Raw genomic sequence first — 115,343 nt, 5'->3', positions numbered from 1 at the left:
CTCGTGGCACTGCGCACCTCCAAGATCATGAACGGCATGCTGATGCGCGGCTTCACCACCGTGCGCGACCTTGCCGGCGCCGATCTCGGCCTGAAGCTCGCCGTCGAGGAAGGTTTGATCGACGGCCCGCGCCTCGTCATCTGCGGCAAGGCGCTCGGCCAGACCGGCGGCCATACCGATTACCGCACCCGTTTCGACAACCGCCCGCTGCACGAAGCAAGCCTCGGCGCCCTCGGCCGCATCTGCAACGGCATCAGTGAGGTGCGCACCGCTGCCCGCGAGGAAATCCGCAACGGCGCCGATTTCATCAAGATCATGGCGAACGGCGGCGTCGCCTCCCCGACCGATCCGATCCATGTCCTGCAATATTCCCGTGAGGAAATCATCGCGGTCGTCGAGGAAGCCAACAATGTCGGCACCTATGTGTCGGCCCATGTCTATACCGACCAGGCGATCCGTCGTGCGGTCGAATGCGGTGTCCATTCGCTGGAACACTGCAACCTGATCGAGAAGGAAACCGCCGAGCTTGCCGCCAAGTCCGGCGCCATCGCCTGCCCGACGCTTGCCGCCTATGAAGGCCTTGCGATGGAAGGCGAAGCCTTCGGCCTCAAGCCCGATTCCGTCGCCAAGATCGAGACCGTGCGCACCGGCGGCCTCCGCTCGCTGCAGATCCTGCACGATGCCGGCGTGCCGATGGCCTACGGTTCCGACCTTCTCGGCCAGCTCCACAAGTACCAGTCGATCGAGTTCACCACCCGCAACAAGGTGCTGCCGGCCGCCGACATCATCCAGTCCGCCACGCTCATCTCGGCCAAGCTCTGCCGCATGGAAGGCAAGATCGGCGAATTGACGCCCGGCGCCTTCGCCGACCTCATCGTCGTCGACGGCAACCCGCTGGAAGAGATCGGCGTGCTCGAACAGCACGACAAGCTGAAGGCGATCATGAAGGGCGGACAGTTCTACAAGAACGAGCTGGCGGCCTGATCGCGGGAGACGCGAAGATGGTACAGGGCAAGACCTTTTCGGAACGCCTGGGACGGCTGTCGGTCGGCCTGATCAACACGATCGGGCTGGGCATCTGCGTCCTGCCGCTGATCCTAATCTTCTGGCTGTCGGTCATCTCCAACAGCGTGCTGTCGCTGCCGGCGGAAGGTTATACGCTGAACTGGTTTGCCGAGGTGTGGCGCCAGCCGCAGTTCATCGACGGCTTCTATCTCAGCGCCATGGTCGCGATCGGCGCGACCATCATCGGCATGCTCGTCACCATTCCGGCGGCGATCGTTCTGGTGCGCAAGCGCTTCATCGGCCGCAACGCCATCATGCAGATGCTGATGTCGCCGCTCATCGTGCCCGCCATCGTCATCGGCGCCTCGCTCTACATGACGATGGTCGAGCTTGAGGTGAGAACCGGCATCCCGGCCACCGGTTCGATGACCGGCTTCATCGCCGGCCATGTGCTCCTGACCATCCCGTGGTGCGTCAGGCTTCTGACAGCCAACCTCGCCGGCCTCAACGAGGTCGTCGAGGAAGCGGCCGCCAGCCTTGGCGCCTCGCCCTTCACCGTCATCTGGAAGGTGACGCTGCCGCTGATCCGCCCCGGCATCGTCGCCGCGGCGATCTTCAGCTTCGTCGTCTCCTTCGGCAATCTCGAAGTGTCGATGTTCCTGTCGACGCCCGGCCAGCTCACCCTGCCGGTCGCGATCCTCCAGTATCTGCAGTGGAAGATCGACCCGACGATCGCTGCGGCCTCCGTCATGCAGGTGGCGATCATCGGGCTTGCGCTCGTCATCACCAATCGTTTCGTCAATCTCTCCAGGATGGTTTGAACATGGCAACAGTCACGATCGAAAACCTGCGCAAGGTCTACGGTGATTTCGTTGCCGTCGACGACATGAATTTGCAGGTGAAGGACGGCGAGTTCCTGATCCTGCTCGGCCCATCGGGCTGCGGCAAGACGACGACGCTGCGCATGCTCGCCGGCTTCGTCGAGCAGAACACCGGCCGCCTTGCGATCGGCAACCGCGACATCACCGCCGAGCCGCCCTATCGCCGCAATATCGGTCTCGTCTTCCAGAACTATGCGCTCTTCCCGCATCTGACGATCTTCGAAAACGTCGCCTTCGGCCTTCGCCGCCGCAAGCTTGCGGAAGACGAGATCAAGGTGCGCGTCCGCGAGGCGCTGGAATTGGTCCGGCTCGGCCATCTGGAGGATCGTTATCCGAAACAGATGTCCGGCGGTCAGCAGCAGCGTGTCGCGATCGCCCGCGCCATCGCCATCCGCCCCGATATCCTGCTGCTCGACGAGCCGCTGTCCAATCTCGATGCGAAACTGCGCCTGCAGGTGCGCGACGAGCTGCGCGCGCTTCAACAGAAACTGGGCATCACCACGATCATGGTCACCCATGACCAAGACGAGGCCATGTATGTCGGCGACCGGCTTGTCGTCATGCAGGAGGGCAAGATCCAGCAGATCGGCACGCCGACCGAACTTTACAATCATCCCGCCAACCGCTTCGTCGCCTCCTTCATCGGCCGCACCAATTTCGTCGAGGGCGAGATCGGCGCCGGCCAGACGGCCTTCAAGGCGAAGAGCGGACTGACCGTCGCCACCGCCATTGCCGAACGCCCCTCCACCGAACTGGTGGTGCGGCCGGAAATGATCGAGCTTTCGGCGGGCAAGACCACCGAGGCGAACTGCTTCGAGGCCGAGATCACCCACAGCGTCTTCCTCGGCGGCAATCTGGAGATGGTCGCCACTTTGCCGACGGGCGACGCCTTCACCGTCATCACCACCGTCAAGCATCTGAAGGACAAGGGCCTCACCGCCGATATCGGCAGCCGGCTCCACCTCTCCTTCTCGCCTGAATCCGCAGTCCTGATGTGAATGATGAGACAATAGAGAAAGGGAACAGCATGACGAATGGCATCAACAGAAGACAATTCGGCCTGATGGCCGGCGCACTGGCGGCCAGCACCGCACTTTCCGGAACCGTCGCACGCGCAGCCCCGAGCGGCCGCGTCGTAGTCGGCACCTGGGGTGGCGACTACCAGAACCTGCAGCAGCAGTTCATCGTCGATACGCTGATGAAGGATAGCGGCATCAACGTCGTGTTCGACACGGCCAACGATACCGTCCGCAAGACCAAGATGCTCGCCGAGCGCCGCCTGCCGCGCGGCTCGATGGACATCGCCTGCCTCACCGGCCAGGGCGCCTATGAGATGAACCAGAACGGCCTCCTCGAGGAACTCGACGAGACCAAGGTGCCGAACATGAAGAATGTGCCGGCAGTCTTCCGCAACAATTACAGCGTCCCGCACATCTATACGGGCCGCGTCATTCTCTACAATCCGAAGTTCGTCAAGACGCCGCCGACCTCCTATGCCGATCTGTGGGATCCGCAATATGCCGGCAAGATCGGCGTCATCGACATCCAGTACCAGACGACGATCGAATCCGCCGCGATGATCTCCGGCGGCGCGCTCGACAATTACGAGCCCGGCAAGGAGAAGCTGCTGGAACTGAAGAAGCAGGGCGTCAAGATCTACCCGACCAACGAGGCGATGGCGCAGGCGCTGAAGACCGAAGAATGCGTCATGTGCATCATGTGGAACGCCCGCGGCTACATGTGGAAGAAGGCCGGCATTCCGGTCGAGATCGCCGTGCCGAAGGAAGGCCTCGTCCTCTACATTTCCGAAATGTGCGTTCCGAAGAATGCCCAGAACAAGGAAGCTGCCTACGCCTATCTCAACGCCATGATGGAACAGGGCCCGCAGACGGCCTTTGCCGAGAGCATGGGCTATGCGCCGACCAATTCCACCGTCAAGCTCGACCCGGAACTGGCCAAGCTGGTCGATTACACCGAGGAGCAGCGCAAGAGCCTGATGGTCCAGAAGATGGACTATCTCGCCAAGAACGACGCGGCGCTGCAGGACTGGTGGAACAAGTCCTTCAAGGGCTGATCCTCATCTTTGACGACGCCGGCCGGGCTCGCCCCGGCCGGCATTCAAATTCGCGCATCAAGGGACGGCAGAGACATGATCAAGAAGGGAACGACGGCAGCTGCGATGCTGACCCCTGCGACGCTGATGGTCGTGGTGTTTCTCGCCCTGCCGATGCTGCTTTTGCTGCGCTACAGCTTCAACCAGTATGTGCCCGGCGAATTCATGGTCGAGGGCATGACGGTCGCCAACTACGTCAACCTGCTCTCCGACAGCTACTATCTCGCCGGCCTCCGCACCACCGTCTTCATGGCATTCGGCGTCACCGTCGCCTGCATCATTCTCGGCCTGCCGCTCGCCAGCTTCATCGCCCGGCAGAAAGGTGGCATCAAGACGCTTCTGCTGTTGATGATCATCCTGCCGCTCTTCGTCAGCAATGCCGTGCGCGCCGCCGGATGGATGGTCGCTTTCGGCCAGAACGGCGTGGTCAACTACCTGCTCGGCGCGATCGGCCTGATCGGCGATCCGTTGACGCTGATGTACACGCCGACCGCCGTCTTCGTCGGCATCGTCTCCGTCAACCTGCCCTATGTGGTGCTCACCCTTCAGAGCGTGCTCGAAGGCCTCGACCCGAATACCAAGGATGCTTCCTTGAGCCTCGGCGCAGGCCCGTTCGAAACCTTCCGCCTCGTCACCGTGCCGCTGGTCATGCCCGGCATCCTCGCCGCCTTCGTGCTCTCCTTCATCCTCACCATGAACGCCTATGCAACGCCGGTCCTGCTCGGCGGCCCGAATTTCCGCATGATGGCGCCGATGGTGGTCGATGAAGTGCTCGGCAAGGCCAACTGGCCCTTCGGCGCGACGCTCTCCTTCATCCTCATGGGCGTGACGCTGGTTCTGACCGTCGCCAGCAGCATGTTCATTGCCAAGCGCTATAATTATTCGGAATAGAGACCCGATCGAATCCAACGATGCGCCGCCTGATGACGGGCGCACGCCCCCAAGAGGAAACCCCGTTATGACTGCCCCCGCCTACAAGTCCTTCGAACAGTCCTTGTCTGAATTCGACAACATCGCCGCCTCCATCCCGCCGATCTCGGCCGAGGAGCTGAATGGCCGTATCGCCAAGCTGCAGGGCCTGATGCAGGACCAGGGCGTCAAGGCTGTCTATCTCGATACCTCGACCAGCCTCACCTATTTCACCGCCATCACGCTCGGCGCCAGCGAGCGCCTGCATGGCGCGATCATCCCTTCCTCGGGCGCGCCGATCTATATCAGCCCCGCCTTCGAGGAACCGAAGACCGAGACGCTGATCACCATCCCCGGCGAGATCGCCGTCTGGGAAGAGCACGAGGATCCGGCGGTCCTCGTCGCCGACCTGATCTGCGGCTTGGTCGCTAAAGGCGATACTTTGGCCTTCGATCCGGCGACGCCCTTCGTCTTTTCGAGCCCCATCACCGCCCATGTCGGTGCGTGCCTTAAAGTCGTCGGCGCCAAGGATCTGATCGCCCAATGCCGGCAGATCAAGTCGAAGACCGAGATCGCCATCATCCAGGCGGCGATGACCGCAAGCCTCGGCGTCCACAAGGCCGTCTGGCAGGGCCTTTACGAAGGCGTCTCGACCACGGAAGTGACCGACTTCATTGCCGCCGCCCATCAGAAGCTCGGCATGCGCCACATCTTCGCCGCCGCCCAGTTCGGCGAGGCGACCGCCTACCCCCATGGCGTGCCTTACCCTCAGACGCTGAAGACCGGCGACATGGTGCTGATCGACCTCGGCGCCCATATCCACCGCTACTGCTCGGATATCACCCGGACCTATGTCTTCGGCGAGCCGACCGACCGCCAGCGGGATGTCTGGACGCTGGAACAGAAGGCCCACCGCGCGGCCTTCGATGCGGCCAAGCTCGGCACGCCTTGCGAGGAGGTCGATTTCGCCGCCCGCAAGGTGCTGACCGATGCCGGTTACGGCCCGGATTACAAGGTGCCGGGTCTCCCCCACCGCACAGGCCACGGCCTCGGCATGGACATGCACGAAGACCCCTATATCGTGCGCGGCAACAAGACGCCCCTCGAACCCGGCATGGTGTTCTCCGACGAGCCGATGCTTGCCATCTACGGCGAATGCGGCGTGCGCCTGGAAGATATCATCTACATGAGCGAGACCGGCCCGGTCTTCTTCACCGAACCGGCCCATTCGATCGACAAGCCCTTCGGCTGAGGCGCGTCATCACCGGCCATCATGGCTCTTGCCTTTTCCATTCATGCGCATATCATCTGCGCATGAATGGAGGCTTGGATATGCCCTCAACCGCCCGCAAAGCTGCCAATCTCTCGCTCGACAGTGAGCTTCTCTCGCAGGCCCGTGACCTGGATATCAACCTGTCCCGCGCGGCCGAAGACGGTATCGCGAAGGCCGTAAAAGCAGAACGCGAACGTCGCTGGAAGGAAGAAAACGCCGAGGCTATCAAAGCCTATAACGAATACATCGAGAAGAATGGTCTACCGCTCGAAGAATACCGCACCTTCTGATGGCGCGCTTCCACGTCCACAAGCTTAAAGGCCGGGACGGCCTTGTGCTAGATCTGCAGGCAGATCTTTTGGATTCGCTCGAGACCAGAGTGGTTGCGCCCGTTATGCCCGTCAGCGAGATTGGGCCCGCTTTCGTCAGGCTCACCCCCCGCGTCGATATAGACGGTCATTCCTACCTCATCCTTATACCGTCCATGGCTTCGCTCCCGAAACGGCTTCTCGGCGAAACGGTTCTGAATCTCACTCACCGCCAGGATGAGATCACCGCAGCGACGGATTTTCTCTTCCAGGGGTTCTGACATCCTCCATGAGCTCATATCCATAACCCGCCGGCATTAACCCGCCGGCATTCGGCGATACCGTCTCCCGGTGAGTTGGCGCTAAATGGACAGCACGCCTGAGATGCGTATTGATGATCCTGTCCGAGCCGGTTGTGATCAGTTGCAGTAGGGTCGAATAAAGCTCTACCTTTAAGACAAAGACGCATCATCACATTGGTGGATGTGCAAAACATGCCTTCATCCCAACTGCCAACGCCCCCTTGCAGGCGTTCTCGGGCAAGATGTTTACATCTGGGCTGTAAGTCTTTGTCTCAAATCCCGAACAGCGAATTGGTAGGCAGGTGAAACACCGGTTGGGCCGGCGTCTTCAGCTGCCGCTGCGTGGCGCAAAGTCGGAATCCGGGCAGCGTGACTGAAGCCTTCCTAACGAGCTTCAACAAACAAGAGGTCAACGCTGTGACCATTTCATCGTCTGTTCAAGTGAATGAGGCAGCAGCAGAGCCACTCAACAAGATCGCGCTTGAAAACCTCAAGCAGGGGAATCCCAAAAGCGAATGGGGTATCGAGGGCGACGGAGACGGCAATATCCAGGGCTTTGCGACCGAAATCAGCACCAATATAGGTGGGACTGTCGATTTCAAGATCGCCACCGACTCCACCCAGTACCGGCTGGATATCTACCGGATGGGTTATTATGGCGGCGATGGTGCCCGCAAGGTGGCGACTATCGAGAAAACGCTCGAAACGGCACAAATCCAGGACCATCCGATTGTCGACATGTCCCTGGGCCTCATCGACTGCGGCAACTGGGATGTATCGGCAAGCTGGCAGATACCGGAGGATGCGGTTTCCGGCGTCTATTTTGCCAAGCTGGTTCGAGAAGATGGGACGAGCGGTGAGAGCATAGTCCCGTTCATCGTGCGCGACGACGGATCCACCAGCGATATCGTGTTCCAGACGTCTGACACGACCTGGCAGGCCTATAATGCCTGGGGTGGGGCCAGTCTCTATTATGGCGAAGTTCCCGTCGATCCGGCGGACATGGTCGGCTACATGCCGCCGAACTGTAGTTGCGGCCTGACCGCAATCGGCAGGGCGTCCGCGGTCAGCTACAACCGGCCGATCATCACCAATACGAGCCCGGTTGGCGGTACCCACGATTTCATCTTCGGCGCGGAAAGCGCGGCAATCTCGTGGCTTGAGCAGAACGGGTATGACGTCTCCTACATCTCGGGTGTCGATGCCACACGCGACGGTGCCCAGCTGCTCAATCACCAGGCCTTTCTCTCGGTCGGCCACGACGAATACTGGTCCGCGGAACAGCGCGAGAATGTCGAAGCGGCACGCGACTCAGGCGTCAATCTCGCCTTCTGGAGCGGCAACGAATGCTACTGGAAGATCCGCTGGGAAAACAGCATCGACGGCAACGGCACGCCTTACAGGACCATGGTCTGTTACAAGGAGACCTGGGGCACCAGCACCGATCCGAGCGACATCGGGACAGGCACCTGGCGCGATCCCCGCTATGCCGATCCCGGTCAGGAGCCTGAGAATTCCCTCACCGGCACCATGTTTACGGTAGACAGCTATCGCCAGGACGCGATTTCGATCCCTTACGATTTTTCCAATCTGCGCTTCTGGCGCAATACGGATGTTGCGGATCTGCAGCCGGGCGAGACATTCCAGCTGACGGAAAACCTGCTGGGATATGAATGGGATTCCGATGTCGAGAACGGTTTCCGACCCGCTGGCCTGGTCAATCTGTCGCTCTCCAGCATAGCCGTCGACACCTATCTGCGCGATTACGGGACAAGCGTCGGAAGCGCCGTGGCCACCCACAGCCTGACCATGTACCGGGCGGAAAGCGGGGCACTCGTCTTCGGCGCCGGCACCGTCTTCTGGTCCTGGGGCCTGAGTTCCAACCACGAAGGAGCGGAAACGCCCACCGATCCCAATGTTCAGCAGGCGATGATCAACATGTTCGCCGACATGGGTATCCAGCCAACGACGATAGATGCGAGCCTCGTGCTTGCAACCCAGTCGATGGACAACCTAAAGCCGACGTCGACGATCACGTCTCCTACACTCGGCGCGAATTTCGCCGAAGGTCAGCATGTCACGATCACCGGAACGGCACAGGATCTTGGTGGCGGGATCGTTGCCGGCGTGGAAGTGTCCACCGATGGCGGCCTGCACTGGTTCAAGGCCACCGGCCGTGAGAACTGGAGCTTCAACTGGGTCGTGCAGGCCAGCGGCACCTACACGATCATGTCTCGCGCGGTAGATGACAGCGTCAATCTGGAGACCCCTTCCGTGGGCAAGCAGGTTAATGTATCCCTGCCCACGACCTCCAGTCTCTGGACGCAGGCGGTGACGCCGCTTGTGCAGACCACGCTCGACCGCGACAGCGTCGAACTCGGAATGCGCTTCCAAACAACCTCGGCCGGCGCCGTCACGGGGATCCGCTTCTATAAGGGCTTTTATAACGTCGGCGACCATCAGGTCAGTCTGTGGACGGCGGATGGCACACGCCTCGCCACCGGAATGTCGACTGGGGAATCGCTCAGCGGCTGGCAGACTGTGACCTTCTCCAGTCCTGTCCAGATCGCCGCGGGCGTAACCTATGTCGCCTCCTACCATTCCGACGGCTATTATTCGTCGACCGACGGCTATTTCAGCACCAGCCATAGCAGTGGTCCGATCCGGGTTTCCCAGGGGGCCGGTGTTTACGCCTATGGAACCGGAAACAATATCTTTCCCAATACCAGCTTCAACGATACCAATTACTGGGTCGACGTGGTCTTTCAGTCCTCGAGGACCAATGCGGCGCCCGTGGCCAGTAACGACAGCGGCATCTCAATAGACCAGAACACGTCAGTCGGCATTGCGGTTTCTTATGTCCTCGCCAATGACAACGATCCGGATGGAGACCCGCTATCAGTCGTGTCGGCCGGGGGCGCCTCCAATGGTACCGTCTCCTTCAACGCGCAGACCCAGACGTTCAATTTCAAGCCGACCAACGGCTTCCAGGGTGTAGCGAGCTTTTCCTACACGATCACGGATGGCAATGGCGGCACGTCATCCGCAACCGTGCAGCTGAATGTTCGGCCACCGCCGACTACAACGGGTCTGTTCACGGTCGCTGATGTGCCGCCTGCCTCCAATGAGGACGATTCACGTTCTGTCGAGCTCGGGATGAAGTTTGTCGCGTCCACCCGAGGGGAAGTGACGGGGGTACGCTTCTACAAGGGCATCCAGGACACCGGTGTCCATACCGGATCGCTCTGGACCAGCACGGGGACGCTTCTCGCTACCGTCACCTTCTCGGGAGAGACCGTGAGCGGCTGGCAGCAGGCGACCTTCTCTCAGCCGGTCACGATCTCGGCCGGCACGACTTACGTCGTCAGCTATCACTCGAACGGCAACTATGTGGCAACCGCGAACTACTTCGACACGACGCGGACCAACGGCAACATTTCTGCGCCTTCGACATCAAGTGCCGGCGGCAACGGTCTCTTCGCCTATGGAACGTCCAGCCTGTTCCCGACCCAGAGCTACAACTCGACGAATTACTGGGTCGACGTTCTTTACCAGCCGTCCACCGCGAATGGCGTGCCTGTCGCGGTTGCCGACAGCGGTTTTTCCGCCACTACCGGCACTCCGCTCACGATTGCGGGAACGGCACTGCTCGCGAACGACAACGATCCGGACAGCGATCCTCTGGTCATCACCGGCGTCAGCAACGCGGTCAACGGATCGGTGTCCTATGACAGCACGCTGCAAACAGTGACATTCACCGCCGATGCCGGATATTCCGGTCCCGCCAGCTTCTCCTATTCGATCTCGGATGGCCAAGGCGGCACGTCGTCTGCCCAGGTATCTCTGACCGTTTCTCCACCGAGCGAGACCCAAAGCCTGTTCACCGCTGCGAATTTACCCTCGATCATTTCTGTCGATGACATCAATCTGGTCAATCTCGGTATGAAGTTCCAGGCAGATACGGCGGGCTGGATCGAGAGTATCCGCTTCTACAAGGGCAGCAGCAATACGGGTCCGCATACCGGATATCTCTGGACTGCCGACGGGGTGCTGCTCTCCAGCGCGACCTTCACCAATGAGACCGCCAGTGGCTGGCAATCCGTCGATCTTGCGTCGGACGTGGCGATTTCCGCGAACACGACATACGTCGTCTCCTACAGCACCAGTGGCAACTATTCGGCGACCGAAAACTTCTTCAGTAATTCGCTGGATAGCGGCAACCTGCATGCCTTGTCATCGGCTCTCAGCGGCGGCAACGGCGTCTATGCCTATGGTTCGAGCGGTCTGTTCCCTCAGGCCAGTTACAACGACACGAACTACTACGTCGACGTCGCATTCCGGCCGCAACTGGCTGCCTAGCGGGAAGGGCCACGATGACACACAAAAAGCTGCCCGTGACGGTACTGACCGGCTTTCTCGGTGCCGGCAAGACGACGATCCTCAACCATGTCCTGTGCAACCGGGAAGGTCTGCGCGTCGCGGTCATCGTCAACGACATGAGCTCCGTCAACATCGATGCCGATCTTGTTCGGGATGGGGGCGGCAGCCTGTCGATGACCGAGGAAACGCTGGTGGAACTGTCGAATGGCTGTATCTGCTGCACGCTGCGTGACGACCTGCTCGGCGAAGTGCGCCGGCTCGCGGACGAGAACCGCTTCGACTATCTTCTGATCGAGGCGACAGGGATTGCGGAGCCACTGCCGATCGCGGCGACCTTTTCCTTCCGGGATGTTTCCGGTGCCGCGCTTTGCGATATCGCCAGCCTCGACACGATGGTCACCGTCGTCGACGCGGAAAATCTTCTCAATCACTATTCGAGCGAGGAACTGTTGAGCGACAGGGGCGAGACGCGTGATGGCAGCGACGAACGCTCACTGATCGATCTTCTCGTTGAACAGATCGAGTTCTGCGACGTGGTGGTGATCAACAAGATCTCCGAGGTCGATGCGGAAACACGGCGGGCCGTGCGCCTCGTCATTGCCGCGCTTAATCCGGATGCACGCATCGTGGAGGCGGATTTCGGCCGACTGCCCCTCGGCACGATCCTGAACACCGGACTTTTCAGCGAGGCCAAGGCGTCGCGGCATCCTCTTTGGCACAAGGAATTGTTCGGTTGGGAGGATCACGTTCCGGAAACCGAGGAATATGGCATCAGCAGTTTCGTCTACAGGGCGCGTCGGCCGTTCGATCCTTCGATGCTCGAAAAATTCCTGCAGGCGGAATGGCCGGGGCTTCTGCGCGCCAAGGGCCATTTCTGGTTGGCCACCCGACCCGATTGGATCGGGTTGCTGTCTATCGCCGGCATACAGCGACGGACCGAAACGAAAGGTTTCTGGTGGGCGACGGTGCCGAAGGCGCAATGGCCGGCATATCCGCATTTTCGCCGCCTGCTCGACAGCCACTGGAGCAATGTCTGGGGTGACCGCAGGCAGGAGCTGGTCTTCATCGGCGTAAACCTCGCCGAGGCTGAGATCCGTTCCATGCTCGACACCTGCCTGATCGGCGATGAGGATCGCTTCGAGCCCGATCGATGGGGCGACCTGCGCGATCCGTTCCCGCCTTGGCAGCATGGCCACGGCCATGCCCACGCCACATTATGAATCACGCTTCTCACACCACGGAGACTGGCATGACAGACGAACTTTATTGCGATGGCATAGGCGAAATCACGGTGACGGGCACAATCGTCCGTCTCGACATGATGTCCCTCTCGCCGACCAAACGTGACGCCAATGGAAATCCGCAGCCGGCTTTTCGCCAAAGGATCATCATGCCGGTAGATGCGTTCGCCAATGCCGTCGATCTGATGCAGAAGGCATTGGGTGGGCTGGTGGAGGCGGGCGCCGTGCGACGCGGCGCGCCCGTGGCGAAAATCCCTACGGCCAACGGCGAGATTCTGGAGCCGGCGCCTTCCAACACATCACCGAATTTCAACTGACCGGAGATGGCACGAGCTGCGGCTGATGCCATGAGCGACGTCATACACACCAATCTTCACTGTCTCGCCCTGGTCGGTCGCCACCACGGGGTAGACCTCTCGCCGGAGCGATTGCTGCATGACTATGATGTCGGGGAAGCCCGTGTTTCAACGCGACAATTGCTACGCATGGCCAAGGAAGCGGGGCTGCACGCGCGCTGTCTCAGTCTGAATTGGCAGGCTCTGGTAAATCTCCGCCAGGCCTATCCGGTACTGGCCGAGCTGGAGAACGGCAACTGGATCGTGATCGCCGGAGCATCTGTCGCGGAAGGTCACGAGAGTATCAGTATTCTCGATCCGCTCGCGCAGAGGCCGGAATTCATCATCCTGAGCGAGGAGCAGTTCTCAAAGAGCTGGGCCGGGCGCGTGATCCTGATCAAGCGCGGCTACCGCCTGATGGACGAAAACCAGCCGTTTGGGCTTCGATGGTTCGTGCCGGACATCATCCGCCAGCGCAGTCTTTTCCGCGACGTCGGCATCGCCGCCATTATCCTCTACGGGCTGGGTCTCTCAACGCCGATCTTCTTCCAGCTCGTTATCGACAAGGTGCTGGTACACCAGAGCTATGCAACGCTTGCGGTGTTGACGATCGGGATCTCGATCGCACTTGTCTTCGAGGCAATCTTCACCTTCCTGCGCCGGTACATCCTGCTTTATGCGACGAACAAGATAGACATCCGGGTTGCTACGAGGACCTTTGGTCATCTTCTGTTTCTGCCGATCGCGTTGTTTGAGCAGGCCTCGGCCGGGGTGCTGGTGAAGCACATGCAGCAGACCGGCCGGATACGAGAGTTCCTGACCGGCCGTCTGTTCCTGACCCTACTCGACAGCCTTTCCCTGCTGGTCTTCGTGCCGATCCTCGTCCTCTACAGCGTCAAGCTGACGCTCGTCGTCCTGGGCTTCACGGTCCTTGTCGGACTTGTCGTGGCGCTGCTGGTCGGACCGTTTCAGAGGCGCCTTCAGGCCCTCTATCAGGCGGAGGGCGAACGTCAGGCCCTGCTCGTCGAAACCGTTCACGGCATGCGGACGGTGAAGTCTCTTGCGCTGGAGCCGCGGCAAAGGAAGGTCTGGGACGATCAATCAGCGCTTTCCATCTCGCTCCGCTTCCGCGTCGACAAGATTTCGACCGCCGCGCAAGCGCTGACCGGCCTTCTGGAAAAGCTGATGAATGTCGCAATCATCGGCCTTGGCGCGCTTGCGGTGTTCGACAACACCATGACCATTGGAACGCTCGTGGCATTCAACATGCTGGCTGGCAGGGTCTCCGGGCCTCTCTTGCAGATCGTCACCATGGTGCATGAATATCAGGAGGTCGCCCTTTCCGTGCGCATGCTCGGCGAGATCATGAATCAGCGATCGGAACAATCCGGTCGCGGCAGGGGCATAAGCCCGGCGCTGACCGGCCGGATCGAATTCGACAAGGTGTCGTTCCGCTACGGTTCGGATGAAGCGCCTGCGCTCGATGACATCTCCTTCACCATCACCGCCGGCACGGTCGTCGGCATCGTCGGGAAAAGCGGTTCGGGCAAAACGACCGTAACGCGGCTTATCCAGGGGCTTTACCAGAACCAGCAGGGGATCATTCGCGTCGATGGTTATGACAGCCGCGAAATCGATCTCGTCCATCTGCGCACCAATATCGGCGTCGTCCTGCAGGACAACTTCATGTTCCGCGGAACGGTGCGCGACAATATTGCGGCAACCAAGCCTGGCGCGACGATCGAAGAAGTCATCGCCGCAGCCCAGATGGCGGGTGCTGAGGAATTCATAGAGCGGCTGCCGCGAGGCTTCGACACCTTGCTCGAAGAAAATGCCGGCAATCTTTCAGGCGGACAAAAGCAGCGCCTCGCCATCGCTCGCGCTTTGATAACCGATCCCAAGCTGCTGATCTTCGACGAGGCGACAAGCGCGCTCGATCCGGACAGCGAGGCCATCGTCAGACAGAATCTCAACAGGATCGCCGCCGGGCGCACCGTCATCATCGTCTCGCATCGTCTGTCGACCCTCGTCGATGCCGACGCGATCCTCGTCATGGAAAGAGGCAAGATTGCCGACGTCGGCCCGCATGATCAGCTTGTTTCACGGTGCATGACTTATCGGCATCTCTGGTCTCAGCAAATGAGGCAGGTGGCATGACGCAGGTGCCCGTGCCGAGACCCGGAAATCCGCCTGCCCGTGTTCCGGAAAAGGGATCGGCAGTGGTCCTGAAACGGCCGCTTCCTTCGGTCATCATCGACTTTCAATCGGACGCGGTGGAGCTGGAGGAACGTCCCCCGCCTCGAGTGGCGAAAGTGACGCTTTACGCGCTATCGGCACTGATCTGCAGCGTGATCCTGTGGGCGTGCGTCTCGGAGGTCGACGAGGTTGTCATTGCTACCGGAAAGCTGATTACGAGCCAGCCGACGATGGTCGTCCAACCGCTGGAAACGTCGATCATCCGTTCGCTTGATGTCACCGTCGGAGAGATTGTCCACGCGGGACAGAAGCTCGCCACGCTCGACCCGACATTCAGCCAGGCGGATGTCGATCAGCAACTGGCCAAGTTCAGGGCGTTCGATGCCCAGGTAAAACGGATCGAGGCTGAGATTGCGGGACAAGACTACCCGGCGATGGCCGGCTCGTCGCGGGACGAACAGCTTCAGGTTGCTCTCCTTCGGCAACGCAAAGCGTACTACGATGCGCAACTTCAGAATTTCGACGAGCAGATTGCCGGACAGTCTGCGATGATAACTGCCGGCGCCGACCAGGCGGGCGTCCTAGCTGATCGCCTCGACGCCCTCGCCAGGATCGAGTCTGCGCGGCAAGGCCTCTATCAGAAGGAGGCCGGCTCGCTGGTCATGTATCTCGGCGCAAAAGACGCGCGTCTCGATGTCGACGCGGATCTCTCCGCCATTCGCGGCAAGAGCGTCGAGGCTGAACACACGGTCAAAAAGCTGAAGGCGGAAAAGCAGGCCTTCATCGAGGATTTCCATCGTAGCGTGATGGAGCAACTCGTCCAGTTGCGCGATCAGCGCGATACCGCGGCCGAAGAACTTAAGAAGATGGCGTTACGTAGGACGCTGGTGACGCTTACGGCACCAGCCGACGCGGTCGTCCTTGACCTCGCCCAACGCTCCGTCGGGTCGGTGGTGCGCGATGCCGAACCGGTCGTGACATTGGTCCCGCTCAATATTCCGCTCGAGGCTGAGGTCTCGGTAAGCGCTCTGGATATTGCCCGCGTCGTCATCGACATGGGGGCCCGCATCAAGCTCGATGCCTATCCCTTCCAGAAATTCGGAACCGCCATGGGCAAGGTCCGCGTCGTCAGCAGAGACACGTTCAGCCCTACACAGGCAGAGATAACAGCCGGACAGTCGCCTGTTCCGTTTTTCAGGGCTCGAGTGGCCTTGACCGACACACGCCTCAACGCGGCGCCGGATATAGTTCGGCTCCTGCCTGGAATGACCGTCACATCCGAGATCAAAGTCGGTCGTCGCAGCATTATTTCTTATATTCTGTATCCCGTGATGAAGGGTCTCGACAGTGCGCTCCGGGAGCCATAGACCATGTTGGAGCCGAGCGGGAACCGGCTGCCAGACATAGTGGGAAAGGTACCTCGTCCGGAGAAGGAGGCTCCTCCCCTAAGCAATAATGATGAGGCGGGACAAACGCTCTCCACCTTTCCGAAGGGTCCTATCAGGCGGCACACTGGTAACGCGGCTTCCGATCGAAATCCGGCAGCCGGCACCTCATCAGGGCCATTGAAACAGCATCCGCCCGGGATGCTCCGCAGGGTGGACATGCATATGAAGCTTTTGCGTCCCGTGCCGCTTGCCTCTTTTCGCGCGGCCTGCCGCGCAGCGTTTGTTTTTAACGCTCTCGCTCTTCTTGCCGGGCTCGCGACGCCTGCTCTGGCTGATGGCTCCCCTATCGCGCCGCAGACGAAAATCCGTCTGACCATTGTCCAGTGGATTCCTGCCAAAGGTGAATACGAGCGGTGGGAGGCACTCGGCGGCGAACACACGATCTCCGATGATGGCGTGATTATTCTACCCTTTCTCGGCTCCCTCTCCGTGGGCGATCTCGATAGCGCCGGTCTCACCAACGAGATTGCCAAGCGTCTTCAGGAGAAAATCGGCCTGGTTCGCACACCTGCGGTCACCATCGAGATCTTGGAATACCCACCCATCTACGTCGTGGGAGATGTAACAAGGCCGGGCGAATACAAGTTCCGTCCCGGACTGACGGTTCTGCAGTCCCTCGCATTGGGCGGAGGCCCGCCCCGCCCCGCCAGTCAGCAGCAGTCACAGACGATCAAGCTCGCGGCGGACATGAAGGAAATAGATAACTCGCTTCTGCGCAGTGCGGCAAAGCTTTCACGGCTTCAGGCCGAGATGGCAGGTACGACGGAGATTGCCTTCGAGCCGCCCGTCGGCGTCGATCGGCAATACGCGGTCGGAATCTATGATGAGGAAAAAGCCATTGCGCAGGCGCGGGCAAATGCGCTGGAGAGGCAGTCCAAGGCGCTCACCGAGTTGCGTGATCTCCTGACGTCGGAGATCGGCGCCCTGGAGGAGAAACTGAAGGGGTCTGACGGCAATATCAAGTCGGCCGAAGAGCAGCTGGCGATTGTCAGGACGTTGGTGGAAAAGGGGGCCACCGTCGCGTCACGGCAACTGGACCTGGAGCGGTTGCTTACGACCTACCGTTCAGATCGGCTCGATCTCGTTACCGCTATCATGCGGGGGCGCCAGGCGATCAGCGAAACGACGCGCAACCTGGAAGGCCTTCAGGACACGCAACGAAGCGAAATCGCCACCGAAATACAGGCTGAGAGGGTAACCGTCGATCAGCTCAAGCTGAAACGGGAAATGACGCAGAAATTGCTCATAGAGGAGCTGTCGAGCGACAGTGGCCGGACAGGCGACGGTGATCCTCCACCTTTGACCTTTACCGTCAGCCGGCGGGACAAGGGAGAGATCAGCGAGTTCCAGGCGTCCGAAACAACGACACTGGTACCGGGCGATGTCGTCAGAGTGGTCCAGCCTCGCCTATCTGACAATGGGCCAGAGACCCTCGCCGACACGTCGTCCGATGTCAAAGTGACCCAGGCAAGCCAGTAACCCCCGAGGCTTTGTATGACATTGCGCATGAGGCCCGCCGCCGGCCAGACCTATACCCAGATCCTCAAATCGACAGCGCTGATGGGCGGCTCCTCGCTGGTGAACGTTGCCCTCGGCATCATTCGCAACAAGGCCATGGCCGTTCTTCTGGGACCGGAAGGCGTGGGCCTGATGGGGCTTTACACGTCGATTGTCGACATGGCCCAGGCCGTTGCGGGGCTCGGTGCGAGCGGCAGCGGCGTGCGCCAGATTGCCGAAGCCGCAGGCAGCGGTGACGACGAGAGGATTGCGCATTCGGCAACGGCGCTCAGGCGCCTCTCGACGATACTGGGTCTGCTGGGGGCGCTCTCGCTGGCAGTGCTCGCACTGCCGATCTCCAGCCTGACCTTCGGTGACCATCAGCATGCCGGCGCAATTGCGCTGCTTTCACTGGCCGTCTTCTTCCGAGTGGTGGCGGCGGGTCAGACGGCGCTGATCCAGGGCTTGCGAGGAGTCGGAAATCTCGCCCGCATCAATGTCCTGACGGCGCTGCTTGGCACCGTTGTGAGTATCCCCTTGGTTTACGTGTTCGGTGCGGAGGCTATCGTGCCGTCCGTGGTGGCGATCGCGGCCGTTGCGACACTTGCCACCTGGCATTACAGCAGACAGCTATACGCCAATCCTCCGCCGATGCCGCTAACGCGGCTTGGCGAGGAGACTGCGACCCTGCTCAGGCTGGGCGTCGTCTTCATGGCAAGTGGTCTACTGACTTTCGGTGCGGCCTATGCCATTCGCCTCATCGTGCTGCGGCAGGAAGGCGTTTTGGCTGCCGGATTGTATCAGGCGGCCTGGGCAATCGGCGGCCTTTATGCTGGCTTTATTCTTCAAGCGATGGGTACGGACTTCTATCCGCGTCTCACGGCAACGGCGGACGACAATGTCGAGTGCAACCGCCTTGTCAACGAGCAGGCGGAAATCAGCATGCTGCTGGCCGGTCCCGGCCTCCTTGCCACGCTGACCCTGGCGCCACTTATGATGAGCCTGTTCTATTCCTCGGAATTCGGCGGGGCAGTCGATCTCCTTCGCTGGATCTGCCTCGGTATGATGCTGAGGATCGTTGCCTGGCCGATGGGCTTCATCGTGCTGGCGAAGAATGCTCGAGCCATCTTCTTCTGGACGGAGGTCGCGGCGACATTGGTTCATGTGGGCCTCGCCTGGCTGTTCGTATCGACATACGGAACCCAGGGAGCGGGCATGGCCTTCTTCGGGCTCTATGTCTGGCATGGCGTTCTGATCTATCTCATAGTTCGACGTCTTACCGGCTTCCGGTTCTCGGCGGCAAACCGCAGGCATGTCCTGCTCTTTCTGCCTGCATCCGGCGCGGTTTTCGTGTCGTTTTTGGTTCTGCCCTTGTGGCCTGCCATCGCAATCGGCTGCCTTGCCACGGCACTGTGCGGCATTTACTCGCTGCGTATGCTGCTCGGCATCCTTCCGCCGGCGTCGATGGCGGTCATCAGAGGCTGGATCACCAGGTTTGCATGATCGAACCGGCGATGCTGCGCAAAAAGAAAGCCCGCAGCATTGTTATGCCGCAGGCCCTCTGAAATCCCTGATTGCTGCTCACACCGCGTGTGCGATGGCTCCGGCGCCGGCGACCTCTGCTTCGGCGACGGCATCGCGGAGCGCCTCGACGACCCTTGTGACGTCATGCTCCGTCATCTGTGCGAAGAGCGGCAGAATGATCGTCTGCTGTTGCGCAGAGATGCTTCTAGGCAGATCCGTTGCGCTGCGATGGGAATTGCGGCCGACATAGGCTGCTTCCAGGTGAATGTTCATCACACCGCGCCGTGTGGAGATGCCCTGATCGAGCAGCGCCTGCATCACTGTCCGCTGATCAAGCCAGTCGGGCAATCTGACGCAAAAGCTCTGCCAGTTGCAGCGAGCCCAGACGGGCTCGGTCGGCGCCGCGAGATCCGGGAGCGCTGCAAGCTCCCTGCGATATTGATCGGCGAGCCTTCTCCGTTGAGCGATCAGTTCTGGCAGGCGTCGGAGCTGTACCCTGCCGACGGCGGCCTGCAGATCGGTCATGCGATAGTTGTATCCCAGCTCATCATAGTCTTCGAAGATCACCTGCTTCGAACCGTGCCGAACGGCGTCGGTGACGCTCATGCCGTGCTGGCGCCACAGGCGGAATTTCCGGTCGTATTCGGCATTGGCCGTGGTCAGCATGCCGCCGTCGCCGGTGGTCGCAACCTTGCGCGGATGAAACGAGAAGCAGGCAATGTCGCCGTGGGGCCTGCCGATCTTTTCCCAATTGCCGTCCCAGAGGATCTCGCTTCCCGTCGCGCAGGCTGCGTCCTCGATGACCGGGACGGCGTGACGCTTGCCTATCTCCACGATAGCCCGAAGATCACAAGGCATTCCGAGTTGATGCACGCATAAGATCGCCTTGGTACGAGGCGTTATCGCGACTTCGATCAAGGCCGGGTCGATATTGTAGCCATCCGCCTCGATGTCGACGAAGACCGGCACGGCATCGCAGTATCGCACGGCGTTGGCGGTTGCGATGAACGAATGGCTGACCGTGATGACCTCGTCGCCGGCGCCGACGCCAACCGCCTTCAGCGCGAGATGCAGCGCGGTGGTGCAGTTTGAGACCGCACAGGCGTGTTCGGCTCCGACATAGGCTGCGAATTCGCTCTCGAAGGATGCAACTTCCGGCCCCTGAGTCACCCATCCCGACAGGATGACCCGGCGCGTGGCATCGGCCTCCTCTTCTCCGAGAACCGGTTTGGCGACGGGAATCGAGTTTGACGGAGCGCTCATGCGGCCTGTCCTCCGGCGGCGGTCTTTTGCCGCCACCAATCCACGAGACCGCGAAGCCCTTCCTCAATCGAAATCTCGGCCTTGAAGCCAAGGAGGCGTTCGGCCTTGGATGTATCTGCGAGACGACGGGTCACGCCGTTGACTGTACGAGCCGCCTGATGCTGCGGCGGGACCGGGGAGCCCATGATGCCGCTCAGCGCCCGGGCAAGCTCCAGCAGGCTCGTTTCCGCGCCGCTGGCGACATTGAAGACCTCGTCCGTCACGTCGGATTTCGCGGCCAGCAGGTTCGCCCTCGCAATGTCGTGGACATGAACGAAGTCCATGGTCTGACTGCCGTCGCCGTAGATGACCGGTGGCATTCCCGCTGCCAGACGCTCCATCCAGCGGATCAGAACTTCCGTATAGGCGCCGTAGACGTCCATGCGCGGACCGTAGACATTGAAATAGCGGAGTGCGACATAGTGCAGGCCGTACATCTCGGCGAAGCTGCGCAGCAGTCCTTCGTTGAAGGTCTTTGCCGCGCCATAGATCGTCCGATTGTTATAGGGGTGATGATCTTCGGTCGTCGGGAAGCTTTCGGCGAGCCCCAGCACTGATGCGGACGAGGCCGCAACGACTTTTGATACGCCCGCCTTGGCCGCGGCCTCGAGAACGTTGAACGTGCCTTCGGCCAGGACATCGAAGGCGAGCCGTGGTTCCTCGGCGCATTGGGTAATCCGGATGGCTGCCTGGTGAAAGACAATATCGACGCTTTCGAAAGCATCGGCCAGCATCGGCCTGTCGCGTATGTCGCCATTGATGATGGTGACAGGGCCAGTGCTCAGGACGGTGTTGAGGTTGTCCCGCGTACCACGCACGAAGTTGTCGAGAATGATGATCTCGCGCGGCCTTTCCATTGCGACGAGATCGGCGATGTGCGACCCGATCAGCCCCGCTCCGCCGGTAATAAGAACGCGCTTGTCTTTCATGGTCTCCCCCCATTCGCTATGTCGAGCATCGGATCGGCGTCCATGCGCCAGCGTATGAATTTCGCAGGCACGCCGGCCACCACCGAAAATGGCTCGACGTCGGAGACCACGACGGCACCGGCGCCGACGATCGCTCCTTTCCCGATGCGCACGCCGGGAAGAATCGTGGCATTGGTGCCGATGTCTGCCCATGCGCCGATATGCACCGGCTTGATCTCGAGATCGGTGCGGATGATTGGTTCATCCACCGGGATGGCGGTATGGGTGGAGCCGAGGATCTTCGCGCCAGGTCCCCAGCCGACGAATTCCTCGATGACAAGATCGCGGGCGTCCATATAGGCCATGGGTCCGATCCAGACATTGTCGCCGATCACGCATCTGCCGTCGTAGCGCCCCTGGATGTAGGCCTGGGCGCCGATGAAGACGCGATCACCGATCTCGAATGTCTCGGGATGCTTGAAGCCGGCGCCGCTTGCGACTTGCAATTCGGTCCCGCAGCGCTGACTGATGGCCTGCCAGATTGCCTTGCGCATCATCGCGTCTACGAAGCCGTCGCCCGTGGCAAAGCGGCCATAGAGATCGAGTAGCCCGGAACGCCCGTAGGTTTCCCTGAGCTGTTCAGCCAACCCTGATTGGTACGCTGGATCCGAGGGCTTTTCACTACGCCCGTGAACGGCCCGGACAACACGGGCTTCCCCCGCCATGCTAATCGACATAGGCATGCTCCAGAGTCTCGACGACTATCTCCACCTGCCGCATCGTCATTTCCGGATAGATCGGCAACGACATAACGTCCTGTGCTGCCTCTTCCGAGACAGGAAAATCTCCGGCCTGATGGCCGAGATCGGCATGAGCCTTCTGCAGATGGACCGGGATGGGATAATGCAGCCCGGACTGGATGCCTTCCGCATTGAGCACCCGCCGAAGCCCATCGCGGTCGCGGCTTCTGACGGCATAAACGTGATAGACGTGGCGCCGGCCGACCAGCTCCATGGGTGTCTTCACGACAGTCGATCCGCCGAGCAGCGTCGAGTAACGGTGGCCGATCGCCCGCCGGGCCTCGGTCCAGTCTTCAAGATGTCGGAGCTTTACCCGCAGGATAGCGCCCTGGATGCCATCCATCCGGTAATTGAAGCCCTTCAGAATATGGTGATAGCGCTGCTCTTGCCCCCAGTCACGCAGCATTCGCATGGTGCGGGCCTGATCGTCGCTGTTCGTGACGGCCATTCCCCCCTCGCCGCATGCGCCGAGATTTTTACCCGGATAGAAGCTGAAGCAGCCGGAGAGGCCGATGCTGCCGGCTCGTGCGCCTTTGTACTCGGCTCCATGGGCCTGGCAGGCATCCTCGATCACCGGAATGCCATAGCTGTCAGCAATCGCCTTGATCTCGTCCATGTCGGCCATCTGGCCATAGAGATGTACGGGAACGATGGCCTTTGTGGCAGGTGTTATCTTCGCCTCAAGTTGGCGCGCATCCATCGTGAGCGTCGACGGTTCGACATCCACGAATACCGGCCGTGCCCCGGTGTAGCAGATTGCAGAAACGGTAGCGACGAAGGTGAAGGGCACGGTGATGACCTCATCGCCCGGTCCGACGCCTGCGGCGAGAAGGGCGAGATGCAGGGCGCTCGTCCCGGTATTGACGGCGACCGCATGTCTGACACCACAATAGTCCGCAAATTCCTGCTCGAAACGGGCAACTTCGTCGCCGAGCACATATTGCGCGGATGCCAGGACGCCGAGCACCGCAGCGTCGATTTCGCCCTTGATGGAGGCATATTGTGCCTTGAGATCGAGCAACGGGATCATGCGATGCGCCTCGCCTCTTCGAGTTCGATGACGCGACCCTGCTGTGCGAGCGACCGCGTGGCGGCTTCGAGGGTCCGAACGACACGAAGGCCGGCATATCCGTCGCAGACTGGCCGGGTGTTCTGCTCGATGCAATCGATGAACTGGCGGAGCTCCCGGCTCAATGCCTCGGTCATATCCAGCTTCGGCGCATGCATGTCGCCGCTGCGATAACCGACCAGCATCTGATGAACCTTCTCCCCATATGTATGGGAACTCGGGTTCATCGTGATGCCCTTGTCATAGACCTTGATCTTCTCGCTGGGTTCCAGGTCGTCATAGACGATCATCTTGTTGCTGCCGCCGATCAGCGTTCGGCGCACCTTCACCGGCGCCAGCCAGTTGACGTGGATATGCGCGATCATCTTGCTTTCGAAGAAGAGCGTCAGATAGGCGATGTTCTCCGGCTCGCCGAGCACATGGCTCATTCCGGTCGCAGAGACGGCCACCGGTTTTTCCGGCAGCACATAGTCCAGAATGGCGAGGTCGTGGACCGCCAGATCCCAGATGACGCTGACATCATGCTGGAAGAGCCCGAGATTGACCCGGACTGAATCGTAGTAATACATGTCGCCAAGGCCGCTCTCGACGAGCTCATGCATCTTGCGAACGGCGCCGGTGTGGACGAAGGTGTGGTCGACGGCCAGCACGAGACGACGGCGCGCCGCCTCCTCCACCATCCGCATGGCTTCCTCGGTCGTCGCGGCCATAGGCTTCTCGACGAGCACATGCTTGCCGGCCATCAGGGCCTGCATCGCGAGCCTGAAATGACTCGATACCGGCGTGGCGATGGCGATTGCATCGACCTGCGGATCGCGCAGGACGTCCTCGAAATTTTCGGTGACCTTCACCGCGGGATACCGGCCCTGAACTGCGACCAGGCGGTCCTTATTGAGGTCGCAGACGCAGACGAGCTGCGCCTGCCTCGTTTCCGAAATGTTGCGAACAAGGTTTGGACCCCAATATCCATATCCGACGACAGCTATGCCGATCATCACGTCCCCTCCAATGATCTGATTTCCACCGGCACGTCATTGACGCGGCCGACGATTACGGCCGGAACACCCGCGACGATTGCGCGATCAGGCACATCTTTGGTCACGACAGCGCCGGCGCCCACCTGCGCGGCCACGCCGATAGTCACGCCAGGCAATATTGTGGCATTGCTTCCGATCGCCGCCTGACGCTTGACGAGTGTGGGAATGACAATCCAGTCGGCTTCCGTCTGCACACTTCCATCGGGATTGACGGCACGCGGGTATCGATCGTTGGTGAACATGACTCCGTGGCCGATGAACACGCCGTCCTCAAGCGTCACCCCCTCACACAGAAACGAGTGGCTGGAGACCTTGCAGTTTCTTCCAACCTGAACATTCTTCTGGATTTCTACGAAGGTGCCGATGCGCGTTCCCGCCCCTATCGTGCAGCCATATAGATTCACCAGATCCGGATGATGGACAACGGCACTTTCATCCATCCTGACATTCGACGCAATCATCCCGTCCAAGCCCCCTGCCTTCACTCGATTTCAATGCTTTGAGAGTGCCGGCCCGCGCCTGTGTCACTCGGATCAGGGGCAGCGATTATGTATCGGCACGGAGAATTATTTTCTCGCGCCATGAGAGTTCTTTTGACCAACCGAGTAAAGAAGCAAAACGTCTAAGCCGCCAAAGGCTTACTTAGATGCTGCGCCTAATGCCGGAGCATGTCTTGGCTACCTAAAATAGATAGTGAGTGGGTCAAGGTTTATATATTTTAACTATCTAATATAAATATGAAATACGTTTATTTGCTTGCGCTTAGAATTATTCGATAGGTGGCGCAATACGTTAAATTGAATTGTGCAAATTGCTTAGCTTTATGATGCAATATGGATGGGTGTACACCCGATATACATCCAGTTAGACGTCGTATGGATGAGTTATCCTAAATTGCTGGTGTAACGTTTCAAGTGACATGTTATTTGCCGTAGATGATGCTTGATGGCCGTTGTTTTTCACCATGAGCAGATTTTTCGAACTAGATTTGAACTCTGGAAACTCGTTGGGGGATGAGCAAATGGAATCAATGCTTTTGCAGAACTCAAGCCAGAAGCCGGAAAATATTGCCCTGGCTTTGAATATGGAGCGTACCACTATGGCGAATGCGTCGCCGCAGACGCCGAAACATTCGCTTGTCATTCTCGACGACCGCGCGCTCGATCGCCAATGCCTTGCGCAATGCATGGCTGCTTATAAATCGGACTTACTCATTCTCCCATTCGGTTCCACCACCGAGTGGGAGCAACGGCGTGACGAATACCCTCCCCTTTCTGCGATCCTCCTGAATATCGGCGGCAAGAGAGTGGATGAGCCAGCCGTCTCGGAGCAAATCAAGACCCTCGCAGCGAAGTTTGGCGCCACGCCCGTCATCGTTCTTGCAGACAGCGAGGATTTTGCCCAGATCGTGACCGCGATCGATCTCGGAGCAAAAGGCTATATACCTACTTCAGTCGATATCGGGGTCTGCATGGAAGTCATTGCGCTTTCTGTCGCCGGGGGAATCTTCGTGCCCGCGAGCGTACTCCTTGCGATGCGCCATTTGATGAAATCGAGTAATCCAGGTGCGCGTCCGTTGATCGGTGTCTTCACGGATCGCCAGGCGGAGGTGGTGGAAGCACTTCGTCGCGGAAAGGCGAACAAGATCATCGCCCATGAGCTGAATTTGCGCGAAAGTACAGTCAAGGTTCACGTCCGCAACATCATGAAGAAAGTAAAGGCAACCAACAGAACCGAGGTTGTATTCAAGATCAATGATCTGTTTCCAGATAATGCCGGTGGTCAGCGACTAAACCGAACGCCATTTTGATGCCTTCCTATCCGATTTGCATGACGTCCCTACCGCCTGAGATTGGCCGCTGATATCAAACTCCTTTATTGAGAGACGCCGCGAAATCGGATCGGTTTCTCATGGTGGGGATCCGAAAAGTGCTACTTTTAGTCTGCGCAACGCGGTGCGATGCGACTGAGGAACAAGGCCTCGCGTGAGTTGCTGCAGATATCGGAACTCCGGCAAAGGGGGGACGTTGGGCTTCAGCTTGCCCAGGTGCAGCTTGGTCATCATGCTGTCCACAAAAGAATAGAACCGACGGCGCCAGTCCAAATCCGATCTGAAGCCTCTGGAAGCCGTGGACCGGCCGTGTCCAGCAGGAGCACTGATGCGAAGAGCGGCTGAAAGGTCGGGTTGCCGGCAGCGTTCAAGAATATCGGCACACCATGCAAGCCATTCTGTATCGTTGCGCTCCGGCAGCCTGTGAATGCTTTTTCGGTCCTGCGCGTGCCGTGGCTCCTCGTCGAGTGCAGTTCGTTTGAGGACACTGCGGACGCGCCTGAGCTCGCCATGCGACAATGCCGGATAGAAGTCCTGCAATTTTCGCGCCTGCTCAAGATCGCCTTTGCATGCCAGTGCAAGAAGCAAATATGCCCATTCGACGGGATCCGGATCAGCGGCCCCGTAGTCGATCATTGTTATTTCGACCAGATCGACCAGAAGCGTGTAGGCTTGATCCGGATTCCCTTCTTGCAAGGCGCAGATGGCGAGACGGAATTTTGCCTCCGGCAGGTAGGACACGTATTCCTGGCAGCGGGTATAGCAATGCTTTGCATCCTCAATTCGGCCCTGCCAAAGTAGCATGTCGCCATGCCTCAGCAATTCGCGGTCACTCGCCTTTCCGACGATGTGGACGTTTGCGCGCCGGGATCCGCTATCAACCTTCGAAAGATCACCGAAAGGTCGCGTCTGGATAATCCGCTCGCCGGGCTTCAAACCTTTTTTCAGCACGAACCATTGATATATCTGCGGCCTGTGCTTGAGCGTATGGCGTGAATGAACCAGTTCGTGGCCCGCTGCGGTAATGCGCTGCATTTCGTCCGGACGAGCGAAGAGATATTCAAGCCGCTCGACCACGTCGCGGTCGTCCGCAAAGACGCAGTTTTCCATATCGACAAAGCCTGCGGCCTCTACCGCTGCAGTGCGCTCGGTAACCAGACAGGCATTTGCTCCCGGAATCTCGAAGTGTTTACGTACTACCTCGCCGGCCTGGGTTCCGCAGGTTGGAACGATGAAGCTCGCATTGAGGACGCGGGCATACGCTTCGCCCGACAATAGCTGCGCGGCCAACTTGCTTTGGTAGCTGTGTTGTGGCGACACCAGACAGGGATAGTGATCCTGGATCAAAGGCAGGACCTTCTGTCGCCAGGGGTAGAGGCCATAGACCTGGCCTGTGAGCGTGACCGGAATGATCTTCTGCTGGCCATAATCGCGATAGACGTCAGGGTCGATGAAGTTTGCCCAGACGAAAAGATTGTCTTTCAGCTCGGGCATGTATTTCGGCGTCATGGTCCCGATGGCGAAATATGTTTCAATTCCCCATTGCTGCATGTCGGACAGGAAGCCGGCGCGCCGATCGCACCACGGGTCGGCGTTGTGAAGGCCGAGTTTCGGTATCTCCGCATGGGCACGGGTATTGGTGATTTTTATGCGGCAAGATCCGTGTGACCTATAACCGCTTTCAAACAATGTCAGATCCGGTTCGTACCGGTCACATATTTCGGCATAGTCGCAGTCATGGTTCACCACCACGACATCGAAATGGGTTCCGAGGCATTTCGCCTGCTGCTGCATATGCAGCAGCAGGTAGCCGGCGGCGTTCGCATTGGGCTGATGATCCCATTGGAAGAACACCAGCCTCGGCTTGCGATAGTCTCTCTCTTGACGATGCATGTGTCTATCGCACGACCTCTGGAACGATGACGTCGGCGTTTGAAGACGCTCGATGCGGGTAAGCCGCTTGCGGAATAGAGGGTCTCGACTTGCCGCCTGCGTCGGAAAGTGCCCATTCGAAATAGGCTATCGTCTTTTCTAGACCCTCGCGCAGGCTTATTGCCGGTTGCCAGCCGAGGTCCTGCTTTGCCCGGCTGATGTCCGGTTTACGCTGCGTCGGGTCATCTACGGGTAGAGGATGGAATACGATCTCCGATCGCGACCCCGTCATCTCCACGACCATTTCGGCCAGTTCACGGATCTGGAATTCGCCGGGATTGCCGAGGTTGATTGGGCCCGTCACACCATTCGGTGCGCCCATCAGGCGCATCAGGCCGTCGATCAGATCATCGACATAGCAGAACGACCGTGTTTGGGTGCCATTTCCGAAGATCGTGATCGGCTCGTTGCGGAGCGCCTGAACGATGAAGTTCGAGACGACACGGCCATCATTGGGGTGCATGCGCGGCCCATAGGTATTGAAGATCCGGGCCACCCTGATCTCTACGCCATATTGACGATGGTAGTCGAAGAACAGCGTTTCAGCGCAGCGTTTCCCCTCGTCATAACACGCCCGGGGCCCGATCGGATTGACGCTTCCGCGATAGCCTTCAGGCTGCGGATGAACTGTCGGATCTCCGTATACCTCGCTCGTCGAAGTCTGCAGGATCTTGGCCCCGGTGCGCTTCGCCAGGCCGAGCATGTTGATGGCGCCGTGCACATTGGTCTTAACGGTCTGCACCGGATCGAGCTGGTAGTGGACCGGAGACGCCGGGCAGGCCAGATTGTAGATCTCGTCGACTTCGACATAGAGCGGGAAGGTCACGTCGTGGCGAATGATCTCGAAATGGGGATCGTCGAGAAGATGCAGAACATTGCTGCGCGAACCGGTGTAGTAGTTGTCTACGCAGAGAACGTCGTTGCCTTCTGCCAGAAGCTTTTCGCAGAGAAATGACCCCAAGAACCCGGCGCCACCAGTAACCATGACTCGCTTGTATGCGTGCATTGCTATGCTCCATTGTTGGTGTTCTGCAGTGCGAAACGGAGCAACAGCTCAGCAAGCACCACTGCGCTTCAAGACTGCGGGGATCGTGCTCAGGAGGATGTGCCAGTCGAACCAAAGGGACTTGTTGTCGATGTAGAATTCGTCGAGCTGCTGCTGCAGTTCGAGATCGGTATTGCTGCGTCCGGATATCTGCCACAGCCCCGTCAGCCCCGGCGTGACCGAGCACCGCTTGTCGCGAAACTCGCTATCCATCGCCCGGAGGTGGTATTCGGGGAAGGGCCGCGGTCCGACGATGGCCATCTCCCCCATGATGATGTTGATCAGTTGCGGAAGCTCGTCAAAGCTCGTCGAGCGAAGGGCGTTGCCGATTACCGGCAGGATGCGCGGGTCTCGCTTCAGCTTGAAATGCGTTGCCCACTCGGCCTGCATGGCCGGGTTATCACGAAACAATGCCTCAAGGCGCTGTTCCGCGTCGGTATACATTGTCCTCAGCTTCAGGACGTAGAGCGTCTTGCCGGACAAGCCCTCCCTCGCCTGCCTGAAGAAGATGGGGCCCGGATCGATCGCATAAATCGCAGCCGCCGCAACCAGCATGAAGGGTGTAACCATCAGAATGGCGGGAACTGCAATCGCGAGGTCTACGGCCCGGCGCAGCAGACTGAAGTTTGCCAACCTTTCGCCCGCGGCCAGGCGGACGCCGATCTCACCGCCGATATCCGCAGGCCGGACGCCAGTCACCTTGAGTCTCGGTGTGTCCGAAAGCAGAATGACCTCTGCGAATGTTCGGCGCATCGTTGCCAACTCGGCGACAGGTGAATCGGCGTCGCCGGTAATCAACGCGATGGATGGCCTCCGATCAGGGGATATCTCTGCCATGTCGGACGAGAAGGCTTCTGCGCGAATGCCATACTGCCAGTTGTCGGCGAAATGTGCGATGAGCGCCTGGGTGTGGTTTCCCCCCGCTATGATCGCAGCTCTGTCTCCCCATATCCCAAGGCGCCGGCACATCCCCCGTACAGTCCAATGCATGGCGGGTTGGACTATCAGGGCCACGCAGAGAAAGCCGAAGATAGCAAGTAGCAATTGGGATTCACCCGGCAGCACGACCGCCCCGATAGCAGTGAGGGCCGCAATTTTGATGGAGGCCATTATACGCCTGCGGAGATGCTCGTGGCCATGAAGCCTGTAGCCAGGATAAAGCGAAGCCGACGCATAGAGAATGATTGTGGCCAGGGCTGCGAGGGCGAAAGTGCGTTCCACCAGCGTGTCTCCCGTACTGCCCGGAAGAAGAGGCCGGAGAAAAGAGTAGGCCGCGAAGTAGCTTGCCACATCTCCAACGATCAAAAACGTGGACGTTGCGATCCGCGCTGACATCCAGCGCGGAATGAAGGACCTTTCCGGCGCGGGCTGTCGGACGTATTCGTTATTGTTCGCGGGACTGGATCCGAGTGTGGCGGGGCTCGTCGGAACAGAGCGCATGGCCGTGTCATTCGCGCTGTTTGCCTTTGCCACGCCGGGCGCCATTGCTGGTGACGCAAGTGATGACATGATCGTAAGCTCCCCCTACGGAATTTTTCATGACGCGACCGATGCATAAACCTCGTCTTCGATCGGAAACTTCCGAAGTCCAAGCCTTTGCAATAGGGTCAGTGATATGAATGTCGGCACGACAACGGCGTAGCGCCGCCAGAGCCTTCGCGGCTCGCAAAGAAGGCGAAACGCCCACTCGAAGCCGCTTCTTTGAATGATCTTCGGGGCCTGGCGCTTGAGACCTGCATGAAAGTCGACCGCCGCTCCGACACCGATCAGCATCGAAGGTTCCAGGCGATCGCGCATGCGAGCCATCCAGAGCTCCTGTTTGGGACTGCTGAGCCCCACCCAGACGATATCTGCGCCCGACCGGTTTATCAGATCCGCCGCTTCCACTTCCTCCTGAAGCGTCAATTCGCGGAAGGGTGGGGAATATGAGCCGACTATCTGCGCGTCTGGAAACTTGGCGAGAAGCCGATCCCTGAGCTGATCGAGGGTCGTGGCCGTTGCACCGTAAAAAAAGTGACGTACACCTTTTTCTCGTCCGGTATCGAAGACGGATAACATCAGGTCGGGTCCGTAGACTCTGTCGCTCTCCAGATGTCCTGCATGTTTCAAAGCCCATACCAGAGGCATGCCATCGGGTGTTACCAGGAATGCCCGGTTATGGATGGACCTGAGCTTGGCGTCGTTCTGGCACCGAACGACGCCATGCGCGTCGCGGACACACACATATTCCCTCTTGCCATCCTCTATCGCCTGCTGGATAAGCCCCGTCGCACTTTCCAGATTGACCGCCGATACGCGCACTCCGAGGACGTTTGTCCAGGCCAATTGGCCCTTCGGATCGAGAGTCGAGGTCTGCCTGCCGCCCGCTGCCACCTGTGTCATTATCTGCGTTCTCGCGAGTTGAATTCTGCACGAGGATACGCGGCCGCGCCGATGGCCTCCATACTTTACGTTCCAGCTAATAGACGTAGAGAAGGCTCAACATTTCTGCATTCGCACTGTCGGGTCCTACAATATTTGAAGTAACGCCATGCGGTTTCCGTCCGAATGGCTCATCCTTTTGACGCGTGTTACTTCAAAATGGCTGTCTGGCCTTGTCCTTGTGCAAACTTAAAGACGAAGGCAGTCCCTTGACTAGGTGCATTTTTTGAACAGCGACATTGCCAGTAAAGCTCCTGGTCGCATTCGAAAGCCAATGGGTCCGGCGATCGTGAGTTCTGGCGCGGCCAACATACAGGCTCGAGATCGGGTCCGGAGTTTTGTTGGCGGGGCTCGTCGCGCGAAGATCAGCGGAATTTGGATGTGTCCTGTATAGCAGGAAGGCGTAGCTTCGCGGTCCCATAGACAAAGCAGGCACACAAGATCGGCCATCCGACCTCGTTCAGCACTTTTCCCAGCTGTTCGGCCGCCGTTCCCGAGTGATCTGAAATTCGCAGGCCGATCGGAAGGCCTATCATTACCGCGACAAGAACGCCGGCACTGAGGAATTTATGGAACTGCACATCACCGCGCAGCCGCAACACAAGTAACAGCATGCTCAACAGGGCGTATTCGAGCGCGCGGCCGACGAAGAGCGTCACGATGTACGCATCGTCTGCCTCTGACGGCAACGACAGAATGGCACCGATGCCTTTCTGAAAGGCTTTTGTCCCGATGAGCGCCACGGGGGTCAACGCCATGGAGAGGAACATGTTAAGCATCAGCCGCCGTTCGGCGATTATGCTTGCGAGAGTGAGTGCGGAGCAGATCAGGAAGGACCAGGCCACCTGCTGCCACAATTCCGCGAGGATAAAAACGAGTACCGGCAGGCTATCGGACGCCAGAAATCTCGCGGCCAGGATCATCACCTCCATGACAAAGCCCAGTCCGATAGCGGTCATAGTCAACACCGCGATTTCAGCGAGGGGCGCCCCGCGAAGAGTACTGCGCTCGAGATTGCCGGCCATTTTCACACACCCGTTTTGTATTTCTCGGGATGCTGGCAGTTGCCTCTTTCTTGGTTGTGATGATGTCACGCATTTCGATGCCAGCTGTAATATCGTGCGGCGGTGCCGGAGATTACTTGCCGCCCCTCAGGCGGGGTTCAGCAGTCGCTACGCAGCCGAGATGCGGGCAGCTCATCTTATAGCATTGATGCAGCCGGGGGGAGGAAATGGCTTGTCGTAGCCTAGTAAGCACAGCTTTAAATGCGCATGGCCTAGTAGCCGGAAGCTTGGTCCGGCACGCGCAATTCGTCTCGCCGCATCGGATACGGCGCTTTCGTGCCATTGAGCTATTCAGAGCCCACGGTGCTGCCTGTATCCATTCCGGCCTTCTGAAGATCGGCAAGGCTGCCGGCATCTCCTGAAGGCATGATCTCGGGGTGTACCCGGAAGCTCTGGTTATTGAGATTGCCGCGATAGCGATTGCGCGCGAACCGCACATACCCGGCCCCATGGTGGGGAGCGTGAACATACGCCGCGATCCCGTCTGCGCGATCTATGGAGACTCTATTGTCCTCGATTCGATTTGGGCCTGCCCATGGTGGATGCCAATCGCCACCGGTGGCGTCGTCGACGCGAAAAGCGGCGCCGGATCCACCCATGATGACGTTCCCTGTCACTACGTTGCTCCAGCCACCATTGATGCCGATGCCGGATACGTTGCCGGAGAGAACATTCCCTTCGATGCGCACGCCACTTGCCTTCCCGTCGGTATAGATCGCCCAGCTGATGGGAGAAGGCCATTCGTCGATATTCTCATATCCGTTCGGCCAGAAGGTTCCATCTATCCGGTTCATGAGATGAGTTGTCCCGGTCACGACATTGTAGCGAATGCTGCTGTTGAGGAGGTCTTCCTGCTCGCCCATCATCTTGACTGCGCCGCCATCCGCTGTCTGCTGATTGGCGTTTCGAACCACGTTATGTTCAATGATCGCGTCATAGACGGCGTCCTCCGGGCCCCATAGCGAGCCTCCGGCAATACCGAACTGCGCAGCATTTTCGATCAGGTTCCCGGCAATTCTGACACGGTCGGCCGCTTGGAACCAAATTCCGGCAGTTTCGAAATAGACCTTTCCGATGTCGTGGATATGGTTCGACAATATCCTGGCGCCATTCGATTTTCCGAACGTGCCATAGGTCGTCCCGAGGTAAATGCCGTTGCCGGCCACGTTCCCAATCAGGTTCCCGGCGATCAATATGTCGTCGCTCTCGGACGCATGAATGCCGACGCCGATGTCCTCCAGGGTATTGCCGAGCACCTTTACGCGATCTGAATCTTCTACCCGAATGGCGCCAAAACCCCTGGAATCGGTCCATACCTTGCCGCTGCCCTGCGGTGCTCCGTCGGCAAATTGAAGTCCGGAGATGACCATGTCGTCCGCGTCCTCCAACTGAAAAAAAGTCGATAGCACTCCTGCAGTCACGTCAGAGCCGGAAAATTGTTCATCCGAGGCTATATAGTCGAGCCGGCCAGAACCAGCGTCATGCCACCATTCGCCCGGAGCATTGAGAAGAGAAGCAGAGCCGGCGAGAAAGTACCGACTGCCTTCCGCAGTGAAGAAATAGCCCGTACCCTGGGTGTGGACGGTGCGGCGTGAATTATCGATCGACATTACCGGAAGCGTGTCGCTTCCCCATTGGCTGCCGGGGTGAAACCCTCCGACGATATGGGCCATGAGCCCTGCAGTGTCGATCGCGGTCGGGATGTCACCGGCATGATAGCAGAATTGGGTGTTGCCCTGCCATTCGTCGATCGCCGGCCGGCATCGGGCCGCGAAAAGCCATCCCTTGCGTGGGTCTCCGTCGAGAGGTGCATCGGGGAGGCGCGCTTGAGTTTGTGGGACGCCTCCTACAAAGAGATGGCCCAACTCCTGATCCGGCAGCAATTTGAGCGGCGCAGTCCAGCGGCCTTCACCCTGTGACACCCAGCCGGATACACGCGGGCCACCGTGCAAGACCGGAGCCTCGTTGCATCTGGCGGTGACGATCAGGCCAGCGTCACGTCTGTCGAAGACGATTGACCGCTTGAGGTAGTAGTTCCCCCCGCCAAGGGCAATCGTGCTCGCGCCCTCCTTACGTGCCTTATCACGGGCTTTTTCAATCGTGGCGAAAGGTCCATCGGTACGCTCGGCATTTGGATTGGGAAGACGGCCGCTCCAGGTATCGTCGCCATCTGGGGAGACGTAAAATGTCGATCGCGGCGCCGATAGAGACTTCAACAACTCGCCCGATGGGGAGCCATCCAGCCTCAAGGAGCTTGTCACCGGCGCCTCGGCGCAGGTTGTTTCTCTTATCGTCTTCTGCAAGTGCCGGATCTTTTCGGCGTCCGGTTGCTCGTCTGCCGGTTCCGCAGACAGCGAAACGACTGTGGAGAGGAGTATGCCGAGAGTTGGGGCAAGGCGCGACCTCATCTGATTTGCAGGATTCTGGTCGCGCCGGGGGCAAAGGTCGGCCGCAGCGGACTCGAACTTAACGACACCACCGGCGCATAAAGCGAAAACATGATGATCGCTGTGGCAAACAGTACAAAGATGGCGTCGTTCTGGATGAGAAACATGCTCTCGGTAAGGTTCATGACGAGAATCATGACCAGGAAGACGTTCAACCACAGCCAGCCATAGTGCGGATCACGGCAATGCAGGACTGCGCCTTGGCGCACTGCGCGCAGAAGCACTACGGCGAACAGCATTGTTCCGCTTATTCCAAAACTCAGCATGGTGTCGCGAAAGCCGTTATGCGAGTGTGGCGCCATCCACTGGATAGCTTCCCATATGGTCCAGGCATCAGGGTTGGCCTCGGTCCAGAAGGCCTGATAGCCGAAGCCGAAAATCGGGTGAGCTGCTATCTGGCCATCGACCAACTCCCACAACGGCACCCGGCCGGTCAACGTAGCATCCTTGCCGAGCCCCTCCAGCACCGGAACCAGAAATTCATGGAGCATAACGAGGAGCCACACCAGCATCTGGATGGAAAAGAGAATGATCAGGATGCGGGCAATGCCATGCGTTCGCTGGAGGATGGTATAGAATCCGATAAGACAGAATGCCGATCCTGTGGTGATCGTTGCCGTCATCGATCCCGACATTAAAAGGCAGAACGTACCTGCAGCCAGAAGCATGAACGCGGTTCGACGCCATCCCATAGTGCCGTCTATCAGCATGATCGTGGCCACCGGGATCATTATGCTGGCGTACCAGCCAAGGATGTTCTTATGGACGAAGATACCCCTTATGGAGCCATCCAAAGGCATCCGGGCGAGATTTGGTGAGGCAATCAACGCGACAACGCTCAGAAGAATACATGCTCCGACAGTCGCAAAGACGATCATAAGCAGCTGTCTCGGCGTGAAACGTATGGCGAGGGCGTAGGCCAGAAGTATGGTGAAGAGCAGGCCGACTGCACGCCTCAGGCTTGTTGACGGGCTGACAGACCAGAAGATCGACAGAAACGGCAGAACGAGGATAAGCGGAAAAATCAGATCTCGCCTGAGAGCAATAAGAAAATGCGGAATGTTTCGCGCCAGAGCCAAGGCCGTGAATGCATATACGGGCAGGGAGAGAAGTCGCAGTTTTGCCTTGGCCGGATCGCTGAGGCTCCCGTCTGCATCTGTCAGCAAAAGCGGAAAGAGTGCGCCGGTCTGGAGGAAAATTGAGATCCCTGCGCCCCAACATTCCAGCGCTCGCCAGTTGACAGCCGGCGACATCACGCTGGCGAGGCTATTGGCCCTCATGTCGAGCTCGCCTGCTTTGAACAGACAATAAACCCTTGATCGCGTATCGCGGCGACTTGGGAAGACATTTGCCCCTCACACGGCTGCGCTTGTTCAGCAAGAACAACCATCTGGCGGTATTGGCAGTCAATCGACGCAAATGAAGGAACGGCTCCCGCTTATGCTCCTGATCATCGTGCGGGGACATTACTCTCCCTCCCCTATCGACTGAGTTCAACGGTCGAAAGGTGCATTCCAGGATGAAGCCGGTCCACCATAAGGCCAGATGTTACGCGTATCGGTTCACCGCTAGCTTGGTGACGAATTCATACCATGTCGGACATCGTGCGCGAGTGCCATCGCTCAACTGATGTGAGGCGTTTAATCTGGTGCAGGCTGTTCCGCACTGCTTGTGAGGTTTTATGGATCGGGCGGCCATCAGTGTCCTGATAAATAACTACAATTACGGCCGTTTCGTTGGTCGTGCGATTGATAGCGCTTTGGGGCAGCAGGCAGTGGACGTCGAGATAGTCGTGGTTGACGACGGGTCCAGCGACCAGTCGCCTGCCATCTTGGAAGCCTATGGCGACCGGGTGAAAGTCCTGTTTCAAAAGAACAGGGGCCAGGCGGCTGCCATCAACACGGCTGTTCATTCGAGCAGCGGCGAGATCCTCTGTTTTCTGGATGCCGACGACTGGTGGGCGCCGACCAAGCTCTCGGCGATAGCAAAGGCGTTTAAGGCCGATGCTCAGCTATCGCTTGCCTATCACCGGCTGCAGCCCGTCTTGTCTGATGGCTCCCCGACGATGAGACCGATCCCCCGTACCCTGTGCGCGGGCAATCTTGCGCCACGGCTTATGAGGTCCGCTGGTTGGTGGCCTTTCCCCATGACGTCCGCTGTTGCTGTCAGACGCAGCGCATGGGACACAGCCGGGGACATACCGGAGGATTTTCGCATCTCCGCTGATGCCTGGCTCGTGGGAATCTATCCATTTCTGGGGAGTGTCGCAGCTCTGCCGGAGTCGCACGGTTTCTACCGGATCCACAGCAACAACTGGTATCGGCAGTCCGTTGACGCGGCCATGTTGCGAAAGCGGATGGCTCATTGGCGCGCAACACTGGACGCAACGAACCGGTTTCTGCTCACCCGCGGCCTTGGAGAAAGGCTGCATCTCACCGACCATCATCCCTATCAGGTGGCATCTGCCATGCTGGACGGAGCAGACATGTTTACCCGCCTCAGGCTCGGCATGGACGGGGTCTTCTTTGCCGGAGAGCCGAACCTGCTGCGGCGGTTGCGCGACGCGTGGCGTGTAACCCGTACGCTTCCTGGTCCCGGCGTAGGAGCAGGCCTCGCGGAGCCCGAACAATGAAAGCCCTCCTGCTTGTTTCAGAACTCGAGGACTATACGATCTCCTTCGCCGGCGGGGTTGCGCGGCATCTCGATGTCGTTCTCGGAGTGCCGCGCCGCCGCTACGCACACCTTGCGTCCTCCTTCGATCCGGCCATCGACTTGCATCTTCTGGACTGGCCACGGCATCGCTCGCTCGCCAATCCCTGGTTCCTGCATCAGCTTACCCGGTTCATTCGGCGGGAGCGTCCGCAGGTCATTCACCTCCTCAGCAATACCACGCTCTGGTTGAACCTGGCTGTTCCATTCTGGCGCCCGATCCCGCTGGTGACGACCGTACATGACGTGGAAACACATCCCGGCGATACCGACACCCGAACGCTGCCCGGCTGGGCTCCGGAGCTCATGGTGAGGCAGTCGGAGCACGTTGTCGTGCACGGCGAGGGGTTGAAGCGCATGGTCCTTGACAGATATTCGAAGTCTCCCGACCGCGTTCACGTGCTGTCGCACCCCGCCATTCATCGATATGCAGATCTCGCCCGGCGTCAGAAGATGCAGCGACGCCCGGACGATGGGACATTGCGTGTCCTGCTTTTCGGTCGGGTCTTTGCCTACAAGGGGCTGGAGCAGCTCGTCCGCGCCGAGGCGATGCTGAAGGACAGCCTTCCAAATCTGCAAGTCTTCGTGGCGGGCCGAGGCGATGATCCGTGGATGTTCAGACCGCTGATGGGAGACCCCCGCCGCTATGACGTTCGCAACCGCTTCATAGAAGACGCCGAGGTGGCCCAGCTTTTCCTGGATGCCGACATCATCGTGCTTCCCTATACCGAGGCATCCCAGAGCGGCGTGCTCAATCTCGCTGCTGCGTTTGGCAAGCCGGTCATCGTGACGGATGTCGGCGAACTGCGCGCGACGGTTCAGCCAAACGGGCTCGGACTGGTCGTTCCGTCCGGCGATGTGGAGCAACTGGCCCGAGCTATTTTTCTGCTCGCGGAAAACGGCGAGCTCAGAAGAGATTTCGGCAACAGAGCGCTCGAGTGGGCGACGGGTCCGAATTCGCCTGAACAGGTGGGAGCGCAGGCCGCGGCGGTTTATCGGGAGGTAGCCGGAAAATGCTGATGAAGGCTCCTACGGATGGAAATCGGATCGCGACACATGGCACTGCCCTCGTTCGCCACTATGTGCCGGGCGGTTGCGAAAAAGGTGGAGGCATCGGCCGACTGGTTGGTTACATCGTCGATACGGCGAAGCGGACGGGTGGAAGGCATCTTGTAACCGATACCAGAGGTCCCCGGTGGTCCGCGGCTACATCACCCATGCGCCTGTTCGGTGCGATCCTGGCCATGGCAAAGGATCGGCTGCTGGCTCCACGGCGAATTCATCAAATCCATGTCGCGGGCCGAGGCAGCACGGCGCGAAAACTGATCCTTACCGAGGCCGCCAGCTTGTTCGGATGTGTCCACTTGCTGCACCTGCATGACTACGATTATGCAGCTGATTTCGCGACGCGCTCTCCACGTCAACAATGGCTTATACGCCGAATGTTTCGGCGCGCCGATTGCGTCGTTGTGCTGGGGCAGCGTGATCGCATGACGCTTGCGACGCTGCTGGGAGTGGACGATCGGCGCATCGTTGTCGCCCGCAATTGCGTGCCGGATCCCGGAGCTGGCGGTGTTCGTATCGACGCCACGCCGCTGATCGTGTTCCTCGGCCGGCTTAGTGAACGTAAAGGAGTTCCCGAACTTCTGCTGGCGCTGAGCCATCCGGCGATGACGGACTTGTCGTGGAGGGCTGTGCTCGCGGGCGATGGACCCGTAGACGACTATCGCAACAAGGCCATAGCCGCGAGGCTGTCGGAGCGGGTGGAGATGCCCGGCTGGCTGGATGCTGATGAGACGCAGTCCCTGTGTGCCAGCGCAGATATTCTTGTTCTGCCTTCGCATGCCGAGGGCATGGCCATGGCAGTGATAGAGGGATTGGCTCACGGTCTTGCGGTCGTCACGACCCGTGTCGGGGCCCATGAGGAAGTCATCACTGACGGAGAAACCGGTGTCTTCGTGCCGGTTGGCGATCCGGATGCCTTGGCGGCCGCGTTGGCGAAATTGCTCGCAGATCCGGCGGCACTGAAGCATCTTTCGGTCAAAGGTCGTGCCCATTATCTCAATCATTTCAGTATGAATGCTTATATGCGATCTTTGGAGGAACTCTATGAGGCCGTCCTTGCTCGGCCTCGGAAAACGGGCGGCCGCCCATGACGATTTCTACATTCCCGCCGGACCGGCATCTGCCCCTGTCGCCGATGCATCACCAACCGCGCTTTGAGATCGAAACCAAGGCCGACGACTTTGACCTCGGTTCGGGTCTGCGCATTTTACGCCGGCGGATTGTAATGATCCTGGTGCTCGTGATCCTCTTCACGACTGCCGCCCTTGCTGCAATATGGGACCTGAAACCGTCCTATCGGTCCGAATCCCGGCTGATCATCCACAAACCTCTGGCGACGACGCTCAGTGCCGAAGAAGCGGGCCGCAACGAACCGCTGGATCTGAGGTCGGAAATGGAGCGGCTTCTTTCTCGGAGCGTTGCGGAGCGGGTGATCCGTGACCTGCGACTGGATGAGCTTGTCGAGTTCAATCCGGCCTTGCGCAAAGCTTCGTTTGTCAGTCAAGCCCGGGATATGCTGCGCGGTTTGATTGATCGGCGCAAAAACGCGCCACCGGAACAAGACGGACTCGAACGCATAATTCCGGAATATTACGGGGCTCTTCGCGTCTGGCGGGACTCACTGGGAGATGTCATTCACATAGGATTCGAGGCAACTGATCCCGAACTGGCGGCTGCCGCGCCGAACCAGCTCATCAGTGTCTATCTCGACGAGCGTAACGACGGCATTCGCCGCCGCCTGGACGCCGCGGAGGTGTGGGCAAGGCAGCGCATCGAAGAACAGCAGAAAATTGCCGAAGCGGCGCGCGTCGCAGCCGATACATATCGTGAGATGATGGGTGGGGCACTCAGTGAGGAGGCTCCGGGTGAGCAGCTCAAATCTGTGGCCGAACTGAACGAACGACAGGCAACAATTGCCCAGAACCGCGCCGAGATAGCAGGCGAAATTACCGTTCTGGAAAAGGCAGATGAATCATCGGCGGCATTGAGCAGCATATCTGCTCCCGGAAATATCGGCGCGATAGCCGAGGATTTCCGGGCGCAGCAGCGAGATCTCGACCGGCTGCTCGATACCTATGAAGAGAATGCTCAGGCGGTGATCGACCGGCGCGCGTCGATCGCCAAATCGCGTGCCGATCTCATGCTCGCAGTCGATCGATATCTGCAGTCCCTGCGTGCTAGGCTCATCGCACTTGACCGGGAATACGACGCCGTCCGCTCCGACTTGATGGTCGCAGACGAGAAACGTTCGCGGTCGTTGCTTGCTCAGGCCGAGCTCGCTCGACTTGAACGTGCCTTTGACCGTGAGCAGACGGCCCTCGACAAGCTTGAAGGGCAGCGGCGGAGCCTTGCCGGAGAAGCGATGCTGCCTGGGACCGAGGTGGAGGTTCTTTCACCTGCAGCGGTGCCGATCGGGCCGCAGGGCCGCGGCCGGCTTTTCTATCTGGTCAGCGCGTTCCTGGCATCCACCTCGATTGCGATAACCGCCGCCTTTCTGGTCGAAATGCTGGATAAAAGAATTCGCAGCTTCGACCAGCTGGCTGGCACCGCGCGCATGATACCCGCAGGTTATATACCGCAATTGAGGAGGAACGGCTGGAGAAAGCCGCTGAAGCCGTTTGCGAAAGTGCCGGATGATGCATTTGAAGGGGCAATCCACAGCCTCCTGAATTCGCTGAAGCAAGCCAGTGGCGGCTCGCTGCCGGCGAGCATAGTGGTGACCCCGGTCGGCGATGGAGGTTGTAAGTCACTGGTGGCAAGATCGCTCGCGGCCGAACTTGTCTCAAACGGGTGCTCAGTCCTGCTGGTTGATGGCAACCTGCGAGGCGGAGATCTGGAAACCTTCTTCAAATCCGAGCTAAAGCAAGGCTTGAACGAATATCTCCGTGGACAAGCCTCAATCGGCGATATCATTCACCATGACAGCCGGAGCGGCATGGATTTTATCCCAGCCGGAAAAACCGGACTTAAAGGAAGGGCGTCCTCGGCAGGCCTTGCGGAAATCATCGCCATGGCGTGTACGCGAGGCCAGATCGTCATATTCACCTGTGCATCGGCCTCACGCTCGACGGAAACGATCAAACTCTCGACACTGGCTGAAAGAACGCTTCTCATCGTGGAATGGGCTACGACGAGCCGACGCGCGGTCGATTTAAGCTTGAGGCATCTGAGAGGTTCGCGCAACGGGGAGATAATGATCGCGATAAATGGAGTGGATGCCAAAAGGAACGCCCTATACAATTTCTCGGATTCTGAATTGTTTTCCGGCCCCACTGCCTAGTTGAAACCGTGCCGCGCTTGCCAACGACCAATTCGTCGGTCAATGCCGCGTCAAACATCCAGCCGGTTTGATCAGGTATCGTGGCCTCCTCTCAAAACCCTCATTGCGGTCTTGCTTCCCTGCCCCCGGAGGCAGTGCTCCCTTCGGGTTCTCACGATTGAAGCGCTTCCCGCTCCATTTGTCGCATCTGATCTAAAAGTATGACTTTTACGGGCTCTGCTCTCGACATGATGACCACCCGCGCGCTATCGAAGGGCAAAATCATTCTCGGGAGGAAATCTGGAATGCCGCAACCTGTATCGATCATCCTTGACTGGGGGACGAGTTCGCTGCGTGCGGCACTTGTTTCGGCAACAGGTGAGACACTCGACAGCCGTGACACGACGAGCGGCGGCATCCAGTTCGTCAAGGACGGCGCCTTTGAGGCTGCCTTGATGGAATCAGTCGGCGACTGGTTTACTGCCCACGGCCCCCTCCCGGTCCTTGCCAGCGGCATGATCACCAGCCGCAACGGCTGGGTTGAAGTGCCTTATGTCGATGCTCCGGCAGGCCTTGCCGAACTGGGCGCCGGCACAAGGCGGATCACGCTCGAAAACGGCGCCGCCGTCACCTTCCTGCCCGGCATGCGCGATCCGGCGGCAAAGCCCTTCCCGGATGTCATGCGCGGCGAGGAGACCCAGATTGTCGGCTGTGGACTGGACAGGGACCGCACCGTCGTCCTGCCCGGTACCCACAGCAAATGGGCTCGGGTCGAAGCCGGCCGCATCGCCGGTTTCCAAACCTATGCGACGGGCGAGATCTTCGCGCTGCTGACCAAGCACTCCTTCATCGCCAAGGCGGCCGAACCGGCGCCCGGGGCAGAACCTGTCTGGCCAGCCTTCGATCGCGGTGCCGAATTCGCTGCAAGCGACGCCCGGGCCGCCGATGCCTTCCTGTCCTCCGTTTTCAGTGCGCGTACCGGCGTGCTTGCTGGAGTGCTGAAGCCCGAGGATATCGGCGATTACGTTTCGGGTCTGGTCATCGGCTCGGAATTCCGCCAGGCGCGTGCCGCCGGTTGGCTCGTACCGGGCGAGGCGATCGGCATTGTCGGCAACAACATCCTCAACAGCCGCTACAGCCGCGTGGCGCCGCTCTTCGACCTCACCGTCGAGCCGAGCCCGGCCGATGCCGCCAAGCTTGGCGTGCAGCAGATCGCCGCCCAATTGCAACTGACGAAGTAAGGATGTTTCCGATGAATTTTCATGACGCCCTCAAGGCCTGCAATCTGATCGCCATCCTGCGCGGCATCACGCCGGCGGAAGCCGAACCGATCGGCGAGGCGCTGATCGAGGCGGGCTGGCGCATCATCGAGGTACCGCTCAACTCGCCGGATCCGTTCAAAAGCATCGAGGCGCTGCAGAAACGCTTCGGCGACAGGGCACTGATCGGAGCGGGCACGGTCCTGACACCGGCCCAGGTGGCCGATGTCGCCGCCACCGGCGCGAACGTCATCATTTCGCCGAACGCCAATCTTTCGGTCATCGAGGCGAGTGTCGCCAAGGGCATGGTCAGCCTGCCGGGCGTCGCCACCCCGACCGAGGCCTTCGCCGCGATCGGTGCCGGGGCGACCGGCGTCAAGGCGTTTCCGGCCGAAGCCATCCCGCCGGTCGTTATCAAGGCGTGGAAGGCTGTGCTGCCGAAGGAAATTCCGGTCCTGGCCGTCGGCGGCGTGACGCCTGAGAACATGAAGGCCTTCACCGAGGCAGGTGCCGCCGGCTTCGGCATCGGAGGATCTATCTACAAGCCGGGTGCTGATCTCGCGACAGTCGCTGCTCAGGCGAAGAAGTTCATCGACGCAATGCGGGCCAACCGGGCATAGCCGCAGGACGATATTCCACGGTATCAATGGCTCATTATAGCTCTCAATTCGCCGTGGCCACGTCACGGTGATTCGGCCGGTATGGGTGCAGGTCGATCCTCAGTTAACCGCTTGGGCGAGCAGCATGGTAGCGAGCTACCCGATGGTGGTAATTGTCTACCTTCGGATGTGACGATGCTGCATCGCAACCATATATGATTGCGAGTTACAAATTATTCATTTGACGGTGGCGCAAGCCGGTTTCTACCGTTTGTCCCAGCCGCCATGATGTCGGTCAGAGGCTCGCAGCCGGGTGCACACGGTTTTGCGAGCCTCGTCTGCCGACAAGGTTGAATTCGGTCCATCAAGCGGTGTTGAACCTCCCGTTACGCGATCCTAGTCTATAGTGGTCGCGACATCGAGAAGAGGGAGTTCTCGTCTTGCGAATCCGCCGACTGTCTTTCCTTGCTTTCACTGTTCTGATTTGCGGTTCGGTACTGGCTCAGCCATCAGAAGCCCAGCAACCGGCGCCATCACAGGAGAGAGGCGATCGCTCGGCGCCGCAAGAGGACACGGGCATCCTTAGTCTTCTTCCTGCGGATGTTACGACTGACCATGTCTTTCGCAACGCTTCGGGTGATCTGCCCTATACGGCCACAGCCGGCACGATCGATCTCATCGGCCAAGACGCCCAACGGACGGCAAGGATTTTCTACACATCCTATATCGCCAGGGATCGTGCGCCCGGCCGGCCGGTGACCTTTGCCTTCAATGGGGGACCAGGTGCGGCTTCCGCCTATCTGCATCTCGGCTTGATCGGCCCGCGGATCGTTGATTTCACCACGCCCGATGATGGCGGGCGCATGCCACAACTCATAGACAATCCCGAAAGTTGGCTGCCTTTTACCGACCTTGTTTTCATTGACCCTGTCGGTACCGGCTGGAGCCGGGCCGCGAGTGATGACGTGGCTCGAAATTTCTACGGCGTGCGTCAAGATGCCGAAAGCCTGGCGAAGTTCATCGCGCTCTACGTCCAGCGCAATGATAGGCTTTCATCGCCCAAATATCTGGTGGGGGAGAGCTATGGCGGCTTTCGCGCTGCTAAGGTTGCCACAGCGATGAAGGACAGTCAGGGGCTTCTCGTTTCGGGTATCGCCATGATATCGCCTTTCCTTGATGGGCGCTTTCTTGCCAATCCTGACGACCCATTGAGCGCCGCGCTGCAATTGCCGTCTCTGGGGGCCGCGCGTCTTGAGCGCGATGGTTCGTTCAGCCGGGAGAAACTTGCCGAGATCGAGAAATTCGCCACGGGCGACTACCTGACTACTCTTGTGGGCCCCTCCCCCGCTGGAGAGGAAGGTCAGGCGTTTTATCGCAGGATTTCCGCGATTACGGGCATCCCCGCCGATGCGGTCGAGCGCACGCGTGGCTTTGTCGGCGATATCTATAACAAGCAGGCGGCGGGTCCCGGCCGTGTGGTGAGCTCCTACGAAGCCTCCCAGATAGCGCCAGACGCTTACCCGGAGGCGTCTTACAGCCAGAACGACGATCCTATCCTCGACGGCTACACCCGCGCCTACGGCGCAGCTTTTCCGTCTTACGCGAGGCATGAGCTTAGGTATTTAGCGGAGATTACCTACACGCTCTTAAACGAGGAGGTAAATCGCCGATGGGAGTGGAATGGCAGCCGAGGCAGCGATGGCCGCGCACTGTCGAGCGTCTCCGGCGATATCCGTGATCTTCTGTCGGTGATCCCCGGCCTTCGTATCGTCGTGGCGCACGGTCTGAGTGACGCATTGACCCCATATGGCGCCAGCCGCTACGTGATCGAACATCTGCCACCTGAACTCGCCGACGCCAGGATCAAGCTGGATACGTATCGCGGCGGGCATATGTTCTACACCCGCCCGGCATCGCGTCAGGAATTTGCCGATGACATCAAGACGTTCTATTCGGCAGGTCGTGATGAATAGCGTGCTATAGTTTATGGAGAGTGGTTGATCACTGGCCATGGCGACTGTGGATCCTTGCTCTGCCCTTCCCTAACGCAGATGGTGGCCAATGCATAACTAACAGTACTGAGGAAAGTCTCCAGCGCGGCGGTGCACAGGGTGCGGGAAACTGATATGCGTTGCGGACGGCCCGGCGCAATTGGTTGACTATTGGGACTTACGCTGCGCATCCCTGGCAACCCCGAACTGCCGAAGCGTAGCGATGTACGGGGCGAAGGGCTCGTTAAATTTGGTGAGATCGAGATCTTTCTTCGGGATGCCGAGCAATTCGCAAGTCTTTACAGACACCGTGCCGATGCCCCAGAATCAGTGAGGATACGCCTAGAGGATGGAGCGGCCGAATTTTCTGACCGCTGACTCGGATGTGATGATCAGCGCTGCCGCTCGATCGTTGGGGCCGGCTGTATTTTTGGCATGAGGATAGGACCTTCAGGCCTGTTGACAGCTGTCAACCGAGCGAGCGAATCGACGCTGGCTGTACGCAGATGTCCGTCCTTGATGACTACGGCAGTCGTCTTCATTACGGAGAATCATGACTGGCGTAACCTCCGCCGCAAGCCTCCCGCTCCCCTACGCCTGATGCGGCCTTCGCTTGGCTGTGCGGTACGAGCGGCTCCAGCTCCTGGCGAGAGATGTCGAAACGGTGCCTGCCTTGGCTTTCGATGCTTTCGGCAATAACTAGGCCCGCCTCGCCCATCCTGATGGCGTCTATGCCGGATCCACATAGTACATGCATTGTTGTGCCGGACAGTGGATTAGGAGAGGCCGTACGGAAATGTCGCCATTCGCGGGATGTTGTGGCTGTCTTTGTCCGCTTGATTGACGCATCCAGCGGCAGTCCCGTCGAACGGCTCGGGATCGATGCCTAGTTTTGCTTTGCCGGCGCTCTGATGGAGGGCGCCATATCGTCGGTCCGAACTGATGAGAGCGACCGGCTGAGACTATCGATCGGCATATGGATATGGTCGCATATGAGACCCCGTGCGTGGTGGTTCACTTATAGCTGCGGGGCGTACCGATCTGGATCAGTGTCCGATCCGATGGACAGGGCGCTCCTGTGATCGCTTGTAGGGCGTCAAAAGCCATCGGCGGGGAGCCTTTCACGCGACCATAGGCGTCAGTAGAGAATGCTGATCACCGCGTGGTAAGTAAGGCGTGGATCATGCACTCGACACCAGTAGGAGATGTGCCCTCACCGCACGATTTGGCGCGCCATCGGTAACATATCCGGTGAGCCCTAGGATTCGCCATGGCGCTACGGATGGGATTCATGTGGCTTCCGATGACCGGGGCACCCCTGGGTGCGACACGCTAATTGGCGAGGTCGCCGTTCGGCTCAGCCCGGTGGGTGAGGACTGCTATGACCGCCCGCGCTACCGCTATACTATGTACATGATTGAGGTGGTCAGTACGGGGGCATGCGCTATGGCGTCGTGGCCTGTGTCGATGAGAGCCCGGTTTTCTCTGGCAGTAGGAGGGGGCGCCGAAGTCGAGAATACCGTTCTCCGCGCGGAGACGGCTCCCCGAGCTGTGGGTGATAATGGGCGACCGCTGCGGAGAGGCGATGCCGAGATCTGCATAGGCACCTTCCGCTATATCCTAAACGGCATACTAGACGATCGGCGTGTTGCTGAGGCCGTCGTTGATGCGCGTGAGAGCCTGCCACCAGGCGGATCAACGTGTCTTCCTGTCGCGGGTTTGGGACATCCTCAATCGTGTGGACCAAAATCCTTAGCGGGCGGTAGGATCAGGATCGATGGATCCGACGGGCAGGGCATGCGATGCCAGTGCGATGGTTCTGGCTGTGGTCGTGAGTTAGGCGGATTGAGGTTTCCGGCGGGCTTATTGTGGATTAGGCCGCCATGAGGATGTTCGCGTTCCGCCATGATAAGGGCAGATCCAGCCTTCAGACAAAGCTCATGGGTATAATGCTGACCGTGACTGAACTCTGTGCGGGCTTGCTCTTGGCGCAGTTCTGCGCCGTATCCCTGTCAGGGGATAGAGGACCGGGATTCCTGCGTCGGGGACTTGGCAATTGTCCTTTGCAGAACCCGATCGATCCGGTCTGCTAGATAAGCCTCGGTGGGAATGGGGGCCAGGCGATCATGGAATAAAGCAAATTATCTTCCGGACCATGTCTGCATAGACCATTGTAGCAATCCGGATCCGGTCATTTCCCGCATTATCGTGGTTGCCGCAAGATTGTGAGCGCTCCTGTAAATCAAGTCGCAGTGGCTCGTCAGGGGCAGCGCTCTGGAGCCGCTGTTCATGGCTGCGGTGCTATGCGGGCGATGGCAGTTGTAAGCCCCTTGCTGTCTTGTTCATGCGCTTCTCTCCGCATCAAATGATGTCGATCATGGGCGGCGGGGAGGGGCGATGCAACGCGTCATGTACGGCAAGGCATGCGGATTATGTGCTCTCTACACGCGAATGGAGATGGGGGGATGCGAGGAGTGCAGTTGTCGTTATGGCAGGTAGAGCGCAAGAGTTGGGCCTCGTTAATCGTATCGTTGGCGAGCGTGTCGGGTAGCTCAGATCCGGCGCAGCTGAATGGCCTCAGCCAGTTGATAGATTATTTGCGACGATGAAGGTGCGGCTGTGGAGACGGAGTAAGTGGCGGTTGACAGCTGTCAACGCTGTAGTGCTTAATTTCCATTATGCGACTCAGTCTCAGTCATCCGCTTTGAGGCACGCTCGGGAGAGCAATTGAAAGTCGCCCAAAATAGACTCGAAACGAGATTATGGTTAACGCTGCGGTAAAGAAACCTAGCGGTGGCTTAGGTTTCTTATGGCTGTGTATGGTTAACATAATCAATTGGTTGGAGATTGCTGAAAATTGGCATCTGAGGACGTTAGTTCTGTCGCAAACCTGACTCGCGGCGGCGCTGGCAAAGGCTAGCTTCTGCCCTCCCCACCGCGAAAGCGATGCCTTTCCGATGATTGTTTGGGGGCGCCGCAGAGCATCGTTTCGAATAGCGTCACCTTTCCCCGGTCTATGCGGGCAGAGATTGCTTCAACAGTAGTATCAGCCGACGGAATCGCGAAGGCTCTGTCTTAAGGTACATCGGCTTTCGAAGCCGATAGCAGAAAACATTGGGTGTGCGTGCAGGCGCCGGTCGTCCAAGCCTAAACGTATGGTATGGGTGAGACGGTAGGCTACCAACCGCAAAGCTGAAGCCGCGTTCCCCGCCTCGCTGATGTGTCTGATCTATCGAGGCGCGATAGGCAAACCCCAGACAAATGGGACAATCGCAACCGCCCGCAATTTGGTTCCTGGAGCCGACCGTGGCAGATAAACTTGCGTTGGCGATTTTGTGAACAGCGGAAAGACGCGTGTTTTCACGTAGGTAACCGCGTGGTTCGTAAGTCCTCCGGCGGTGCCTCCTTCCGTTCGGAAGCGGGTGGCGACACTTTCCTGCGCAATCGCTTTCGGCCAGTCGGTCGGAACATTGCAAGGGAGCCGCTGATGACGACAGACCGCCAAGACGATGTAAATTCAGATATATCAGGATTGAGCAGACGCGACGTCCTGAAAGGCGGTACGGCGCTTGGCGTGCTGGCCGTGACCGGCATCGATAGCCATGCTCTGGCGCAGATTGGCAATCCGTCGCTTCCGGCGGCATTCCGCACGGAGATCGAGGTCTCGTTCCGTGTCAATGGAGACCGCAGCTCCCTGGCGCTTGACCCGCGCAGTTCGCTCCTCGATGTGCTACGCGACCAGCTTGGCCTGACCGGCGCCAAGAAAGGGTGTGATCACGGACAGTGTGGCGCTTGTACCGTGCATGTTGACGGTCGCCGGGTCGCCTCCTGCATGACACTCGCCGTGCAGATCGACGATCTCGATATCACCACGATCGAGGGACTTTCTGAAGGCGACGACCTGCATCCAATGCAGCAGGCCTTTATCGATCATGATGCCCTCCAATGTGGCTACTGCACACCGGGGCAGATCATGGCCGGCGTTGCCTGTGTTCGTGAAGAACATGCGGGATCACCTCAGCAGATCCGGGAATATATGAGCGGCAATCTCTGTCGCTGCGGAGCCTATCCTGGAATCGTCGCTGCCATCGCAGATGCCGCGCGTGCAATGGAGGGCTGAGCATGAAACGCTTTGATTACGCCCGCCCGGCAGATCTCGGATCAGCGATTGCAACCCTTGCCGCCGCTGGGGACGGCACGCGTCTGGTCGCAGGCGGAACAACGCTCTTCGATCTGATGAAGCTCGACGTGGAAACACCCGGCCGGCTTGTCGATATCAACGGCCTCGCCGAACTGAGAGGCATAGACACTGGTGGTGACGAATTGCGTCTCGGCGCACTGGTGCGCATGGCGGATGCAGCCGAAGATACACGATTGAAGGCCGATTTCCCGCTTCTTTCTGAAGCACTCTGGAAAGCCGCGTCCCAGCAGCTGCGCAACATGGCAAGCCTTGGCGGCAACCTGTTGCAGCGGACCCGCTGCGCCTATTTTCGCCACGGAGAGCCCTTTGCCTGCAACAAGCGCAATCCGGGTTCAGGTTGTGCTGCCATTGACGGCGCCAATCGCTCGCACGCCTTCTTCGGTGGTTCCGATGCTTGTGTCGCTGCCTATCCCGGCGACTTCGCTATCGCGCTCATCGCCATGGATGCCGTCATCGACGTCGAAGGTGCCAAGGGGCGCCGATCGCTGGCCATCGCAGACCTGCATCGGCAGCCAGGAGCCCGGCCACATCAGGACGCGAACCTCTCGCCCGACGAGATCATCGTCCAGATCCGGATCCCCGCCAACTCGGTTGGGCGGGCATCGACCTATCACAAGGTTCGCGACCGCGAGTCCTATGCATTCGCGGTCGTTTCAACGGCTGCGGCAGTGCGGATCGAAGACGGCGTGGTCGCTGATGTGAGGATCGCTTTGGGTGGTGTCGCGACCGTGCCCTGGCGTGCCCGCAGCGCTGAACAGGCCCTCATCGGGCGACGTCTGGATGCCGAAACTGCCGCAGAGGCGGGTCGCATCGCCTTCGAAGGGGCGGCACCACTCAACCACAATTCTTTCAAGATCGAACTCGGCGCCAATGTCGTCCGCGACGCGCTGATCATTGCTGCAGGGAGGGCCTGAAATGTCCCGGAATTTCTATCCCGAACTCGTCCGTGTCGATGCTTGCGACAAGGTTCGCGGCATAACCCGGTTTGGCACGGACAATCGGCCGGAGAATCTCGCTCATGGCGCGTTCGCGGTCGCCACGATCGGTAAAGGGCGTGTGCTTTCCGTCGATACCTTATCGGCTGAGGCATTGCCCGGGGTCCTGTCGGTGATCACGCATCGCGATACGACTTCGCTGAAGCCTGCGCAGTTTCTGATGGCAGGCGGGTATGCGTTTCAGACACATTCTCCCATTCTTACCGCTGAAGTCGCCTATCGCGGCCAGCCGGTTGCGTTGGTGCTGGCGGAGACGTTGGAGATAGCCATAGAGGCTGCCGCGCTGCTGCGGATTGACTACGAGGAAGTGGCATTTGCTGCGACTATGGACAGTCCGTTGGCGGAACCGGTTGCGCAGGCGCAAGCTCCGATGCGCTATCCGCTGGAGGACGTTTCCGTTGGCGATGCGCTGTCGGCTTACGAAGGCGGCGCGGTCAAGGTCGATTCTACCTACGGCATGGAAAGGCAGTTCCAGAACCCGATGGAACTGATCGGCACCGTGGCATCCTGGGACGGCGACCGCCTGACCATTCATGAAGGGACACAGAATGCCGGTGGCTGCAAGTTCGGCGTTGCCGATCAACTTGGCATCAGCCCGGAGAATGTAACCGTGATTTCGCCATTCATTGGCGGAGGCTTCGGACAGAAGAATTCGATGCAGAGCCAGCTCGTGCTGGCGGCTTTCGCATCCCGGCAGCTTGGGCGACCGGTCAAGATTGTCGTACCGCGCAGACAGCTGTTTCACGACACGACGTCGCGACCGGCGACGCGGCAACGTGTCCGGCTGGCCGCAGACCGGGAAGGACGCCTGGTCGGCGCGCTCTACGATGTCGATGCTCAGACATCGAAGTTGGATTTCTTTCCCGCCGAGCATGCGGATACGGCAGCACGCTTCTATGGCTATCCCGCCTTCAAAAGCTTTACCCGGCTGATCCGCACCGACATTCCGACACCGGGCTACATGCGTGCGCCCTTTGAGCATGCGGCGGCTTTTGCCATCGAAAGCGCGATGGACGAGCTGTCCTACCAACTCAAGATGGACCCGGTCGAACTGCGCTTGCGCAACGATACGGCCGTGGACGTCGTCAGCGGCCTGCCTCACTCCTCCCGCCATGTTGCCGAATGCCTGAGGCGTGGCGCGGAAACATTCGGCTGGAGCCGGCGCAATCCCAAGCCACGCTCGATGGTTGCTGCGAATGGCGACCTGATTGGGATGGGCGTCGCAATCGGTCTCTATAGCGGCTCCGGAGGCCCGACCCGCGCCCGTATCATCGCTCGCCGAGACGGCACGGTGACGGTCAATGTCGGCATCCATGAGATGGGGCAGGGGGCTGTGACAGCGATTATCAATGTCGTCGCGAAGAGGCTCGGCGTGCAACCATCAGCAGTCACCGCGATGGTGGGGGATACAAGCGGAGTGCCGCAGCCTTTGACTGCAGGTTCCTGGGGCTCCACATCGGCCATGCCCGCTGTGGAAGCGGTCTGCGATGCCCTAATGCAGGCTCTGGCGGAGGCGGGTGTGGAAACCTCGGGCAATGTTCCACTCGGCGAGATGGTCGCTCGGACCGGAAGGGATGAGATCCAGACCGATGCATCGAGCGTCGCACCGGGCCAGGATCCACAGGTTCTGGGGCGAACCGATACGGGACGCGTCGCGCCGGCCGGACCTGTCTATCCTGGTTTTGTTACCTACAGCTACGCAGTGCATTTTGTCGAGGTGCATGTGGAGGCCTCGACCGGCCGCATCCGTGTGCCGCGTGTGGTCAGCATGTTCGATTGCGGGCGCGTCCTCAGCCCGCGCACGGCCCGCAGTCAGGCGATCGGCGGCGTCGTCTGGGGAATCGGCGGCACGCTCAGGGAAGGCGCGGAGACCGACGCCCGCTATGGTGGGGTCATGAATGGCGATATCGCCGAGTATCTTATTCCGGTAAATGCCGACATCGGCTCGATCGAGGTCGGCTTCATCGATGAGCCGGATTTCCAGGTCAACAGGTCCGGCGTCAAAGGACTGGGCGAAGTTGTCATGGCGGGCGTCGCCCCGGCAATCACGAACGCCGTCTACCACGCAACGGAAACGCGCGTTCGCGATTTGCCGGTTCGGCTTGAGATGCTTTTGAGGTCCCAGGAGTAACAAACGTCGTGCGTGGTCTCGAGCCTTGGGGGCCGCGCATAAGAAAATCCATACTTACCAATGGGTGCCTACTTTCAAAAAGAGAGTTTAATGGGTAGCAAGGTTTTCAGACGTAGTTTTGAGGACAAGCACGATGGATTTCTCCAAGGCAACTATTCTTATTACCGGTGGCAATTCGGGCATCGGCAGGGCGCTGGCTGAAGCGCTGGCAGCGCAAGGTGCTAAGCTTATTATCACGGGACGGAATGCGACATCATTGAAAGCCACCCTAGATGCAAATCCCGGGATGGAAAGTTACGAATTGGATGTGAGCAGTCCGGATGCCGTCAAGCGGTTCGCAATGACGGTCACCTTGCAGCATCCCGATCTCAATGCGGTTATTCATAATGCCGGTATCATGGTGATCGAGAACGTCCTGGCCGAGAGTGTCGATCTCGATATCGCCGAGCGGACGATTGCGACCAATCTGCTCGGCCCGATCCGATTGACGACTGCGCTGTTGCCGCATCTGCGAAGCAAGTCGGAAGCAGCGATTGTAACTGTTTCTTCCGGCCTCGCTTTTGTACCACGGGCTGATACGCCGACCTATGGGGCGACAAAGGCCGCCATCCATTCCTGGAGCCAGAGCCTGCGTCACGAATTGCGCGATACCAGCATATCCGTGATCGAGATCGCTCCTCCGCTGGTGGCGACGGACCTGACCCCCGGCCAGTCTGCCAATCCACGTGCAATGCCGCTTGCAGAGTTTATTTCAGAGGCGGTTTCGCTCCTGTCTGCCGCTGAGACACCTTCGGAAGTGCTCGTTCAAAGAGTGATGCCGCAGCGGACCGCCGAACGAACCGGCAATTTTGAAGCCATATTCGGCATGATCAATCCGGCCTGACCTCGCTAGTCCAACCTTTGAGAGAACCTTCCGAATGACGAAATACGCCATCGCCACTCGCAAGACCGGTGCCATTCTCGGCCTATCGTTGTCGGTCGTCTCCACGATCGCCCTGGCGCATCATGGTTTCCAAAGCCGCTATGACATGGGAAAGCCGATCTGGATCGAGGGCATTGTTGAGCGCTCCTATTTCGGCAATCCTCATTCTGAACTCACTGTGAAGGTTGCGGCGGATCTCGCGATACCTCAGCCGGCTCCCACGCTTGGCCCCGTCTCGTCCTTCCTCAGCAATGCTGCACTCCACGTTCCGGCAGATCTGCGCGGTCAGACGGTTGAGCTGGAACTGCCGCCAACAGCGCAATATTCCAGCCTTGGCGGCCGCGTTTCTGTCGGTGACCGAATTGCCGCCGTCACCATCCGCAACTGCGAGACGCCGCATCAACTGAACGTTCAATGGTTGCGACTGGCGGATGGAAGCATCGAGAGCCGGCAGGCTGCCATGAGCTATATGGTCGAGCAGTGCTGATCGACGCATTGCGCTATGTCGAAGATCTTGATGTCATCGCTCAGGTCAAGTCCTCGATCATTGTCTATGCCACAGTGAACGGACTGCACATCCTCGGGCTAGCGACCTCGGTTGGGGCGGTTCTGACATTCGATATACGCGCCTCGGGCCTGTGGAGGCGTGATCGGTGGCGTGAGGGGCTCGAGGTTGCAATTCCGGTCGCGGCCGCAGGTCTATCTCTGGCGATTGCGACCGGCGTTGTCCTCTTCGCCGTGCGCGGCAGCCACTACGCGACGATGCCGGTGTTTCTGGTGAAATGGCAATATTGATCTTCGGTCTCGCCAACATCGCCTTATGTCACGCCTTCATTCGCCGTAGCGACGCGCATTTGCCTACGCTCGGTATCCGGATCGGTGCCGTGGCCTCGGCGCTTACCTGGATCTCCGCCTTGTTTGCCGGCACAGGTGGGTCGCCTTTGCCGCGCGAAGAAAGGGCGTCGTGACATGATCAAGAAGGCCAGAAGAACGATACTCTAGGCGCTGCTTGCGGTTCCGCCTTCCATATTGCTTGTCGGAGATAAGGCGCTGGCACGAGATCTGGGATTTGGCTCCGACACCGAGTCGCGTCGACCATGAAGAGGAAACGCTGCTGCAAACGGAAGGGCCGTATTATCATCGTCCGAATGCGCCGCGTCGTGCAAATCTCGGCGCACCCGCTGCGGGCCAGGCAGCCTTTACGCTCTGTGGCTTCGTGATGGGCACACGTTGCAAGCCGGTGGCTGATGTTCCGGCTTGAGAAGTTGGTGATTTCCCGCTTGCTCCCGGAGTCTTGCCCCTGTTCCCGCGATTGCGTCATCTGCCGTCGGCTATGCGAACTGCAGGATCAGGACGCCCGCCGAGAAATGGGGCGGGCGTCGAATCTTCAGGCAGCTTTGATCTTGGTATCCGTCTGCGGATAGCGGAACTTGGTGTCGGTAAGGCCCGCCGCATCGGACAGTTGGGCTGCGAGAAGTTGGGCAGTGAGAATGTCGAGGATCGCCCGCGCGATACGGTTTTCCTGATCAGGCACGCGCATCACGGTGAGGAGCGCGCCGTCCTGGATATCCGGGTTCGCCGTCACCAGAAGAACCGGGCAGCCGATCTCCTCGAGCTGACGTGCCATCTGCAGCTCACGTCCATCGCCGAACACTACAACGCCGGTCTTGCCATCCATAGACTCCATCGGGCCATGGAGGTAGTGGCGGGTCTCGGAAGGCCCGGCGGGTATCCGCGATGCCTCGCGAATGAGAAGCGATGCGCCATCCGCCGTTCCAAGCGATGCTCCGGCACCGACACAGTCGATGGCACGGCGATCTCGGAAAAGCTCACCGAGCCTCTCCATCTTCTTGCCCGCATTGGCTAACACTTCTGCGGCGAGCTGCGGTACTGCATTCCAGTCCGCGGTAGTGCTTCTGCAGATCTTGTCGACGGCAAGACCTGCGACCGCCAGAGTGCCGGTATAGCCGGTGCTCGATGGCGTGGCGTCGGAGCCGTTATTGATCATCACATGCGTGCCTGCAGCTTTTGCCAGCGGGCTTTCCGGATCCTTGGTGATAGCGAGCTTTGCCGCGTTGGGATTCGCGTTCAGCGCATCAACGGTTTCCACACTTCGGCCTCGATGAGAGAGCGCGATGATTGCGTCGGCGACATTGCCACCCATCATGTCGATTTGGCGCAGGGGGATTGCACGGCGGCCGCGCCGCGTCAGTTCGCCAGCGACCACGGTTGCTGCCGCATAACTGGCGCCGATGCCGGTGATCCCGATAAGGCCAGAGCCGAAAGCCAACAGGTCGAGCCCCTGCAGCTCGGCGCCGGCTGCGGAGAAACTGTCGGAGAGCGATTCCGGTTGCCGGGCGATTGTGGATCGATAGCTCATGGATGGTCCTTTCATTTTATCTGCTGCGTTCAGGAAGAAGAGGAGAGGGGACGGGGTGCGTTTGCCGCCGCGGGGTTGAGGCGAGCCGCGAGGCGGCAGGCGCCCTCAACCGGGGGATCGGAAAAAAGCCTGGCGGTCATGCTTCCGGCAAATCGATTGGCGATCTGTTCGGAAAAGGCATTCCACAACATGGGCTGGGACGCGATGACGCTGCCGCCGGCAACCACTGTCGTCGCCGTCGCACCGTTGTGCTTCAGCCGTGCGATGAGATCGGCCAGTTCTTTCGCGCCATCGCGGACCACCTGTCGGGCAAGAAGCGAGCCTGCTTCCGCCGCCTCAAAGATGATATGGGCATGTTGCCCGAGCCGCGCGGCACTTCCACTCCGTCCCACGGTGCTGCCGATGCGCGCAGCCGACTTGATCTCGAGCGCCTCGAAAAGACGTCGAACCAGTGGCTCGTCGGCGACCCCACCATAGTCGAGATGCAATGCGACCGCTCTTGCGGCTTCGCGCATCAGGCCGGACGCGCTTCCCTCGTCACCGATGACCCATCCCCAGCCTCCGGCGACCAGCATGCGGCCATCGAGATTACGGCTGACCGCGATCGATCCGGTGCCTGCCACTACCCCCATACCGTCGGCAAGATCGAAGGCTGCCGGCAGAAGCTCAGCATCGTTGACCACTTTGAGCGGGAAGCTTACGCGTTCGGCAAACGCGGCCTGGAACGCGTTGCATTCATCCGCGTCGTCACATCCGTGCGCGCCTACAGCCATAGATGTGATGGGCGCGCCCTCGCAAAACCGCTCGACAAGAGCGAGCAATGCGCCCGCGTCGGCAGTCCAGTCGCGAATCCGCCATTCGATTGTCGGCAGGATCAGATCCCGCGCGGTTCCGTCGGGCAGATAGCGCCTCAGATGGGTCTTGGTGCCGCCGATATCGATGCCGATTTCGGTTGCGATCTTCTTCGAGGTCTTCATGGCATGTCTCTTTCTGCGACCTTGCGCAGCACATCTGTCTTCCAGGCGCTCTCAGCCGAGCGCACCGCTATCGCGTCGGCCGTATGCGTTGGCCCGCCTCATCAAAGATCATCAGACCTTTTGTATCGAGCACGGCAGTGCAATCACCCGAGCCCGCATAACGCTGGCCGGTGCTGCGAATGACGAGCCTTTCGCCGCTCGCAAGGTCGGTGTGAATGTGGCTGACGTCACCGAGTTCCTCGACGAAGGCAACTTTCGCTGGCAACGAAACCTGTTCCGGTTGTCCATTCACAAAGCCGACATGCTCCGTGCGGATGCCGAGCTTGATCTTGCGAATGGCGGGATCAAAACCCGTGAACGGAATTTCGAAGCGACCCTCGCCGCCAACTCCGCCGATGACGATACTGTCCTTGGATGTGGAGATAACCTCGGCCTTCATGAAATTCATTCGGGGTGACCCGACGAAGCCCGCTACGAATTCGTTGTCGGGATCGTCGTAGAGATCGAGCGGCCGGCCGCATTGCTGGATGACACCACCGTTCATCACGACCATCTTGTCGGCGAGCGTCATCGCCTCGACTTGGTCGTGGGTCACATAGATCATCGTGGTTTTGAGCTTCGCATGGAGCTGGATCAGCTCCGCGCGCATCTGGACGCGCAATTCGGTATCGAGGTTGGAAAGCGGCTCGTCGAAGAGAAACACCTTCGGCTCGCGCACAATTGCCCGACCGATCGCGACGCGCTGTTTCTGGCCTCCGGAAAGCTCACCCGGTCGGCGCTCCAGAAGATGCTCGAGACGCAGGATGTTGGCGGCTTTCTCCACCTTTTCCCTGATGACACCCTTGCTCTGCTTGGCGATCTTCAAGCTGAACGCCATGTTCTCGAACGCGGTCATATGGGGATAGAGTGCGTAGGATTGAAATACCATGGCGACGCCGCGACGGGCCGGATCGACCGAATTCATCGCCTTGCCATCAAGACGCATATGACCGGAGCCTATCTCTTCCAGGCCGGAGATCATGCGCAGCAAGGTCGACTTGCCGCAACCGGACGGTCCTACGAAGACGACGAATTCGCCGGACGAGATATCGAGATTGACGTTGCGCAGCACATCGGTTTTGCCGAACGACTTCGATACATTGACGATTTCAAGCTGAGCCATTTTCCAAACCTTGAGATTGCGTGTTGTGGGGGATCGGTCGCATGGTCGGCCTCAACCCTTCGAACCGGACATGGCGATGCCCTCGACGATCTTGCGCTGGAAGATCAGGAAGAAGACCAGCGGCGGGAGTGCGGCAAGCAGGTTCGCCGTCATCACGACATCCACCGTCTGGTGGGAGTAGGGGGAGTTGAACAGGCCGACCACCTGGCCGACGGTGTAAAGCTCGGGGTTGGGCGCCACGATGAGCGGCCAGATGAAATTGCCCCACGTCTTCATGAAGGTGAGGATCGCCAGCGTGACGAGTGCGTTCTTCGACAACGGCAGCGCGATATAGCGGTAGAGCTGGAAGTGGCTGGCGCCATCGAGACGCGCGGCCTCAAGCATCTCCCTAGGCAATGTCTTCATGAACTGGATCAGCATGAACAATCCGAAGGCGGACGCCAGGCCGGGGACGACCAGCCCCTGCATCGTATTCAGCCAGCCGAGGTCGGCGGTAAGCAGGTAGGTCGGAATGATGGTGACGGCAGTCGGCACCATAAGCGACAGCATGACGACGGCAAACATCAGACGCTTGCCGGGAAAATTGAACAGCGCGAACTCGAAGGCGGCCATCGATCCAATCAAGAGCACGCCGACGATCGTCAACAGGCTGTAGGCGATGGAGACGTAATAGGCCTTCAGGTAATCGGTCTCGCGCATGATCATCATGATCTTGTCGAAGCCTGCGCCTAGCGACGTCGGATAAAGCCTCGGATTGAGGGATACCGGCGTGCCGGGCTCGGAAAAGACGACGTTGATCATCCACCAGATCGGGAAGACTGCGACTATGGCGACGCAGATGGCGACGACCCATTTGAGCACGGCCCATGGTGAGATCGTCAGAGCGATCGAGCGGGTAGCGGGCACCTCGGCAGCAGCTTCGATGGTCATTGGTCATAACCCTTCTTGCGGAAGACGAACATTGCGGCGGTGAAGAGCACGATGATCGCCGTCAGGATGAAGCCGTAGGCAGAGGCCTGGCCGAACTTGAGTGACCCGAACCCGCGCCCCATCATGTCCATGACCGGAAACATCAGCGCATTGGATCGTCCGCCATAGCTTGCGAAGGATGAGCCGGTGAGCAGCCACGGCACATCAAAGACCTGCAGCGCCGAGATGACGCCGTAGGTCGTCACGAAAAACAGCACCGGATAAAGCATAGGTACGGTCACATAGCGGACCTGCTGCAGCGGGCTTGCTCCATCGAGGCGGGCGGCCTCATAGACGTCAGTCGGTATATTCTTCAGGCCGGCCAGTATGATGACCATGTTGAAGCCCGCCGATACCCAGACGTCGACGGCGATCAGCGCGTAAAGCATGCTGCCCGTGTCGTTGAGGAAATTCAGCGAGGGTAGCCCGAACCAGCCGAGCACCATGTTCAGGAGGCCGAAATTTGGTGTGTAGATCCAGCGCCAGACCGTTGCCGCCAGGAAAGCGGGAAGAACGACCGGCATGAAGAAGGCGCTGCGGAAGATGTTCGACCAGGTGCCCTTGAAGCTGTCGACCAGGAGCGCGAGGCAGAATGCGACCAAGATCCCGAGCGGAACCGTGATGACGATATAGGTCGCAAGGTTCCACATCGCCTTCTTGAAATCACGTGAGCCGATGATGCGGGTGTAGTTGTCCAACCCGACGAAGCGGGTCGTTGTCGTCGCATTCCAGTCGTGGAAACTGTAGAAGAAGCCGCTTGCAATCGGATAGAGAAAGAAGACGGCGAACAGCAGCATGAATGGCAGCACCATCATGTAATGGGGCATGTGTTTCTTGGCGATCATCGGGCACCTCGCTGAACCATGCATGGCCGAGCCGCTCGGGCCGGCCATGCGTTTCGCAAACCAGATCAGTTGCTGGCGATGCAGTCGTTCAGTTGCTCGATGAGGTCCTTGGCGCCCTCGTCCGGTGTCATGTCGCCATCGGCGACGGCCGCAGCGTTGTCGGTGACGATCGACTTGTAGCAATTGGGGTAGGCGCCGACGAAGTAGGGCGGCTGGACCTCAAGTGCATACTTCACCGCTTCGACCGACTTTGCGACGAGGGGAAGTGAGGTCACTTCCGGATCGGCCATAGCTGCCGCATTGCCGTTGTACCGCGAAAGCAGCTTGGCCCAGCGAAGCATTTGCTTCTTTTCGGCAACGTAGGAGGCGAACTGCCAGGCGATATCGGCATTTTTGCCGGGCGCAACTGAAAGGATCTCGTAACTCTTCACCCCACCATGATCGCCTTCCTTGGCGGCGGGCACGAGGACGAAGTCGTATTTCAGTCCGGAATCCGTTGCCGCCTGCTTGTAGGTCGGATCGACCCATGGACCGACGACGTGAAATGCGAGCTGGTTGGTAATGAACAGGTCTTTGGTTGCCTGATCGTTGCGGCTCGTGCCGCTGGTCAGGGGGGCCATGTCGACGAAAAGCTGCAATGCCTTGGCGTAGCTCTCCGGCTTGACCAGCGTCTTCTTCGTAGCAAAGTCGATGCCCCAGTCGCTGTCCGGTCCGACTGTCGCGTAGGTGCTGGCGACCGAATTGAAGACCTGGGTTTGGTCGGGCATCGCGAACTTGCCGGCGGCCTTCACCTTCTTCATCTGGTCGAGCCATTCGGCCCAGTCCTTGGGAGGATTGGCCGTGTCGATGCCGGCGTCCTGCAAGACCGTCAGGTTGCGGAAGAGTATCTCGCCGAAACCTGTATAGGGCAGGCAATACATTGTGTCGGGTTTCGGCATGCAGCTTGCGATCGCGGATTTGTCGAACTGATCCCTGTAATCCTGTGGCATTGCCATCCATTTGGAATAGATGTTGTCGAGTGCGCCCGCTTCGACCAACTGCGCGCCAGCCGCAAGGCCGTTCATGAATACGTCCGGAAGGTTGCCGCTGGCCGCTCCCGTCACTTGGCCCGTGGTCAGGTCATCGTCGCCTTTGCCGGAAATGCTGATCTTGACGCCGGGATGGGCGGCCTCAAATTCCGCGATGAACTCCTGCTGGAGTTTTAAAGCTTCACCTTGGGCGAAGTCCGAATAGACCCAGTATTGCAATGTGACCGGTGTCTGCGCATTCGCAGTACCAGCGATGAGAGCGAGCGCAAGGAAACTGCTTCCTGCGAGACGTCGTGCGGCACCCATGGTTACCCTCCGAGTAAAGCTGATTTTGCTGTTCCAGATACGGGATGCGTCACGAATTCGGGACGTCCCGTTTTTCTTTTGATTATGTTACGTAGCCTAACAAACAAATTCAGATGCGCAATTGCTTTTTCGCCGATGCGATCAAATTGGCGTGCGTAATCGCTCGGCTAAGGCGCGAGGAGATGTTGGGGGCGACTGAGTAATGTGTCCGCCAGGGACTATTCGACGCTATCGCCGATAAGGAGATTGCAGGCGTGTTCGGCAGCAAGCTGTTCAATGCCGAGCACGGTCGCCTCTGCGCCGAGCGTGCTGGACTTGATCTCAGTCGGATAGCTGAGACGGTTTGCCGTGTCCCGCACATGCGAAAGAATGAGCGGGCTTGTCCCGATGCCGCCGCCCAAGACGACGAGGCCGGGATCAACGATGCTGATGCAGGTTGCAACGACGGCACCAATGTCGCGCGCATGTCGCTCGACCGCGGCATTGGCCGCTTCGCTGCCTCCCTCGGCCAGTGTCAGCAGTTGTGTCGTATCTTGCGGAGGCGCGGCTGCGTTCGCAGGCCAGGACTGCTGAACGCGGGCCATCAGCGCCTCGGAGCCAAGGTAATATTCGAGTTCGGCGGCGTTGCTGGGCAGTGCGTTCGGTGCGAACGGAAACGCGATATGGCTGATCTCGCCGGCGGCGCCGTTTCTACCCTGCAGAAGCTGGCCGCGCAGCACGATGCCCATGCCGATCTTCAAGCCGATCTGGACGTAAGCAAAATCCTGCCGCCCTTTTGCGATCCCGTGGCTGTGCTCGGCGATTGCCGCACAATTCACGTTGTTTTCAAGAACCACTGGAACCTCGGAAGGCGGGGTGAAGTGGCTAAATATCTGTTCCTGCCGTGTCATCCTGGCATCGCCGTCATCATTGACGACGCGCGACGGCAGCGCAATCCCGATAGCTCGGAGCGGTCCCCAAGTCTTCTCCGTCAAATCGCGTGCGGCTTGTATCTCCTCCGCGACGGCGGCGCTTATCTCGTCCCCGAGATATCGCTGACTCGATGACAGCCGGTAGGTGCGATGATGGAGCAGGCGGCGGTCGAGCGTCGATACGCGCAGACGAACATGCGTCGAACCGGCATCGACTGAAATGATGTGGCCGGCATTCTCGCCCAGTCGGTACATTGCGGCCTTGCGGCCGACGGCGCCCTGAATCTCCCCGATTTTCTCGACATAGCCGAATCGATCGAGCTCAGCCATGGATGACGACATCGTCGGGCGAGAGAGACTGAGCGCGTCACATAGCTGAGGGCGGGTCGCTTGGCCCTGCGAAAACAGCATGCGGAAAACCGCGCGCGCGCTCGACGTGAAACCGTTACGACCGATCTGGCCGGATGCTCCAGCGACTTTCAACGGATGCCCTTCGAAAAATGTAAAGCTGCTTGACAAATAGCTACACGATCCGATTGCTTATATCAATTCAACCACCGTCAGGCGAATAGATGGCAGCAGCATCAGACGAATTCGAAGTGGGCTACGACGTGGCTGCGGCCATTGGCGCCAGTATTGAGGATATTGAAACACCGGCGCTGATCGTCGACCTCGACGCATTCGAACGCAATTGCGAGCGCATGCGCGGTTATGCCGAGACAATGGGCGTGAGGCTGCGCGCCCATGCGAAGACCCACAAGTCGGCCGATATCGCTCGCTATCAGATGACCCATGGCGGCGCGTGTGGGATCTGCTGCCAGAAGGTCTCGGAGGCTGAGGCTCTGGTCCGGGCCGGCATTACCGATATTCTGATCGCCAATGAGGTGAGCGGCCGCCGCAAGATCGACCGCGTTGCTCGTCTTGCGAAAGCGGCGCGAATCCTGGTCTGCGTCGACAATGCCGAAAATGTCGGAGAACTGTCGGCAGCCGCGGTCGCCAACGATGTCACGATCGAGGTGCTGGTCGAGATCGATTGTGGTGCGCGGCGCTGCGGCACACAGCCGGGCGAACCTGCTCTCGACCTTGCCCGACGGGTAGCCGCGGCCGACAATCTCGTCTTCGCCGGCTTGCAGGCCTATAACGGCCCAGCCCAGCACATCGAGGATCCAGTTGATCGGCGGGCTGCGATCAGGCGGTCAACCGAACTCGCGCACGAGACGGTCCAACTCTTCAAGGCAAATGGCCTCGAATGCGATATCGTCGGGGGCGCCGGGACCGGCACCCACTATCTGGAAGGCGAGTCCGGCATTTATAACGAGTTGCAGGCTGGGTCTTACATCTTCATGGATGCCCATTACGGCCGCGTCCGGGGTGAGAACAACCAGCAGGTGGGCGGGTTCGAGCATGCACTATTCGTGCTGGCATCGGTCATGAGCAAGCCCGGGCCGGGCCGCGCTGTCTGCGATGCGGGGCTGAAGGCGCATTCCGTCGACAGCGGGCTTCCGATCGTGTTCGAGGCGCCCGATCTGATCTATGTCTCGGCGTCCGATGAGCACGGTGTGATTGATGATCCCAACAATCGCCTGGGACTGAATTCAAAGGTGAAGCTGATCCCCGGCCACTGCGATCCTACATGCAATCTCCACGACTGGTTCATTGGGGTGCGCAATGGAAGGGTGGAAGCTGTCTGGCCGGTAACGGCGCGCGGCAAGCTTTATTAAACGAAATGGGCCTTCTCGACGAGAAGGCCCAAACTGTTCGATCAAGGGTGATGCAGGCAGTTGCCTGTCAGTCGTCCCGCCGAGGATCGAGAGCATCGTTGAGGCCGTCACCCAGCAGATTGAAGCCCATGACGAGGATGATGATTGCGACGCCGGGCCAGATCGCCATCCATGGCGATTCCGTCAGAAACTGACGGGCGACATCCAGCATCGTGCCCCAGGACGGTGCTGGCGGGCGCTGGCCGAGCCCGAGGAAGGCGAGGCTTGCTTCTGCGAGAACCGCGGTCGCCATGGTAATCGTCGCCTGGACGATGATCGGTGCCATGGCATTCGGCAGGATGTAGGACAGCATGATCTTGCCGTGCGGCACGCCGAGCAGGCGGGCGGCATCGACATAGTCCTCAGCCTTCACTGTCATTACCTGGCCGCGGGTCAGGCGAACGAAGATGGGCATGGCCGATATGCCGATCGCGATCATCGCGTTTTCCAGGCTCGCGCCGAGGAAAGCAGCGAAGGCAATCGCCAGAACCAGGAAGGGGCAGGCCAGCAGGGCGTCGGTTATGCGCGAGATCACCATGTCGATGATGCCACCGAAATAGCCAGCTATCATACCGAGAGGAACGCCGATCGCGATAGCGATGGCGACCGACACGATGCCGACGAGCAACGAGGCCTGCGTCCCGTAAATAATGCGGGTGAGGATATCGCGGCCGAGATCGTCCGTGCCGAACCAGTGCGCGAGCGTCGGTCCCTGGCGGATCGCCATCCAGTCGGACGTGTTCGGCTGGTAAGGCGCAATCAGCGGCGCGGCGATGGCGACAAGAACGAAGAACAGCACGATCGTGCCGCCGATCATCACGCCTGGCTGGCGCAGGCAGCGCGCAAGGACGGATTTCCGGGTGCCGGAAGTGCTCGGCAGTTGAAGCGTAGCGTTGGATGTGCTCATCCGCGCAACCTCGGGCTCAAAATGACGTAGGCAATATCGGCGAGAAGGTTCATCAGGAGGAACAGCGCTGCGGAGCAGAGCACCACTGCCTGTACCACGGCGTAATCACGGCTGAAGACGCCGTCGACGATCATCTTCCCGAAGCCGGGGATGCCGAAGACCTGCTCGGTCAGCACCGCGCCGGACAGGAGCTCACCGAGATGCAGGGTGCTCATCGTGACGACCGGGATCAGGCTGTTGCGCAACACGTGCCTGACGACGACGATGCGCTCCTTCAGGCCCTTTGCTCGGGCGGTGCGAACGTAGTCCTGCTTCATCACCTGAAGCATGGCGCTGCGCGTATGGCGCATGACGATCGCCGCGGCCGCAGTCCCGAGAACAAGGCTGGGGAGAAACGTATGGCGGAGATTGTCGATCGGAGAATCGAAGAAGGCTACGTAGCCGCCGGAAGGGAACCAGCCGAGCGTGACGGCGAAAAGCAGGATCAGCATTATGCCGAGCCAGAAGCTCGGAACAGAAAGACCCGCAAGACCGATGATGCTGACACCGTAATCCGCCGCGGTGCCGCGCTTGAGCGCTGCGATGATACCGGCCGGGATGCCGATCAGGGTGGCGAGGATCATCGCCATCACCGAAAGCTGGATCGTCACAGGTAGTTTCTGCGCGATCATTTCGCCGATCGGAAGCCGGGTGCGGATCGACAGGCCGAAGTCACCCTGGGCAATGCCGGCGAGCCATTTGCCGTACTGGATGTAGAGCGGCTGGTCGAGGCTGTATTTCTGCCGCAGGAACTCGATCACGGCCGGATCGCGTTCTTCGCCGGCCAGCGCAATCGCAGGATCGCCGGGCAGGAATTTCAGCAGGCCGAAAACCAGGACCGAGACGAGGAAGAGTGTGGGAATGGCGATCGCCAGGCGACGCAGGACGTAGGAGAGCATGAGCTTTCTCTTCTGGTCCCGCCAGCAGCGGTAAACTGCTGGCGGGACACTTTACCCAGGTACTTAGTTGGCCGGCTTCACGCCAGTGAGGCGCAACAGACCATCGGGATAGATCGTGATGCCATCGACATTGGCGCGTGCGGCATAGAACCAGTTCGGATGGTAGAGCGGGATGGTCGGCAGATCGGCGAGATAGATGCCGGTCGCCTTTCCATAGAGAGTCTTGCGCTGCTCCGCATCGGCGATTGTGCGCGCCTCGCCCAGAACCTTGTCCATGTCTGCATTGCTATATTTGTTGACGTTCTGGCTGCCCTCCGTTCCGAAGAACGAGAAGAGCGTCGGATCCGGATCGGGACGACCGCTCCAGTTGCCGATATAGGCTTGGAAGTTGCCGGCAAGATAACGCTCTACGGCGGATGCCGTCTCAAGCGGGACCAGTTCGACCTGGAAGCCGGCTTCGCCTGCCATCGACTGGATGATCTGAGCCACACGGCCGTCGGCAAGCGAGTTTTCGTAGGTGATCTCGACCACCGGAGCATCGCCGCCCACTTCCGCGATCAGGGCCTTGGCCTTGTCGATATCGCGGGCGGGAGCCGGATGCTCCTTGCTGTAAAAGCTGCTGGACGGCGGGATCATCTGATTGTCGGCGGCAAATTCACCGGCGAAGGCAACCTTGTTTATGACGTTGCGATCGATAGAAAGCTCGAGCGCCTGACGCAGACGTGCGTCCTTGCCGAGTGCGCCGCCCTTCTCGCCATTGCCGACATTGATCATGAGGTGCGAGACGGCGAGGCCGGGCGACGTGTGCAGGGCGAGCGACTGGTTGCCGCGAACAGCCCCGAGATCCGTCGGTGCGATGCGTTCGGACACTTCAAGATCACCGGCCTGCAGGCGTGAAAGGCGTACGGTCGAATCCGGAATGTAGAGATACTGGACCTCGTTGTAGCCGATCGCACCGGCGTTCCAGTATCCGTCGAATTTTTCGAGTGCGATCACGTCACGAGCACGGCGTTCCTTGAACTTGAAGGGGCCGGCGCAGACTGGGTTGGCGGCAAATTCCTTGCCTTCGGCGGCAGCGGCAGGAGAAACCATCATGCCAGCGCGGTCGGAAAGGACTGCGAGCAGCGGAGCGAAGGCCGATTTCAGCTTGAAAGTGACATGCGTAGCATCGACGACGACGACGCTATCGATCGGTGAGAGCTCTCCCTTGCGCTTGGAATCCTTCATGGACTTCATGCGCTCGACATTGAACTTCACCGCCTCCGCGTCGAACGGCGTTCCATCCTGGAACTTCACACCGTCGCGAAGCGTGAATGTCACCTCCGTGCCTTCTGCGTTCCAGGTCCAGGCCGTTGCCAGCTGCGGAACGATCTCGAGCTTTGCGTCGATGTCGACGAGCTTGTCGCACATTGCGGAAAAGACGATGCGTCCGGCATACGTGCCGGAGGTCGCCGGATCCAGCGCGTCAGGGTCATCCTGCATGCCGACGCGTAGCGTTGCCGCCTGTGCGGCCGTAAATGTCATTGCGATGGCGGTCGCCATCATCGCCAGTTTGATCTTGGTTCCCATCATTCGTCCTCAAATACGCGCAGACGGGCGCGTTTTGCCCGATTTTTGTACGTCTGGCAGTGATGCACAAGGGAGTGCATATTGTAAAGCAAAATGACTAAATAATTTATTCAGGGAATGTTGCATGCTTTTATCAAGCGTTTTTAGCCACATTCTCGTTGACAGAGATGTCGTTCAAGATAATTTAGTCCGTAAAGTTGACTAATTGAATGAGATCATGACCGATATTTCCGGACTGGCGCCCCTGACACGACAAATCACCTCGCGCACCGTGCTCCGCACCATCATCGATAACTCACCGATCTCGCGTGCCGAACTGGCTCGCGTCACCGGCCTGTCCAAGCAGGCAATGTCGGAAATCGTGCGCGACCTGGAAGTCGAGGGTTGGGTCAGGGAGACCGGCCGTACGCAGGGTGGAGTGGGACGTAGCGCCGTCAATTATGAGCTCGATCCGGGCAAGGCATTTCTCTACGGTGTCGATATTGGCGGCACTAAGGTGCATGCGTCGATCGCGGACCTGTCAGGCACGGTCGTGGGGGAAGTGCTCGAAGCGACGGATACCCGAGGCGGCAAGCATCTCGTCGAACAGCTCGCGTCCTTGCTGGAGGAGCTGACAACTAAGGCTGGCATAGAACCGCAGCTTTTGCGCATGGGCGCGGTCGGTATTCCGGGCGCGGTAGATCCAAAGACGCGGCGCATCACCATGATGCCTAACATTGCCGGCATGACCGATTTCGATTTCGAGGCTGCGCTGAGGGAGCGCCTCGGCTTTCCGATGGTTCTCGAAAACGATGTCAATGTCGCGGCCAAGGGCGAGCAGGCGCTTGGCGAGGGCCGGGACATCGACAATTTCGTCTTCGTTGCGCTCGGCACAGGCATCGGTATGGGCATCATCAGCGAGCGACGCCTCATTCGTGGTGCGCGCGGGGCGGCCGGCGAGATTTCGACATTGCCGATCGGCGGCGACCCTTTCAATTCCACCGCCTTTAGTTCCGGTGTTCTTGAAACATCCGTCGGCAGTGCCGCAATCCGCTCACGCTATGCTGGCAGCGGCGGCGTGGATGGCCTGACCGTTCGTGAGATCTTCGAACGGCAGGACGCCGTAGCTGATACGGTGATCGACGAGGTGGCCCGAACAGTTGCAATCGCGGTCGCCGCAATTGCGGCGGTACTGGATCCCGAGCGGGTGATCTTCGGCGGTAGCGTCGGCTCCCGTGCCGAACTGATCGACCGTGTCGGTCATCATCTCTCCCGATGCATGCCGGTGCCGCCGGCCTGCGTCGTCAGCTCACTCGGCAACCGGGCTGGGATATTGGGAGCTGTAGCCGTCGCGCAGGAAGGCTTCTACGAGTCATTGTTCGGGCTTCACCTGCGCGGTGTGGAGCCGATAGCCGCGAAGGCGTTGGAGGGTGCGGAATGACCCCGGCGCTGCACGAAGTCAATCGCCCCATCGTCAGGGTCTTTCAGACCGCAGAGATGGCGTCCAATGCGGTCGCCGACCTTATCGAGCAGCGAATGCTTGCAAGACCGGCCATTACCCTAGGTCTCGCAACGGGCGCCACGCCACGTTTGGTCTACAGGAAACTGGTCGAGCGAGCCGGTGCGCCTTCCTGGCGCCACTTGCGCTGCTTCAATCTCGACGAATATGTCGGGCTCGCTGCACACCATCCGGCAAGCTTCGCCCATTACATGCGCGAGCTTTTATTCGATCATGTCGATATCGCCACGGCCCGAACGCATATTCCCGACGGCATGGCACCCGATCTCGATGCGGCAGCCGAAACCTATGAACAGCTAATCGCCGAGAGCGGCGGGATAGACCTGCAATTGCTTGGTATCGGCCGCAACGGTCATATCGGGTTCAACGAGCCGGGCTCGTCGCATGATAGCAGGACCCGCGAGGTGCAGCTCGCATTATCTACGATCGATGCAAATCGTCCTGATTTTCCTGAAGGTGAAGAACCGCCGGCGACCGCGTTGACGATGGGCATCGGCACCATTCTCGACGCGCGCGAGATCGTGTTGCTTGCGACGGGATCTGCTAAAGCCGAAGCGCTCGCGGCAATGCTGGAAGGGCCGATCAGTCTCGACTGCCCCGCTTCCGCGCTGCAACGGCATGGCGCAGTGACGGTCTTCTGCGATAAGGCTGCGGCCGCTAATCTGAATTTCGAGCAATTGGACATGAGAGGGAGTGCCCATGCAGCAGCGTGATTTCTTCAAGCCAGGCCGGTCGGTGGCGATCTCTGATCGCGGCATGGCGGCAACCTCCCATCCGCAGGCCACGCTTGCGGCTGTCGATATCTTGCGTGCCGGCGGCAATGCCGTCGATGCGGCTGTGGCGGCCGTCGCACTGCAATCTGTAATCGATCCGCACATGACCGGCATCGGCGGCGACTGTTTCGCTCTCTATACGCCGGCAGGCGGAAAGCCGATTGCGCTGAACGGCTCCGGTCGCGCGCCTATGGGCGCCAAGCTCGACTATTTCCTGGAAAACGGCATCACGACAATCGCCGATGACAGCCCGCATTCGGTTACCGTGCCCGGTGCCGTCGATGCCTGGTGCCATCTGGTCGGAACCTATGGCGGGCGTGACATGGGACGCGTACTCGCGCCGGCCATCGACGCTGCCGAAAATGGTTATTGCATCACGCCACGCGTCGAACTCGACTGGGTGCGCTATTCCAACCGCGTGGCGAAATATCCGGACGCGGCCGCCTATTTTCTCCCGAATGGTGCCGCGCCGAGAACAGGCGAGCGAATGACCAATCCGGCGCTCGCCGCCACCTTGCGACGGATCGCTGACCAGGGCCGCGACGCGTTCTACACAGGCTCCATCGCCGAGGAGATCACCTCACTCTTGAAGTCGCTTGGCGGGCTGCATGAAGAAAGCGATTTCTCATCCTACCGCGCCTTCGAAACAGCGCCGATCATTGCCGGCTATCGCGGTATGGATCTGCTCGAATGCCCGCCAAACGGGCAGGGGCTGGCTGCACTGCTTATTGCCCGCATTCTCGACGGCTTCGATCTTCGCGATCCGAAGCTCTCCGAAGCCGATCGCATCCATCTTCTGGCCGAGGCCAGCAAGGCTGCTTATGCGAAGCGCGACCAGCTGATCGCGGACCCGCAGCATATCACCTTTGATATCGACGAGCTCCTTTCCGATCGCTCCGTCGAGACCATTCGGGCGCAAATCAGCCTCGACAGGACAACGGCACCCGGCTTGTGGGATGGTCCGGAGCATAAGGACACCGTCTATGTCTCGGTGGTCGACCGTGACGGCAACACCATGTCACTGATCAACTCCGTTTTCTTCGCATTCGGCAGCGGCATCTATGCGCCGAAGTCCGGTGTGCTGCTGCAGAACCGCGGCGCGGGCTTCGTCGTGAAGCAGGGCCATCCGAATGCGATAGGTCCAGGCAAGCTGCCCTTCCACACGATCATTCCGGCCCAGCTCGCCGAGAACGGGCGCACCCGCATGGCATTCGGTGTCATGGGTGGCCAGTACCAAGCTGCCGGCCATGCTCACCTCCTCAGCCAGATCCTCGACCGGGATCTGGATCCGCAGCAGGCAAGCGACCAGCCGCGCAGCTTCTGCCTCAACGGTAAGCTTAGCCTCGAGCCGACGATTTCCGAGGACGTGAAGGCGGATCTCGAACGGCGCGGTCACGTCACGGAATGGGCGGATGAGCCGATCGGCGGCTGCCAGGCAATCATGATCGATTACGAACGCGGCGTTCTTCTGGGGGCATCCGACCACCGCAAGGACGGGGTCGCGCTCGGTTACTGAGGTAAAGAAGAATGTCTCTTTCCGTCCTGACGGTCAAAAACCTTCGACTGGCTCTTCCCGCGGGTGGCGACCGCAAGTATGCGCTCGATGACCTGACTTTCGACCTCGCCGAGCGGAAGATACTCTGCATCGTCGGCGAGTCCGGATCGGGAAAATCGCTCTGCGCGCAGACTGTCATGGGGCTTCTGCCGAAGGCAATCCGCATTGCCGGCGGCGAGATCCTGTTCGATGGCCGCGATCTGCTGAAGGCGGGCAAGGAAAGCCTGCGCGCTCTGCGCGGCCGCCGGATCGGCATGATCTTCCAGGAGCCGATGACGGCGCTCAACCCGTCGATGCGTATCGTCGACCAGATCGCGGAAGTGTTCGAAGCCCACGGTCTGCTGACGCCGGATGAACGTCGGGCGCAGGCGGTCAAGCTGGCGAACGAAGTCGGCTTGCCGGATCCGCCGCGTATCATCCAGAGCTTCCCTCACCAGCTTTCCGGTGGCCAGCGCCAGCGCGCGATGATCGCCATGGCGCTCGCGCTTGAACCGACCGTGTTGATTGCCGACGAGCCGACGACGGCGCTCGACGTGACCACTCAAGCACAGATCCTCAAGCTGATCCGAGAGATTCAGCAGCGACGCGGTATGTCGGTGATCTTTATCACCCATGATTTCGGCGTCGTGGCCGACATCGCCGATGAGGTGCTGGTGCTGCAGAAGGGAATCGTCGTCGAGCAGGGCACTGCAGAAGAAGTGCTGCGTCGGCCGAGCCATGACTATACCAAAGCACTTCTCGCCGCAGTCCCGAATGGCGTTCCGCCGGCCCGTCAGCCGCTAAACGACAAGACCATCGCGATCTCTGTCGAACATCTGCACAAGACTTATGTAACAGGGGGGAGCCTCTTCAAGCCGAAGCGCATCGTCCATGCGGTGAAGGATGTCAGCTTCGAGATCCGGCGCGGCGAAACACTCGGCATCATCGGTGAATCCGGTTCGGGAAAATCGACGATCGCGCGGCTTGTCACGCGCCTGGTGGAGCCTGACGATGGCCGCATCCTGCTTGGCGGAGAGGATTTCGGCGCGCTTCCTTCAAGCGGTTTGCGCCAGGCGCGCAAGCGCATTCAGATGGTATTTCAGGATCCTTTCGCATCGCTCAATCCTCGCCGAAAGGTAGGGCTCAGCATTGCTGATGGCCCTATTGCCCACGGCGTATCGAAAGGCGAAGCTCTGCAGCAAGCTGCGGATCTCCTGAAACTGGTCGGGCTCGACGCTCGCGCCATCGATCGTCTGCCGCACGAATTTTCCGGCGGCCAGCGCCAGCGCATCGGATTGGCGAGAGCACTCGCGCTGAAGCCGGACGTATTGATTGCCGACGAGTCTGTTTCGGCACTTGATGTCACGATCCAGAAACAGGTGCTGGAACTTCTGGAAGAGCTCAAGGGCAAGCTCGATCTGGCGATGCTGTTCATCACCCACGACCTGCATGTTGCAGCACAGGTCTGCGACCGGATCGCGGTCATGCAACGCGGCGAGATCGTTGAACTGCGCCCCTCTGCGGCCCTTATATCGGACCCGCAGAACGATTACACGAAGCAGCTTCTGGCAGCGATCCCGGGAAAGATGCAACGATCGGCGTAATGATGAACCAAAATCGTCCCGCTCATTGGCGCTGAAGAGTGCAGGCTGTCTAGCTTGATGGTTGGCGGTCCGCGGGACAACGAAACTCAGCCAGTGTGTCGGATGGCAGCAACACTTTAGCGCCACCATCCGATATCTTTCATCACTTCAGTGAGACTACGCCCGAGGCAACATCCGGCAAGGCGGGAATGATGCCGCTCTCCGCATACCATTTGGCCACTGCGCCGATCTGCTGTACGTCGGCCTCTGAAACGGCGGTCGTCGGCACCGCGTTGTTCTCACCGATCTTGGGGCCGAGGTCCGCCGGCACGTTCATTTCCTTGGCCCAGATCGCACCCGCTTCCGCCTTGTTGGCGACCGCCCAGGCATTTTCCGACTTGATCACGTCGAAAACGAACTGCAGCTGGTCTGCCTTGCCTGTGGCGAACTCGCTGCTCGCGACCAGCACGACGGCATTGTCCGACTTGATGGCCGCACCATCTGCCACGACCTTGCCGTCATAGGCCTTCTCAGCGATCGTCAGGAACGGATCCCAGGTCGCCCAGGCGTCGACATGGCCCTGGGTAAAGCTCGGGCCACTATCGCTCGGGCTGAGATAGACCCGCTGCACGCTCTTCGGATCGACGCCATTGGTTTCGAGACCGCGCATCAGAAGGTATTCGCCGGTGCCGCCGCGATTGACCGCGACCTTCTTGCCGGCGAGATCCTTGATCGAGGTGATGCCGGAATCCGCTTTCGCGACGATGCCCTCGGATCCTGGTGCCATCTTCTGGTAGGCGAAGACGACCAGCGGAATCTTGGCGGCGAGTGCTGCGATGGCAGAGGTCGAGCTGCCGGCCGTGATGTCGATCGCTCCGGCATTCAGCGCCTCGAAGGCGGGAGCTGCCGCCGGGAACGGACCGGCCCATTCGACCTTGATGCCCTTGTCGGCGAGCGCTTTTTCCACCGTGCCGCGCGACTTTGCCAGCGTGATGTCGTTCGGGCCGCGTAGCCAGCCGATCCGAACGACCTGGTCTGCCGCCTGAACCGCCGGGGCGAGGCTGGTCACCGCCGCAAGTGCCAGTGCGGCGAGGAATATACGCTTCTTGATCATCTCAAATTCCAATCTGCCGTTTGGCGTGGGTGTCAGGCATGCGAAGGTTCGACGCCGAGTTCTCCAAGGAGTTCGGTTTCGATGGAACTGGTCTGCGGATCGCCGCGACGGCGCGGGTGATCGATATCAACACGGATTTCCCTGATGAAGCGTCCTCTGTCGAGAACGAGGATGCGGTCTGCGAGCGCGACCGCTTCCCAAACGTCATGGGTGACGAGCAGCACGGCCGGATGGTGCTTGCGCCATAGATCGAAGACCAGCCCGTGCATCTTGATCCGGGTAAGCGCGTCGAGCGCCGCGAAGGGCTCGTCGAGCAAAAGCAGCTCGGGTTCGCGCACCAAGGCGCGGGCGAGTGCGGCGCGCTGCGCCTCTCCACCTGACAGCGTCAACGGCCAGGCATCCAGTCGATGCGCCAGCCCGACATCGGCAAGCGCCTGCCTGGCGAGGGATTGAGCGTCCCCGCCGCGCACGCCGAGTGCGGTGTTTTCGATCACCGTCTTCCAGGGCAGAAGCCGCGGCTCCTGGAAGACGACGGAGCGGCGCTGCGGGATGACGAGTTTCTGGGCCGGGGCGGTATCGAGACCCGAAAGCACGCGCAGCAGCGTCGATTTTCCCGATCCGCTGCGACCGAGAAGTGCGACGAATTCTCCCGGCGCGATCTTGAGATCGATGCCGTCGAGAACGGCCGGACCGCCGAAGGAGCGGTGAAGCTGCTTGATATCGACAATATTGGTCATGTGATCACCTGTGGACGCCAGCGCAGCGTATAGGCCTCGATCACCCGCACCAGGCCGTCGGTCAAAAGACCCATGATCGCATAAACCAGCAGGCAGACAACGATAATGTCCGTCTGAAGGAAATCACGTGCATAGGTGATGATGTAGCCGATGCCGCTCGAGGCATTGATCTGCTCTCCTACGACAAGGCTGAGCCAGGCGACGCTGAGACCGTAGCGGATCCCGACCAGCAGTGACGGCAGTGCTCCGGGAATGACGATATGGCGGACGATGCCGAGTGTGCCAAGTTCGAGCGTGCGACCCGCCTCGATCAGCTTCTTGTCGATGCCTCGGATCCCGCCATGGAGGGTAAGATAGATCGGGAAGACAGCGCCGAAGGCAACGAGACCAATCTTCGGCGCCTCGCCGATACCGAACCAGAGGATGAATAGGGGTAAGAGGCCAAGAAACGGCATCGCCTTCAGCATCTGGATCGGCGGGTCGATGACGGATTCACCCAGACGGGAAAGCCCTGAGACCAGCGCCAGAAGAACGCCGACGATGAGCGCGATGGAAAACCCGGCCAGCACCCGTAGGAAGGACACGACAAGCCCTGTCAGCAGCTCGCCGGACGCAATCAGCTTGCTCGCGGCGGCGACGATCTCGCTCGGTGCCGCGAGAATGCGCGGCGAAAGAAGGCCAGTCATGCTCGCAACCTGCCAGAGCACGATGATCGCCACCGGCGAGGCGAGCCGAACTGCAAATCGCATCAGGCGGCCGCTGCCAGGGCGGGCCGGCGGCGAACCGCCGGCTTCGTCATGCGCGAGGTCCTGATCAGCAATGGTGCTGTCAGCCATTGGCGGCCTTTCCGTTGAGATCGCGATCGAACAGGGTCGACCAGGTGAAATGCTTGCGCTCCGGGGTCAGGCGCGCAACCGGCAGGCGCGGCAGTACCATTTCGCCGAAACGATAGGCCTCTTCGAGCAGCGGCATGCCAGACAGGATGAAGGTGTCTACACCGACCTTCTGATAGGCTTCAAGCGTGCGGACGACCGTATCCGGTGACCCGACGATGGCCGTGCCCGGGCCGGGGCGAACCAGGCCGACACCAGCCCAGAGGTTCGGTGCGATTTCAAGGTCGCGCAGGTTGGCGGGCTTGATGCCGCCATGCATGGCGCTCATCCTCTGCTGCCCGACGGAATCCGTGTTGGAAACGAAACGCTGGTTTGCGGCGATCGCGGCGTCGTCCATCTGCTCGTAGAGATCGGCAGCGGCTTCCCATGCCTTTTCGTCGGTCTGCCGGACGATGACATAGAGACGGATGCCGTAAGTGAGTTCGCGGCCGTGCTCCGCTGCGCGGGCTTTCACCTTCTGCACCTTGTCGCCCATCTGCTCCGGAGTCTCGCCCCAGGAGAGGTAGGTCTCCACATGCTTGGCGGCGACCTCGATGGCGCTGTCGGAAGAACCGCCGAACCAGAGCGGTGGCGGCTTGATCGTCGAGCCGGCCGGCAAGGCCAGCTTCGCACCCTCGGTCTGGAAATACTTGCCCTTGTGGGTGACACTTTCGCCGGCCATCAGCCGGTGCCAGATGGTCAGGTATTCGTCGGCCATCAGATAGCGTTCGTCATGCGGCAGCGTCATGCCATAGGCGCCGAGCATCTTGGCATCGCCGGACACGACGTTCAGCATCAGCCGGCCATCGGAAAATTCCTGGAAAGTCGCCGCCATCTTGGCCAGAAGCGTCGGCGCGATCAGGCCCGGATGGAAGGCGATGAGAAATTTCATCCGCTCCGTATAAGGCAGCAATGCGCCGGCAAGCGGCCAGACGTCGTGGGCGCCGGTTGCAAACAGCGCGCCGGTAAATCCCAGATGGTCATAGGCCTGGGCAAGCTGTTTGTAATAGCCGTAATCAATCGTGCGGGAGCCCTCCGGCTTCCATGGATATGCGCCATCCGGCGCGCACATGTACCACAATACGTTCATATCAAATCTCTTTGCTCTTTAGGCCGCGATGGTCAGTCGGGTGCTCAGATCGCCATGGGCAAACAGCGTGTCTGCTTCCGCCTGCTGTTCCTGAAGCAACGGTGCGCCGGCGCCGATCGCCTGCCAGTTCCGTTCGGACACGATGCGCGTCCATGCTCGCCGCTCGCTCTCGTCGCCACCGGCGGAAAGAAGGGCAGAAGCCTTTTCCGGGTCGGCAGCGATCTCGGCGCCGAGACGCTGCAACTCACCGGCAAACTCCTCCAGCGTGTCCTTCGAAAGCTTGCGTTCATCCAATGTCCAGAACAACGAACGATTGGGAATGAGATCGCCGCAATGGGCAAGGACGCGAAACTCGCCGCTGACAAGCGACTGCTCCAGAAGGGGAGCCATTGCAAGCCAGGCCGCTGCCTTCCCCTCGCGCAGAGCCTCGCGCGACGCCACGGGCTCAATGTCGAGGCGTTCGACATCGGTCAGCTTCAGCCCGGCTTCCTCAAGTCGCTTGGCGAGGAAATAGGTCAGGAAGGATCCGTCGACCAACGTCACCGACTTGCCCTTCAGATCGGCCACAGTTTCGATCTCGGACGTCTTCGACACCAGGATGGCACCGTTGGCGGGCCTCGGCGCAGAGGCGCCGGCATAGGTGACAGGGCGCCCGGATGCTGCAGCAAGAATGGGTGGCGTCGAACCGGTTCCGCCGACGTCGAATTCGCCTCGCGCCATGCGGTCCGCCGTCTCGCGGCCCTCGACATAGCCGACGAATTCCGGCTTCATGGCAGAGAATGCGCCGGGCCATAACGACGCCAGACGAAGGTGCAGATTGTTCGGATGATGACCGATCCTGAAGACCAAAGCGTTCACCTCGTTGATTGTTGTTATATAAATTTATATAATGAACGTAGCACAGGCGGCGAGAAATGCGACGCCGAATGTGGAACCAAAGAGAGAAAAATATTCCCCTGGGATGGAGGCAGTCGAGATGAATGAAGCAGAGGTCGAAGAGGCGCGCCAACGCAAGCCGCATGTACCGAAGGTGAAATGCCGGGCGATCGGTGCAGCGTCGGATTTTCTCAAGGCGATGTCTAACCCCGTTCGCCTGTCCATCCTGTGCGTGCTGATGGAAGGGTCGCGTACCGTCGGTGAGCTTGAGGAAATTCTCGATGTTCATCAGCCGACCCTCTCGCAACAGATCGGCGAACTGCGCGATGCCGGGATCATCTCGGGTTCGCGCCAGGCAAAGGCTGTCGTCTATCGACTGACAGATCCCCGCGCCGGGCAGATCATCGGCCATCTCAGGCTGCTGTTTGCCGATGCGAATTCATCCGCGATCTGGAAAGGAGCGCAGTTTGGCACTGGTTCCGGAAGCGAGATGGGATAGCGCCTGACTTCTGCGGTCAGGTAGCTAATTGACGCCGATGGCCAGTGCGCCGACGAGTTATCCGCGCAGTGGGGACTGACGTGAGTGATCTATCCGAACCTCAAGATCTCGTCCCCACTTGCGCGGGTCTGGTCGCGGTATGTCATTCCCCGTCGCTTGCCGGGTCACGCATCGGTATGCACCTTCTCGGGCAGCTCGTCCGTAAGATGTGAGCGTTTATTCCCGATCCTTTGGATGAGAGTATAGAATGCCGGCGTGAAGATGAGGCCGAACAATGTTACGCCCACCATTCCCGAGAATACCGCGGTGCCGAGGGATTGCCGCATCTCCGCACCTGCTCCCGTCGCCACGGCCAAGGGAAATACGCCGAGAATGAAGGCGAAGGAGGTCATCAGGATCGGGCGCAGACGGACCCGGGCGGCTTCGACTGCAGCATTTTCCGGGGTGCTGTGACTGCCTTCCTGATGCTGCTTGGCGAATTCCACGATCAGGATCGCATTCTTTGCGGCAAGCCCGACAAGAACCACGAAACCGATCTGCCCGAGAATATCGATCGGTATTCCTCTTATGCTCAGCCCGGTCGCGGACGCCAGCAAGCACATCGGTACGATGAGAACAATGGCCAGCGGAAGCTTCCAGCTTTCGTATTGAGCTGCGAGGACAAGGAAGACAAACAGAGCGGAGGCGGCAAAGATCACCACCGTCGGAATGCCCTGCTGCAACTCCTGGTGAGACAGTTCCGTCCACTCGATGCCGAAGCCCTGCGGGAGAACTTTTTCGGCGATTTCATTCATTCTATCAATTGCGGCGCCCGAAGAGACGCCCGGGGCCGCGGTACCAAGCACGTCAGCGGCGGGGTAGAGGTTGTATCGCGGTTGGCGATACGGCGAGGTGGTGTCCACGAAGTTCGCGACGGCCCCGATCGGCACCATGTCACCGTTCGAATTGCGGGCCTTCAGGCGGCTGATGTCTTCCGCCGATTTGCGAAAGCGTTGATCGGCCTGAGCGAGAACCTGATATGTGCGGCCAAGATAGTTGAAGTCATTGACATATTGCGAGCCCATATAAACCTGCATGGTCGAGAATACGTCTGTCGCGGTCAGGCCTAGTTTCTCTGCCTTCTCCCGGTCGATGTCGACGAAGAGGGAAGGTGCGCCTGCGTTGTACAGGGTGAAGACGCCGGCAAAAGCCGGATCCTCGTTTGCAGCTGCCACGAGCTTATTGGTGGCCTCCGCAAGTTCCTGAGGCGTGTGATCGCTGCGATCCTCGACCATCAATTTGAAGCCGCCGGCGGCACCCAAACCCTGAACTGCCGGCGGGTTGACCACGATAACTACGGCATCCTCGATCTTGGCAAGGGATGCTTGAACTTTGGGAAGCATGGTTGCGGCGGTAATGCCGGGAACATGTTTGCCATATTGCGAGGGGAGGATGTAAAACACGGATCCGACATTTGGCGCGATCGTGGACGTCGTGACGTCAAGACCGGATATAGGCACCGTGTGTTCCACGCCCGAAACCTTCAGAAGGGTATCATTGACGTCGCGGACGACCTCGTTTGTTCGTTGCAGACTTGAGCCTGGTGGCAAAATGACGACGACGACCTGGTAGCCTATGTCCTGTTCAGGAATGAACCCTGACGGCAGCCGCGACATCTGGAAGCCGGTAAGGGCGATAAGTGCGACATATGCGAGGCCGACCATCGCTGTCGCCCTCACGAGCCTTGCGGTCACTCTGCCGTAGCTGGAGGACAGCCATTCAAATCCGATGTTGAACCGTCCGAAAAGGGCCCCGGTGATCCGGGCAATACCTCGCCTTTCCTGACGATGATGATGCGGTCTGAGCAGAACCGCGCACAGTGCCGGGCTCAAGGTCAGGGAGACAATGGCCGAAATGATCGCCGACGCAGAGATAGTCGCCGCGAATTGTGTGAAGAACAGACCGGAAATGCCCGTGATGAAGGCCGATGGTACGAACACTGCACATAACGTCACCGCGATGGCGATTAGTGCAGAAGAGACTTCGTCCATGGTTTTATGGGACGCGTCTTTCGGGTTCATTCCCATTGCCATGTTGCGTTCGACGTTCTCGACCACAACGATAGCATCGTCGACGACGATCCCCACGGCAAGGATCAGGCCGAACAGCGAGAGATTGTTGATTGATATGCCGAAAATGGAAAGGATGATGAACGTGCCGAGCAGTGAAATGGGAATGGCAACGACAGGAATAATCGTTGCGCGCCATGTTTGCAGGAAGACGAAAACGACACTGACCACCAGCAGCACCGCGATGACGATGGTCTCCAGCACCTCGTGGATCGACCGGCTGACGAAAGTCGTCGGGTCATAGATCCTCATATAGTCCATGCCGCTTGGAAAAGAGGTTCTCTTGAGCTCCGCCATCTTGTCCCAGATCGCGTTTTCGACCTCGACAACATTCGCGCCGGGGGTCGCGACGGCACACCATGGAGCGGCTGGATAGAGGTCGGCGTAAGCAATCGAGCTGTAGTCCGAGGAGCCGAGTTCTGCCCGTCCGATGTCACGAATGCGCGTCACCCGACCTTGTCCATCGTTCTTTACGATTATGTCGCCGAACTGCTCCGCCGTTGTAAGGCGCCCAAGCGCTTCTACGTTGATCTGGTAGGCTGCATCTGTCTGGATAGGCGGGGCGTTAAGCACTCCGGCTGAGACCTGAACGTTTTGCGCGCGAAGTGCCGTCAGAATCTCGTTAGCGCTGATACTGTTGGCAGCCGCCTTGCCGGGATCGATCCATATGCGCATGGCGTACTGGCGTTCGCCGAAAATCTGGAAATCTGCAACGCCAGGGAGCCGGGCTATCTGGTCGCGCAATCTCAGCATATAGTTTGAAATATATTCGACGCTGCGCGTGCCATCCGGTGAGTAGATATGCACGCAGAGAAGCAGCGCCTGGATGGTCTTTTTGACCTGCACACCTTGCGCCTGGACTTCGACCGGCAATCTTGAGAGCGTATCCTGGACGCGGCTTTGCGTCAGAAGCAACGCAGTATTGGGGTCGGTACCGATCTTGAAAATGACGGTGACAGTCAGCTGCCCGTTGCCGGTCGACTGGCTGCCTATGTAATCCATGTCCTCGACGCCGTTGATCGCTTGCTCAAGCGGGGTAGCCACCGTGCGGGCGACAACCTCTGCGGATGCCCCCGGATAGCGGGTCACGACCTGAATGGTCGGGGGAACGATGTCGGGATATTGAGCGACAGGCAGGAAAAATGCCGATGCCACTCCGAATATGACGATGAAGATGTTGATCACCACCGCAAACCGCGGGTGATCGATGAAAAAGTGTGAGAGTCTCATGGCGGTTCGAGCCTTTCAGCTGCAGTTGCCGTCAGTCGGAAATCGGTGGGATTTGTTTGTCATGAGGAGCGACAACGGAACCGACGCGAGCCGACGGCAGTCCGTCGATAATCACGATATCGGTGCGCTCCAGACCGGACCGGATCACGCGCAAGCCTTCGCGCATATCTCCGATCTCGACCTGCTTCGGCGTAACGATATTGTTCCTGTCTATGGTCAGAACGAGATGTTCGGACTGATCGGGCAGAACCGCCGCGTCGGGGACGAGAAGAGCAGGAGCCGCGGGCGCAATGGCGATACGCAGACGTGCAAAGCCGCCGGGAGTTAACAATCCGTCAGCATTCGCAACGGTCGCTCTGGCGTGTATGGTGCCGCTCGACCGGTCGAGAACATTGTCCACGAAGTCAAGCGTTCCAATGTGGTCGAAGCTCTTTTCGTCTGCCAATGCAAACTTTACCTTACCTGCAAGCGGGCCGGTCTGTTTCTGCCGTTCACGCTGGAAGGCGAGGTAGTCGTTCTCGCTCATGTCGAAGTTCAGGAAGAGAGATTCCGTGGACACGATTCTCGCCAGCAACGTCGTTGGGCTGGTTGCGTTGCGACTGCCGGATATGAGATTGCCTTCGGATACGAGATGGGTTCCGATGCGGCCGGTAAACGGGGCGAAAATCCGCGTCCGATCAAGATCGAATTGCGCATCAAGGACGTTGGCCTGGGCAGAATCGACGGCCGCTTGAGCAGCTCGCTGCTCGGCAGCCTTCTGATCGGCGTTCTGGGTCGTTCCACCACCATTTTTCTGGAGTGAATCGGCGCGCGTTCGTTCGACATTTGCGAGTTCGAGACGGGTCCTCGCATTTGCCAGGGCTGCGCTCGCTTCACTAAACCGGATCAGGTAGGGTGTTGGATCAATCTGGAATAGCAGATCTCCCTCCTGGACGATCTCTCCGTCCTTGAAGCAGATCCTGGTCAGAATTCCGCCCACCTGGGCGCGAAGCTCGACCTCTTGCGTCGGCGAGAACTGTCCGAGAAGCGTCAGCCGCTTGCTGATGTCGAGATGAATTGGCGCGCTGACGGAAACCCTGGGCGGCGGTGGAACCGGTGCGGCGTCCGTTTCCCCGGGCAGGATATAGGGACCGTAGGCCACGCCGCCGATCACGGCGGCGATGGCGATCAGTGAGGCAGTCCAGATCTTTGAACGATAACTCGCTCTAACTTTCTGACGGGCGGCTGTTGCGTCCGAGTTTGCATCCAGCATCCGAAACTCCCGGGTAACGATTTATCTATCTACTGATAGATCGATGATCGAGATAATCTCGGCATATCTCGCCGTCAAGATTCTATCTACTAGTAGAAATAATTTGTGACCAATCGTGGCCCGGATCCTTTTCGTATTTTGAATTTCTCCTGGTCCCGGCTGACTTACTTCCCCATTTATGGGGGGGGGGGAGGATCGTGCGCAGCTTGTGGCGCTCATCCTGATCCTCAAGGGGTATTAGCCCGTGGCGCAATTGCTCCAACGGTGGCGATCGGTGAACTGACGCGCAATCCGAATGGCGTCTATGAGCTTTCACATTCAGGACCTACCGGTCAGAACATGGGCACTAAGGCTGCCGCGCGGCTCGCTGTGTCGGTGGTGAACCGAATTCTGCAGCAGTCACCGCTTCAGTATCAACCGGTCGTCAGGCGCGACGCTGCACGGAATGATCGAAACTTGCTGAGGGCGTTTATCGACCTGCCATTGTCGATGGACGCCAGGTCTAGAATGACCGCATTGGCAATTGTCATCGGCACCACAAGCGATTGCGATTCACCTGGCTTGCCGCGTGAAACAAGGATCTGGTGGTCTGGCGGGGGATCTATACGTATTCCACCGACGTCGGTTATTGTCAGCGTCTTCGCTCCACACCTCGCGGCGACGTCACGGACTTCCTGGAGAAGCGAGGGAGCCCTGCGAAACGCCAGAAGCCAAACGACGTCTTCGGAAGAAAGACCCGATAGAAGCTCCGGCAGTTGATGTATCTGGCTGCCGAGGTCGGTTGCCTCATATCCGGAGCGATTGAGGCGTAGCGCAATCAGTGAGCACAGCGAGGCGAAATGCCCCCGCCCGAACACAAAGATCTTCCGGCTGTCGCGCAGTCTTTCCGAAAAGGCTCGGATATCGGCGTCGGAGACGCTGTTGCGCGCCTGTTGGAGGGCCGCGATCTCGCTATCAAGAACGGATGCCAGTAACCCGTCGCCTTCTGCCCGGACAAGCCTTGCGGCCATGCGCGCGGCGGGGCTCTCAAAATCATTGCCGCCTTCGGTCAGGCTTGACTGCAGGAAGGCCCGAAACTCTGGGTAGCCCTTGAAACCAAGGCGCCGCGCGAGCCTGACGGCAGAGGCGGGATGCACGCCTGCACGGGATGAGATATCCTTGCCATTGTCCAGTGCGGCCCGGATAGGGTCCTGGATCAACACGTCGAGAAGGCGCGTATCCGCGTCTGTCAGCCTCGTCGAATGACGGCTGATCAGGTCGCTCAGTGCAAGCGGCGCTTCCTGCTTGTTCATATCTTTGCCAACCTCAGTTCGCCGCAATTCCCAGTTTGTCGCTGGTGAGTTCCACCCGAACTCCACTCTGGCTATCGAAAAACAGCGCTCGGTCAAGATCACAGGAGATCCATAAGCGGCTGGTGTCGGCGGGCAGATCGCGGCGCGTGGACGTGACGGTCAGTCGTCCGGCCGGGGTTTCGCAATGAAGCAGCATTTCAGATCCGGTCATTTCCGACAAAACGAGGCGCGCCGGAAGCGCATCGCCGCCTGGATTTTCGCCATGCACGGTCAGCATGTCTGGTCGCAGCCCAACCGTCAGCCCCGGTTGCCCGCTCCAGCCTGGCAACGCGCCAGCATCGACGAAGTTGATCGGTGGCATTCCGAGAAAGCTCGCGACAAAGCGATTGAGGGGCTTGTCGTAAATCACATCCGGACGATCAAACTGCAACAGATGGCCATCCTTCATGACCGCGACGCGATCCGCCAGCGACAAAGCTTCCGTCTGGTCATGTGTTACATAGATGATGGTCGCGCCCAGCTGCCGATGCAGTTCTTTGATCTCTGTACGCATGGTGATGCGCAGGGAATTGTCGAGATTGGAGAGAGGCTCGTCCATCAGGAAGATCGAAGCGTTGCGCGCCATTGCCCGCCCCATTGCGACGCGCTGGCGTTGGCCGCCGGAAAGTGCTGCCGGTTTGCGATCGAGAAAAGGCTCGAGCTGAAGCATCCTGGCGACGTTCTCTGCTCGCTCGTTGCGTTCCACCTTCCGCATGCCGCGCAGCTCGAGCCCGAATGCAATATTCTCGCGCACGGTCATATGAGGGTAGAGGGCGTAGTTCTGGAAAATCATCGCAATATCGCGATCCTGCGGCGCAAGGTTATTGGCAAGCTTTCCGTCGATCTCGATCCTGCCTTCTTCACATCGATCGAGGCCGGCAATCAACCTCAGCAGCGTGGACTTGCCGCAGCCGGACGGGCCGACGATGACGACGAACTCGCCAGGCTCGATATCGAGCGAAACGCCATGGAGAATACGCGGTCCGTTCGGATAGGATTTCTGGATATCCCGAAGTGAGATACCGCTCATGCTACACCCCTTCGCGATGGTGGTTGCGGATGGCAATCGCAAGTGTCGGGCGGTCTGTGGTGAATACCTTCACGTCGAGGCCAAGAGCCCTCTCGATCTGTCCGGTCGTGTGAGCGGCCCAGCATCCGAATTCGATGCCGGCTGAAAGAAAAAGCGTCTTCAGATCCTCGTCGGCCGTGTTGATATGAATTCCGACTTCCCGAATGCCATGCGCCTTTGCCACTTCGATCACCGTCTCAGGTCCCAGCTGGCGCAAGATGGGAGGGCTGACCAGCCAGAGCCGCGGGCGGTCGGTAGCAGCGGCAATGTCATCCATGCACGGGATGAGAAACGAAGAGAATGTGGTACGCTCCAGCATCCCCTGCCGCTGTAGCACCGAAACCACTCGCGGTATGAAGTCGTCGTAGGCAATACCGTCCACACCCGGTTTTATCTCGCATCGGAAGCCGACACTGCTCTGCGCATAGATCGTGCAGAGCTCTTCCAGCGTAAGAGGGGTCGCGCCCGCGCCGTAGCGGATCGTAGCCTTCTTGATCTCCGCAAGCGGCATTCGTGCTATCACTCCGTTCACATCTGTGGTGCCGTCGAGCGTCGGGTCGTGATGAACGACGATCGCGCCGTCTGCGGTTGGGTGGAGGTCGAACTCCACTTCCTCCAACGCCATTTTCGAGGTTGCCGTGAAGCCCTGTAGCGTGCTGTCACCGAATTCCAGCGTGCCGCCGCGATGAGATGCGATGCGTGTCATGTATGATGATGTCCTTGATTTACTTGACGGCGCCCATGGTGATGCCGCGCACGAGATGGCGCTCGACCAGAAGGAAGCCGAGGAGAACAGGCAGGATGGTGATCGTCGAGGCGGCCATGACCAGCGGCCAGTCGACCAGGCCTTCGCCCGGATTGATGCGATAGAGCCGGGCGAGTCCGATCTGAAGCGTGTAGAGATCCTGGTCGCCCACGGCAACCAGAGGCCAGATATAGCTGTTCCACTCGGTCATGAAGATATAGAGGGCCATCGACGCGATTGCCGGGCGAGACAGCGGCACGATGATACGCCACAGAACCCTTAGGGGTGTTGCTCCGTCCATATACGCCGCCTCATCCAGCGACCGCGGAATGCCGCGGATATACTGCCGCAGGAAGAAGGCCGCGAAGCCGTTGGAGATGGCGGGCAAGATCAGGCCTGCGTAGGTGTCCAGCAGCCCAACCTTTGCCAGTGAAAGATAGTTGGGAATGAGGCTGATGTGGCTGGGGATCATCAGCGTCGCGACCGTTGCCCCGAACAAGAAGTTGCTTCCCCGGAACGAGTAGCGGGCAAAGGCGTAAGCTGCCATCGTGGCAAACGTAATGCCAAGCAATGTCACCAGCCCGGAGACGATCAGGCTGTTCACGAGATAGCGGGCGAAATTATACTGTCCCACTGCGCGCCCGTAATTGTCGAGCGTGAAGCCCACCTCGCCCGCGTAATAGGCATTTGCCGTCTGGAACGAGATCCAGATCGAATAGAGGACGGGCGAAAGGAAGACGATTCCGGCCACAAGCGCCAGGCTTGCGAGCAAAGGGCTTTCAGGCTTCATAGTGCACCTTCCTGCCGATGATGCGCGATTTGAGGATTGCGAGCGCGACAAGCAGGACGAACAGCATGACGGCGAGGGCCGAACCGCGTCCGATATCGAACAGGACGAAGCCGATCTCGTAGAGCAGATTGACCAGCATGTCGGTTGCGCCGGCGGGACCACCGCGCGTCATCACATTGACGATCGTGAATACTTGGAAAGCCTCGATCACCGAGATCACGAGAAGGAAATAGGTCGCCGGCATGACAAGTGGCAACGTTACTCGCCGGAAGACGTGCAGACGACGGCAACCATCGATGGAGGCAGCATCGTAAAGCTCCTGCGGTATGGCCTGCAGGCCAGCGATATAGATGACGATGTCGTATCCGAGTTGCTTCCACGTGTTGACGAAGATCAGGACCCAGAGCGCCAGATGGGGATCCTGCAGCCATTGCACCTTGCCGAGACCAAGCATGCCGAGAATTGCGTTGACCATGCCGTAATCGGTCGAAAACACCCAGGAAAAGACAACTGCGATCGATACAGTCGACGTTACCGAGGGCAGGAAGAGGGCGCCTCGCAGGAGACGTGAATGCACCGATTCACGGATCAGGTAGTTGGCAATGACGAGGGCGAGGCCAAGCCGCAAGGGCACGGACAGGATGGCGAAGAGCGTCGTCACCCATAGCGAGTTCCAGAGTTCCCGAGACGACAGCAACTGCTCGTAATTGCGTAGGCCGACGAATGGCATGTCGGGCGACAGGAAATTCCACTCGCGAAAGCTCAGGTTGAGGCTTGCCAGGATCGGAATGTAGGTGAAGACCGTGATGAAGATCATCAACGGTGCGACAAAGAGATAGGGCGTGAGTTTACGGAGCATAGCCATGAAATGCACCGGCGGCAGGAAAACGCTTCCCGTCCGCCGATGCCCTTGCAAGAGGTTCAGTTGCTGACGCGTTTTTCTTCGGCGCGCGTCTGCTCGGCGAAATCTTTCATCGTCTCGTCGACCTTTTGCTGGCCGAGCGCCATGGCCTGCCACATCTTGTATTCTGTGGTGCGCATCCAGGTGACGACGGTCGTCCGTGCACGGCCATGAGCATTTGGCAGGGAGTCGATTGCCACATCGATCCCCGGTTGCGTCGCTAGCGCCTCCTTGGCAACGGGAAGGCCGCCGCTTTTCTTGTTGATCGGCAGGTAGCCGGTTGCAGCAAACCAGATCGCGTTGGCTTCCGGCGACGCGGCATAACTGACGAACTTGTAGGCCGCGTCCTGCACTTCCTTCGAGGAAGTAGCCATGATGCCGATGCCGGCGCCACCGATCGGAACAGAGCAGGCCTTGTTGCAGGGCATCGCACGGACCACGAGATTATCGCCGATCGCTTTCTTGGCTTCGCCGTAATTGCCGGTCGAATTGAACATGATGCCGACCTTCCTGGCGAGGAAGGCATCGCGACCGTTGTCTTCGTCGGTTACGCCATCCGGCGAGGCGACCTTGTTGTCGTGAACCAGTGATGCCATCCATTGATAGGCTTCGATCGTGTTTGGCTTGTCGAGCATGATCTCGCCTGACTTCGGGTCGACCAGCTCGCTGTCGTTGGCCATGACCAGGCCCCAGCGGGCAAACTGGCCGGGTGCCGCAATGCCGGAGATCCCTTCAGAGCCGAGTTTTTCACTGATGGTCTTCGTCGCGGTCAGGATTTCGTCGAAGGTCTTGAGCGGCGTGTCCGCAGAAAGGCCGGCGCGCTCGAAGATGTCTTTGTTGAAATAGAGGACGGGCGTCGAAGAGTTGAAAGGCACGATATAGTTCTTGCCGCTGATGACGCCGACTTCCTGTGCGTATTCGTAGAGGTCCGCCTTGAGCGGATCGGCGTCGAAATAGGGCGTCAGGTCCGTCAGGATATTGTTGTTGGCGAATAGCCCGTAACGGGTGACCTCCAGAATGACCGCGTCAGGTGCGCGACGCGCCGGGATCGCGGCCTGCAGCTTTGCGATGATGTCGTTGTAGTTGCCGATGAACTCGGCCTCAACATCGATGTCCGGATTGGCGGCTTCAAAATTCTGGACGATCTTGTCCAGCGCCTGGCCGCTGGATTTATTGAAGCTGTGCCAGAACTTCACCGTCGTCGCAGCTTCGGCCACGCCGACGCTGGCAAAGAGAGCGACAATGCTGACTGCGATTGTGCTGTGTAATTTCCGTGACATCCGCATCTCCTTTGCAAATGAAATTGCAGTGAGGATGAGTTAGCAATCATGAGCGACGGTTTCTTAAAGCGCGCATGAATGTTTGATGACGGTTACGGGAAGACTAGGCATGACGCTGATAAGCTTTCGAACGTAACCAAATGCTCAGACCGCACCCAAATCCAGCCTCTCACTCAATGTAGGCAGGTCGGGATAGCTGCTCCGGGTGATTGAAGCTCCTCACCATAGGATGGCGTTCGGCCACTGACTGAACGATACGAGCGTCATGGCGCCGCTTGGGGACATCCAGCACAGGCCGCTGGTTCATCAGGCTGGTCCGCAACCAATTTTTTAGTGAAATGCGGTATCTTGTCACACGGCGCTGGTTGACGTACTCCAAACCCGCAAAACCTAGGCCGATTAACAATATCGTTCGATGGTGCTGTGCGTCAGCGCCATGGACCTCATGACGTTGGGACTGTGATGACGCTTTACTTGGATTACCTGGCTGAGATCAAAAGCAGAGAAAATCAGGGACTTGCTCCCAAGCCGATCGACGACGGCGGGCTGACTGGTGAAATCATCACATTGATTCAGGATGCCGGTAACGAGCACCGAACGGATGCCGTGAAATTCTTCATCTATAATACCCTGCCGGGCACAACCAGCGCCGCAGGCGTCAAGGCGGCTTTTCTGAAGCAGATCATCCTCGGCGAAACGGTCGTCCCTGAAATCACTCCCGAATTCGCTCTTGAACTGCTGTCGCATATGAAGGGCGGCCCTTCGGTCGAAGTGCTGCTCGACATCGCGCTCGGCGATGACGCGGCGATCGCCGGCAAGGCCGGTGACGTGCTGAAGACCCAGGTTTTCCTCTATGACGCCGACATGTTTCGGTTGCGCGATGCCTTCAAGGCAGGAAATGCGATCGCGAAAGGCGTTCTTGAAAGCTACGCCAAGGCCGAGTTCTTCACCAAACTTCCGGATGTCGAGGACGAGATCAAGGTCGTGACCTTCATCGCCGCGGAAGGCGACATCTCGACCGACCTTCTGTCTCCTGGCAATCAGGCGCATTCGCGTTCCGACCGCCAGTTGCACGGCCAGTGCATGATCACGCCGGAGGCGCAGGCGGAGATCGTCGCGCTTCAAAAACAGCATCCCGACAAGCGGGTCATGATGATCGCCGAGAAGGGCACGATGGGCGTCGGCTCGTCGCGCATGTCCGGCGTCAACAACGTCGCTCTGTGGACCGGCAAGCAGGCCAGCCCCTATGTGCCTTTCGTCAATTTTGCACCGGTCGTCGCAGGCACCAACGGCATCTCGCCGATCTTTGCGACCACTGTCGACGTGACCGGCGGTATCGGCATCAACCTGAAGAACTGGGTCAAGAAGACCGGTGAAGACGGCAAGCCGATTCTCAACAATGACGGCAACCCGGTGCTTGAGCAGAAATATTCGGTCGAAACCGGAACCGTGCTGAAGATCGATGCCAAGAACAAGAAGCTCTGTGCCGAGAACGGCGAGGAACTGGTCGATGTCGCGGCCGCGTTCACGCCCCAGAAGATGGAGTTCATGAAGGCCGGCAGCTCCTATGCCATCGTTTTCGGCAAGAAGCTCCAGACCTTTGCTGCACAGACGCTGGGTGTTGAGGCGACCCCGGTCTTCGCCCCGAACAAGGAGATTTCGGTCGAAGAGCAGGGGCTGACCGCGGTCGAAAAAATCTTCAACCGCAACGCTGTCGGCGTGACCCCGGGCAAGGTTCTGCACGCGGGGTCCGACGTTCGCGTCAAGGTGAACATCGTCGGTTCGCAGGATACGACCGGCCTGATGACGGCGCAGGAACTGGAAGCGATGGCGGCAACCGTCATTTCGCCGCTGGTTGACGGCGCCTATCAGTCGGGCTGCCACACGGCATCCGTTTGGGACAAGAAGGCCCAGGCGAATATTCCGAAGCTCATGTCCTTCATGAACAATTTCGGCGTCATCACTGCGCGTGACCCGAAGGGCGTCTATCACTCCATGACGGACGTGATCCACAAGGTGCTGAACGACATCACCGTGGATGACTGGGCGATCATCATCGGCGGCGACAGCCATACCCGCATGTCCAAGGGCGTTGCATTTGGTGCCGACTCCGGCACCGTGGCCCTGGCACTTGCTACCGGCGAAGCGACCATGCCAATCCCGCAGTCGGTCAAGGTCACCTTCAAGGGCACGATGCAGCCCTATATGGATTTCCGCGACGTGGTACATGCCACCCAAGCGCAGATGCTCAAGCAGCACGGGGACAATGTCTTCCAGGGCCGCATCATTGAAGTCCATATCGGCACGCTGCTCGCCGACCAGGCCTTCACCTTCACCGATTGGACGGCCGAAATGAAGGCCAAGGCGTCGATCTGTATTTCCGAGGACGAGACGCTGATCGAGTCCCTGGAGATCGCCAAGTCGCGCATCCAGATAATGATCGACAAGGGCATGGACAATACCGCCCAGACGCTGAAGGGTCTGATCGCCAAGGCGGATGAGCGCATTGCCGAGATCCGCTCGGGTGAAAAGCCGGCGCTGACCCCGGACGCCAACGCGAAATACTTCGCCGAAGTCGTCGTCGATCTGGACGTCATCAACGAGCCGATGATCGCCGACCCCGACGTGAACAATGTCGATGTATCCAGGCGCTACACCCACGACACGATCCGTCCGGTCTCTTACTATGGCGGGACCAAGAGGGTGGATCTCGGCTTCATCGGTTCATGCATGGTTCACAAGGGCGATATGAAGATCGTAGCCCAGATGTTGAAGAACATCGAGAAAACCGCGGGCAAGGTCGAGTTCAAGGCGCCGCTCGTTGTCGCTGCCCCGACCTACAACATCATCGACGAACTGAAGGCCGAAGGGGATTGGGAAATCCTGCAGAAATATTCGGGCTTTGAATTCGATGACCTGAAGCCGAAGACCTCCAACCGCACCGAGTACGAGAACATCCTCTATCTTGAGCGCCCAGGCTGCAACCTGTGCATGGGTAACCAGGAAAAGGCGGAGAAGGGGGACACGGTTCTCGCTACTTCCACCCGTCTGTTCCAGGGGCGTGTCGTTGAAGATACAGCAGAAAAGAAGGGCGAATCGTTACTGGCATCGACTCCGGTCGTGGTGCTGTCGGCAATTCTTGGTCGCACGCCAACCATCGAAGAATACAGGTCTGCCGTCGGCGGAATAGACCTGACAAAGTTCGCTCCGCCGAAGGCGACGCCGATCGATTCCTTGTCTGTCCATTATTGAGGCCGCAGCCTGGTGGGATTTGTCCCGCCAGCCACGCCTTAGGGGGGTGGAAAAATAACGTGGTTTCATTTCGCCGGGGCGTGCCCCGGCGAAATGAACGGAGCACTCTGAAGCTTTCGCAACGCCGCTGGTCTGCGCGCGGAGATGCTAGGGCAGCCAGATCATGGCTGACCGGGATGTTTTGCATCTTGCGGAAGATTTGCGCGCCGACACTATCCTAAGTGGCGCTGTCTTCGGATTTGCCCTTTGAACAGATCGCTATGCCATCGCCCTCTACGGATACGAAGGCAAGGCCACCTTCCTCGAGCGCCCTTCGCAACTGAGCTTCCGTCGAGCGGTGAGCCTCGTGTCGAGCGCCTTCGTAATCCTTGATCGTGCTGCGTGAAACGCCCGAACGATCAGCGAGATCGCATTGTGTCCAATCTAGAAAGCCACGGCCTGCGCGACATAGCGCCGGGGTCAAAATCTTTGTCTGATCTGCTTGACCCATAATTCTAAATCACCCATATTGGTCGACATCAATCATATATGGTACTTTCTGTCAGTTGGCTAGTGGGAGCTTTCAGGCGGCGGATAACAAGGGCCATATCAAGAGAAGGGACGGGACATTGGGATAACGCTGGCGCCGGACTTTCTGCTTCTTCTGCTGGCCCTGCCGTTTATTGGAAGTATCCTGTCTGCCTTCCTGCTGAGCACGGCCTCCACCGCGTTGCCTTCGCGCCTCGCATCGGTCGTTGCCGGCGGTTGCTTTGTAATCGCCGTCCTGGCCTATCCGCAGGTCGTCGATGGCAATGTCCTGCGCTATCAGGTTGAGTGGATACCTCAGCTCGGTCTCAATTTCGCATTGCGGCTGGACGGATTCGCGTGGATGTTCTGCGTGCTGATCACCGGCATCGGCTTCCTCGTCACCGTCTATGCGCGCTATTACATGTCCGAGGACGATCCGGTTCCGCGGTTCTTCTCCTTTTTTCTTGCATTCATGGGGGCGATGCTCGGCATCGTGCTGTCGGGCAATGTCATCCTCCTTTCAGTCTTCTGGGAGCTGACAAGTATCTCGTCCTTCCTGCTGATCAGCTACTGGCATAATTCGGCGGCCGCCCGCGACGGCGCCCGCATGGCGCTGACGATCACCGGGATCGGCGGCTTCTGCCTGCTTATCGGTCTGCTGCTCATCGGCAATATCGTCGGCAGCTATGATCTCGACAAGATTCTGGCGTCGGGCGATCTCATTCGTGGCCATTCGCTCTATCTGCCGGCACTCATCTTCGTGCTGCTCGGAGCGCTGACCAAGAGCGCCCAATTCCCCTTTCACTTCTGGCTGCCGAATGCGATGGCTGCGCCCACGCCCGTATCGGCATTCCTGCACTCGGCAACGATGGTGAAAGCGGGTGTCTTCCTGCTCGCGCGGTTTTCGCCGGCCCTGTCGGGAACCTACGAATGGTTCTTTATTCTCGGCGCAGCCGGTATCCTCACCTTGCTGATCGGTGCCTATTTCGCTATCTTCCAGCAGGATCTGAAGGGACTGCTCGCCTATTCGACGATCAGCCATCTCGGCCTGATCACGACGCTGCTCAGCCTCGGCAGCCCGCTCGCAACGGTCGCGGCCATCTTCCACATGCTCAATCACGCGACCTTCAAGGCGTCGCTATTCATGGCGGCTGGCATCATCGATCATGAGACCGGCACGCGCGATATGCGGCGATTGAGCGGGCTGTTCCGCTATATGCCGATCACCGCCACGCTTGCCATGGTTGCGAGCGCTGCGATGGCTGGCGTGCCGCTGCTTAACGGCTTCCTGTCGAAGGAGATGTTCTTCGCGGAAGCTGTCGAAACTCATGCGGACTCTATTCTCGACCGCATACTCCCCTATGTCGCGACGCTTGCCGGGGCTTTCAGCGTCGCCTATTCGCTGCGCTTCATACACACGGTCTTCTTTGGCCGCTCGCCAACGAACCTGCCTAAGGATACCCCGCACGAGCCGCCACACTGGATGCGTTTTCCGATCGAGCTGCTGGTGGTGATCTGCTTGATCGTCGGTATCGCGCCGGCGATGTCGGTCGGGCCGTTTCTTAACACGGCTGTCGTCAGCGTACTCGGTGCCGATACTCCCGAATACAGCCTCTCGATCTGGCACGGCTTTAATCTGCCGCTGATCATGAGCCTTGTCGCGCTTGTGGCAGGGGCGCTGCTCTATGTGGCGCTGCGTCATTATCTCGCGACCTGCGAGGATGGCCCGCCGGTTCTCCGCCGCTTGAGAGGGCAGCGCATCTTCGAGCGCATCCTTGTTGAGGTTTCATGGCGCTGGGCGCGCCTTGCCGAGCAGCGGATCGGGACGCGCAAGCTGCAGCCGCAGCTTCGCTGGGTGGTTTTCACCGGTTTCGTCGCCGGGATGCTGCCGCTTTGGCTTTCCGGCTTCGAGCCGCGCTCTTTCGTCTTTTCCGGCGTGGACAAGGCATTCGCCGGCCTCTGGCTGATCGGCATTTGCCTGGCGATCGGAACCGCCTATCTGGCAAAATATCACCGTCTCGCCGCTCTCATCATGCTCGGCGGCATCGGCCTGATCGTATGTGTCACTTTCGTGTGGCTGTCCGCGCCGGATCTCGCGATTACCCAGCTTCTTGTCGAGATCGTCACAACGGTGCTGATCCTGCTCGGGTTGCGCTGGCTGCCGAAACGCACCGAGCAGATGGACGAAGCCGTGACGCTGCGCGCCCGCTTCCGTCGTTTCCGCGACCTTCTGCTTGCGGTCGTCTGTGGCGTCGGGATGACCTTCATCTCCTATGCGGTTATGACCATGCCGGTTCCCGACGCGATCGCCAATTATTTCCTGGAAAATGCCTATTCCGAGGGAGGTGGCCGCAACGTCGTCAACGTCATTCTCGTCGATTTTCGCGGTTTCGACACACTGGGAGAGATCGCCGTCCTCGGCGTCGTGGCGCTGACGGTTTATGCTCTGCTGAGACGTTTCCGTCCGGCACCCGACAGCATGGATATGCCTGAGCAGCAACGCATCCAGAATCGTTTCGACGAAGAGCATGCTGACCGCGCCGCAGGCGATACGGCGCGCGATTACCTGCTGATCCCCTCGGTGATCATGCAATGGATGTTCCCGGTCATCATTACATTCGCGGTCTACATCTTCATGCGCGGCCACGACATGCCGGGCGGTGGCTTCTCTGCCGGTCTGACGCTGTCGATCGCATTCCTGCTGCAATATCTTGCGGGCGGCACGCGATGGGCGGAGGACCGCATCCGCATCCTGCCATTGTGGTGGATGGGGATCGGCCTTCTCGCCGCGGCCTCGACGGGCGTCGGCGCCTGGTTCTTCGGATATCCGTTCCTGACCTCGCATTTTCAGTATCTTCCGATCCCGCTGATCGGCAAGGTGCCGGCGGCGACGGCATTGCTCTTCGACCTCGGCGTCTTCCTGCTGGTCGTCGGCTCGACGGTTCTGATCCTTGTCGCGCTTGCCCACCAATCGATCCGTATCAATCGCCTTCGCACTATCGAAGCCGAAAAGGGGAGGGACGACTAATGGAAATCATCCTTTCCATCGCGATCGGCGTGATGACGAGCTGCGGCGTCTGGCTTATTCTGCGCCCCCGCACCTATCAGGTCATTATCGGTCTTTCGATGCTGTCCTATGCGGTGAACCTGTTCATTTTCGGCGTTGGCGGGGTCAAGACCAACGTGCCGCCGATCCTGTCGGACGACGCGGTGGCATCAAGGCTCGCCGATCCCGTGCCTCAGGCGCTGGTGCTGACGGCGATCGTTATCGGCTTTGCCACGACGGCGCTTTTCCTGGTTGTCCTTCTCGCCTCCCGCGGGTTGACGGGCACCGACCATGTCGACGGACGGGGCGAAAAGCGATGACGGCCTGGTCGCATCACCTGATTATTGCACCGATCCTGATCCCGCTCGTTGCGGCGGCGATACTGCTGTTCATCGAAGAGCGCCAGCGCGTTGCCAAGGCCATGGTCGGCCTCGTCTCGGTACTTCTCCTGCTTGCCGTTGCAATCGTCCTGTTCGGCATCGAGAGCGGCCCGAACGACTATGAGGGCGTCTATCTTCTCGGCAACTGGTCGGCCCCCTTCGGCATCGTACTCGTCTTGGACGGGCTCTCCGCCCTAATGCTGCTTCTGACCGCGATCCTCGCGGTCGCGGCGCTCGTCTATTCGCTGGCCCGCTGGCACGCGATGGGCGCGCATTTCCACTCTATGTTCCAGCTCCTCCTGATGGGCGTCAACGGTGCGTTTCTGACGGGCGACCTGTTCAATCTCTTCGTTTTCTTCGAGGTCATGCTCGCGGCCTCCTACGGTCTGCTGCTGCACGGATCGGGCCCACTTCGTGTGAAGGCGGGCATGCATTACATCGCCGTTAACCTTGCCGCCGCGCTCCTCTTCCTGATCGGCGTCAGCCTGATCTACGGCACGGCCGGCACGCTCAATATGGCCGATCTCGCGGCCCGAATTCCGGACATCGAACCGGATCGGCGTATGCTGATGGAGGCAGGTGCCGGTGTCTTGGGTATCGCTTTCCTCATCAAGGCCGGTATGTGGCCGCTCTGCTTCTGGCTTCCCACGGCCTACAGCGCGGCATCCGCGCCGGTCGCGGGCATCTTTGCCATCCTCAGCAAGCTCGGCATCTACGTCATCCTGCGGCTGACGATGCTGCTGTTCGACAGCGGTCCGTCCGCGGGCTTCGGATCGACTTTCCTGCTCTATGGCGGGCTTGCGACGCTCATCTTCGGCACGATCGGCGTGCTCGCGTCGCAGGCGCTTGGCAGGCTTGCCGGGTTCTCGGTGCTTGTCTCGTCCGGCACGTTGCTCATGGTGCTCGGCATCAACGACGGCGCCGTGTCGTCGGGGGCTCTCCTCTATCTCGTCAGCTCGACGCTGACGATCAGCGCCTTCTTCATGCTGATCGAACTCGTCGAGCGCAGCCAGGATGCCGGTGCCAACGTTCTGGCAGTGACGATGGAAGCCTATGGCGATGCCGATGACGAAGAGCCGGAAGAAAGCGACGGGGTGACCATGCCCGGCACGATGGCAATCCTCGGCACCTGTTTTGCCATGTGCGCAATTCTGCTCTCCGGCCTGCCGCCGCTTTCCGGCTTCATTGCAAAGTTCGCCATGCTGTCGGCCATGATGGGGACGGGCGCCATAGGCGTGCCCCCGACGATTGCTGTCTGGACCCTTATCATTCTGGTCATTCTGTCGGGTGTTGCATCGCTGATTTCGATGACCCGCGCCGGTATCCGGACTTTCTGGACCTCGCTCGAGGGAACCGTTCCGCGTGTTCTCGTCATCGAGATCGTGCCGGTCATGATGCTTCTGGCGCTCACCCTGGCGCTGACAATCCAGGCGAACTCGGCCATACAGTATATGGACACGACGATCCGTACACTGAGCAACCCTAGCCTTTATATCGACGCCGTCAGGGATGCGGTGGTTATCCCGGGCGTGGATAGCGGTCTGGAAGTGGAGGGTCACTGATGCTGCCTTATCCCCTCCTGACCATTTCTCTGACACTGATGTGGCTGCTTCTGAACGGCTTTACGCTCGGTCACCTGATCCTCGGCGCTTTGGTCGCGGTATTCGCTTCCTGGGCCATGGCATCGCTGCGACCAGACAAGCCGAAGCTTAGGAAATGGCATCTGCTACCCAAGCTCTTTTTCATCGTTCTCTTCGATATCATACGTTCGAATATCGCGGTGGCGTGGTTGATCCTGCGCGGGCGCTCGAAGAACGGCCGCCCCGGCTTTCTGACCATTCCTCTGGAAATCGAGGATAGGACGGCACTTGCGGTTCTAGCCGTGGTGCTGACCAGCACTCCGGGATCGGCTTGGCTGGAATACGATTCCTATGACCGCACGATCCTCATGCACGTGCTCGACGTCGCGGATGAGGCCGCGTGGATCGACACGATCAAGAACCGCTATGAAAAGTTGCTGATGGAGATATTCGCATGAGTGCCGTCATCATCTATACCGCCGTGGCTATCGCCCAGCTCATGCTCGTGGTCGCCATGGCTCTTGCGTCCATACGCATGTTCCGCGGCCCGAGGGCGCAAGACCGTATCATCGGCCTCGATACGCTCTACATCAATGCCATGTTGTTGCTGGTCACTTTCGGGATAGGGACCGGGCGGGTCATCTATTTCGAGGCGGCCCTGGTGATCGGCATGCTCGGTTTCGTCGCGACAGTGGCTCTTGCAAAGTTTCTCATGCGCGGAGAAGTCATCGAATGATCCAGCCGGCTGCAGATATTCCGCTTATCGCCGCCATCGCGGTTGCATTCTTCCTTGTTGTAGGTTCGGCGCTGGCTCTCATCGGGGCCATCGGCTTTGTTCGGCTCCCAACTTTCTACGAGCGCCTCCACGCGCCAACGCTCGGCACGAGCTGGGGCATTGGCGGTGTGATGGTGGCCTCGATGATCTATTTCTCGGTGGCTTCATCAAGGCTCGTCATCCACGAAATCCTGATCGGCATCTTCGTCACGCTGACGACACCCATCACTTTCATGCTTCTTGCACGTGCTGCACTCCATCGCGATCGCGCGGCTGGAAGCCACAACGTGCCGGCCAAGCGCGCAAGTGAGGCTGAAGAACGGCCATCGGCATAACGCTCCTGCGATCTGCCATGCAGACCTGTATGATGACGTCGGCGCTCGAGAGCGATCGGTGATCCCGCTTCCGGAGTCACCGTCAAGAAGCTTCGACGTAGATGAATAGCTTTCGTTTGGGAGAACGATGATACCGTCGCCAGCGCTATCCGAAGCGAGAGGGTCGATAAAAGATCGGATTCCCGGGCTGGGGCGGCGGATCAAGCTGACGCATGCGTGGCAGTTCGCTTTGGCCTGCGTTCCGGTGCTTCTTGCCGGCATGGCGATTATTGGCTTCTGGGTGTCAGCGAATATCGAACGGGCGATATTGCAGAACCGGGCGGACGCAACGGCGTTGTTTGTCGACAGCATCATCTCGCCTCTTGCTCAGGATCTTTCATCACAAACATCACTGGACGAGCAATCGCAGTCAGATCTCGTCGCCGCCATATACAGCGGTCCCCTGGCCAGCCGGATCTTCTCCTTCAAAATCTGGACACGTGGCGGAAAGGTTGCATTCAGCACCGATCCCGAACTGGTCGGCAAGGCTTTCCCGCCTCAGGCATCGTTGCAAAAGGGCTTGGATGGAATTGTTACGGCAGAATTCGATCCATTGCATGGGGAAGAGCATTCATTCGAGAGAATCAGCGGCCTTCCATTCATCGAGATCCACAGCCCTATCCGCGATGCGAAAACGGGAGACGTCGTCGGGGTCGCCGAGTTCTATGAGCGTTCCAGCGAAATTCTGAAAGAGCTTCGGCGATCGCATATCCGCAGTTGGCTCGTTGTCGCCGGCGTCACCATTGGAATGCTTACGGTCCTTTTCCTGATTGTCGCACGGGGAAGCGCCCAGATCGAGCGACAGAGGCGGAGGCTGGACGATCAGGTCCGCGAGCTGTCACAGCTGCTGGACCTAAACACAGTGCTGCGGCAACGGGTGGATGAAGCCTCCCAGCGGACTGTCGCTCTTAACGAGCGCTACCTTCGTCGAATTTCCTCCGATCTCCATGACGGTCCGACGCAGCTTTTGGGTTTTGCCATCATGCGCCTCGAGGCGATCAGAAAAGGCAAGGGCCGGGAAGACGACGAAGGATTGATCCGCAGCTCGGTTCAGGACGCGATCGATGAGATCCGCAATATCTGCCGCGACCTCAGGCTTCCGGAATTGGAAGGGCTGTCCGGGAGAGAGGTTGCGGCCAGGGCGATCAAGGCCCATGAGCTTCACTCCGGCATTCAGATCGACGCCGAAATTGCGGAGATTGACGTAGCGAGCCAGGGTGCCAGGATCTGCATCTATAGATTTCTGCAGGAAACGTTGAGCAATGCTTCGCGCCATGCCGATGCCACCCGGATCACGGTCTTGGTGAAACCGCATCTCGATGGAATCGAGGTGCTGGTGGAAGATGATGGCATTGGTTTCACGGCGGATCCGGATAATGCCGGTCTGGGTCTTTCCGGCTTGGAAGAGCGGATAGCAAGCCTTGGGGGACGGATGGAGATCAGCAGCGGTGGTTCAGTCGGAACGGCTGTGAGGATGGTCCTGCCATGACGATGTCGGCTGACATGAATAGGCCGTTGCGCGTTGCCATCGTAGACGATCATCCGATGTTTCGGATGGGCGTGGTCCGCGGCCTTGAGGACGAGGGCGGTATCGCCATCGTTGGCGAGGGAGCTAATGCTGCAGAGGCAATCGCCATTTATCAACGCGAGCGGCCGGACATAAGCCTTCTGGATATTTCGATGCCCGGTGGCGGCCACACAGCGATCCGTGGCATTCGGGACATCGATAACAATGCCGTCATCGTTGTACTCACAGCCTCCGAGGACGAGAACGACGTCTTCGAAGCGTTGAAGAGTGGCGCCAAGGGATATGTACTGAAGGGTGTCGAAGCCGGATCTCTCATGGCGGTCCTTCGAAGTGTCGTCGAAGGCGAAACAATTGTGTCTCCCGGGCTTGCATCGCGTGTTCTCTCGGAAATGACTGACCGTCCAGCGGTTGGGGAGACCACTGGAGCGAGCTCGGCCAGACATAATATGCCGCGTCTGACCCCGCGCGAGGAACAGATTCTGACGCTCGTTGCTGAGGGGCACAGCAACAAGGAAGTTGCTCGCTTCCTTTCTCTTCAGGAGAAATCAATCAAGCACGTCATGACACGTGTCTTGAAAAAGCTGGCCGTCCGCAATCGAACCGAAGCTGCGCTGCTGATGAGAGAGTGGCAACACGAGAGCGGGACACGATGAATGGAATGAAGGCTGCCAAGCTATACGGACCTTGGTCCGCATAGCTTGGCACAGCTCATGCGGATAAGTGGAGTTTCGTTGAAAGGATTTCGCCTGACAGCAGAAATCCACATCGAAACCTGGCCATTGTCGAGCGGAAGCTCATGGCCCTTCATCGCGGAGTTCTCCATGAAAGCCAAGGCCCTCCTGACTTCCGTGCTTCTTGCCACGTCAGTCCTTTCCATGCCCTCGCTGGCATCTGCTGCCGAGATCAATCTCTATACCACGCGCGAGCCTGCGCTGATCGCGCCGCTTCTCGAAGCCTATGCCAAGTCGACCGGCACCAAGGTCAATACCGTCTTCATGAAGGACGGCCTTGCGGAGCGCGTCGCGTCGGAAGGCGCAAGTTCCCCGGCGGATATACTTATGGTCGTCGATGCCGGCAATCTCGTCGATCTCGCCGAAAAGGGCGTGACGCAGCAGATCGAATCCTCGGTTCTCAACGAGGCCATCCCCGCCCAGTTGCGTGACGGCAAGGGACACTGGTTCGGACTGTCGATGCGCGGGCGGGTACTTTATGCGGCCAAGGATATCGACCTTGCATCCTTCAACTACGAGGATCTCGCCGATCCTAAGTGGAAGGGAAAGGTCTGCATCCGCGCCGGCCAGCATCCCTATAACACCGCGCTGATTGCGGATTACATTGCGCATTACGGTGCCGACGAAACCGAAAAGTGGCTCGCGGGCATGAAGGAAAACCTGGCGCGCAAGGCCGCCGGCGGTGACCGCGACGTTGCAAAGGATATTCTCGGCGGGATCTGCGATATCGGCATCGGCAACACTTACTATGTTGGCTTGATGACCTCCGGCAAGGGCGGCGAGGAGCAGGTCAAGTGGGCTGAGGCCATCAAGGTCGTGTTGCCTACTTTCAAGCAGGGCGGCACCCAGGTGAATGTCAGCGGCGCTGCCGTTGCGAAGAACTCGCCGAACAAGGCCGAGGCCGTGAAGTTTCTGGAATACCTCGTTTCCGACGAAGCACAGAAGATCTATGCCGAGGCGAATTACGAGTACCCGGTCAGGGCCGGTGCCGCGGTTGATCCGATCATCGCCTCCTTCGGCGAACTCAAGATCGATACGAAGCCCCTTTCCGAGATCGTCAGCCATCGCAAGCAGGCGAGCGAACTGGTCGACAAGGTCGGCTTTGACAACTAGCTGAAATGACGGCGTCTCCAGCCTTGATATGGCTGGAGACGCCGCCCTTCACAGATCATGGACGTTGATATGCCTTCCAGTTCGCAGGTCATTGGCCGTCTGGTCGCCGGGCGGACCGGGCGATCCGGTCGAGGCTGGCTGCTTGTCTCCCTTTGCGCCGGGCTGGTGGTCATTCTTCCCATCGCGGGCTTGATGCTGGAAGCGATGAAGGGGTCGGCAGGGCTCTGGGGACATCTCTTTTCCACCATTCTTCCAGTCGCCCTTGTCGATACGGTAATCCTGCTCCTTGGCGTAGGATTGGTCACTGCCACGATAGGCACGAGCACAGCCTGGCTCGTGACGGCCTATAATTTTCCCGGAAGGCGCCTGCTCGAATGGTCACTGCTTCTGCCGCTTGCAGTGCCCACCTACATCATCGCCTATGCCTATCTCGACATCCTGCATCCGATTGGTGTGGTGCAGGGCTCTATCCGCTGGATACTCGGTTACGAGACGCTGAGGCAGTTCCGCCTTCCGGACGTTCGCTCCATGGCTGGCTGCATCCTGCTGCTCGGCTTCGTGCTTTACCCGTATGTCTATATTCCGACCCGTGCGATGTTTCTTACGCAATCGGGCAATCTGGTCGATGCGGCCCGCACGCTTGGGGTTTCACGCCGTGCAGTCTTCTGGCGTGTTGCTCTGCCCCTGGCGCGGCCTGCGGTGGCGATCGGCATCGCCCTCGCATTGATGGAAACATTGAACGACGTCGGCGCCGCAGAGTTTCTGGGTGTACGCACTCTAACAGTCTCGATCTACACCACATGGATCACCCGGACGGACCTGCCGGGGGCATCACAGATAGCACTGGCCCTGTTGATGGTCGTATTGGCCCTTGTCGGGTTGGAGCGCTTTGCCCGGCGACAGCAACGTTATGCAACGGATGCGCGGCGCACACGTGGTCTGGCACAGCAGGAAGCAGGACCGGTGAAAGGTTTGTTCTTCCTCTTCGCCGGCGCGCTGCCGGTTCTCATCGGCTTCATCGTTCCGGCTATCTATCTCTCGACCGAAGCCTGGAAGCGCTATCAGTTCGCCGGCCTCTCGCCGCGTATTCTCGATGAGGCTGTCAGCACCATCCTGATCGCAGCATTGGCGACAGCCGCGACGGTTGGGTTCGGTCTTGTTGTCGCCTACACCAACCGCGTCCGACCAGGCAGGTTATCTGCCATGTCGCTGCGGATTTCGACCATGGGCTACGCAGCGCCCGGCACTGTCGTTGCAATCGGTGTTCTGATCGTTCTCGCCGGGCTCGACCGGTTTATCGATCGCACCGCATCGGATTGGTTCGGTGTTTCCACAGGCCTATTGTTCATGGGATCGGGCGCCGCCCTGGTCTATGCCCTGACGATGCGGTTTCTTGCTATCTCGGCGGGCGGCATAGAAGCTGGTCTGTCGCGAATTCCACTATCGCTCGACCATGCGTCGCGAACGCTCGGACAGTCGACCCAGGGCACATTTCGTCACGTTCATCTGCCATTGTCGAAAACGGCCATCGCGGCGGCCGCCCTTCTGGTCTTCGTCGATTGCGTCAAGGAACTGCCGGCGACGCTGCTACTGAGGCCACTCAACGTCGAGACATTCGCCACCCATCTCTACGGGGAGGCCGCACGGGGTACCTATGAGGAGGCGTCAATCGCGGCGCTTGCCATCGTCGCCATCAGTATTCTCCCCGTTATCCTGCTCTCCCGTGTAGGACGAAACGAGCCAGATAGATCCGCCAAAACGTTTCGTCAGGGAGAAATCCCGGTCCATGAGGCACTATGAGCATGCAACGAAAAACCGCCGTGCGGCTTGATAAAGTTGGGCGCATTTTCGGCGCCGCCGCTGCAGTCAAGGACATATCGCTGGAAATCACCGGCGGAGAAATCCTGTCGTTGGTCGGCCCTTCCGGCTGCGGCAAGTCCACTCTTCTGCGCATCATTGCCGGGGTAGAGACGGCGGATACCGGACAAGTCTTTCTTGACGAACGCATGGTCGATGGCGGTGAATTCATTGAGCCCGAGCGGCGGCGTGTCGGGTTCGTGTTCCAGGACTACGCCCTGTTTCCCCATCTCTCGGTTCGCGACAATATCCTCTTCGGTCTCAAAGGGCGCCCTCGGCGCGAGGCTGTTGCGACAGTTTCGGATGTGATGGAGCGAATTGGGATCAGGCATCTGGCTAGTCGTTTCCCGCATACGCTTTCCGGAGGTGAACAGCAGCGCGTTGCGCTTGCCCGGGCCCTTGCTCCCACGCCGTCGGTTGTCTTGTTGGACGAGCCTTTTTCCAATCTCGATCAGGGGCTGAGGGAGCGGGTGCGGGCCGCCACGCTCTCAGTCCTCCGTTCCGCCGGGGCCACGGTCATCATGGTAACCCATGATCCGGCCGAAGCATTGTCTTCCGGAGATCGCGTCGTGCTGATGCGCGCCGGCGAAATCGTCCAGGCAGGGACGCCCCGTGAGGTCTATAGCCATCCCGCGAACGCTTATGCCGCGGATTTCTTCTGCGCCTTCAACAAGATCCCCGGAGCCTATCGGGATGGATCTTTCGAGACGGCCATCGGCAGGTTTGTACTTCCCTCCATCGCTCAGCGTGAAGGTTCGCGGATGCTGTATGTCCGTCCGCAGGCCATCAGGATCTCGAAGGATCTGGGCGAGCATACTGCCTACATCGAAGAACGGATTTTTCTCGGTGCGTCGGAAAAGGTCGTGCTGAAGGTCGAGGGACTGGAGGATAGGCTGACTACAGTCGTGACAGAGCCTCTGCCGGCAGATGCCAGGAGGGTCACGATTTCCATCGTTCCCGAATTGCTGCTGACGTTCTGATCACGGGCCGTTTTACTCAAACGTTCTTCACTTGCCTGGCTTCTTGCATACACGTAGCAAGGCATTGCACCTTGACGGGAATGGGCATGACTGGGAATCCACAAAACTACGCGATGCCGGGAGCAATGTACTTCGACCTGGCACCGTCGGCGGGCGGCGAACCCTATCGCATATTTTTCTCTATTCCGGCGGGAGAAGCACCCGAACAGGGATGGCCGCTACTCGTCATGACCGATGGCAATGCGACCTTTCCCTTCGCCTTGGCCAGCCTCGTCACCCAGGCACCATATCCCGCGGCGACGAATGTGGGTTGGGGTGTCATCGTGGCGATCGGCTATCCGTCCGACGAGCCCTACAATGCGCAGCGAAGGGCCTGGGATCTGGGGCCGCCGCCGGTCAAATCTTATCCGCCGTATTTCGAGGGCGGCCCTCCGGTTCTTATCGGCGGAACCGGCGACTTGCTGGATTTTATCGAGAAACAGCTCTTTCCTCGGCTCGTCGAAATGGTGCGGATCGATACCGCACGGCGATCGCTCTTCGGCCATTCCTTCGGTGGGCTTTTTACCCTCTATGCACTTTTCGAGCGTCCCGGTCTATTCGCCAACTGGATTGCCGCCAGCCCGAGCATTTACTGGGAAGGCCGTGAGATCCTGAACAACGAAGCACGCCGGCAGGCCGCGCCGGGCAACGCGCCATTTCTTCACTTGTCCGCCGGCGAATACGAGGGGGATCAACTGGCTCCCTTTCAGTACCGCAACGAGGATGCCGGATCCCGACTGGAGAAAAGGAAGATCGAGCGGACGGTCACGCTGGCGGAGGAGATGGCGGCGCGGCTGGATGGTTCCGTGGACGGCATCCGCACAGAATTCGAACTCTATGCGGGCGAGACGCACATGTCGGTGCTCGGCCCTGCCATCAACCGCGCCGTCAGCATCGCTTTCGCGGTCAAGCGTTAAACAACGTCGTCCGCCACGATCGCGTTCAGATCTCGCCCCATATCGGCTAAAAGCATCACTAGCTGACCGCCATGTACATTCGCCGTTATGAGGTGGCTGTATTCACCCGATGCTCCCTCCGGGGCAATAGAAGGGTCGGCCGTCAATACTGAAATCGCGGACCTGCCTGATGAGCCCCGCGCGTAAACGGTTGAGCAAAGCCGCTACGAACCTTGGCGCGAAAACCCTGACGGCTGTCAGGTTTTTTGGATGGAGAGGCTAAGCTGGGAGAATTCGAGCGTATGGTGGATGAAGGACATTCGACATGCTCGATAAATCGCCAGCTGTCCGCTATCTCTGTCGGTATGACGGAATTCGCGAACTGAAGCGGGGATGATGCGCAAGACGAGAAAGGCGTGGCTCACCAGGGTGCTCGCCGGCATAGGCGGGCTGTTGGCCGCAGCGATCTCGCTGGGATATTCCCTCTATGAGCAACGCGAAGCCGACGTGGTCCCAAAGGTCGAGGTGGGGAGGCCGGTCGAGGCAGGGCGCTGGAATGTGTCCATTGCCTCATCGGCCATCGGCACGGTGATGCCGAACGGGGCGCGGATATCACCGAGCAAGAAGGCCATCGTCGTCGACATGGTGCTTGAGAACATTTCGGCGGAAAGCTCTAACCTTTATGGCGACCTGATCAGGCTCGCCAATGTTCCCGATGCACCGAAGCCGCAGTATTATCTGAAGCGCGACCGGAGCATTCTTTGGGACCTACAGCCGAGGATGCCCGAGGCCGTGTCTGCCATCTGGGAAGTGCCTGAGACACTTGTCCTCCCCAAGGTTTTGCAGCTGCGGGTCGAAGGCACCTTCTTCAAGCCGCGCGACAATCTCTACTCCGCGCCCGGCTGGTTTCCTTCGGGTAGCTTTGCGGAGGTCGCGTTGCCGCTCGATGCCGCGGCAGCCGGAGCAGAGCCATGATGCGACCGGCCTTGATATCCATCGCGATACTCGCGGCCGCGACGCTGCTTGCGGCACTGCAAGCGACGACACCGCCCTATGCCATGCTGACGGGACCGATCCGCACAGCCGGGCAGCAGGCCGAGACTGTTTCAAGCGCAACTTTCAGCGTGAAGGTCAGCCGCGTCTTGAGGGCCAGAACGATCGCCTATAAAAATTTTGGGCGCGACGTCGACCTGCAGAGCTCCGGCGTCTGGGTTGTTGTTTCCGCCGAGCTGCGGGCCTTTCGGGAGACCATGCCGGTGCGCGCCGCGACCCTGATCGGCGCTTCCGGCCGATTGTATCGGCAATCCCGACGGCCTGACGGGGCTCCAGGCATCATCTCGGCGAAGACCGTCCAGCCGGGCTTGCCAACCACGGGCATTTTCATCTTCGAGCTCCCCGAGGACGAGACACGAAGCATGAAACTGATGGTCTCCGAACAATATGATCCGCAGCTCAAGGATGAGATCGGCGTGTTGCTCCAACAGGATGACACAAGCCTGCGCGAGAGACTGGAGATCGGCAAGAATGGCATCTGACCGAGACAGAAAGATGTGGTGGCTGTCACTCGTCGGCTTGCCGCCGCTCGTTGCCGCGGCTATTGCGATCAATGCCTGGCGCAATATCGAGGATTACAGGCATCGCATCGAGGTCAGCATCATGCACGGCCCCGACCACCTCGATTATGCCGGTGCGTCATGGCGGCTCGAAAAGGTGAGACTGATTGGCGATGGCCGGGACACGCAGTTGAAGCTTCCCGGTCAGATGCGGCTTGTCATCGTCCGCATGGTGGCGACTGCCACGCGGGATATCGGGGAAGGCTGGGGGCAGTGCGAGATCAGCCTGACGGACGGGGCAGGGCGTCGCTGGCGGCCGCTCGACGTCAACCTCTCGAATGATATCAGCCGCGATCTCGAGCCTGACAAAGATCCTGTCAGTGGCTGCGGTATCACGTCGCTGACGCCGCCTCCGAAGGATCATGCAGTGCTGATCGAAGAGAAGTTTGTCGTCCCGGCTGAGGCAGTATCGGCCCTGTCCGCCCGGTTGAGCGTTGCGGCCCTGCGGCCGAAAGCCATCGGCTTTTCACTCTCCCTGAATTGACGTCACGCCGCGCGACGCCTCCATTCCCGCCCTTGCGCGAAACCGACTTCGAGCGTGGCGGCCAGCAGGCATATCTTGATCGGCGTGACCAGAAGACCTTCGCCTGGTTCGCTCGGCATCCCGATGAAGGGCGAAATAACCTGCGCAATAATTTGCCAGAGCGGCAGGTCATGAGGGCCGATGAGCTGCGTAAGGCCGTACCAGACCCAGGCGGATCCCCAATCCAGAAGGCGATAGACGACAATGGCGACGAGAACCGGCACAACGCCGGAATTCAGCGCAAGGCCGATGCCCTCGGCAAGCGCCCGATACCGTTTCAGCGTGCCTGCAAGAAAGTGCGAAATGAAATCACGGAGGGATTTCGGCAATGCCTGCCAGCGGGAAACGGCACGGGCGAGACGTCCCTCGCCAGGCGCGCGCTCGCCGTGGATGTCATAGCCATAGACAAGGGCCGCAAGCGTCAACCAGACCACGGGATAGAGTGCATAAAAGAACAGGCTGATCAGGCGCGTTCCTATCGGCGGCGAAGAAAATTCCGGTGGCAGCGGAATGGCCGGATTGGCGGCGGCGTCCGTCACGGGTGCAAGGAGGCCGAAGAACATTCCGATCGTTTCCGGAAGATGACTGAACCAGGCACGAATATCGTCCTGCCATTCTGACAGCACGAAAAGACCGATAAAGGCCCAGTTCGCCTCGCAAACCACGATGAGGACAGGCCAGATCGATGCATGCGAACGCTTGTGCATCATTTTAGCGAAACGCCGCACGGCCCAGGCGACGACAACGGGCACGATCAGCCATGCGCCGCCTGAGACGTCCAGCAGGCCGGTTGCCTCGCCGGAAAGAAAGAGACTGAGCGACAGACGGGAATAATCCCGCACGGTGTCGCCAAGAAACCCCCAGGCTGCGTAGAAGGCGAAGAAGGGGACAAGGGTGAGAGCCAAAGCGCTGACGAAATTGCCTGATGTTGTCGTTATCTCCTCACGGGCGTCCGGCCGTTCGTCTAGCGTCCGCGAGGCCGCATCGAGAGCCGGAAGACCGCGGCGGACCGTCTCAAACAGAGCGACGATGACGATCAGTTTCAGCAGAACGACAATCGCCAGCATCGAGAGGCCGGCCAGCGAATTCCAGCGCCCGATCATCGCCGCGATCTCGTTCAGCAGCAGATTGCCGATAAATCCGAGGAGCCAGAGCGCCGCCAGTTGCGGCCAGAAATGCCACAGTAAGTTGATGGTCAGTCGCAACTGCTGAAGCGCAGTTTGAATACCACCGAGGGAACTGGCCGACTGAGCAGAGTATGGCATCTGCTTCGGATAGCACTTCGGCGATACCCGGCCAAGAATTCAATGGCACAAACAAACGGACTACTATGGTCTCAATTCTGGCTTATTCAGGGTTGACCTGAATGCTTCGTGCGCTATGTTTTTTGCATATAAGAAGTGCATTTTTCTCGCCATCTGGAGACCAGCTTGGTTTCGGTGGTGTTTTTCTTGGTTATTTGGACTGCTGGGGTACTTATGGATTTCTCCACCGACAATGCCTCCTCCGCTGCCGATTTCATCCAGGCAGCGCGCATCCTGAAGATCGTGTCGCCCTTGGGCGAGGATCAGCTGCTCGCCGAGCGGGTGACGATCGAGGAGGGCGTGTCGTCGCTGTTCGAGATCCGCCTCTATGCCCGTACCAAGAAAAGCCAGATCAAGCCGGAAGAGTTGATCGGCCGAGTGATCGACGTGTCGATCGAGGTCCAGCAGGGTGACGGCGAGGAGGGCTCGGCCATCCGCCGCCCGTTCAACGGTCTCGTCACCGAATTGAACGAAGGCCCGCCGATCACCCGCGGCCTGCGCTCCTATGCGATGGTGCTCAGGCCACAGATGTGGCTTCTGTCGCGTCGTTCCGACTGCCGCATCTGGATGGACAAGACCTCTGTCGAAATCTGCGAGACGCTGTTTTCCGAACACGGCATTCCGGCACCGGACTTCTCGGGCGTGATTTCTGCGCCACCACCACAGCACTACAGCGTGCAGTGGAACGAGACAGACCTTGCTTTCCTCACCCGCCGTTTCGAGGAGGACGGGCTGTTCTACTGGTTCAGCCACGAAGACGGCAAACACAAGCTGCATGTAGCCGATACGGCCAATGGCTGGCTCGGGCCGTCACCGTCGGCGCAGGGAGAGGGCAGGGTGCGCCTGGCGCAGGGATCGTCCGACCGCAACCACATCAATGAATGGGCCCGTCGCTTCTCTTATGTGCCGGGCCAGCGCGCCGGTGCCGACTGGAATTTCGAGACGCCGCGCATGGTGCCGGGCACGATGACGCCGTCGCTGGTGCAGATGCCGGATGCGACGAAGCGCGAACTCTACGAATACCCGGCCCGCATCTCATCGGTGGCCGAAGCCGAGCGGGCGCAGAAGCTGAGGTCGCAGGCCTCAGAAGCCGACCACGACCGGGTCTTCGGCGCCTCGACTAGCCGCATCCTCGAGGTTGGCCGGCGGTTCACCCCCTACGAGGTTGCCCATCCCGACCATGCCTATGACGAGCATGTGCTGATCAAGGCGGTCTACACCGTGGTCGACCGGTCCTACGAGACCAATACGAACGAGCCGGAATATCGCCAGGAATTCGAAGCCGTGCCGTCGCGCGTGCCGATGACCCCGCATCGCGAGACGAAGCGTCCGCGCATCGAGGGCACCCAGGTGGCGATCGTCGCGGGACCCGAGGGCGAGGAGATCCATCCGGATCAGTACGGCCGCATCAAGGTATGGTTCCCCTGGGACCGCAAGGCCAAGAAGGACGGGTCGGATACATGCTGGGTGCGGGTGGCGCAGAACTGGGCCGGCTCCACCTGGGGCGGCCAGATCATCCCGCGCATCGGCATGGAGGTGATGGTCGCCTATGTCGATGGTGACCCGGATCGGCCGCTCGTGACGGGGGTGGTGCCGAATCCAAGCACCGCCGTGCCGTATGATCTGCCGGCGAACAAGACCAAGAGCATTTTCCGCACCAACACCCACAAGGGGCACGGCTTCAACGAGATGTCCTTCGAGGACGAAAACGGCCTGGAAGAAATTTATCTGCATGCGCAAAAGGATCGCAACGAAAAGACGCGCAACAATCACACTGAGCGTATCGACAACAACTGGGTGCAGTCGGTCGGGCACAACAAGGCGATAGAGATCGGCAACAATCAGAGCGAATCGATCGGCGGCAATTACACCGTGACGGTCGGCCCCAGCGGGATCGGCAAGCTCATTTCGCAGGTCGATGCTTGGGGTGCGCGCGGCATCTCCATGGTAGGCTATGATTTTGGCATCCTTGGAGCGTCGGTGGCAGGAGTCGGCAACATGTTCACCTCCATTGATCGCTCCAAGCTTGAAATCGTTGGCCTGACCAGTTTCGAAGATATCGGCCTCAACAAGACGATCTCCACAGGAACCGAATTCAAGGTCATCTCCGGCAAGAGCATCGATATCTCGTCGGTAGAAAATCATGTCGAGGATGCTGGCGGAAAACGCGTCATCCAGGCGCAGCAGAAGCTTGAACTTGTATGCGGGGCTTCGAGGTTGTCGCTGCTTCCGACCGGCGAAATCATTCTATCGGGAACGAAACTAACCATGTCGATCAGTGATTCTATCATGGTCTTTGCCAGTAGCATGACATCAAAATTGACAACGTTTTTTAGCGTTCTGTCAAAACGTATCGATCTGAATTGAGGCTTAGATGTCCGGAGGTATTACTTATTCAGGCAACGTGGTCCAAAACGAAGCTTCTGGGGGCAACGGAGCCGAAGCGGTGGAAATTCCTTTCAGCGACGGGAATTTCCTGCAGCGAGCTGCAAACAAGAAGCCACAAAGTACGCTGGACTACCTTAGATCGACGGTCTCGGGGTTCGTTGACGGTACCTATTCCTGGCCATTCGACTATACGCTCTGCCTGCACTGGATCGCTGGCACCGCCGGATTCTATGGAGGAGGGATTCAATCGGTCTGCAATCAGCAGACTCAGCGTATCTATAATGTCGCGCAGGCGGCCGGCAGCGCAATCTACTATCTGATCTTCCGCGGACTTCTCTGGAAACTGTTCAATAACGAGGATGCTCGTCTCGTTGTTCGGAGGGAACTAGATCAGGTCGATATTACACAGCAATTATCGGACAGATTGCCCGGTCTCCTGCATGGTGGATCGCGGATGGTCGGACGCTACATGAGCGGGGCTGCCTTTACCGCCTGGATGCAGAGCGGTGGCAGGGTGAAAGGCCAGGCCTCACGGGGTGCTGCCGCTGCCATCATCGGTTTCAACTTTCTGGCTGTGAATTGGGGGGCGGCACTGCATGTTGCTCTGAAGCATGGTGATGCAATCGACGTCGTGCAGATTTTCATCTCCATGATCACGGGTGATCCCGACCATCGATTGTCGGACGAAGACTACAAGGAGCTCTTCGAGACGGCGCAGAAACTTGCAGACGTGGTACTTCAGGATCCCAAAAACGCGGAGGATTTTGCGCAATACAAGGAATTTATCGAGAAATTCCTGCAATTTGGCCGAAGCGGAGGGCAATCATGAGCCTGATCAAGTCTGTCGGCTGGATGTTGGCGGGGATGCTTGGCTACTTGCTGATGATCGTGTCGGGGATCGTTATTCTGTCGGCTCTGTTTCTGACCAGCGCCGATCTGACGCTTCAGAACATCGCGATATTGGCAGTCTGCGTGCTATTATTCCTGTTCGGTTTTTACCTGAACTATAAAAATATCCGTCGCTGAAAAGAGGGCCTGTCCGGTAACCATAATATGCGCAAGCTGATCTATGTCCTGATCTTCACTACCCTTGGCGGGCAGACCCTGGCGGACGACAATAACGCTTCGCTATGCGACGGTATGACAGGCACGGATCGCGTGAGCTGCGAGGCCGCATTGGCGCTTTTGGTGTCGGGCGGCTCGCAGGAACCCGGTTCGAGCGTTTTTGCCGCAGCCAGTTCAGGAAACTGGGTGTTCCGCCATCAAACGGCGGATGCCAAGCACTGCGCTGTCCTGGTCAATCATCTTGTTCTTCCGCAAGACAGGCAGACCCGGCTGATGTACACGTCGCAGGACCGGTTGGTCGACCTAGAGATCGCTGAGCTGGGCATTCGCAAGACAGCTATCCCCGGCCGGATGAGCGACACAATAATCGAAGGCGCAAGGCTTGCCGACAGAGCCAAGGCCGAGTTGCCGACGGCAGGCGGTCCCCAGGGTGCGAGCATTCACGTCGACGTACTGCAGCCCGCTGCCTACGGCGAATGGGAGCGCACGGTCGTTACACAAAGCTGCGGATCACCAAAGTGAGATCCCATGCATGGGAACACAAACATGCTTTTTCTATAGCCTATGGGGTCGTTTGATCGGTGATACTCGATGTACTCGCCGCCTTCTACAACGGGAGGCATTGCCTCTTCCCACTACGAACAGAATGGTACCTGACACAGTCGCGAACAGAGGATTCGCTCATGCCCCCAGCCCATCGACGCGCCGACATCGGCTCCGCCCATTCCTGCCATTTCCCGCCGACGCCTGCGACCGGCGGCAGCCCGGATGTCTACGTCAACAACCGCCCGCTGATGCGGGTCGGTGACGCCTACGTCCCGCATGGCTGCCCGTCCTGCCCGCAACCTTCCCATCTGCGGGCACTTGCGGCCGGTTCGGCCACCGTCTTCATCAATGGCAAGCCGGCCGGGCGGATCGGGGATGCGATCGATTGCGGGGGCAATGCCCAGACCGGGTCATCCAATGTCTTCATCGGCGATGAGGAGGCCAAGGCCGCCGGTAGCGGCACCGCCTGCCAGGCCGGCATGGCGGCGCAGTCAATTCCGACGGTTCGGGGCTAAGCATGGCGGAGACGGCTGACGAGAAGGCGGGGCTTTCCGTCATCTGGCAGGCCTTTCTGGCTCGTCTTTTCGAAATCGCTGATGGCGGCGACCAGCGCATCTATGCCGTGATGGACGGCGTCCGCTTCGGCGGTCTTCCGTCGCGGCTTTCGGCGGCCGGCCTGAGCCATCGTCCGCTCTATCGCCAGGCGGGAATGGACACGGCCGTCGTACTTGGCGGACCTTGGCTGGTGTCGCTTAGCATGGCACCGCCGGCGCCGGTTTCGCAGAATGCCGCAGATCATTCAGCGGAGCCGGGCGACGAAGAGCTTGCTGCACTGGCGGAAAGGCTCTCTGCCGAGATGGCGGAGGCGGTTGCCAATGGTGACGAAAGCGGCGGCGGCATGCTGCCCGCCGACGAGATCGACCGGCCGGAGCGGGTCAGGAGTCGGATCGAAGCCCTGCTCGAACTGGTCGAAGACAAGCCGGGCGTCGTGTTCTGGATCGGCGACCGCTCAATGGCGGAAGAGGAGATCTACCGCCATCTGCGCGGTATCAACCGGATACTCCTGCCGCTGGAGCGGGACGCCGTTGCCGGATCGGCTCTTTCAGGAGCTTCGGCAGAGGGCGAGATCGCGCTGGCGGCCGGCGAACCGGATCAGGAGGCGTCATCCATCGATGCCGATGGTGACGGCAAGGAGCGCTACGAAGCCGTCGTCTTCCGCCATGCCGATCCGAATGTGATCATGCAGGTGTTCCCGACGCTCTCGCCGGAACAGGTCGCCCGCCTGATGGGCCCGGCCGAGCAAATCTTCTTTGCCCCTGCCGCCGAATGGGGCGGCAGCATCAAGCGCGGCCGGCGGCCTCAGGATGTCGCTGCCGAAAAAGGCATGCTGCGGCTGACCCGGCTGACCATCGA

The 115,343-nt window shown here is 59.4% G+C and carries 95 protein-coding genes (2 of these 95 only partly in view); 58 read left to right on the top strand and 37 right to left on the bottom strand.

Going from position 1 to position 115,343, the window contains the following annotated elements; all coding sequences use genetic code 11:
- From BM216_RS01465 to BM216_RS01395, 15 genes are all read left to right on the top strand, one after another.
- Positions 1-984, top strand: the 3' portion of a protein-coding gene (locus tag BM216_RS01465) for a metal-dependent hydrolase family protein (protein ID WP_092993822.1). Its footprint begins 246 nt before the window's first position; the window shows 984 of its 1,230 coding nt (coding positions 247-1,230); its start codon lies off the left edge, out of view; its stop codon occupies positions 982-984.
- Positions 985-1,001: 17 nt separating this feature from the next.
- Entirely contained in the window at positions 1,002-1,826 is an 825-nt protein-coding gene (locus BM216_RS01460; protein ID WP_092993819.1) for an ABC transporter permease, read from the top strand.
- Between the two features lie 2 nt (positions 1,827-1,828).
- Positions 1,829-2,884 (top strand): ABC transporter ATP-binding protein, encoded by a 1,056-nt coding sequence (locus tag BM216_RS01455; protein WP_092993816.1) that lies wholly within the window; start codon positions 1,829-1,831, stop codon positions 2,882-2,884.
- A gap of 29 nt (positions 2,885-2,913) precedes the next feature.
- A complete protein-coding gene (locus tag BM216_RS01450) occupies positions 2,914-3,960 on the top strand; it encodes an ABC transporter substrate-binding protein (protein WP_092993813.1) in 1,047 nt (348 codons plus the stop codon).
- Between the two features lie 75 nt (positions 3,961-4,035).
- Positions 4,036-4,890 carry an ABC transporter permease gene (locus tag BM216_RS01445; RefSeq protein ID WP_177230671.1) on the top strand — a complete coding sequence of 285 codons (855 nt, stop codon included), beginning with the start codon at positions 4,036-4,038 and terminating at the stop codon, positions 4,888-4,890.
- 67 nt (positions 4,891-4,957) lie between these two features.
- On the top strand, positions 4,958-6,160 hold the full coding sequence (locus BM216_RS01440; RefSeq protein WP_092993810.1) for a M24 family metallopeptidase: 1,203 nt from the start codon (positions 4,958-4,960) through the stop codon (positions 6,158-6,160).
- An 80-nt stretch (positions 6,161-6,240) separates the two neighbouring features.
- The gene (locus tag BM216_RS01435; protein ID WP_092993807.1) at positions 6,241-6,471 is read left to right on the top strand and encodes a type II toxin-antitoxin system CcdA family antitoxin; all 231 of its coding nucleotides are present in this window, start codon (positions 6,241-6,243) and stop codon (positions 6,469-6,471) included.
- Complete coding sequence (locus tag BM216_RS01430) at positions 6,471-6,770, top strand: CcdB family protein (protein ID WP_092993804.1); 300 nt, start codon at positions 6,471-6,473, stop codon at positions 6,768-6,770. Before BM216_RS01435 ends, BM216_RS01430 begins: the two co-directional genes overlap by 1 nt.
- 438 nt (positions 6,771-7,208) lie before the next feature.
- Complete coding sequence (locus tag BM216_RS01425) at positions 7,209-11,150, top strand: DUF4082 domain-containing protein (protein ID WP_244530034.1); 3,942 nt, start codon at positions 7,209-7,211, stop codon at positions 11,148-11,150.
- 14 nt (positions 11,151-11,164) lie between these two features.
- The gene (locus BM216_RS01420; RefSeq protein ID WP_092993798.1) at positions 11,165-12,391 is read left to right on the top strand and encodes a GTP-binding protein; all 1,227 of its coding nucleotides are present in this window, start codon (positions 11,165-11,167) and stop codon (positions 12,389-12,391) included.
- A 29-nt stretch (positions 12,392-12,420) separates the two neighbouring features.
- Positions 12,421-12,729 carry a hypothetical protein gene (locus BM216_RS01415; RefSeq protein WP_092993795.1) on the top strand — a complete coding sequence of 103 codons (309 nt, stop codon included), beginning with the start codon at positions 12,421-12,423 and terminating at the stop codon, positions 12,727-12,729.
- Positions 12,730-12,759: 30 nt separating this feature from the next.
- Positions 12,760-14,904, top strand: a complete 2,145-nt coding sequence (locus tag BM216_RS01410) for a peptidase domain-containing ABC transporter (protein ID WP_092993792.1) — start codon at positions 12,760-12,762, stop codon at positions 14,902-14,904.
- The gene (locus tag BM216_RS01405) at positions 14,901-16,310 is read left to right on the top strand and encodes an HlyD family type I secretion periplasmic adaptor subunit (protein WP_092993789.1); all 1,410 of its coding nucleotides are present in this window, start codon (positions 14,901-14,903) and stop codon (positions 16,308-16,310) included. Before BM216_RS01410 ends, BM216_RS01405 begins: the two co-directional genes overlap by 4 nt.
- Before the next feature lie 243 nt (positions 16,311-16,553).
- A complete protein-coding gene (locus BM216_RS01400) occupies positions 16,554-17,870 on the top strand; it encodes a polysaccharide biosynthesis/export family protein (RefSeq protein WP_244530056.1) in 1,317 nt (438 codons plus the stop codon).
- 15 nt (positions 17,871-17,885) lie between these two features.
- Positions 17,886-19,391, top strand: a complete 1,506-nt coding sequence (locus BM216_RS01395; protein WP_092993786.1) for an O-antigen translocase — start codon at positions 17,886-17,888, stop codon at positions 19,389-19,391.
- 78 nt (positions 19,392-19,469) lie between these two features.
- Here BM216_RS01395 and BM216_RS01390 read toward each other — a convergent pair whose 3' ends face one another.
- From BM216_RS01390 to BM216_RS01365, 6 genes are read right to left on the bottom strand one after another with little or no spacing between them, the layout of a single operon-like run.
- A complete protein-coding gene (locus BM216_RS01390) occupies positions 19,470-20,675 on the bottom strand; it encodes a DegT/DnrJ/EryC1/StrS family aminotransferase (RefSeq protein ID WP_092993783.1) in 1,206 nt (401 codons plus the stop codon).
- Complete coding sequence (locus BM216_RS01385) at positions 20,672-21,643, bottom strand: NAD-dependent epimerase/dehydratase family protein (RefSeq protein ID WP_092993780.1); 972 nt, start codon at positions 21,641-21,643, stop codon at positions 20,672-20,674. The genes BM216_RS01390 and BM216_RS01385 overlap by 4 nt, the downstream gene beginning before the upstream one ends.
- On the bottom strand, positions 21,640-22,359 hold the full coding sequence (locus BM216_RS01380; protein ID WP_092993777.1) for an acyltransferase: 720 nt from the start codon (positions 22,357-22,359) through the stop codon (positions 21,640-21,642). Before BM216_RS01380 ends, BM216_RS01385 begins: the two co-directional genes overlap by 4 nt.
- The gene (locus tag BM216_RS01375) at positions 22,349-23,452 is read right to left on the bottom strand and encodes a DegT/DnrJ/EryC1/StrS family aminotransferase (protein WP_092993774.1); all 1,104 of its coding nucleotides are present in this window, start codon (positions 23,450-23,452) and stop codon (positions 22,349-22,351) included. The genes BM216_RS01380 and BM216_RS01375 overlap by 11 nt, the downstream gene beginning before the upstream one ends.
- Complete coding sequence (locus BM216_RS01370) at positions 23,449-24,486, bottom strand: Gfo/Idh/MocA family protein (RefSeq protein ID WP_092993770.1); 1,038 nt, start codon at positions 24,484-24,486, stop codon at positions 23,449-23,451. Before BM216_RS01370 ends, BM216_RS01375 begins: the two co-directional genes overlap by 4 nt.
- A complete protein-coding gene (locus BM216_RS01365) occupies positions 24,486-24,989 on the bottom strand; it encodes an acyltransferase (protein WP_092993767.1) in 504 nt (167 codons plus the stop codon). Before BM216_RS01365 ends, BM216_RS01370 begins: the two co-directional genes overlap by 1 nt.
- A gap of 560 nt (positions 24,990-25,549) precedes the next feature.
- Between BM216_RS01365 and BM216_RS01360 the strand changes: the two genes are divergently transcribed.
- Entirely contained in the window at positions 25,550-26,338 is a 789-nt protein-coding gene (locus BM216_RS01360; protein ID WP_092993764.1) for a response regulator transcription factor, read from the top strand.
- 99 nt (positions 26,339-26,437) lie between these two features.
- Here the strand turns inward: BM216_RS01360 and BM216_RS01355 are convergent, their stop codons facing one another.
- From BM216_RS01355 to BM216_RS01345, 3 genes are read right to left on the bottom strand one after another with little or no spacing between them, the layout of a single operon-like run.
- Complete coding sequence (locus BM216_RS01355; RefSeq protein ID WP_092993761.1) at positions 26,438-28,252, bottom strand: glycosyltransferase; 1,815 nt, start codon at positions 28,250-28,252, stop codon at positions 26,438-26,440.
- Between the two features lie 4 nt (positions 28,253-28,256).
- Positions 28,257-29,297, bottom strand: coding sequence for a UDP-glucuronic acid decarboxylase family protein (locus tag BM216_RS01350; protein WP_092993758.1), 1,041 nt, complete (start codon positions 29,295-29,297; stop codon positions 28,257-28,259).
- Between the two features lie 48 nt (positions 29,298-29,345).
- Entirely contained in the window at positions 29,346-30,683 is a 1,338-nt protein-coding gene (locus BM216_RS01345; RefSeq protein ID WP_244530055.1) for a sugar transferase, read from the bottom strand.
- Here BM216_RS01345 and BM216_RS34550 point away from each other — a divergent pair.
- Complete coding sequence (locus BM216_RS34550) at positions 30,646-30,894, top strand: hypothetical protein (protein ID WP_244530067.1); 249 nt, start codon at positions 30,646-30,648, stop codon at positions 30,892-30,894. The genes BM216_RS01345 and BM216_RS34550 overlap by 38 nt on opposite strands.
- On the opposite strand, the gene BM216_RS01340 is transcribed toward BM216_RS34550, so the two are convergent.
- The 4 genes from BM216_RS01340 to BM216_RS01325 form a co-directional block, all read right to left on the bottom strand.
- Positions 30,873-31,718, bottom strand: coding sequence for a WecB/TagA/CpsF family glycosyltransferase (locus BM216_RS01340; RefSeq protein ID WP_092993752.1), 846 nt, complete (start codon positions 31,716-31,718; stop codon positions 30,873-30,875). The genes BM216_RS34550 and BM216_RS01340 overlap by 22 nt on opposite strands.
- 404 nt (positions 31,719-32,122) lie before the next feature.
- A complete protein-coding gene (locus BM216_RS01335; protein ID WP_092993749.1) occupies positions 32,123-32,782 on the bottom strand; it encodes a hypothetical protein in 660 nt (219 codons plus the stop codon).
- Positions 32,783-33,108: 326 nt separating this feature from the next.
- On the bottom strand, positions 33,109-35,229 hold the full coding sequence (locus BM216_RS01330; protein ID WP_092993746.1) for a right-handed parallel beta-helix repeat-containing protein: 2,121 nt from the start codon (positions 35,227-35,229) through the stop codon (positions 33,109-33,111).
- Positions 35,226-36,548 (bottom strand): O-antigen ligase family protein, encoded by a 1,323-nt coding sequence (locus BM216_RS01325; protein ID WP_092993743.1) that lies wholly within the window; start codon positions 36,546-36,548, stop codon positions 35,226-35,228. Before BM216_RS01325 ends, BM216_RS01330 begins: the two co-directional genes overlap by 4 nt.
- Before the next feature lie 401 nt (positions 36,549-36,949).
- Here BM216_RS01325 and BM216_RS01320 point away from each other — a divergent pair, with 401 nt between their 5' ends.
- The 13 genes from BM216_RS01320 (at position 36,950) to BM216_RS01260 (ending at position 55,194) form a co-directional block, all read left to right on the top strand.
- A complete protein-coding gene (locus BM216_RS01320; RefSeq protein WP_092993740.1) occupies positions 36,950-37,900 on the top strand; it encodes a glycosyltransferase family 2 protein in 951 nt (316 codons plus the stop codon).
- On the top strand, positions 37,897-38,997 hold the full coding sequence (locus BM216_RS01315) for a glycosyltransferase family 4 protein (protein WP_092993737.1): 1,101 nt from the start codon (positions 37,897-37,899) through the stop codon (positions 38,995-38,997). Before BM216_RS01320 ends, BM216_RS01315 begins: the two co-directional genes overlap by 4 nt.
- On the top strand, positions 38,991-40,133 hold the full coding sequence (locus BM216_RS01310) for a glycosyltransferase family 4 protein (RefSeq protein ID WP_092993734.1): 1,143 nt from the start codon (positions 38,991-38,993) through the stop codon (positions 40,131-40,133). Before BM216_RS01315 ends, BM216_RS01310 begins: the two co-directional genes overlap by 7 nt.
- Positions 40,130-42,322 carry a GumC family protein gene (locus BM216_RS01305; RefSeq protein WP_092993731.1) on the top strand — a complete coding sequence of 731 codons (2,193 nt, stop codon included), beginning with the start codon at positions 40,130-40,132 and terminating at the stop codon, positions 42,320-42,322. Before BM216_RS01310 ends, BM216_RS01305 begins: the two co-directional genes overlap by 4 nt.
- A 284-nt stretch (positions 42,323-42,606) precedes the next feature.
- A complete protein-coding gene (locus tag BM216_RS01300) occupies positions 42,607-43,542 on the top strand; it encodes a 2-dehydro-3-deoxygalactonokinase (RefSeq protein WP_092993728.1) in 936 nt (311 codons plus the stop codon).
- 11 nt (positions 43,543-43,553) lie between these two features.
- Complete coding sequence (locus BM216_RS01295) at positions 43,554-44,180, top strand: 2-dehydro-3-deoxy-6-phosphogalactonate aldolase (RefSeq protein WP_244530033.1); 627 nt, start codon at positions 43,554-43,556, stop codon at positions 44,178-44,180.
- A 419-nt stretch (positions 44,181-44,599) separates the two neighbouring features.
- The gene (locus BM216_RS01290) at positions 44,600-46,132 is read left to right on the top strand and encodes a S10 family peptidase (protein WP_244530032.1); all 1,533 of its coding nucleotides are present in this window, start codon (positions 44,600-44,602) and stop codon (positions 46,130-46,132) included.
- A 3,505-nt stretch (positions 46,133-49,637) separates the two neighbouring features.
- Complete coding sequence (locus BM216_RS01285) at positions 49,638-50,270, top strand: (2Fe-2S)-binding protein (protein ID WP_177230701.1); 633 nt, start codon at positions 49,638-49,640, stop codon at positions 50,268-50,270.
- Between the two features lie 2 nt (positions 50,271-50,272).
- On the top strand, positions 50,273-51,265 hold the full coding sequence (locus BM216_RS01280) for an FAD binding domain-containing protein (protein WP_092993722.1): 993 nt from the start codon (positions 50,273-50,275) through the stop codon (positions 51,263-51,265).
- A 1-nt stretch (position 51,266) separates the two neighbouring features.
- Positions 51,267-53,477, top strand: coding sequence for a xanthine dehydrogenase family protein molybdopterin-binding subunit (locus BM216_RS01275; protein ID WP_092993719.1), 2,211 nt, complete (start codon positions 51,267-51,269; stop codon positions 53,475-53,477).
- 133 nt (positions 53,478-53,610) lie between these two features.
- On the top strand, positions 53,611-54,360 hold the full coding sequence (locus BM216_RS01270; protein WP_092993716.1) for an SDR family oxidoreductase: 750 nt from the start codon (positions 53,611-53,613) through the stop codon (positions 54,358-54,360).
- A 34-nt stretch (positions 54,361-54,394) separates the two neighbouring features.
- Complete coding sequence (locus BM216_RS01265; RefSeq protein ID WP_092993713.1) at positions 54,395-54,886, top strand: DUF6152 family protein; 492 nt, start codon at positions 54,395-54,397, stop codon at positions 54,884-54,886.
- A complete protein-coding gene (locus BM216_RS01260; RefSeq protein WP_092993710.1) occupies positions 54,880-55,194 on the top strand; it encodes a hypothetical protein in 315 nt (104 codons plus the stop codon). The genes BM216_RS01265 and BM216_RS01260 overlap by 7 nt, the downstream gene beginning before the upstream one ends.
- Positions 55,195-55,786: 592 nt before the next feature.
- Here the strand turns inward: BM216_RS01260 and BM216_RS01255 are convergent.
- The 7 genes from BM216_RS01255 to BM216_RS01225 form a co-directional block, all read right to left on the bottom strand.
- On the bottom strand, positions 55,787-56,779 hold the full coding sequence (locus BM216_RS01255; protein ID WP_092993707.1) for an SIS domain-containing protein: 993 nt from the start codon (positions 56,777-56,779) through the stop codon (positions 55,787-55,789).
- 29 nt (positions 56,780-56,808) lie between these two features.
- Complete coding sequence (locus BM216_RS01250; protein ID WP_092993704.1) at positions 56,809-57,756, bottom strand: N-acetylglucosamine kinase; 948 nt, start codon at positions 57,754-57,756, stop codon at positions 56,809-56,811.
- Between the two features lie 67 nt (positions 57,757-57,823).
- Entirely contained in the window at positions 57,824-58,918 is a 1,095-nt protein-coding gene (gene ugpC / locus BM216_RS01245) for an ABC transporter ATP-binding protein (protein WP_092993700.1), read from the bottom strand.
- A gap of 51 nt (positions 58,919-58,969) precedes the next feature.
- Complete coding sequence (locus BM216_RS01240) at positions 58,970-59,848, bottom strand: carbohydrate ABC transporter permease (protein WP_092993697.1); 879 nt, start codon at positions 59,846-59,848, stop codon at positions 58,970-58,972.
- Positions 59,845-60,732 (bottom strand): carbohydrate ABC transporter permease, encoded by an 888-nt coding sequence (locus BM216_RS01235; RefSeq protein WP_092993694.1) that lies wholly within the window; start codon positions 60,730-60,732, stop codon positions 59,845-59,847. Before BM216_RS01235 ends, BM216_RS01240 begins: the two co-directional genes overlap by 4 nt.
- 65 nt (positions 60,733-60,797) lie before the next feature.
- A complete protein-coding gene (locus BM216_RS01230) occupies positions 60,798-62,066 on the bottom strand; it encodes an extracellular solute-binding protein (protein WP_092993691.1) in 1,269 nt (422 codons plus the stop codon).
- Between the two features lie 218 nt (positions 62,067-62,284).
- Positions 62,285-63,307, bottom strand: coding sequence for an ROK family protein (locus BM216_RS01225; RefSeq protein ID WP_210217009.1), 1,023 nt, complete (start codon positions 63,305-63,307; stop codon positions 62,285-62,287).
- Between the two features lie 242 nt (positions 63,308-63,549).
- On the opposite strand from BM216_RS01225, the gene BM216_RS01220 reads away from it, so the two are divergent.
- Positions 63,550-64,698 (top strand): DSD1 family PLP-dependent enzyme, encoded by a 1,149-nt coding sequence (locus tag BM216_RS01220; protein ID WP_092993688.1) that lies wholly within the window; start codon positions 63,550-63,552, stop codon positions 64,696-64,698.
- A gap of 67 nt (positions 64,699-64,765) precedes the next feature.
- Here the strand turns inward: BM216_RS01220 and BM216_RS01215 are convergent, their stop codons facing one another.
- From BM216_RS01215 to BM216_RS01205, 3 genes are all read right to left on the bottom strand, one after another.
- Positions 64,766-65,644 (bottom strand): ABC transporter permease, encoded by an 879-nt coding sequence (locus tag BM216_RS01215; RefSeq protein WP_092993685.1) that lies wholly within the window; start codon positions 65,642-65,644, stop codon positions 64,766-64,768.
- Positions 65,641-66,582, bottom strand: coding sequence for an ABC transporter permease (locus tag BM216_RS01210; RefSeq protein WP_092993682.1), 942 nt, complete (start codon positions 66,580-66,582; stop codon positions 65,641-65,643). Before BM216_RS01210 ends, BM216_RS01215 begins: the two co-directional genes overlap by 4 nt.
- Before the next feature lie 63 nt (positions 66,583-66,645).
- Positions 66,646-68,151, bottom strand: a complete 1,506-nt coding sequence (locus BM216_RS01205) for an ABC transporter substrate-binding protein (protein ID WP_092995007.1) — start codon at positions 68,149-68,151, stop codon at positions 66,646-66,648.
- Between the two features lie 217 nt (positions 68,152-68,368).
- Here BM216_RS01205 and BM216_RS01200 point away from each other — a divergent pair, with 217 nt between their 5' ends.
- Genes BM216_RS01200 through BM216_RS01185 form a run of 4 tightly spaced genes read left to right on the top strand, consistent with a single transcriptional unit; the run spans position 68,369 to position 73,560 of the window.
- Positions 68,369-69,571 carry an ROK family transcriptional regulator gene (locus BM216_RS01200; protein ID WP_092993679.1) on the top strand — a complete coding sequence of 401 codons (1,203 nt, stop codon included), beginning with the start codon at positions 68,369-68,371 and terminating at the stop codon, positions 69,569-69,571.
- Entirely contained in the window at positions 69,568-70,362 is a 795-nt protein-coding gene (gene nagB, locus BM216_RS01195; protein WP_092993676.1) for a glucosamine-6-phosphate deaminase, read from the top strand. Before BM216_RS01200 ends, nagB begins: the two co-directional genes overlap by 4 nt.
- Positions 70,349-71,938, top strand: a complete 1,590-nt coding sequence (gene ggt / locus BM216_RS01190; RefSeq protein ID WP_092993673.1) for a gamma-glutamyltransferase — start codon at positions 70,349-70,351, stop codon at positions 71,936-71,938. The genes nagB and ggt overlap by 14 nt, the downstream gene beginning before the upstream one ends.
- An 11-nt stretch (positions 71,939-71,949) precedes the next feature.
- Positions 71,950-73,560 (top strand): ABC transporter ATP-binding protein, encoded by a 1,611-nt coding sequence (locus BM216_RS01185; protein WP_092993670.1) that lies wholly within the window; start codon positions 71,950-71,952, stop codon positions 73,558-73,560.
- Between the two features lie 142 nt (positions 73,561-73,702).
- Here the strand turns inward: BM216_RS01185 and BM216_RS01180 are convergent, their stop codons facing one another.
- From BM216_RS01180 to BM216_RS01160, 5 genes are read right to left on the bottom strand one after another with little or no spacing between them, the layout of a single operon-like run.
- Complete coding sequence (locus BM216_RS01180; protein WP_244530031.1) at positions 73,703-74,653, bottom strand: aliphatic sulfonate ABC transporter substrate-binding protein; 951 nt, start codon at positions 74,651-74,653, stop codon at positions 73,703-73,705.
- A gap of 32 nt (positions 74,654-74,685) precedes the next feature.
- Positions 74,686-75,390 (bottom strand): ABC transporter ATP-binding protein, encoded by a 705-nt coding sequence (locus tag BM216_RS01175; RefSeq protein ID WP_092993667.1) that lies wholly within the window; start codon positions 75,388-75,390, stop codon positions 74,686-74,688.
- On the bottom strand, positions 75,387-76,226 hold the full coding sequence (locus BM216_RS01170; RefSeq protein ID WP_244530030.1) for an ABC transporter permease: 840 nt from the start codon (positions 76,224-76,226) through the stop codon (positions 75,387-75,389). The genes BM216_RS01175 and BM216_RS01170 overlap by 4 nt, the downstream gene beginning before the upstream one ends.
- Positions 76,219-77,352, bottom strand: coding sequence for an LLM class flavin-dependent oxidoreductase (locus BM216_RS01165; RefSeq protein WP_092993664.1), 1,134 nt, complete (start codon positions 77,350-77,352; stop codon positions 76,219-76,221). Before BM216_RS01165 ends, BM216_RS01170 begins: the two co-directional genes overlap by 8 nt.
- An 18-nt stretch (positions 77,353-77,370) precedes the next feature.
- Entirely contained in the window at positions 77,371-78,201 is an 831-nt protein-coding gene (locus tag BM216_RS01160; RefSeq protein WP_244530029.1) for an ABC transporter substrate-binding protein, read from the bottom strand.
- Positions 78,202-78,328: 127 nt separating this feature from the next.
- Here BM216_RS01160 and BM216_RS01155 point away from each other — a divergent pair, with 127 nt between their 5' ends.
- Positions 78,329-78,727, top strand: a complete 399-nt coding sequence (locus tag BM216_RS01155; RefSeq protein WP_244530028.1) for an ArsR/SmtB family transcription factor — start codon at positions 78,329-78,331, stop codon at positions 78,725-78,727.
- A 164-nt stretch (positions 78,728-78,891) separates the two neighbouring features.
- Here BM216_RS01155 and BM216_RS01150 read toward each other — a convergent pair whose 3' ends face one another.
- The 8 genes from BM216_RS01150 to BM216_RS01115 all read right to left on the bottom strand — a co-directional run bounded on the left by BM216_RS01150 (position 78,892) and on the right by BM216_RS01115 (position 89,433).
- Complete coding sequence (locus BM216_RS01150; RefSeq protein WP_092993658.1) at positions 78,892-82,065, bottom strand: efflux RND transporter permease subunit; 3,174 nt, start codon at positions 82,063-82,065, stop codon at positions 78,892-78,894.
- Between the two features lie 31 nt (positions 82,066-82,096).
- Entirely contained in the window at positions 82,097-83,218 is a 1,122-nt protein-coding gene (locus BM216_RS01145) for an efflux RND transporter periplasmic adaptor subunit (RefSeq protein WP_210217008.1), read from the bottom strand.
- 512 nt (positions 83,219-83,730) lie between these two features.
- Entirely contained in the window at positions 83,731-84,705 is a 975-nt protein-coding gene (locus BM216_RS01140) for a MurR/RpiR family transcriptional regulator (protein WP_348271987.1), read from the bottom strand.
- The gene (locus BM216_RS01135; protein ID WP_092993649.1) at positions 84,623-85,678 is read right to left on the bottom strand and encodes an ABC transporter ATP-binding protein; all 1,056 of its coding nucleotides are present in this window, start codon (positions 85,676-85,678) and stop codon (positions 84,623-84,625) included. Before BM216_RS01135 ends, BM216_RS01140 begins: the two co-directional genes overlap by 83 nt.
- Before the next feature lies 1 nt (position 85,679).
- Positions 85,680-86,423 (bottom strand): glycerophosphodiester phosphodiesterase family protein, encoded by a 744-nt coding sequence (locus BM216_RS01130; RefSeq protein WP_092993646.1) that lies wholly within the window; start codon positions 86,421-86,423, stop codon positions 85,680-85,682.
- A 19-nt stretch (positions 86,424-86,442) separates the two neighbouring features.
- Entirely contained in the window at positions 86,443-87,252 is an 810-nt protein-coding gene (locus BM216_RS01125) for a carbohydrate ABC transporter permease (RefSeq protein ID WP_092993643.1), read from the bottom strand.
- Positions 87,242-88,111: a carbohydrate ABC transporter permease gene (locus BM216_RS01120; RefSeq protein ID WP_092993640.1), complete on the bottom strand. Its 870-nt coding sequence runs from the start codon at positions 88,109-88,111 to the stop codon at positions 87,242-87,244. Before BM216_RS01120 ends, BM216_RS01125 begins: the two co-directional genes overlap by 11 nt.
- Positions 88,112-88,173: 62 nt before the next feature.
- Positions 88,174-89,433 carry an ABC transporter substrate-binding protein gene (locus BM216_RS01115; RefSeq protein WP_092993637.1) on the bottom strand — a complete coding sequence of 420 codons (1,260 nt, stop codon included), beginning with the start codon at positions 89,431-89,433 and terminating at the stop codon, positions 88,174-88,176.
- 462 nt (positions 89,434-89,895) lie between these two features.
- On the opposite strand from BM216_RS01115, the gene BM216_RS01110 reads away from it, so the two are divergent.
- From BM216_RS01110 to BM216_RS01030, 16 genes are all read left to right on the top strand, one after another.
- Complete coding sequence (locus BM216_RS01110; RefSeq protein ID WP_092993634.1) at positions 89,896-92,685, top strand: bifunctional aconitate hydratase 2/2-methylisocitrate dehydratase; 2,790 nt, start codon at positions 89,896-89,898, stop codon at positions 92,683-92,685.
- Positions 92,686-93,298: 613 nt separating this feature from the next.
- The gene (locus tag BM216_RS01100; RefSeq protein ID WP_092993628.1) at positions 93,299-96,220 is read left to right on the top strand and encodes a monovalent cation/H+ antiporter subunit A; all 2,922 of its coding nucleotides are present in this window, start codon (positions 93,299-93,301) and stop codon (positions 96,218-96,220) included.
- Positions 96,220-96,558, top strand: a complete 339-nt coding sequence (locus BM216_RS01095) for a Na+/H+ antiporter subunit C (protein ID WP_092993625.1) — start codon at positions 96,220-96,222, stop codon at positions 96,556-96,558. The genes BM216_RS01100 and BM216_RS01095 overlap by 1 nt, the downstream gene beginning before the upstream one ends.
- Positions 96,555-98,180: a monovalent cation/H+ antiporter subunit D gene (locus BM216_RS01090; RefSeq protein WP_092993622.1), complete on the top strand. Its 1,626-nt coding sequence runs from the start codon at positions 96,555-96,557 to the stop codon at positions 98,178-98,180. Before BM216_RS01095 ends, BM216_RS01090 begins: the two co-directional genes overlap by 4 nt.
- On the top strand, positions 98,180-98,656 hold the full coding sequence (locus BM216_RS01085) for a Na+/H+ antiporter subunit E (protein WP_092993619.1): 477 nt from the start codon (positions 98,180-98,182) through the stop codon (positions 98,654-98,656). Before BM216_RS01090 ends, BM216_RS01085 begins: the two co-directional genes overlap by 1 nt.
- Positions 98,653-98,934, top strand: coding sequence for a K+/H+ antiporter subunit F (locus tag BM216_RS01080; RefSeq protein WP_092993616.1), 282 nt, complete (start codon positions 98,653-98,655; stop codon positions 98,932-98,934). Before BM216_RS01085 ends, BM216_RS01080 begins: the two co-directional genes overlap by 4 nt.
- Entirely contained in the window at positions 98,931-99,308 is a 378-nt protein-coding gene (mnhG, locus tag BM216_RS01075) for a monovalent cation/H(+) antiporter subunit G (RefSeq protein ID WP_092993613.1), read from the top strand. Before BM216_RS01080 ends, mnhG begins: the two co-directional genes overlap by 4 nt.
- A gap of 127 nt (positions 99,309-99,435) precedes the next feature.
- Entirely contained in the window at positions 99,436-100,836 is a 1,401-nt protein-coding gene (locus BM216_RS01070) for a sensor histidine kinase (RefSeq protein ID WP_092993610.1), read from the top strand.
- Positions 100,837-100,850: 14 nt separating this feature from the next.
- On the top strand, positions 100,851-101,528 hold the full coding sequence (locus BM216_RS01065) for a response regulator (RefSeq protein WP_092994995.1): 678 nt from the start codon (positions 100,851-100,853) through the stop codon (positions 101,526-101,528).
- A 222-nt stretch (positions 101,529-101,750) separates the two neighbouring features.
- Positions 101,751-102,719, top strand: coding sequence for a Fe(3+) ABC transporter substrate-binding protein (locus tag BM216_RS01060; protein ID WP_092994992.1), 969 nt, complete (start codon positions 101,751-101,753; stop codon positions 102,717-102,719).
- A 192-nt stretch (positions 102,720-102,911) separates the two neighbouring features.
- The gene (locus tag BM216_RS01055) at positions 102,912-104,519 is read left to right on the top strand and encodes an ABC transporter permease (protein WP_244530053.1); all 1,608 of its coding nucleotides are present in this window, start codon (positions 102,912-102,914) and stop codon (positions 104,517-104,519) included.
- Positions 104,516-105,556, top strand: a complete 1,041-nt coding sequence (locus tag BM216_RS01050; RefSeq protein WP_092993607.1) for an ABC transporter ATP-binding protein — start codon at positions 104,516-104,518, stop codon at positions 105,554-105,556. Before BM216_RS01055 ends, BM216_RS01050 begins: the two co-directional genes overlap by 4 nt.
- An 86-nt stretch (positions 105,557-105,642) precedes the next feature.
- A complete protein-coding gene (locus tag BM216_RS01045; protein ID WP_092993604.1) occupies positions 105,643-106,512 on the top strand; it encodes an alpha/beta hydrolase in 870 nt (289 codons plus the stop codon).
- A gap of 375 nt (positions 106,513-106,887) precedes the next feature.
- On the top strand, positions 106,888-107,466 hold the full coding sequence (locus BM216_RS01040; RefSeq protein ID WP_143102701.1) for a hypothetical protein: 579 nt from the start codon (positions 106,888-106,890) through the stop codon (positions 107,464-107,466).
- The gene (locus tag BM216_RS01035; protein ID WP_092993598.1) at positions 107,463-108,026 is read left to right on the top strand and encodes a hypothetical protein; all 564 of its coding nucleotides are present in this window, start codon (positions 107,463-107,465) and stop codon (positions 108,024-108,026) included. Before BM216_RS01040 ends, BM216_RS01035 begins: the two co-directional genes overlap by 4 nt.
- Positions 108,016-108,588 carry a hypothetical protein gene (locus BM216_RS01030; RefSeq protein ID WP_143102700.1) on the top strand — a complete coding sequence of 191 codons (573 nt, stop codon included), beginning with the start codon at positions 108,016-108,018 and terminating at the stop codon, positions 108,586-108,588. Before BM216_RS01035 ends, BM216_RS01030 begins: the two co-directional genes overlap by 11 nt.
- 2 nt (positions 108,589-108,590) lie before the next feature.
- Here BM216_RS01030 and BM216_RS01025 read toward each other — a convergent pair whose 3' ends face one another.
- Positions 108,591-109,892, bottom strand: a complete 1,302-nt coding sequence (locus BM216_RS01025; protein ID WP_143102699.1) for a hypothetical protein — start codon at positions 109,890-109,892, stop codon at positions 108,591-108,593.
- A 213-nt stretch (positions 109,893-110,105) separates the two neighbouring features.
- On the opposite strand from BM216_RS01025, the gene tssI reads away from it, so the two are divergent.
- The 6 genes from tssI to BM216_RS00995 all read left to right on the top strand — a co-directional run.
- Positions 110,106-112,298 carry a type VI secretion system tip protein TssI/VgrG gene (gene tssI, locus BM216_RS01020; RefSeq protein WP_092993589.1) on the top strand — a complete coding sequence of 731 codons (2,193 nt, stop codon included), beginning with the start codon at positions 110,106-110,108 and terminating at the stop codon, positions 112,296-112,298.
- Between the two features lie 7 nt (positions 112,299-112,305).
- Positions 112,306-113,148, top strand: coding sequence for a hypothetical protein (locus BM216_RS01015; RefSeq protein WP_092993586.1), 843 nt, complete (start codon positions 112,306-112,308; stop codon positions 113,146-113,148).
- On the top strand, positions 113,145-113,345 hold the full coding sequence (locus BM216_RS01010) for a hypothetical protein (RefSeq protein ID WP_092993583.1): 201 nt from the start codon (positions 113,145-113,147) through the stop codon (positions 113,343-113,345). The genes BM216_RS01015 and BM216_RS01010 overlap by 4 nt, the downstream gene beginning before the upstream one ends.
- 27 nt (positions 113,346-113,372) lie before the next feature.
- Entirely contained in the window at positions 113,373-113,906 is a 534-nt protein-coding gene (locus tag BM216_RS01005) for a cytochrome c oxidase subunit II (protein WP_092993580.1), read from the top strand.
- A 161-nt stretch (positions 113,907-114,067) separates the two neighbouring features.
- Positions 114,068-114,445, top strand: a complete 378-nt coding sequence (locus tag BM216_RS01000) for a PAAR domain-containing protein (RefSeq protein ID WP_092993577.1) — start codon at positions 114,068-114,070, stop codon at positions 114,443-114,445.
- Positions 114,446-114,447: 2 nt separating this feature from the next.
- A protein-coding gene (locus BM216_RS00995; protein WP_092993574.1) for a hypothetical protein crosses the window boundary here: on the top strand, positions 114,448-115,343 show its 5' portion. It continues 322 nt past the right edge of the window; the window shows 896 of its 1,218 coding nt (coding positions 1-896); it begins with the start codon at positions 114,448-114,450; its stop codon lies off the right edge, out of view.

The organism is Rhizobium sp. NFR07, from assembly GCF_900111905.1.
GTDB lineage: Bacteria > Pseudomonadota > Alphaproteobacteria > Rhizobiales > Rhizobiaceae > Neorhizobium.
The sequence above is the reverse complement of the archived record's forward strand: the minus strand, read 5'-3'. Positions and strand labels throughout refer to the sequence as shown.

Coding starts and splice junctions, on each gene's coding strand:
- BM216_RS01460 (WP_092993819.1), top strand. CDS start 1,002: ATGGTACAGGGCAAGACCTTTTCGGAACGCCTGGGACGGCTGTCGGTC.
- BM216_RS01455 (WP_092993816.1), top strand. CDS start 1,829: ATGGCAACAGTCACGATCGAAAACCTGCGCAAGGTCTACGGTGATTTC.
- BM216_RS01450 (WP_092993813.1), top strand. CDS start 2,914: ATGACGAATGGCATCAACAGAAGACAATTCGGCCTGATGGCCGGCGCA.
- BM216_RS01445 (WP_177230671.1), top strand. CDS start 4,036: ATGATCAAGAAGGGAACGACGGCAGCTGCGATGCTGACCCCTGCGACG.
- BM216_RS01440 (WP_092993810.1), top strand. CDS start 4,958: ATGACTGCCCCCGCCTACAAGTCCTTCGAACAGTCCTTGTCTGAATTC.
- BM216_RS01435 (WP_092993807.1), top strand. CDS start 6,241: ATGCCCTCAACCGCCCGCAAAGCTGCCAATCTCTCGCTCGACAGTGAG.
- BM216_RS01430 (WP_092993804.1), top strand. CDS start 6,471: ATGGCGCGCTTCCACGTCCACAAGCTTAAAGGCCGGGACGGCCTTGTG.
- BM216_RS01420 (WP_092993798.1), top strand. CDS start 11,165: ATGACACACAAAAAGCTGCCCGTGACGGTACTGACCGGCTTTCTCGGT.
- BM216_RS01415 (WP_092993795.1), top strand. CDS start 12,421: ATGACAGACGAACTTTATTGCGATGGCATAGGCGAAATCACGGTGACG.
- BM216_RS01410 (WP_092993792.1), top strand. CDS start 12,760: ATGAGCGACGTCATACACACCAATCTTCACTGTCTCGCCCTGGTCGGT.
- BM216_RS01405 (WP_092993789.1), top strand. CDS start 14,901: ATGACGCAGGTGCCCGTGCCGAGACCCGGAAATCCGCCTGCCCGTGTT.
- BM216_RS01400 (WP_244530056.1), top strand. CDS start 16,554: ATGAAGCTTTTGCGTCCCGTGCCGCTTGCCTCTTTTCGCGCGGCCTGC.
- BM216_RS01395 (WP_092993786.1), top strand. CDS start 17,886: ATGACATTGCGCATGAGGCCCGCCGCCGGCCAGACCTATACCCAGATC.
- BM216_RS01390 (WP_092993783.1), bottom strand. CDS start 20,675: ATGAGCGCTCCGTCAAACTCGATTCCCGTCGCCAAACCGGTTCTCGGA.
- BM216_RS01385 (WP_092993780.1), bottom strand. CDS start 21,643: ATGAAAGACAAGCGCGTTCTTATTACCGGCGGAGCGGGGCTGATCGGG.
- BM216_RS01380 (WP_092993777.1), bottom strand. CDS start 22,359: ATGTCGATTAGCATGGCGGGGGAAGCCCGTGTTGTCCGGGCCGTTCAC.
- BM216_RS01375 (WP_092993774.1), bottom strand. CDS start 23,452: ATGATCCCGTTGCTCGATCTCAAGGCACAATATGCCTCCATCAAGGGC.
- BM216_RS01370 (WP_092993770.1), bottom strand. CDS start 24,486: ATGATCGGCATAGCTGTCGTCGGATATGGATATTGGGGTCCAAACCTT.
- BM216_RS01365 (WP_092993767.1), bottom strand. CDS start 24,989: ATGATTGCGTCGAATGTCAGGATGGATGAAAGTGCCGTTGTCCATCAT.
- BM216_RS01360 (WP_092993764.1), top strand. CDS start 25,550: ATGGAATCAATGCTTTTGCAGAACTCAAGCCAGAAGCCGGAAAATATT.
- BM216_RS01355 (WP_092993761.1), bottom strand. CDS start 28,252: ATGCATCGTCAAGAGAGAGACTATCGCAAGCCGAGGCTGGTGTTCTTC.
- BM216_RS01350 (WP_092993758.1), bottom strand. CDS start 29,297: ATGCACGCATACAAGCGAGTCATGGTTACTGGTGGCGCCGGGTTCTTG.
- BM216_RS01340 (WP_092993752.1), bottom strand. CDS start 31,718: ATGACACAGGTGGCAGCGGGCGGCAGGCAGACCTCGACTCTCGATCCG.
- BM216_RS01335 (WP_092993749.1), bottom strand. CDS start 32,782: ATGGCCGGCAATCTCGAGCGCAGTACTCTTCGCGGGGCGCCCCTCGCT.
- BM216_RS01330 (WP_092993746.1), bottom strand. CDS start 35,229: ATGAGGTCGCGCCTTGCCCCAACTCTCGGCATACTCCTCTCCACAGTC.
- BM216_RS01325 (WP_092993743.1), bottom strand. CDS start 36,548: ATGAGGGCCAATAGCCTCGCCAGCGTGATGTCGCCGGCTGTCAACTGG.
- BM216_RS01320 (WP_092993740.1), top strand. CDS start 36,950: ATGGATCGGGCGGCCATCAGTGTCCTGATAAATAACTACAATTACGGC.
- BM216_RS01315 (WP_092993737.1), top strand. CDS start 37,897: ATGAAAGCCCTCCTGCTTGTTTCAGAACTCGAGGACTATACGATCTCC.
- BM216_RS01310 (WP_092993734.1), top strand. CDS start 38,991: ATGCTGATGAAGGCTCCTACGGATGGAAATCGGATCGCGACACATGGC.
- BM216_RS01305 (WP_092993731.1), top strand. CDS start 40,130: ATGACGATTTCTACATTCCCGCCGGACCGGCATCTGCCCCTGTCGCCG.
- BM216_RS01300 (WP_092993728.1), top strand. CDS start 42,607: ATGCCGCAACCTGTATCGATCATCCTTGACTGGGGGACGAGTTCGCTG.
- BM216_RS01295 (WP_244530033.1), top strand. CDS start 43,554: ATGAATTTTCATGACGCCCTCAAGGCCTGCAATCTGATCGCCATCCTG.
- BM216_RS01285 (WP_177230701.1), top strand. CDS start 49,638: ATGACGACAGACCGCCAAGACGATGTAAATTCAGATATATCAGGATTG.
- BM216_RS01280 (WP_092993722.1), top strand. CDS start 50,273: ATGAAACGCTTTGATTACGCCCGCCCGGCAGATCTCGGATCAGCGATT.
- BM216_RS01275 (WP_092993719.1), top strand. CDS start 51,267: ATGTCCCGGAATTTCTATCCCGAACTCGTCCGTGTCGATGCTTGCGAC.
- BM216_RS01270 (WP_092993716.1), top strand. CDS start 53,611: ATGGATTTCTCCAAGGCAACTATTCTTATTACCGGTGGCAATTCGGGC.
- BM216_RS01265 (WP_092993713.1), top strand. CDS start 54,395: ATGACGAAATACGCCATCGCCACTCGCAAGACCGGTGCCATTCTCGGC.
- BM216_RS01255 (WP_092993707.1), bottom strand. CDS start 56,779: ATGAGCTATCGATCCACAATCGCCCGGCAACCGGAATCGCTCTCCGAC.
- BM216_RS01250 (WP_092993704.1), bottom strand. CDS start 57,756: ATGAAGACCTCGAAGAAGATCGCAACCGAAATCGGCATCGATATCGGC.
- ugpC (WP_092993700.1), bottom strand. CDS start 58,918: ATGGCTCAGCTTGAAATCGTCAATGTATCGAAGTCGTTCGGCAAAACC.
- BM216_RS01240 (WP_092993697.1), bottom strand. CDS start 59,848: ATGACCATCGAAGCTGCTGCCGAGGTGCCCGCTACCCGCTCGATCGCT.
- BM216_RS01235 (WP_092993694.1), bottom strand. CDS start 60,732: ATGATCGCCAAGAAACACATGCCCCATTACATGATGGTGCTGCCATTC.
- BM216_RS01230 (WP_092993691.1), bottom strand. CDS start 62,066: ATGGGTGCCGCACGACGTCTCGCAGGAAGCAGTTTCCTTGCGCTCGCT.
- BM216_RS01225 (WP_210217009.1), bottom strand. CDS start 63,307: ATGGCTGAGCTCGATCGATTCGGCTATGTCGAGAAAATCGGGGAGATT.
- BM216_RS01220 (WP_092993688.1), top strand. CDS start 63,550: ATGGCAGCAGCATCAGACGAATTCGAAGTGGGCTACGACGTGGCTGCG.
- BM216_RS01215 (WP_092993685.1), bottom strand. CDS start 65,644: ATGAGCACATCCAACGCTACGCTTCAACTGCCGAGCACTTCCGGCACC.
- BM216_RS01210 (WP_092993682.1), bottom strand. CDS start 66,582: ATGCTCTCCTACGTCCTGCGTCGCCTGGCGATCGCCATTCCCACACTC.
- BM216_RS01205 (WP_092995007.1), bottom strand. CDS start 68,151: ATGGGAACCAAGATCAAACTGGCGATGATGGCGACCGCCATCGCAATG.
- BM216_RS01200 (WP_092993679.1), top strand. CDS start 68,369: ATGACCGATATTTCCGGACTGGCGCCCCTGACACGACAAATCACCTCG.
- nagB (WP_092993676.1), top strand. CDS start 69,568: ATGACCCCGGCGCTGCACGAAGTCAATCGCCCCATCGTCAGGGTCTTT.
- ggt (WP_092993673.1), top strand. CDS start 70,349: ATGCAGCAGCGTGATTTCTTCAAGCCAGGCCGGTCGGTGGCGATCTCT.
- BM216_RS01185 (WP_092993670.1), top strand. CDS start 71,950: ATGTCTCTTTCCGTCCTGACGGTCAAAAACCTTCGACTGGCTCTTCCC.
- BM216_RS01180 (WP_244530031.1), bottom strand. CDS start 74,653: ATGATCAAGAAGCGTATATTCCTCGCCGCACTGGCACTTGCGGCGGTG.
- BM216_RS01175 (WP_092993667.1), bottom strand. CDS start 75,390: ATGACCAATATTGTCGATATCAAGCAGCTTCACCGCTCCTTCGGCGGT.
- BM216_RS01170 (WP_244530030.1), bottom strand. CDS start 76,226: ATGGCTGACAGCACCATTGCTGATCAGGACCTCGCGCATGACGAAGCC.
- BM216_RS01165 (WP_092993664.1), bottom strand. CDS start 77,352: ATGAACGTATTGTGGTACATGTGCGCGCCGGATGGCGCATATCCATGG.
- BM216_RS01155 (WP_244530028.1), top strand. CDS start 78,329: ATGAATGAAGCAGAGGTCGAAGAGGCGCGCCAACGCAAGCCGCATGTA.
- BM216_RS01150 (WP_092993658.1), bottom strand. CDS start 82,065: ATGAGACTCTCACACTTTTTCATCGATCACCCGCGGTTTGCGGTGGTG.
- BM216_RS01135 (WP_092993649.1), bottom strand. CDS start 85,678: ATGAGCGGTATCTCACTTCGGGATATCCAGAAATCCTATCCGAACGGA.
- BM216_RS01130 (WP_092993646.1), bottom strand. CDS start 86,423: ATGACACGCATCGCATCTCATCGCGGCGGCACGCTGGAATTCGGTGAC.
- BM216_RS01125 (WP_092993643.1), bottom strand. CDS start 87,252: ATGAAGCCTGAAAGCCCTTTGCTCGCAAGCCTGGCGCTTGTGGCCGGA.
- BM216_RS01120 (WP_092993640.1), bottom strand. CDS start 88,111: ATGCTCCGTAAACTCACGCCCTATCTCTTTGTCGCACCGTTGATGATC.
- BM216_RS01115 (WP_092993637.1), bottom strand. CDS start 89,433: ATGTCACGGAAATTACACAGCACAATCGCAGTCAGCATTGTCGCTCTC.
- BM216_RS01110 (WP_092993634.1), top strand. CDS start 89,896: ATGACGCTTTACTTGGATTACCTGGCTGAGATCAAAAGCAGAGAAAAT.
- BM216_RS01095 (WP_092993625.1), top strand. CDS start 96,220: ATGGAAATCATCCTTTCCATCGCGATCGGCGTGATGACGAGCTGCGGC.
- BM216_RS01090 (WP_092993622.1), top strand. CDS start 96,555: ATGACGGCCTGGTCGCATCACCTGATTATTGCACCGATCCTGATCCCG.
- BM216_RS01085 (WP_092993619.1), top strand. CDS start 98,180: ATGCTGCCTTATCCCCTCCTGACCATTTCTCTGACACTGATGTGGCTG.
- BM216_RS01080 (WP_092993616.1), top strand. CDS start 98,653: ATGAGTGCCGTCATCATCTATACCGCCGTGGCTATCGCCCAGCTCATG.
- mnhG (WP_092993613.1), top strand. CDS start 98,931: ATGATCCAGCCGGCTGCAGATATTCCGCTTATCGCCGCCATCGCGGTT.
- BM216_RS01070 (WP_092993610.1), top strand. CDS start 99,436: ATGATACCGTCGCCAGCGCTATCCGAAGCGAGAGGGTCGATAAAAGAT.
- BM216_RS01065 (WP_092994995.1), top strand. CDS start 100,851: ATGAATAGGCCGTTGCGCGTTGCCATCGTAGACGATCATCCGATGTTT.
- BM216_RS01060 (WP_092994992.1), top strand. CDS start 101,751: ATGCCCTCGCTGGCATCTGCTGCCGAGATCAATCTCTATACCACGCGC.
- BM216_RS01055 (WP_244530053.1), top strand. CDS start 102,912: ATGCTGGAAGCGATGAAGGGGTCGGCAGGGCTCTGGGGACATCTCTTT.
- BM216_RS01050 (WP_092993607.1), top strand. CDS start 104,516: ATGAGCATGCAACGAAAAACCGCCGTGCGGCTTGATAAAGTTGGGCGC.
- BM216_RS01045 (WP_092993604.1), top strand. CDS start 105,643: ATGACTGGGAATCCACAAAACTACGCGATGCCGGGAGCAATGTACTTC.
- BM216_RS01040 (WP_143102701.1), top strand. CDS start 106,888: ATGCGCAAGACGAGAAAGGCGTGGCTCACCAGGGTGCTCGCCGGCATA.
- BM216_RS01035 (WP_092993598.1), top strand. CDS start 107,463: ATGATGCGACCGGCCTTGATATCCATCGCGATACTCGCGGCCGCGACG.
- BM216_RS01030 (WP_143102700.1), top strand. CDS start 108,016: ATGGCATCTGACCGAGACAGAAAGATGTGGTGGCTGTCACTCGTCGGC.
- BM216_RS01025 (WP_143102699.1), bottom strand. CDS start 109,892: ATGCCATACTCTGCTCAGTCGGCCAGTTCCCTCGGTGGTATTCAAACT.
- tssI (WP_092993589.1), top strand. CDS start 110,106: ATGGATTTCTCCACCGACAATGCCTCCTCCGCTGCCGATTTCATCCAG.
- BM216_RS01015 (WP_092993586.1), top strand. CDS start 112,306: ATGTCCGGAGGTATTACTTATTCAGGCAACGTGGTCCAAAACGAAGCT.
- BM216_RS01010 (WP_092993583.1), top strand. CDS start 113,145: ATGAGCCTGATCAAGTCTGTCGGCTGGATGTTGGCGGGGATGCTTGGC.
- BM216_RS01005 (WP_092993580.1), top strand. CDS start 113,373: ATGCGCAAGCTGATCTATGTCCTGATCTTCACTACCCTTGGCGGGCAG.
- BM216_RS01000 (WP_092993577.1), top strand. CDS start 114,068: ATGCCCCCAGCCCATCGACGCGCCGACATCGGCTCCGCCCATTCCTGC.